The sequence below is a fragment of the Micromonospora sp. DSM 43699 genome (genome assembly GCF_055517075.1).
The window spans coordinates 114864-230206 of sequence record NZ_JBTMMT010000002.1 but is presented as its reverse complement, the minus strand read 5'-3'; the positions used below and the strand labels follow the sequence as shown (position 1 = coordinate 230206).

The 115343-nt window shown below is 72.4% G+C and carries 90 protein-coding genes and 1 pseudogene (2 of these 91 cut by a window edge); 64 read left to right on the top strand and 27 right to left on the bottom strand.

Annotated elements, in window-relative coordinates; genetic code table 11:
- From AC0AIB_RS02350 to AC0AIB_RS02290, 13 genes are all read left to right on the top strand, one after another.
- Positions 1 to 73, top strand: partial view of a glycosyl hydrolase family 95 catalytic domain-containing protein gene (locus AC0AIB_RS02350; RefSeq protein WP_465095896.1) — the 3' portion only. 2837 nt of this gene lie to the left of the window's left edge; only the last 73 of its 2910 coding nucleotides appear in the window; its start codon lies beyond the left edge, outside the window; its stop codon occupies positions 71 to 73.
- Between the two features lie 378 nt (positions 74 to 451).
- Positions 452 to 1948 carry an endo-1,4-beta-xylanase gene (locus AC0AIB_RS02345; RefSeq protein WP_465095895.1) on the top strand — a complete coding sequence of 499 codons (1497 nt, stop codon included), beginning with the start codon at positions 452 to 454 and terminating at the stop codon, positions 1946 to 1948.
- Between the two features lie 431 nt (positions 1949 to 2379).
- Positions 2380 to 3321, top strand: coding sequence for an ABC transporter ATP-binding protein (locus tag AC0AIB_RS02340; protein WP_465095894.1), 942 nt, complete (start codon positions 2380 to 2382; stop codon positions 3319 to 3321).
- Positions 3322 to 3323: 2 nt separating this feature from the next.
- The gene (locus AC0AIB_RS02335) at positions 3324 to 4148 is read left to right on the top strand and encodes an ABC transporter permease (protein WP_328341935.1); all 825 of its coding nucleotides are present in this window, start codon (positions 3324 to 3326) and stop codon (positions 4146 to 4148) included.
- On the top strand, positions 4145 to 4984 hold the full coding sequence (locus AC0AIB_RS02330) for an ABC transporter permease (RefSeq protein WP_465095893.1): 840 nt from the start codon (positions 4145 to 4147) through the stop codon (positions 4982 to 4984). The genes AC0AIB_RS02335 and AC0AIB_RS02330 overlap by 4 nt, the downstream gene beginning before the upstream one ends.
- Before the next feature lie 61 nt (positions 4985 to 5045).
- Positions 5046 to 6221 (top strand): hypothetical protein, encoded by a 1176-nt coding sequence (locus AC0AIB_RS02325; protein ID WP_465095892.1) that lies wholly within the window; start codon positions 5046 to 5048, stop codon positions 6219 to 6221.
- A gap of 37 nt (positions 6222 to 6258) precedes the next feature.
- Positions 6259 to 13479: an amino acid adenylation domain-containing protein gene (locus AC0AIB_RS02320; RefSeq protein WP_465095891.1), complete on the top strand. Its 7221-nt coding sequence runs from the start codon at positions 6259 to 6261 to the stop codon at positions 13477 to 13479.
- A complete protein-coding gene (locus tag AC0AIB_RS02315; RefSeq protein WP_465095890.1) occupies positions 13476 to 17990 on the top strand; it encodes a type I polyketide synthase in 4515 nt (1504 codons plus the stop codon). The genes AC0AIB_RS02320 and AC0AIB_RS02315 overlap by 4 nt, the downstream gene beginning before the upstream one ends.
- A gap of 54 nt (positions 17991 to 18044) precedes the next feature.
- Positions 18045 to 24224, top strand: coding sequence for a type I polyketide synthase (locus AC0AIB_RS02310; protein WP_465095889.1), 6180 nt, complete (start codon positions 18045 to 18047; stop codon positions 24222 to 24224).
- A 1-nt stretch (position 24225) separates the two neighbouring features.
- On the top strand, positions 24226 to 30165 hold the full coding sequence (locus tag AC0AIB_RS02305; RefSeq protein ID WP_465095888.1) for an aminotransferase class III-fold pyridoxal phosphate-dependent enzyme: 5940 nt from the start codon (positions 24226 to 24228) through the stop codon (positions 30163 to 30165).
- Positions 30162 to 31196, top strand: coding sequence for an isopenicillin N synthase family dioxygenase (locus AC0AIB_RS02300; protein WP_328341922.1), 1035 nt, complete (start codon positions 30162 to 30164; stop codon positions 31194 to 31196). Before AC0AIB_RS02305 ends, AC0AIB_RS02300 begins: the two co-directional genes overlap by 4 nt.
- Positions 31193 to 32200 carry an isopenicillin N synthase family dioxygenase gene (locus tag AC0AIB_RS02295; protein ID WP_328341921.1) on the top strand — a complete coding sequence of 336 codons (1008 nt, stop codon included), beginning with the start codon at positions 31193 to 31195 and terminating at the stop codon, positions 32198 to 32200. Before AC0AIB_RS02300 ends, AC0AIB_RS02295 begins: the two co-directional genes overlap by 4 nt.
- Positions 32200 to 33066 (top strand): 3-hydroxyacyl-CoA dehydrogenase family protein, encoded by an 867-nt coding sequence (locus AC0AIB_RS02290; protein ID WP_465095887.1) that lies wholly within the window; start codon positions 32200 to 32202, stop codon positions 33064 to 33066. The genes AC0AIB_RS02295 and AC0AIB_RS02290 overlap by 1 nt, the downstream gene beginning before the upstream one ends.
- A 27-nt stretch (positions 33067 to 33093) precedes the next feature.
- Here AC0AIB_RS02290 and AC0AIB_RS02285 read toward each other — a convergent pair whose 3' ends face one another.
- From AC0AIB_RS02285 to AC0AIB_RS02245, 9 genes are all read right to left on the bottom strand, one after another.
- Positions 33094 to 34002: a class I SAM-dependent methyltransferase gene (locus AC0AIB_RS02285; protein ID WP_328341918.1), complete on the bottom strand. Its 909-nt coding sequence runs from the start codon at positions 34000 to 34002 to the stop codon at positions 33094 to 33096.
- Positions 33995 to 35020: a tRNA-guanine transglycosylase gene (locus AC0AIB_RS02280; protein WP_328341916.1), complete on the bottom strand. Its 1026-nt coding sequence runs from the start codon at positions 35018 to 35020 to the stop codon at positions 33995 to 33997. Before AC0AIB_RS02280 ends, AC0AIB_RS02285 begins: the two co-directional genes overlap by 8 nt.
- 19 nt (positions 35021 to 35039) lie before the next feature.
- Entirely contained in the window at positions 35040 to 36746 is a 1707-nt protein-coding gene (locus tag AC0AIB_RS02275; protein WP_328341914.1) for a carbamoyltransferase family protein, read from the bottom strand.
- Between the two features lie 4 nt (positions 36747 to 36750).
- Entirely contained in the window at positions 36751 to 37881 is a 1131-nt protein-coding gene (locus AC0AIB_RS02270) for an arginine deiminase family protein (protein ID WP_328341912.1), read from the bottom strand.
- Positions 37882 to 37886: 5 nt separating this feature from the next.
- Entirely contained in the window at positions 37887 to 39065 is a 1179-nt protein-coding gene (locus tag AC0AIB_RS02265; protein ID WP_328341910.1) for an acyl-CoA dehydrogenase family protein, read from the bottom strand.
- Positions 39062 to 40207 (bottom strand): class-II aminoacyl-tRNA synthetase family protein, encoded by a 1146-nt coding sequence (locus AC0AIB_RS02260; RefSeq protein ID WP_465095886.1) that lies wholly within the window; start codon positions 40205 to 40207, stop codon positions 39062 to 39064. Before AC0AIB_RS02260 ends, AC0AIB_RS02265 begins: the two co-directional genes overlap by 4 nt.
- Positions 40208 to 40269: 62 nt before the next feature.
- Positions 40270 to 40503: a phosphopantetheine-binding protein gene (locus AC0AIB_RS02255; protein WP_328341906.1), complete on the bottom strand. Its 234-nt coding sequence runs from the start codon at positions 40501 to 40503 to the stop codon at positions 40270 to 40272.
- A 122-nt stretch (positions 40504 to 40625) separates the two neighbouring features.
- Positions 40626 to 42428, bottom strand: a complete 1803-nt coding sequence (locus AC0AIB_RS02250; RefSeq protein ID WP_465095885.1) for a 2-isopropylmalate synthase — start codon at positions 42426 to 42428, stop codon at positions 40626 to 40628.
- Entirely contained in the window at positions 42415 to 45492 is a 3078-nt protein-coding gene (locus tag AC0AIB_RS02245) for an AMP-binding protein (RefSeq protein WP_465095918.1), read from the bottom strand. The genes AC0AIB_RS02250 and AC0AIB_RS02245 overlap by 14 nt, the downstream gene beginning before the upstream one ends.
- 503 nt (positions 45493 to 45995) lie before the next feature.
- Between AC0AIB_RS02245 and AC0AIB_RS02240 the strand changes: the two genes are divergently transcribed.
- Positions 45996 to 46778 (top strand): thioesterase II family protein, encoded by a 783-nt coding sequence (locus AC0AIB_RS02240; RefSeq protein ID WP_465095884.1) that lies wholly within the window; start codon positions 45996 to 45998, stop codon positions 46776 to 46778.
- 48 nt (positions 46779 to 46826) lie between these two features.
- On the opposite strand, the gene AC0AIB_RS02235 is transcribed toward AC0AIB_RS02240, so the two are convergent.
- The 4 genes from AC0AIB_RS02235 to queC all read right to left on the bottom strand — a co-directional run bounded on the left by AC0AIB_RS02235 (position 46827) and on the right by queC (position 50098).
- The gene (locus AC0AIB_RS02235) at positions 46827 to 48149 is read right to left on the bottom strand and encodes an ATP-grasp domain-containing protein (protein WP_328341901.1); all 1323 of its coding nucleotides are present in this window, start codon (positions 48147 to 48149) and stop codon (positions 46827 to 46829) included.
- Positions 48150 to 48393: 244 nt separating this feature from the next.
- Positions 48394 to 48750, bottom strand: a complete 357-nt coding sequence (gene queD / locus AC0AIB_RS02230; protein WP_328341899.1) for a 6-carboxytetrahydropterin synthase QueD — start codon at positions 48748 to 48750, stop codon at positions 48394 to 48396.
- Positions 48750 to 49388, bottom strand: a complete 639-nt coding sequence (gene queE, locus AC0AIB_RS02225) for a 7-carboxy-7-deazaguanine synthase (protein ID WP_465095883.1) — start codon at positions 49386 to 49388, stop codon at positions 48750 to 48752. The genes queD and queE overlap by 1 nt, the downstream gene beginning before the upstream one ends.
- A 5-nt stretch (positions 49389 to 49393) precedes the next feature.
- Positions 49394 to 50098 (bottom strand): 7-cyano-7-deazaguanine synthase QueC, encoded by a 705-nt coding sequence (queC, locus tag AC0AIB_RS02220; protein ID WP_328341895.1) that lies wholly within the window; start codon positions 50096 to 50098, stop codon positions 49394 to 49396.
- Positions 50099 to 50292: 194 nt separating this feature from the next.
- Here queC and AC0AIB_RS02215 point away from each other — a divergent pair, with 194 nt between their 5' ends.
- The 12 genes from AC0AIB_RS02215 to AC0AIB_RS02160 all read left to right on the top strand — a co-directional run bounded on the left by AC0AIB_RS02215 (position 50293) and on the right by AC0AIB_RS02160 (position 62520).
- Positions 50293 to 50880 (top strand): flavin reductase family protein, encoded by a 588-nt coding sequence (locus tag AC0AIB_RS02215; protein ID WP_328341893.1) that lies wholly within the window; start codon positions 50293 to 50295, stop codon positions 50878 to 50880.
- A 181-nt stretch (positions 50881 to 51061) separates the two neighbouring features.
- Positions 51062 to 51433: a DUF485 domain-containing protein gene (locus AC0AIB_RS02210; protein WP_328341891.1), complete on the top strand. Its 372-nt coding sequence runs from the start codon at positions 51062 to 51064 to the stop codon at positions 51431 to 51433.
- Positions 51411 to 53084 carry a solute symporter family protein gene (locus AC0AIB_RS02205; RefSeq protein WP_328341889.1) on the top strand — a complete coding sequence of 558 codons (1674 nt, stop codon included), beginning with the start codon at positions 51411 to 51413 and terminating at the stop codon, positions 53082 to 53084. Before AC0AIB_RS02210 ends, AC0AIB_RS02205 begins: the two co-directional genes overlap by 23 nt.
- 171 nt (positions 53085 to 53255) lie before the next feature.
- On the top strand, positions 53256 to 54233 hold the full coding sequence (locus tag AC0AIB_RS02200) for an NAD-dependent epimerase/dehydratase family protein (RefSeq protein WP_328341887.1): 978 nt from the start codon (positions 53256 to 53258) through the stop codon (positions 54231 to 54233).
- A gap of 77 nt (positions 54234 to 54310) precedes the next feature.
- The gene (locus AC0AIB_RS02195; RefSeq protein WP_328341885.1) at positions 54311 to 55534 is read left to right on the top strand and encodes an LCP family protein; all 1224 of its coding nucleotides are present in this window, start codon (positions 54311 to 54313) and stop codon (positions 55532 to 55534) included.
- 260 nt (positions 55535 to 55794) lie between these two features.
- The gene (locus tag AC0AIB_RS02190) at positions 55795 to 57003 is read left to right on the top strand and encodes an LCP family protein (RefSeq protein ID WP_328341883.1); all 1209 of its coding nucleotides are present in this window, start codon (positions 55795 to 55797) and stop codon (positions 57001 to 57003) included.
- A 197-nt stretch (positions 57004 to 57200) separates the two neighbouring features.
- Positions 57201 to 58142, top strand: a complete 942-nt coding sequence (locus tag AC0AIB_RS02185) for an LCP family protein (protein WP_328341881.1) — start codon at positions 57201 to 57203, stop codon at positions 58140 to 58142.
- A 101-nt stretch (positions 58143 to 58243) separates the two neighbouring features.
- Positions 58244 to 58579: a rhodanese-like domain-containing protein gene (locus AC0AIB_RS02180; protein ID WP_328341880.1), complete on the top strand. Its 336-nt coding sequence runs from the start codon at positions 58244 to 58246 to the stop codon at positions 58577 to 58579.
- Positions 58580 to 58589: 10 nt separating this feature from the next.
- Positions 58590 to 59381 carry a glycerophosphodiester phosphodiesterase gene (locus AC0AIB_RS02175; protein ID WP_328341879.1) on the top strand — a complete coding sequence of 264 codons (792 nt, stop codon included), beginning with the start codon at positions 58590 to 58592 and terminating at the stop codon, positions 59379 to 59381.
- 116 nt (positions 59382 to 59497) lie between these two features.
- Complete coding sequence (locus AC0AIB_RS02170; protein WP_328341877.1) at positions 59498 to 60955, top strand: sensor histidine kinase; 1458 nt, start codon at positions 59498 to 59500, stop codon at positions 60953 to 60955.
- Positions 60956 to 61071: 116 nt separating this feature from the next.
- Positions 61072 to 61485 carry an ATP-binding protein gene (locus AC0AIB_RS02165; RefSeq protein ID WP_328348994.1) on the top strand — a complete coding sequence of 138 codons (414 nt, stop codon included), beginning with the start codon at positions 61072 to 61074 and terminating at the stop codon, positions 61483 to 61485.
- A 153-nt stretch (positions 61486 to 61638) separates the two neighbouring features.
- Complete coding sequence (locus tag AC0AIB_RS02160; protein ID WP_465095882.1) at positions 61639 to 62520, top strand: DUF5926 family protein; 882 nt, start codon at positions 61639 to 61641, stop codon at positions 62518 to 62520.
- A gap of 20 nt (positions 62521 to 62540) precedes the next feature.
- Here AC0AIB_RS02160 and AC0AIB_RS02155 read toward each other — a convergent pair whose 3' ends face one another.
- Entirely contained in the window at positions 62541 to 63758 is a 1218-nt protein-coding gene (locus AC0AIB_RS02155; RefSeq protein WP_328341874.1) for an arginine deiminase, read from the bottom strand.
- A 164-nt stretch (positions 63759 to 63922) separates the two neighbouring features.
- On the opposite strand from AC0AIB_RS02155, the gene AC0AIB_RS02150 reads away from it, so the two are divergent.
- From AC0AIB_RS02150 to pheA, 4 genes are all read left to right on the top strand, one after another.
- Positions 63923 to 64660: a hypothetical protein gene (locus AC0AIB_RS02150; protein WP_328341872.1), complete on the top strand. Its 738-nt coding sequence runs from the start codon at positions 63923 to 63925 to the stop codon at positions 64658 to 64660.
- A 176-nt stretch (positions 64661 to 64836) separates the two neighbouring features.
- Complete coding sequence (locus tag AC0AIB_RS02145; RefSeq protein ID WP_328341871.1) at positions 64837 to 65295, top strand: hypothetical protein; 459 nt, start codon at positions 64837 to 64839, stop codon at positions 65293 to 65295.
- A gap of 277 nt (positions 65296 to 65572) precedes the next feature.
- Entirely contained in the window at positions 65573 to 66124 is a 552-nt protein-coding gene (locus tag AC0AIB_RS02140) for a hypothetical protein (protein WP_328341869.1), read from the top strand.
- A 10-nt stretch (positions 66125 to 66134) separates the two neighbouring features.
- Positions 66135 to 67091: a prephenate dehydratase gene (gene pheA / locus AC0AIB_RS02135; protein ID WP_328341867.1), complete on the top strand. Its 957-nt coding sequence runs from the start codon at positions 66135 to 66137 to the stop codon at positions 67089 to 67091.
- Between the two features lie 362 nt (positions 67092 to 67453).
- Here pheA and AC0AIB_RS02130 read toward each other — a convergent pair whose 3' ends face one another.
- From AC0AIB_RS02130 to AC0AIB_RS02120, 3 genes are all read right to left on the bottom strand, one after another.
- Positions 67454 to 68176, bottom strand: a complete 723-nt coding sequence (locus tag AC0AIB_RS02130) for an AIM24 family protein (protein ID WP_328341865.1) — start codon at positions 68174 to 68176, stop codon at positions 67454 to 67456.
- A gap of 82 nt (positions 68177 to 68258) precedes the next feature.
- Positions 68259 to 68603, bottom strand: a complete 345-nt coding sequence (locus AC0AIB_RS02125; RefSeq protein WP_208565790.1) for a metallopeptidase family protein — start codon at positions 68601 to 68603, stop codon at positions 68259 to 68261.
- A gap of 522 nt (positions 68604 to 69125) precedes the next feature.
- On the bottom strand, positions 69126 to 69557 hold the full coding sequence (locus AC0AIB_RS02120; protein ID WP_465095881.1) for an OsmC family protein: 432 nt from the start codon (positions 69555 to 69557) through the stop codon (positions 69126 to 69128).
- 216 nt (positions 69558 to 69773) lie between these two features.
- Between AC0AIB_RS02120 and AC0AIB_RS02115 the strand changes: the two genes are divergently transcribed.
- The 3 genes from AC0AIB_RS02115 to AC0AIB_RS02105 all read left to right on the top strand — a co-directional run bounded on the left by AC0AIB_RS02115 (position 69774) and on the right by AC0AIB_RS02105 (position 72292).
- Positions 69774 to 70433 (top strand): hypothetical protein, encoded by a 660-nt coding sequence (locus AC0AIB_RS02115; RefSeq protein WP_442930598.1) that lies wholly within the window; start codon positions 69774 to 69776, stop codon positions 70431 to 70433.
- Positions 70434 to 70658: 225 nt separating this feature from the next.
- Complete coding sequence (locus tag AC0AIB_RS02110) at positions 70659 to 71480, top strand: HAD family hydrolase (RefSeq protein ID WP_328341862.1); 822 nt, start codon at positions 70659 to 70661, stop codon at positions 71478 to 71480.
- Complete coding sequence (locus AC0AIB_RS02105; protein WP_328341860.1) at positions 71480 to 72292, top strand: HAD family hydrolase; 813 nt, start codon at positions 71480 to 71482, stop codon at positions 72290 to 72292. Before AC0AIB_RS02110 ends, AC0AIB_RS02105 begins: the two co-directional genes overlap by 1 nt.
- Positions 72293 to 72402: 110 nt before the next feature.
- On the opposite strand, the gene AC0AIB_RS02100 is transcribed toward AC0AIB_RS02105, so the two are convergent.
- The gene (locus tag AC0AIB_RS02100; RefSeq protein ID WP_328341858.1) at positions 72403 to 73002 is read right to left on the bottom strand and encodes a bacterial proteasome activator family protein; all 600 of its coding nucleotides are present in this window, start codon (positions 73000 to 73002) and stop codon (positions 72403 to 72405) included.
- Positions 73003 to 73152: 150 nt separating this feature from the next.
- Here AC0AIB_RS02100 and AC0AIB_RS02095 point away from each other — a divergent pair, with 150 nt between their 5' ends.
- Both AC0AIB_RS02095 and AC0AIB_RS02090 read left to right on the top strand, forming a co-directional pair.
- A complete protein-coding gene (locus tag AC0AIB_RS02095) occupies positions 73153 to 73998 on the top strand; it encodes an alpha/beta hydrolase family protein (RefSeq protein WP_328341857.1) in 846 nt (281 codons plus the stop codon).
- 29 nt (positions 73999 to 74027) lie between these two features.
- Positions 74028 to 75242 (top strand): ABC transporter substrate-binding protein, encoded by a 1215-nt coding sequence (locus tag AC0AIB_RS02090; RefSeq protein ID WP_328341855.1) that lies wholly within the window; start codon positions 74028 to 74030, stop codon positions 75240 to 75242.
- Positions 75243 to 75311: 69 nt separating this feature from the next.
- Here AC0AIB_RS02090 and ddaH read toward each other — a convergent pair whose 3' ends face one another.
- The gene (gene ddaH, locus AC0AIB_RS02085) at positions 75312 to 76145 is read right to left on the bottom strand and encodes a dimethylargininase (protein WP_465095880.1); all 834 of its coding nucleotides are present in this window, start codon (positions 76143 to 76145) and stop codon (positions 75312 to 75314) included.
- A gap of 59 nt (positions 76146 to 76204) precedes the next feature.
- Between ddaH and AC0AIB_RS02080 the strand changes: the two genes are divergently transcribed.
- Positions 76205 to 76663, top strand: a complete 459-nt coding sequence (locus tag AC0AIB_RS02080) for an Lrp/AsnC family transcriptional regulator (protein WP_465095879.1) — start codon at positions 76205 to 76207, stop codon at positions 76661 to 76663.
- Between the two features lie 109 nt (positions 76664 to 76772).
- On the opposite strand, the gene AC0AIB_RS02075 is transcribed toward AC0AIB_RS02080, so the two are convergent.
- The 3 genes from AC0AIB_RS02075 to mobA all read right to left on the bottom strand — a co-directional run bounded on the left by AC0AIB_RS02075 (position 76773) and on the right by mobA (position 79039).
- The gene (locus tag AC0AIB_RS02075) at positions 76773 to 77885 is read right to left on the bottom strand and encodes a T3SS (YopN, CesT) and YbjN peptide-binding chaperone 1 (RefSeq protein ID WP_328341851.1); all 1113 of its coding nucleotides are present in this window, start codon (positions 77883 to 77885) and stop codon (positions 76773 to 76775) included.
- Between the two features lie 168 nt (positions 77886 to 78053).
- Positions 78054 to 78359 (bottom strand): DUF6457 domain-containing protein, encoded by a 306-nt coding sequence (locus AC0AIB_RS02070; protein ID WP_328341849.1) that lies wholly within the window; start codon positions 78357 to 78359, stop codon positions 78054 to 78056.
- Positions 78356 to 79039 (bottom strand): molybdenum cofactor guanylyltransferase, encoded by a 684-nt coding sequence (gene mobA, locus AC0AIB_RS02065; RefSeq protein WP_328341847.1) that lies wholly within the window; start codon positions 79037 to 79039, stop codon positions 78356 to 78358. The genes AC0AIB_RS02070 and mobA overlap by 4 nt, the downstream gene beginning before the upstream one ends.
- A gap of 79 nt (positions 79040 to 79118) precedes the next feature.
- Between mobA and fdhD the strand changes: the two genes are divergently transcribed.
- Complete coding sequence (gene fdhD, locus AC0AIB_RS02060; RefSeq protein WP_328341845.1) at positions 79119 to 79973, top strand: formate dehydrogenase accessory sulfurtransferase FdhD; 855 nt, start codon at positions 79119 to 79121, stop codon at positions 79971 to 79973.
- 105 nt (positions 79974 to 80078) lie between these two features.
- Here the strand turns inward: fdhD and AC0AIB_RS02055 are convergent, their stop codons facing one another.
- Positions 80079 to 80333 (bottom strand): flavin reductase, encoded by a 255-nt coding sequence (locus tag AC0AIB_RS02055; protein ID WP_328341843.1) that lies wholly within the window; start codon positions 80331 to 80333, stop codon positions 80079 to 80081.
- 265 nt (positions 80334 to 80598) lie between these two features.
- Positions 80599 to 80788: pseudogene (locus tag AC0AIB_RS02050) on the bottom strand (hypothetical protein); the annotation flags it as partial.
- A 473-nt stretch (positions 80789 to 81261) separates the two neighbouring features.
- Here AC0AIB_RS02050 and AC0AIB_RS02045 point away from each other — a divergent pair.
- From AC0AIB_RS02045 to AC0AIB_RS01940, 22 genes are all read left to right on the top strand, one after another.
- The gene (locus tag AC0AIB_RS02045) at positions 81262 to 82068 is read left to right on the top strand and encodes a helix-turn-helix domain-containing protein (RefSeq protein WP_465095917.1); all 807 of its coding nucleotides are present in this window, start codon (positions 81262 to 81264) and stop codon (positions 82066 to 82068) included.
- Positions 82055 to 82246 carry a DUF397 domain-containing protein gene (locus AC0AIB_RS02040; RefSeq protein WP_465095878.1) on the top strand — a complete coding sequence of 64 codons (192 nt, stop codon included), beginning with the start codon at positions 82055 to 82057 and terminating at the stop codon, positions 82244 to 82246. Before AC0AIB_RS02045 ends, AC0AIB_RS02040 begins: the two co-directional genes overlap by 14 nt.
- A 516-nt stretch (positions 82247 to 82762) precedes the next feature.
- Entirely contained in the window at positions 82763 to 82924 is a 162-nt protein-coding gene (locus AC0AIB_RS02035; protein ID WP_465095877.1) for a hypothetical protein, read from the top strand.
- 208 nt (positions 82925 to 83132) lie between these two features.
- Positions 83133 to 84086 carry an ABC transporter ATP-binding protein gene (locus AC0AIB_RS02030; RefSeq protein WP_328341835.1) on the top strand — a complete coding sequence of 318 codons (954 nt, stop codon included), beginning with the start codon at positions 83133 to 83135 and terminating at the stop codon, positions 84084 to 84086.
- Positions 84083 to 84877 carry an ABC transporter permease gene (locus AC0AIB_RS02025; RefSeq protein WP_328341833.1) on the top strand — a complete coding sequence of 265 codons (795 nt, stop codon included), beginning with the start codon at positions 84083 to 84085 and terminating at the stop codon, positions 84875 to 84877. Before AC0AIB_RS02030 ends, AC0AIB_RS02025 begins: the two co-directional genes overlap by 4 nt.
- Before the next feature lie 159 nt (positions 84878 to 85036).
- Entirely contained in the window at positions 85037 to 85972 is a 936-nt protein-coding gene (locus tag AC0AIB_RS02020) for an ACP S-malonyltransferase (protein ID WP_328341831.1), read from the top strand.
- Positions 85959 to 87431, top strand: coding sequence for a class I adenylate-forming enzyme family protein (locus tag AC0AIB_RS02015; protein ID WP_465095876.1), 1473 nt, complete (start codon positions 85959 to 85961; stop codon positions 87429 to 87431). The genes AC0AIB_RS02020 and AC0AIB_RS02015 overlap by 14 nt, the downstream gene beginning before the upstream one ends.
- Positions 87412 to 87648 carry an acyl carrier protein gene (locus AC0AIB_RS02010; RefSeq protein ID WP_328341827.1) on the top strand — a complete coding sequence of 79 codons (237 nt, stop codon included), beginning with the start codon at positions 87412 to 87414 and terminating at the stop codon, positions 87646 to 87648. Before AC0AIB_RS02015 ends, AC0AIB_RS02010 begins: the two co-directional genes overlap by 20 nt.
- Before the next feature lie 25 nt (positions 87649 to 87673).
- Positions 87674 to 88867, top strand: a complete 1194-nt coding sequence (locus AC0AIB_RS02005) for an aminotransferase-like domain-containing protein (protein WP_465095875.1) — start codon at positions 87674 to 87676, stop codon at positions 88865 to 88867.
- A complete protein-coding gene (locus tag AC0AIB_RS02000) occupies positions 88864 to 91185 on the top strand; it encodes a lantibiotic dehydratase (RefSeq protein ID WP_465095874.1) in 2322 nt (773 codons plus the stop codon). The genes AC0AIB_RS02005 and AC0AIB_RS02000 overlap by 4 nt, the downstream gene beginning before the upstream one ends.
- The gene (gene sbnA, locus AC0AIB_RS01995) at positions 91182 to 92228 is read left to right on the top strand and encodes a 2,3-diaminopropionate biosynthesis protein SbnA (RefSeq protein ID WP_328341822.1); all 1047 of its coding nucleotides are present in this window, start codon (positions 91182 to 91184) and stop codon (positions 92226 to 92228) included. Before AC0AIB_RS02000 ends, sbnA begins: the two co-directional genes overlap by 4 nt.
- A complete protein-coding gene (gene sbnB / locus AC0AIB_RS01990; protein WP_465095873.1) occupies positions 92225 to 93256 on the top strand; it encodes a 2,3-diaminopropionate biosynthesis protein SbnB in 1032 nt (343 codons plus the stop codon). Before sbnA ends, sbnB begins: the two co-directional genes overlap by 4 nt.
- A complete protein-coding gene (fabG, locus tag AC0AIB_RS01985) occupies positions 93253 to 94005 on the top strand; it encodes a 3-oxoacyl-ACP reductase FabG (RefSeq protein WP_328341820.1) in 753 nt (250 codons plus the stop codon). Before sbnB ends, fabG begins: the two co-directional genes overlap by 4 nt.
- A 38-nt stretch (positions 94006 to 94043) precedes the next feature.
- Entirely contained in the window at positions 94044 to 94334 is a 291-nt protein-coding gene (locus AC0AIB_RS01980; RefSeq protein WP_328341818.1) for an acyl carrier protein, read from the top strand.
- A gap of 1 nt (position 94335) precedes the next feature.
- Entirely contained in the window at positions 94336 to 94878 is a 543-nt protein-coding gene (gene fabZ / locus AC0AIB_RS01975; protein ID WP_328341817.1) for a 3-hydroxyacyl-ACP dehydratase FabZ, read from the top strand.
- A gap of 10 nt (positions 94879 to 94888) precedes the next feature.
- Positions 94889 to 96919, top strand: a complete 2031-nt coding sequence (locus tag AC0AIB_RS01970; RefSeq protein ID WP_465095872.1) for an N-acetyltransferase family protein — start codon at positions 94889 to 94891, stop codon at positions 96917 to 96919.
- A 117-nt stretch (positions 96920 to 97036) separates the two neighbouring features.
- Positions 97037 to 98077, top strand: coding sequence for a hypothetical protein (locus AC0AIB_RS01965; protein ID WP_465095871.1), 1041 nt, complete (start codon positions 97037 to 97039; stop codon positions 98075 to 98077).
- Positions 98077 to 100407 carry a beta-ketoacyl-[acyl-carrier-protein] synthase family protein gene (locus AC0AIB_RS01960; protein ID WP_328341811.1) on the top strand — a complete coding sequence of 777 codons (2331 nt, stop codon included), beginning with the start codon at positions 98077 to 98079 and terminating at the stop codon, positions 100405 to 100407. Before AC0AIB_RS01965 ends, AC0AIB_RS01960 begins: the two co-directional genes overlap by 1 nt.
- The gene (locus tag AC0AIB_RS01955) at positions 100404 to 101060 is read left to right on the top strand and encodes a 4'-phosphopantetheinyl transferase family protein (protein WP_328341809.1); all 657 of its coding nucleotides are present in this window, start codon (positions 100404 to 100406) and stop codon (positions 101058 to 101060) included. Before AC0AIB_RS01960 ends, AC0AIB_RS01955 begins: the two co-directional genes overlap by 4 nt.
- The gene (locus tag AC0AIB_RS01950) at positions 101057 to 102208 is read left to right on the top strand and encodes a hypothetical protein (RefSeq protein ID WP_465095870.1); all 1152 of its coding nucleotides are present in this window, start codon (positions 101057 to 101059) and stop codon (positions 102206 to 102208) included. Before AC0AIB_RS01955 ends, AC0AIB_RS01950 begins: the two co-directional genes overlap by 4 nt.
- 155 nt (positions 102209 to 102363) lie before the next feature.
- Complete coding sequence (locus AC0AIB_RS01945) at positions 102364 to 103791, top strand: DHA2 family efflux MFS transporter permease subunit (RefSeq protein ID WP_465095869.1); 1428 nt, start codon at positions 102364 to 102366, stop codon at positions 103789 to 103791.
- A gap of 50 nt (positions 103792 to 103841) precedes the next feature.
- Positions 103842 to 106340, top strand: a complete 2499-nt coding sequence (locus tag AC0AIB_RS01940; RefSeq protein ID WP_328341803.1) for a class III lanthionine synthetase LanKC N-terminal domain-containing protein — start codon at positions 103842 to 103844, stop codon at positions 106338 to 106340.
- A gap of 385 nt (positions 106341 to 106725) precedes the next feature.
- On the opposite strand, the gene AC0AIB_RS01935 is transcribed toward AC0AIB_RS01940, so the two are convergent.
- The 3 genes from AC0AIB_RS01935 to AC0AIB_RS01925 form a co-directional block, all read right to left on the bottom strand.
- A complete protein-coding gene (locus AC0AIB_RS01935) occupies positions 106726 to 107334 on the bottom strand; it encodes a response regulator transcription factor (RefSeq protein ID WP_328341801.1) in 609 nt (202 codons plus the stop codon).
- Positions 107309 to 108514: a sensor histidine kinase gene (locus tag AC0AIB_RS01930; protein WP_328341799.1), complete on the bottom strand. Its 1206-nt coding sequence runs from the start codon at positions 108512 to 108514 to the stop codon at positions 107309 to 107311. The genes AC0AIB_RS01935 and AC0AIB_RS01930 overlap by 26 nt, the downstream gene beginning before the upstream one ends.
- A gap of 323 nt (positions 108515 to 108837) precedes the next feature.
- A complete protein-coding gene (locus AC0AIB_RS01925) occupies positions 108838 to 109884 on the bottom strand; it encodes a DUF4192 domain-containing protein (protein WP_465095868.1) in 1047 nt (348 codons plus the stop codon).
- Between the two features lie 154 nt (positions 109885 to 110038).
- Between AC0AIB_RS01925 and AC0AIB_RS01920 the strand changes: the two genes are divergently transcribed.
- From AC0AIB_RS01920 to AC0AIB_RS01900, 5 genes are all read left to right on the top strand, one after another.
- A complete protein-coding gene (locus AC0AIB_RS01920; RefSeq protein WP_465095867.1) occupies positions 110039 to 110953 on the top strand; it encodes a fructosamine kinase family protein in 915 nt (304 codons plus the stop codon).
- Positions 110950 to 111963, top strand: coding sequence for a GTP 3',8-cyclase MoaA (moaA, locus tag AC0AIB_RS01915; protein ID WP_328341794.1), 1014 nt, complete (start codon positions 110950 to 110952; stop codon positions 111961 to 111963). The genes AC0AIB_RS01920 and moaA overlap by 4 nt, the downstream gene beginning before the upstream one ends.
- A gap of 1 nt (position 111964) precedes the next feature.
- Positions 111965 to 112213, top strand: coding sequence for a MoaD/ThiS family protein (locus tag AC0AIB_RS01910; RefSeq protein ID WP_328341792.1), 249 nt, complete (start codon positions 111965 to 111967; stop codon positions 112211 to 112213).
- A gap of 12 nt (positions 112214 to 112225) precedes the next feature.
- On the top strand, positions 112226 to 113473 hold the full coding sequence (locus AC0AIB_RS01905; RefSeq protein ID WP_328341790.1) for a metallophosphoesterase: 1248 nt from the start codon (positions 112226 to 112228) through the stop codon (positions 113471 to 113473).
- A 127-nt stretch (positions 113474 to 113600) separates the two neighbouring features.
- Positions 113601 to 115343, top strand: partial view of a UvrD-helicase domain-containing protein gene (locus tag AC0AIB_RS01900; RefSeq protein ID WP_465095866.1) — the 5' portion only. Its footprint extends 1452 nt past the window's final position; the window shows 1743 of its 3195 coding nt (coding positions 1–1743); its start codon is at positions 113601 to 113603; its stop codon lies beyond the right edge, outside the window.

The following is a 115343-nucleotide window of genomic DNA, read 5'->3' as shown; positions in this document are numbered from 1 at the left end:
CGACGGGGCGAACGTCATCCAGTGGCCGACCGGCACCGGGGCCAACCAGGAGTGGCAACTCGTCGCCCTGTAGACCGGTGCGGGGCGGACCCGGTCCTCTGCGCAGGGTCCCGCTCGCGGCGACCTGAGCGGCCGGGCAGTCGGTCGGCTCCCCTACCGCTCCGACCACCCTCCGGGTGACACCGGTCGCGCCCTGTTGATCGAGGACCGGGCGGCGCGCGGGTAGACCCGAAGTCGCGTTGCTGATCGACGTAACTCGATATATTGTGCGAGGGAACGCTGCACCCTGCCCGCTTCCGAAGGGCTAGGCGCCAGGCAGCACAGGACTCGACCTCGGCGGCGCGCAGGTGGCAAGCAATGCATGGGACCCCGGGTTCCGGGGCGGCCCGTCCCACCGGGGCGGCCCTCCACGGCACCGCTTCCCGCCAGAGATCGAGGAGGAAACGCATACATGAACGACGTACCCACACCACCGAAACGCCGTACCCGCCGCCGCGCCCGGCTGCTCGTCGGCGGCATCTGCGCCCTGCTGGTCACCGCGTCCTCGGTGACCATGACGACATTCGCCCACGCCGATCTCAACGGCCCGCCGGGGACCACCCTGAAGGCTGCCGCCGAGCGGAGCGGCAGGTACTTCGGCGCCGCCATGGGGGCGGACCGGCTCAACGACTCGGGCTTCCTGAACATCGCGAGCCGCGAGTTCGACATGATGACGGCCGTCAACGAGATGAAGCCCGACGCGACCGAGCCCAACCCCGGCCAGTTCGAATTCCGTAACGGCGACGCCATCTACAACTGGGCCACCCAGCGCGGCATGCGGTTCCGGGGCCACACCCTGGCCTGGCACGCCCAGCAGCCGAGGTTCTGGGGAAGCCTCAGCGGCAGCGCCCTGCGGTCCGCGATGATCAGCCACATCAACGGCGTGATGGCCCACTACAAGGGCAAGTTCGCCTACTGGGACGTGGTGAACGAAGCCTTCGCCGAGAACGGCAGCCGACGCTCGTCGAACCTCCAGTCCACCGGCAACGACTGGATCGAGGTGGCGTTCCGGACCGCGCGGGCCGCCGACCCGAGCGTGAAGCTCTGCTACAACGACTACAACATCGAGAACTGGACGTACGGCAAGACGCAGGGCGTCTACAACATGATCAAGGACTTCAAGGCCCGTGGTGTCCCGGTCGACTGCGTCGGTCTCCAGACCCACTTCACCGGTGGCAGCTCGCTGCCCGGCAACTTCCAGCAGACGCTGTCGAGTTTCGCCGCCCTCGGGGTGGACGTGGCGTTGACCGAGGCCGACGTCACCAACGCCTCGACCAGCCAGTACCAGGGCCTGACCCAGGCCTGCATGAACGTCCCCCGCTGCGTCGGCATCACCACCTGGGGCATCCGGGACAGCGACTCCTGGCGGGGCAACGAGAACCCGTTGCTGTTCGACCGCAACAGCAACCCCAAGCCGGCGTACACCTCCGTGCTCAACGCCCTCAACGCCGCCTCCACCTCGGTGCCGGGGACGACCACGCCGCCGACCACCGCGCCACCCACCACCGCACCGCCGACCACCGCGCCACCCACCACCGCACCGCCGACCACCGCACCGCCCACCACGGCACCGCCGACCACCGCGCCACCGACCACCGCGCCGTCGGGTGCCTGCACCGCGACGTACCGTCTGGTCAACAGCTGGGCCGGTGGATTCCAGGGTGAGGTCACCGTGGCCAACAACGGCTCCGCCACCCTCAGCGGTTGGACGGTGCGGCTGACGCTCGCCGGCGGGCAGACCGTCGCCAACGTCTGGAACGGCGTCAACACCGGCACCACCGGCACGATCAGCGTCCGCAACGCCGACTACAACGGCACCCTGGGCGCGAACGCCTCGACCACCTTCGGCTTCCTGGCCAACGGGAGCAGCAGCGCGGCGCCCGGCAACATCTCGTGCACCAGTCCCTGACCGACGAGACGGTCACGCCCCTGACGCCGGCCGCCCCACGGGACAGCGGCCGGAGACCGCTCGGCTGAGCGCCGGGACGTCGAGGAACAGCCACGGTGGCCATCGCCGGCACCGTGGCTGTTCCCGTCCGCCACCCCCGCGCCGACGCCATCGACGGAGCTCAGCACCCCCTCGGGAGCTGCTCACCGAGCCCTCCGTCCATTTATGATCTTGCTTGCGAGCAGGGAGAACGCTGTAGTAGCGTGGCGACGCCGACCACTGGGGGGTGACGAACATCGGTAGGCAGAGCCATGGGGCGTGGGCGTGCCCTCGACATTCGCAATTCCGACACGTCGACACCTGGACAGGACGCCGACCGGAAGCCGATCTGCCCTGCTGAACAGGTCCACTGTTGGTCACGGAGCGATGGATCCGAGGATGTTCCCCACACCATGATTGATGCTGCTCTTCCGACGTCACCGGTCGTGTCGGCGAAGGCTCTCCAGAAACGCTTCGGGGACTTCGAGGCCGTCCGCGGCATCGATTTCGAGGTCCAGCGCGGCGAGGTGTTCGGATTTCTCGGACCCAACGGCGCGGGGAAGTCCTCGACGATGCGCATGATCTCCTGCATCTCCCCCCGATCCAGCGGTGAGCTGCGGATCCTCGACATGGACCCGCACGCCCAGGGGCCGCACATCCGCGCCCGGATCGGCGTCGTGCCCCAGCAGGACAATCTCGACAACGAGCTCACCGTCCGGGAGAACCTCCTCGTCTACGGGCGCTACTTCGGGCTGTCCCGGGCGCACGTGGCGGAGAAGGCCGCCGAGTTGATGGAGTTCGCCCGGCTCTCCGACCGGGCCAACGACCATGTGGAGCCGTTGTCCGGCGGCATGAAGCGCCGGCTCACCATCGCCCGGGCGCTTGTCAACGACCCCGAACTGGTCCTGTTGGACGAACCCACCACGGGCCTCGACCCGCAGGCCCGCCACCTGCTCTGGGAGCGGCTCTACCAGCTCAAGCAGGCCGGCGTCACCCTCATCATCACCACCCACTACATGGACGAGGCGGAGCAGCTCTGCGACCGCCTGGTGGTCATGGACGGTGGTCGTATCGTCGCGGAGGGCTCCCCGGCGGACCTCATCGCCCGGTACTCGAGCCGCGAGGTGCTCGAACTCCGTTTCCCCGTCGACCGACCGATGGAACGGACTGTCCTCGAAGGTCTCGCCGAGCGGGTGGAGGCGCTGCCCGACCGTTTCCTGTTGTATTCCGACAGCGGCGAGCACCTCCTCGATCGGGTCTCCGCCGCCGGCATGCATCCCGTCTCCAGCCTCGTCCGGCGCAGTTCCCTGGAGGACGTCTTCCTCAGGTTGACCGGCCGAAAGCTGGTGGACTGACGATGACGGGGACCACGGTGGCCACCGCACCGAAGGCCACCGGCCGGGTGGTCGGTGTCTGGCGGGCGGCCACGCTCCGGGTCGAGGCCTGCTGGCGGTGGTACCGGCGCAGCTGGCGTACCACGTTGCAGGCCTCCGCGCTGCAACCGTTGCTGTTCCTCGGCGCGATGGGGCTCTGCTTCGGCTCGCAGGTGCAGCCCGGCCCGGCGACCGGCGGTTACCTCTACGTGCAGTACATCGCGCCGGCACTCATGGTGAGCACCGTCCTCACCACGGCAGTCGCCGAGGCAGGCAAGCCGGTCCTGTCGAGTTTCCAGTGGCAGCGGGACTTCATCGCGGTGACCGCCACCCCGGTGACCCCGGGCCAGCTCCTCGCCGGGCAACTGCTGTGGATCACGCTCCGGCTGCTCATCGGGGCCGTCGTCTTCCTGCTGATCGGGATCCTCCTCGGCGGCTGGGTCGACGGGTGGGCCGTACTCGCGGTGCCGGTCGCCGTCCTCACCGGTGCGGCCTGCGCGGCGCCGGTCGCCGCCTACGCCGCGACGGTGCGCGGGGACGGGCACGGCCTGGTCGCCATCAACCGGTTCGTCGTGCTGCCGATGACCCTGTTCGCCGGCACGTTCTTCCCGATCTCGGCGCTGCCCCTCGCGGTACGGCCGATCGCCTGGATCTCCCCGCTGTGGCACGGCAACGAACTGGCGCGCGGCCTGACGCTGGGCGGCCTGTCGGCACCGGCTGCCGTCCTGCACGTCGCGTACCTCGTCGTGCTGCTCACGGTGGGTGCCGTCGCGGCGCGACGCCAGTTCTACCGGCGGCTGGTCGTATGACGACCACCCAGACCCGCCCGGGAATCCCGCACCAGCGGCGCGGCGTACTGCGGCGGATACTGCCGGTCGACGAGTACGCCGGTCTCGCCCGGGTCATCGTCGAGCGCTCGGCCCGGCTCTATCTGCGGGCCTGGGCGGTGCTGATCTCCGGTGTCGTCGAGCCGCTGTTCTACCTGCTCGCGGTCGCTGTGGGTTTCCGCTCGCTGGTGCCGGACGTGACGCTGGCCGACGGCAGCACGGTGCCCTACGTGGACTTCGTCGCTCCCGCGCTGCTGGCGGCCTCCGCCATGAACGGGGCGATCTCGGAGACGATGAGCATCTACTTCAAGCTGCGCTACGACAAGCTGTACGAGGCGATGCTCACCACCCCGGTCGGCCCGCTCGACATCGTCCTCGGTGAGGTCGGCTGGGCGGTCCTGCGCGGCGGGTTCTACGGCACCGTCTTCCTCGGTGTGCTCACCGCCATGGGTCTGGTCTCGACACCCTGGGCCGTCGTGTTGGTCCCGGTGGGGTTGCTGGTCTCCTTCGCCTTCGCCGCCGTCGGCATGGCCTGGGCCACCACGCTGCGTTCCCAGGCCCAACTGGACTACGTGACCCTGGCCTCGACCGCGATGTTCCTCTTCTCGACCACCTTCTTCCCGCTGTCCAGCTATCCGGCGCCGTTGCAGTGGCTGGTGCAGTTGTCGCCGCTCTACCATGGCGTCGAGCTGGCCCGGATGTTCTTCCTCGGTGCACCCGTGCCGAGCGCGCTGCTGCACGTGGCGTATCTCGTCGTCCTGGCCGTGGGCGGACTGTCCGTGGCCCGTGCGCGCCTCAGGAGCATGTTCCTGGGCTGACGCCGACCCGGCACCGCATCGGTGTGCTCCCCGCCGCGACCCTCAAGCGAAGGGATGATCGATGAAGTTGCACGTCCAACGCCTCCAGGACGCTTTCCGCCGCATGGTCGTCGACACCGGCGAGTGCTGGGCACCCGGCCTGCCCGGTGACCACCTGACCGCGCAGGTGCGGGCGTTCACCACCGCCACCGACGAGCACGCCCGGCGGGACTCCCTCGTCGAGATCGTCGCCATCGCCCTCTGCCTGGCGAACCAGTACGGTTGCGTGCTCCAACACGCGCTCACCAGCACGTCGGGAAGCGCCGACCTGGCGGACGCGATCGCCCCGACGGCCGGACCGCACCCGCCCGCCGACCTTCCCGACCGGCTCCGGCAACCGGCGCAGACTGTCGTGCGGGCGCTGGCCTACTACCGCTCCGACGTGTCGCCCGGCACCCGGCCGGACGTCACCGGGCTGCACCCTGTCCTGCCGGAACTGATCCTCGCGGCCTGCGCCGGTTTCGACTCCGCCGACGACCTGGCCGACCGGCTCACGGCCCGGCTGCGGGCGGCGCGGCGCCCGACCGGGGACGTCGACGTGGAGTTCGACCCGTCCTGCGCCGAGTCGGTTCGGCTCATCCGTCCCGTGCAGGAGCAGACGTACTGTCCGTTCGCCCAGAAGTCGTTCCTGTGGGGTCCGCCGGCGTACGACCGGACGCTGTCGTTCGCGCAGAACATGGACGCCGCCGTGCCCTGGGTACGCCGCTTCGTCCGGGTCCTGGACGGGGACGTCCTCGACGGCTTCGTCTTCGCCTTCCCGACCGACGTCTTCGGCGAGTCCCTCGACGACCTCGGCCGGCTGTTCCGCGCGTTCGTCGACCACCTCATCCGTACGCTGACCAGCGCGGCACCGGCGGGCCTGGACGTGGCCACGGTCACCGATCCGAAGTGGTACCTCGTGCTGGAGGGTGAGGAGTGCTTCGTCAGCGTCTTCGCGCCCTGCTACCCGCACGACCACTCCCGCTACCTGCACGGCGCGCAGGGATGGCTGCTGTTCATGTTGCAACCGGAGAAGGCCATCCTGCGGCAGCTCACGGTGGCCGACTACGGCGCCCGCTCCGCCGCGATCCGTGAGCGCTTCCGGGACGCGTTCCAGCCGTACCAGCTGGCCGACCGGGAGATCGACCGCTTCCTCCTCCCGTTGCGTGCCGGCGACCCGCCGGTGCGGTGGTACGAAGCGCCCATCGACATCCCATGAGCGATCACCGAGCGCTGGTACGAACGGGGGGAGAATCGTGAGCGGTGCCAGGAACCGGACGTCCGCCACCGGCAGCCTCGCGGGGCCGGACCAGGTCCTGAGCGGACCGGAGGTCACCCGTACCGGGGAGACCGTGCACGGGATGTTCGCCGCTGCCGCCGAGCGTCACCCCGGGGACGTCGCGGTCGTCGACGCCACCGGCGAGACCAGCTATGCGGCGCTGCGTCGGCTCGCCGCCGCGGTCACCGACCGGCTGCGCCGGCTCGGTGTGGGTCCGGGCGACGTCGTCGCCGTCCGGATACCACGCGGAGCCGCCCTCTTCGCCGCCGAGTTGGGCATCATGGCGACCGGCGCCGCCTATCTGCCGCTCGACCCGGCCGACCCGGCGCAACGCCATCGTCACCTGCTCACCGACGCCGACCCGGCGGCCCTGCTCGTCCCCGACGACGCCGGGACGGGCCCCGAGGGCCTGGCGTCCACCATGGGTGACGGGCGGCTGCACCGCCTCGACGCCTCGTGGTGGACCCCGGACGACACCTTGCGGGCACCCGACCACGACGACCCCGACGCGGCCGCCTACCTGCTCCACACCTCGGGATCGACGGGACGTCCCAAGGGCGTGGCGATGCCGCACCGGGCACTTGTCAACCTGCTCCGCTGGCACGAGAGCGCCCGACCGGGGGTGCACGGGTCGCGGACCCTCCAGGTGTGCGCCGTCAGCTTCGACTTCTCCTTCCACGAGATCTACTCCGCGCTCTGCCTCGGTGGCACGCTCGTCGTCGCCGACGACGGCCACCGCCGGGATCCGTACGCCCTGGCCACCTTCGTCGCGGCGCAGCGGGTGGAGCGGGTGTTCCTCCCCGTACCGGCGCTGACGCAGTTCGCCGAGGCCGCCGTGCAGCTGCCCGAGCCGCCGGCGCTGCGGCACATCGTCACCACGGGCGAGCAGTTGCGGCTCACCGAACCGATGCGCGTCCTCGCCGGACGCACCGGGGTGCGGCTGCACAACCACTACGGCGCCACCGAGTTCCAGGACGCGACGGTGGCCACGCTGCCCGACGACGTGACGCGGTGGCCGCTGATCGCCCCGATCGGCTGGCCCATCGACAACGTCGAGGTCGCGCTCCTCGACGGGCAGCACCGGCCGGTCCCCGCCGGCGAGCCCGGTGAGCTGTACGTCGGCGGGGCCGGCGTCGCCCCCGGGTACCGCGACCAGCCCGCGCTCACCGCCGAGCGGTTCACCACTCCCCCCGGGCTCTCCGGACGGTGGTACCGCACCGGTGACCTGGCCCGCCGCACCGACGCGGGGTTGGTGCACCAGGGCCGGGTCGACGCCCAGCTCAAGGTCAACGGGGTCCGGATCGAGCCGGCCGAGATCGAGGCCGCCGCCTGCGCCCACCCCGCTGTCCACCAGGCCGCCGCAGCGCTGCACGAGATCGACGGGCGGTCGCGGCTGGTCGTACACGTCGTGCTCCGCGAGGACGCGGTCGCCGGGGACGTCCTGCGCGAGGTGCCCGGGATCGTCGCCGGACGACTGCCGGTGGCGGTGCAGCCGTACGGCTTCGCGGTGGTCGACGAGCTGCCGCTCACCGCGAGCGGCAAGACGGCCCGGGACCGCCTGCGACCGCCGGACCGGCTGGTCCGCGCGGCACCGACGGCCACCGCCCTGCCGCGCAGCGAGCTGGAACGCCGGATCGCCGCGATCTGGCGGGAGGAGTTGGGGCTGGACGACGTCGGGGTCCGGGACAGCTTCTTCGACCTCGGCGGGGTGTCCGCCCAGCTGATCACCGTACGGCGGCGGCTCACCACCGAGTTGGGGCTCCGCGTCGGCGCGACCGACCTGGTCGAGTACCCGACCATCCGGGCGCTGGCCCGGCGGCTCGGCGGGGACGACCCGACAGTCACCGACGCCGGACCGGTCGCCGTGCGGCGGGCCGGCGGCGCCGACGACGACCGGGTGGCCGTCGTCGGCATGGCCGGCCGCTTCCCGGCCGCTCCCGACCTGGCGACGTTCTGGCGCAACCTGTGCGACGGCGTCGACGCGATCGTGGAGTGCTCCGACGAGGACGTCCGGTCCCAGGATCCGGCGCTGTCGACCGATCCGGACTTCGTCCGGATGGCGGGCCCGATCGCCGACCCCGAGTGTTTCGACGCGGCGTACTTCGGCATCAACGCCAAGGAAGCCGCGCTGATGGACCCGCAGCACCGGATCTTCCTGGAGTGCGCGGTCGACGCGTTCGAGGACGCCGGTGAGGTGCCGGCCGGCTCGCGTACCGGGGTGTACGCCTCCAGCAGCATCAGCACCTACCTGGTGAACAACCTGGTGCCGCACTTCGGCTACGCCGCCGACCGGCCGCTCACCGAGGCCGACACCCAGCAGTTCATGGTGAAGCTGGGCAACGACCGGAACTACCTGCCGACCCGGGTCTCCTACCGGCTCGACCTCGGCGGGCCGAGCATCAACGTGCAGTCGGCCTGTTCCAGCTCGCTGGTCGCGGTGCACCTGGCCCGACGTGCCCTGCTGGCCGGCGAGTGCGACCTCGCCCTGGCCGGTGGCGTGTCGGTGGTGGTGCCGCAGGCCGCCGGCTACCTCTACGAGGACGGTCTGATCCGCTCGCGGGACGGCCGGAGCCGGGTCTTCGACGCCGACGCGTCCGGCACGATCTTCAGCAACGGCTGCGGCGTCGTGCTGCTCAAACGGCTCTCGGCGGCGATCGCCGACGGCAACCGCATCTACGCCGTGGTGGCCGGTTCCGCGGTCAACAACGACGGCGTGGACAAGCTCGGTTTCACCGCGCCGAGCGCCGCCCGGCAGGCCGAGGTGGTGGCCGCCGCCCTGACCGACGCCGGGGTCCGCGCGTCCGAGCTCGGTTACCTCGAAGCGCACGGCACCGGCACGCCGCTCGGCGATCCGATCGAGGTGGCCGGGCTCGACCAGGCCCTGCGGGCGGTGGGCGGGGCGGCGCCGGGCAGCGTCGCGGTCGGCTCGGTCAAGAGCAACATCGGGCACCTCGACGAGGCCGCCGGCATCGCCGGGCTGATCAAGGCCGCGCTCGCCGTGCACCACGGGGTGATCCCGGCGAGCCTGCACTTCCGTACGCCCAACCCGGAGATCGACTTCGGGGCCAGCGCGCTGCGGGTGCCGACCGGCACCGAACGGTGGCCGGCGGGGCGGCACCGGGTGGCGGCGGTCAGCTCGCACGGCATGGGTGGCACCAACAGCCACCTCGTCCTCACCCAGGCGCCGGAGCGCGCCCCGGAGTCCGACCCGACAGTCACGCCGAACGGTTCGGTGCTGCTGCCGATCAGCGCCCGTGCCCCGGAGGCGGCGCACGAGTTGGTCGCCCGGTACCAGGCGCTACTCACCCAGGACGGGGCCGACCTCGCCGGCATCGCCCGGTCGGCGGCGCTCGGGCGGACCCATCACCCCTACCGGGTCGCCGTGCTCGCCACCGACGCCCGGGAGGCGGCGGAGCTGCTGGGGCGGGCGACCGTGCACGCGCCGCGCGCCGAGGGGGCGCTCGCCTTCGTCTTCGCCGGCCAGGGTTCCCAGTGGGTCGGCATGGGCGCGGACCTCCACGCCGGCTACCCGGTGTTCCGGTCGGCCTTCGACGAGTGCGCCGAGGAGGTCCGCCGGGCCACCGGCACCGACCTGCGCGAACTCGTCTTCGACGGGGTCGGCGGCGAGCTGGACCGGACGGCCTGGGCCCAGCCCGCCCTGTTCGCGGTGCAGTACGCCCTCGCCCGGCTCTGGCAGTCCTGGGGCGTACAGCCGGACGTCGTGACCGGGCACAGCGTGGGTGAGTTCGTGGCGGCCTGCCTCGCCGACGTGCTGTCCCTGCCGGACGCGCTGCGCCTGGTGCTGGCCCGGGGTCGCCTGATGGACGCGTTGCCCGACGGTGGGGCGATGTTGTCGCTGCTCGCTCCACCCGACGCCGCCGCCGGCCTGCTCGCCGAGCTGGGCGTCGAGGTGAGCGTGGCGGCGGTCAACGACCATGACTCGGTGGTGCTCTCCGGTGCCGCCGAGCTGATCGAACGGGTCGGCGTCGAGGCGGACCGTCGCGGCTGGCGGTCGCACCGGCTGCGCGTCTCGCACGCCTTCCACTCCGCGCTGATGGACCCGATGCTCGACGAGTTCCGCGCGGTCGCCGCGCAGGTGGACCACCGGCCGCCCCGCATTCCGGTGCTCGCCGGCCGCACCGGGGCGGCCGTGTCGGCCTTCGACGCCGAGCACTGGGTGCGGCACGCCCGGGACACCGTCCACTTCGCCCGCTGCGTGGACAGCGCCGTCGCCGACCACGCGGTCACCACGATCGTCGAGGTGTCACCGAAGCCGACCCTGGTCCGGTTCGCCGCCCGCGAGGGTGTGCTGGTGGTGCCGACCCTGCGCGAGGACGCCGGACGCGCACAGCTGCTGGACTCGCTGCGCCGGCTCTACCTGGACGGTCGGCAGGTGACGTGGTCCGGCGTGCACAGGCGGCGCGGCGAACCGGTCGCGTTGCCCGGCTACCCGTGGCAGCGCACCCGGCACTGGATCGAGCCCGCCCGTCGGACGACGCGGACCGGGCCGGGCCGCTCCGGCGGGGTCTTCCTCGGTGAGCGGGTGGACCAGCCGGGCAGCAGCGAGATCCGGTTCGTCTCCCAGGTCGACCCGGGCCACCCCCGGTGGTTGACGCAGCACCGCATCTTCCGGCGCGTGGTGATGCCCGGGGTCGCGTACCAGGACCTCGCCTTCGCCGCCGCCGGGGAGATCGGGCTGCTCCGGCCCGCCCTCGACGACTTCCTCATCCACCAGGCGATGCGCTTCGCCGACGACACCGAGACCCGCGACCTGCACGTGGTGCTGAAGCCGGTGGCGGACGGCCACGCGGTCGAGATCCACTCCCGGTCGGAGGTCGAGACGGGCCCGTGGACCCTGCACGCCACCGGCACCCTCACGGCCGGCTCGACATCGCCGGTCGCCGACCTGGAGGCGCTGCGCCGGCGGTTCGTCACACCGGTCTCCCCCGAGGAGATCTACCGTGGCGAACGCGGTCGGCTCATCGACCTCGGCGAGTGGTTCCAGGTCACCACGGAGCTGTGGCGGGACGGTCCGGGCTGCCTGTCCCGCATCGCACTGCCGGCCCGGGTGACCTCGGCGGCCCACCTGCACGCGGTGCATCCCATCCTGCTGGAGGCGTGCCTGCTCGCGCTCACGGTGACCTATCCGCGACCGTTCGCCGAGCGCACGTACATCCCGGTCGGCGCCCAGCGGGTCACCCTGCACCGGGCCGGGACGTCGGGGAGCGCCTGGTGTCACGCCGAGCTGCGGCCTACCGACGACCCGGATCCGCGCTCGCTGGTCGGGGACATCACCCTCTACGACGACGACGGACGGGTCCTTGTCGTCATGGCGGGTGTGCTGCTGCGCCAGGCGACCGCCGAGGCGATGGCGGGGGACGCGGACGCCGCCCGCTGGCGACGTCGGCTGTACCGGCCGGTGTGGGTGGAGCAGGCCCTGCCGCCTGGCACCACCCGGACGGCCCTGCCGGCGGGTGCACGGGTCGGCTCGTGGATCGCCGTCGGCACCGAGCTGGCGCACTCCGTCGCGGAGGCGGCCGAGCGTCAGGGGGTGCGCTGCCGGGTCGTCGCCGACGCCACCGACCTGGCCGGGGCCGTGTCCCGGGAGCAGCCGGACGCCGTACTGCTCGCCTGGCCTGCGGAGCGTCCCGACCCGGGCCCCGACGCCGGCCCGGCCCGGGACCTGACGCTGTCGCTGCTGGACTGCTTCCGGAGCCTGCTGGAGCTGCCGTCCCCGCCGTCGGTGACGGTCCTCACCCGGCAGGCCTGGGGCGGTGCACCGCGCCCCGCCCAGACCGCGCTCTGGGGGCTCACCCGGGTCCTCGGTCAGGAGCGTCCCGACAGCCTGCCGACCCTGGTCGACCTGCCCGCGCACGGCGAGGATCCGGACGCGATCGTCGCGGAGACGGCGGCCCGGGTCGCCGACGAGGTGACGCTGCACGACGGGCGACGCCGGGTGCTGCGGCTGCGGCCGGACACCGACCGGCCGGACGACCTGACGATCGACCCCGGCGGCACCCACCTCGTCACCGGCGGCCTGGGTGGTCTGGGAATCGAGGTCGCCACGACGCTGGTCGCCGCAGGCGTACGCCACCTCGCCCTCGTCGGTCGGAGCGAGCCGGGCGAGCAGGCGCGGGAGCGGATCGCCACGCTCACCGCCGCAGGCGTCGAGGTGCGTACCTTCACCGCCGACGTCAGCGACGACGGGCAGGTCGCCGCGCTGGTGGCCGGGGTCGGGCAGGAGATGCCCCCGCTGACCGGGGTGCACCACCTCGCCGGCGTGCTCGCCGACGGGCTGCTGGAGACGCAGACCCCCGAACGCTTCGACCAGGCATGGGCCGCCAAGGCGGGTGGCGCGTTCGCCCTCCACCGGGCCACCACCCACCTACCCCTGACCCACTTCGTCCTGTTCTCGTCGTCGTCCGGGCTGCTCGGCACCGCCGGGCAGGGCAACTACGCGGCGGCCAACACGTACCTCGACGGTCTCGCCGCGGCCCGGCGTGCCGCCGGGCTCCCCGGGGTGTCGATCCAGTGGGGGTCGTGGGCGCAGACTGGCATGACCGCCCGGGCCGGGATCGAGGAACGCCTCGACCGGCTCGGTGAGGGCGTGCTGCCGCTGGGCGAGGCCACCGGGGCGCTGCGGGCCATCCTGGCCACGCCGCCGGACGACGGCGTGGTGGCCGTCCTGGCGCACACCTGGCCGCGCTACGCCGCGCACCACGCCACACCGCCGGGCCCGGTGCGTGACCTGCTGCCCGCCGACCCGGTGGCACGGCCCGACGCCGCCGGCCTGGCCGACCGGCTGCGCGAGGCGCCGCCCGACCAGCGGCGCAAACTCGCCGACGGGTACGTCCACGACATCGTCGCGGAGGTGCTCGGCGTGGCCCAGGTGGAAACCGACGCCGGGCTCTTCTCCCTCGGCCTGGACTCGCTGGCCTCGTTGGAGCTGCGTAACCGGCTGCAGAGCGCGTTCGCCGTCCGGCTCGGCCAGACGGCGGTGTTCGACCATCCGACGGTGGCCGGGCTCGCCGAGCACCTGCTCACCGTCCTCGACCTGCCGACCGGCGGCCCGTCCGACGGGCCGGTCAGCGGGCCGACCGACGGGGCGTCCAGCGGGCCGGCCGACGGGGTGCCGGTGGAAGAACAGTCGATCGACGAGGTGGCCGCGTTGCTGGCGAAGAGGCTCGAGAACCGATGAGTACCGACTACGGTCCACTGCTGCGCAAGGCACTGGCCCGCATCGACGAACTGGAGACGGCGGCGGCCCGCCGGCACGAGCCGATCGCCGTGGTGGGCATGGCCTGCCGGCTGCCGGGCGCACCGGACCCGACGGCGTACTGGGACCTGCTGGCCGGCGGGGGGTGCGCCCTGGGGCCGGTGCCGGACGGCCGCTGGCCGGTGGACGGGAGCTTCGTCGACGCGGGCGGCTTCGTCGGTGCCCTGCGGGACTTCGACGCCCGGTTCTTCGGGATCTCCGGGCGGGAGGCCGCCACCCTCGACCCGCAGCAACGGCTGCTGCTGGAGCTGGCCTGGGAGGCGTTCGAGGACGCCGGCGTCCCCGGCCGGTCGGTCCCGGAGTCGACAGGCGTCTTCGTCGGCATCAGCAACATCGACTACCGCGAGGGCATGACCCACGAGGACGACGTCGACGGGTACTTCTCCTCCGGTGCCACGCCGAGCACGGCGAGCGGGCGGCTCGCGTACGTCTTCGGCACCCGTGGGCCGGCGATGTCGGTCGACACGGCGTGTTCGTCCTCGCTGGTCTCGGTGGACCTCGCGGTCCGGCACCTGCGGGACGGCACCTGCGAGCTGGCCCTGGCCGGCGGGGTCAACCGGATGGTCACGCCGCACGAGAGCCGCAGCCTCACCACCGCAGGCATGCTGTCGCCCACCGGGCGCTGCCTGCCGTTCGACGCCGCCGCCGACGGCTACGTACGCGCCGAGGGCGGCGGTCTGGTGGTGCTCAAGCGGGCGTCGGACGTCGGCCCGCACGACCGGGTCCTCGGCCTGATCCTCGGTAGTGCCGTGAACCAGGACGGTCGGAGCAGCGGCCTCACCGTGCCGCACGGCCCCTCCCAGCAGGAGGTGATCCGCGCGGCGCTGCGCGACGCCGGGGTGGAACCCGACGCGGTGGGATACCTGGAGGCGCACGGCACCGGCACCGCCCTCGGCGACCCGATCGAGGTCAACGCGCTCGGTGTGGTCTTCGCCGGTCGCCGTGACCCGCTGCGGATCGGCTCGGTCAAGGCCGCCATCGGCCACGCCGAGTCCGCCGCCGGCATCGCGGGCCTGCTCAAGGTGCTGCTCGTGCTGCGACACGGGGTGGTGCCGCCGACCCCCCTGGTGACCGGGCCCAATCCCCGCATCGACTGGGACGACATCCCGGTCCGGGTGCCGTCCAGCAGCGAACCCTGGCCGGCCGGCGCCCGCCGGATCGCCGGCGTGAGCTCCTTCGGCTTCAGCGGCACGAACGCCCACCTGGTCGTCGCCGAACCGCCACCCCCGGCCGGACCGCCCACGCCTGCCGGCCCTCCCGCCCAGGCTGGTCCCGACCATGCGGACCAGGCCGGTCCCGACCATGCGGACCAGGCCGAATCGGACCGTGCGGACCGGGTCGCCGGTCCGGTCCCCGCCGACGGGCCGCTGCTGCTGCCGCTGTCGGCGCGGCACCCGCAGGCCCTCGCCGACCTGGCCGACGCCTACGCCCGGCAGCTCCGGGCGGGGGCGGACCCGGCGGCGCTCGCCCTGGTCGCCGCCGTCGGCCGCAGCCATCTGCCCTGGCGTCGGTGCGCCGTCGGGGCGACCGCCGAGGAGCTCGACGCCGCCCTGCGGCGGCCGGGACCGGCCGGCCCCGTCGGACAGCGCCCCCGGGTGGCGTTCCTGTTCACCGGCCAGGGTGCCCAGCGGCCGGGGATGGCCGCCGAGCTGTTCCGGACCGAGCCGGTGTTCCGGGCCGCCGTCGGGGAGTGCGCCGAGGTCCTGGATCCGCTGCTCCCGGTGCCCCTGACGGAGCTGCTGTCCGACTCCGGCGAGCTGATCGGCGAGACCCGCTTCACCCAGCCCGCGCTGGTCGCCGTCGGTTACGCGCTGTCCCGGCTCTGGCAGGACTGGGGCGTACGCCCGGAGTACGTCCTGGGGCACAGCGTCGGGGAGTACACGGCGGCCTGCGTGGCCGGGATCCTGACGCTGCCCGACGCCCTGCGCCTGGTGGCCGAGCGGGCCCGCCTCATGCAGCAGTGCCCGCCCGGGGTGATGGTCGCCGTCCGGTGCGGCGTCGAACAGGTCGAACCGCTCCTGGCCGGGGCGTCCCGGTCGGCCGTCGCCGCGGTCAACGGTGCCGGGAGCACGGTGCTGTCGGGCGAGGAGAGCGAACTACGGCCGGTCCTCGACGCGCTGGCCGCCCAGGGTGTGACGCACCGCTGGCTCACCGTGTCGCACGCGTTCCACTCGCCGCTGCTCGCCGACTTCGCCGAGCCGTTCACCGCGTTCGCCCGGGGCATCACGTACCACCCGGCCCGGATCCCCCTGGTGTCCAACCTGACCGGCACGGTCGGCACGACGATCGACGCCGACTACTGGCGCGAGCACGCCATGCGGCCCGTGCTGTTCCAGCGGGGGGTGCGGACGCTGCGCGAGGCGGGCGTGGACACGCTTGTCGAGCTGGGGCCGGAGCCGGTGCTGCTGGGCGTCGCCGGTCAGGACTGGCCGGAGGCCCGGCGACTGCCCAGCCTGCGCGGCGGCCGGGAACGGCAGACCCTGCTGGACAGCCTGGCCCGGCTCCACGACAGCGGCGCCGACCTCGACTGGACCGCGGTCACCCGGCAGCACGCCACCGGCCGGCGGTTCGTGGCCGCACCGACGTACCCGTTCCAGCGGGAACGCCACTGGGCGCTTACCGACACCACCGCCCCGGGCCGCCCGACGCGCCCGCTCGACGTGGTCCAGGTCGGCTGGGAGGAGCAGACGCTGCCGGTCGGCCCGTCGCGCGCGTTCGACGCGCTGGTCGTCGGGCCGGACGCCGAGCGGCTGGCCCGGGCGGTGCCCCTGCCGTGCCGTACCGGCCGGCTGACGCCTGACACCCGGGTCAGCGACGTCGTCTACGCCGCCCCGGCCACCGGCGGGGATCCGGAGCGGACGACAGCCGCCTGCGCCGAGCTGCTGTCGGTCGCCCGGGACCTCGCCGCGCGGGCCACCCCGCCCCGACTGGTGCTGGTGACGCGTGGTGCGGCCGTCGACGCGCCCGACCCCGGTCACAGTGCCCTCCGGGGCCTGGTCCGCACCGTGCAGGCCGAACACCCGGCCCTCGACTGCCTCGCCGTCGACGTCGTCGCGCCCGCCAGGGACGACCCGGCACCCCCCGCAGACGACCCGGCACCCCCCGGAGACGACGCGACGCCGCCCGGAGACGATGCGATGTCCACCGGGGACGACTGGGCCGGCCTGCTCGCGGCCGAGCTCACCGCCCCGGCGGGACACCGGTTCGTCCGGCTGGCCGGCGGGCGTCGGCTGACGCCCGCGCTCGCGCCGCTGCCGGTCCCCGCCGGCGAGCCCTGGCAGCCGCCACCCGGGGCCGTGCTCGTCACCGGCGGTCTCGGTGCGCTCGGCCTGCGCCTCGCGCAGGACCTGGCCGCCGCCGGCGTACGACAGCTGGTGCTGTTCGGCCGCAGCGCGCCGTCGGAGGCCGCACGGGTGGTCGTCGACCGGCTCCGGGAGGACGGGGTGGACGTCCGGCTCGTCCGGGGCGACGTCACGGTGGAGCAGGACGTCCGGCGGGCCCTCGACGAGGCCACCCCGCTCGCCGGGATCGTGCACGCCGCCGGGGTGCTGGACGACGGGCCGCTGGAGGAGCAGACCCCGGAGCGGTTCGCCGCGGTGCTGCGGGTCAAGGTGCACGGTGGACACCTGCTGGACCGGCTGAGCCGGCCGTTGGAACCCCGGTTCTTCGTCGCCTACTCGTCGCTCGCCGCAGTGGTGCCGACGCGCGGGTCGGGCGGGTACGGGGCCGCGAACGCGTACCTCGACGGGCTGTCGGCCGGTCGGCGCGCGGCGGGCCTGCCCGCGCTGTCGGTGGCGTGGGGCCCCTGGGCCGGGTCGGGGATGGCGGCCGGCGAGGCCGCGCTGCACGAGGCGACGGGCCTGCGGATGATCGACCCGGCCGCCGGGACCGGCACGCTGCTCGCGCTGCTGGCCGCTCCCGACGTGCCGGCCCGGGTGGTGGTGGCCCCGGCCGACTGGTCGCGGTTGCGGGACACGCTCGCCGAGACCGCCCCGCCCGGGATGTTCGACGCACTGGCCACCCCGCCGGGCGACGCCGGGGAGCCCGCCACGCGGACGGTACGGATCGAGGACACCGCGGCCCTGCGGGACCACGTGGTGGCGGTGGTACGCGACGTGCTGCGCATCGGTGGGCCGGTCGACGACCACGAGGGCTTCTTCGACCTGGGCTTCGACTCGCTCACCGTGCTGGAGCTGCGCACCCGGTTGCAGGCGGAGCTGGGTGTCCGGCTGCCCTCCACGGTGGCCTTCACCTTCCCGACGGTGGACCGGCTCGTCCAACGGCTGCGCACCGAACTCGGCCTGCCGGATGCGCCGCCACCGCACCCCGTGCCGTCCGTCCCGCCGGCGGTCACCGCGCCGGACGCGGACGACGAACTGGCCGCGCTGCTCGCCCGCGTGGATCGTGGTTACCGAGAGATCCAGGGCATGTGATGACCCGGTTCCGGGCACAGCAGGCACTGCGGACCGACGCCGGAGGGGGAGTACGTGAACGAGGCTGAGCTGCGTGAGGCGCTGCGACGGTCGGTCGCGGTCATCGACTCGCTCGAACGCCGCCTCGAACGGGCCGACCAGCCGATCGCCGTGGTGGGGATGGCGTGTCGTTTCCCCGGGGCACCGGACCTCGACGCGTACTGGCGGCTGCTCGTCGACGGGGTGGACGCCATCACCGACATCCCCGCCGACCGGTGGGACGTCGACCGCTACTACGACCCGGACCGGGCCGCGCCCGGCAAGATGTACAGCCGGCGGGGCGGATTCGTTGCCGAGGTCGACAGGTTCGACGCCGCCTTCTTCGGCATGTCGCCCCGGGAGGCCGGCCGCACCGACCCGCAGGCCAGGATGCTGCTCGAAGTCAGCTGGGAGGCGCTGGAGCACGCCGGGCAGTCACCGCAGCTGCTGCGGGGTTCCCGGACGGGGGTCTACGTCGGGTACGCCGAGAACGACTACGCGAAGCTGGTCGACCGGTTGACCGGGCGCAGCGGTGTGGTCGACCCGTACGACGCCACCGGCACGGGAGCGTGCTTCGCCTCCGGCCGGATCTCGCACGTGCTGGGCCTGCACGGCCCGAACCTGGCGGTCGACACCGGATGCTCCAGCGCGCTTGTCGCCATGCACCAGGCGATCGGGGCGCTGCGGGCCGGCGACTGTGACGTGGCGCTCGCCGGCGGGGTGCACCTGCGGCTCGCACCCGAGACCACGCTGGCCCTGGCCCGGACCGGCGCGCTGTCGCCGGACGGGCGGTGCAAGACCTTCTCCGCCGCGGCCGACGGGTTCGGGCGCAGCGAGGGCTGCGGGATGATCGTGCTCAAGCGACTGTCCGACGCCCTGGCCGACCGGGATCCGGTGCTCGCCGTCGTGCGGGGCAGCGCGGTCAACCACGACGGTCCCGCCAGCGGCCTGACCGCGCCGAACGGGGCCGCCCAGGCGGCGCTGATCGACGCGGCGCTGCGCCGGGCGGGTGTCGGCCCGCACGAGATCGGTTACGTCGAGGCCCACGGCACCGGCACGCTGCTCGGCGACCCGATCGAGGTCGACGCGCTCGGCTCGGTCTTCGGTGCCGTCGAGGGGCCGGTCTGGCTCGGCTCGGTGAAGTCGAACATCGGGCACACCGAGGGCGCGGCAGGCGCCGCCTCGGTGATCAAGACGGTGCTGGCCATCGCGCACGGGCTCGTCCCGCGAAGCCTGCACGCCGAACCGCCGAACCCGCACGTCGACTGGGCGGCGTCGCCGTTCGCCGTCCCGTCGGGCAACCAGCCCTGGCCGGCGGACCGCCGCTACGCGGGGGTCAGCTCGTTCGGGATGAGCGGCACCAACGCGCACCTCGTGCTCGGTCCACCCCCGCCCCGGGAGGCCACCACCGCACCCCGCCGTCCGGTCCGGGTGCTGCCCGTGTCGGCGCGTACGCCGGCCGCCCTCGCTGTCCTGCTCGACCGGTACGCCGACGCCCTGCGTGCCGACGTCGACGTCACGGCGCTGTGCCTCACCGCCGCCACCGGCCGGTCCCACCTGCCGGTACGGGCGGCGGTGACCGGCGAGACGGGCACCGAGCTCGTCGAGCGGTTGGTCGAGCGTCGGACCACGGCATCGGCCGCCCCGGCGCGGAAACCGACGGTCGCCTTCCTGTTCACCGGCCAGGGTGCCCAGTGGGTGGGCATGGGTGCGCAGCTCTACGCCACCTCGGCGGTGTTCCGGGCGGCGGTGGACGAGTGCGTGCCGGTGATCCGGGAGCTGACCGGCACCGACATCCGTACCGTCATGTTCGACGGTGCCAACGCGGACCTGGCCGACACCACCTGGACCCAGCCGGCCCTCTTCGTGCTCGGTCTCGGCCTGGCCCGGCTGTGGCAGTCGTGGGGGGTCGCCCCGGCGATCCTCGTCGGGCACAGCGTCGGCGAGCTCACCGCCGCCTGTGTGGCCGGCACGGTCTCCGTGCCCGACGCGCTGCGCCTGGTGGTCGCCCGGGGCCGGCTGATGGCGGGCGGGGCGGGCGCCGGGGTCATGACGGCGGTCGCCGCGGACGAGAAGACCGCCGCCGCCGCCATCGGTGATCTCGACCGGACGGCCGTGGCCGCGCTGAACAGCCCGCACGAGACGGTGCTCTCGGGGCCGGCGGACCAGGTCGAGCAGGCGGAGGCGCGGCTGCGGGCCGACGGGGTACGGGTGCGTCGGCTGGCGGTGTCGAACGCCTTCCACTCGCCACTGATGGCGTCGGCCGCCACCGCGTTCGCCGAGGTCGTCGCGGAGGTGCCGCTGCGCCGGCCACGGCTGCCGATCGTCGCCAACGTGCACGGCGTCGCCGACCCGGAGCTGCTGACCCGGCCGGCGTACTGGGCCGACCACCTGGTGAGCCCGGTGCGGTTCGCCGACGGGATCCGGCACGCCGCCGACGCGGGGGCCGACCTGCTGGTCGAGATCGGCCCGAAGCCGGTCCTGCTGGGCTTCGCCCGCGACTGCCTGGCCGATCGGGAGGGCGTGCGGTTCGTGCCGAGCATCCGCCCCGGGCAGGAGTGGTCGACCCTGGCCGCCGGCCTGGCCGAGTGCTACGAGCACGGGGTCGACGTCGACTGGCGGGCGTTCGAGGGCGACCACGACACCGTACGCGTCGCCGCGCCGACCTACCCGTTCGAGCGGGAACGGTACTGGCTGCCCGAGCCGCCGCCGGCCACCCGCGCGCAGCACGGTGTGTTCACCGATCTCGTCGAGGACACCGGGGACGGCATGCTGGTGGCCCAGGCCCGGCTCACCCCGGCGACCTCGGCCCTGGCGGAGCACCGGATCCACGGTGACGTGGTGGCACCGGCCGCCTTCCATCTGGCGGTGCTCCTCGACGCGGCCCGCGCCGAGGCCGGGGACCGGCACGTCGACCTCGTCGACCTGGTCTTCCCCGCCCCGCTCGCCGTGCCGGCGGAGGGCACCGTACGGGTCCGGGCCCGGCTGCACGGCCCGGCGGCCCGGCGGGAGTGCACGCTGGAGACGGTCACCGACGGCGGACCGGTCATCCACGCCGTCGGGCAGGTACGGCTGGGCGTCCCGCCCGACCTGGGCGAACGGCGCGATCCGGCGGTGCTCCGGTCCCGGCTCGACCGGGTCGTCGACCCGGTCGAGCTGTACGGGCGACTCGCGGCGGGCGGCGTCGACCTCGGGCCGACGTTCCGGTGGCTGTCGGCGGTACGGGTCGGTGCCGACGAGGCGTTCGCCGAGCTGTCGCCGCAACCGCACCCGCCGGCACCGCGCCCGGACAGCGTGCATCCCGGCCTCCTGGACGCCTGTTTCCAGCTCACCGAGGCGATGCGGGCCGCGACGGACACCGTGGCCCGGCTGCCCTTCGCGCTGGGCCGGCTCACCCTCGACGGCCCGGCCCTGCACCGGGCCCGGTACGTGCACGCCCGGCGGGCCGCCGACGACGCCTGGCACCTGACGATCCTCGCCCCGGACGGGGAGCCGGTCGGTCTCCTCGAAGCCTTCCAGGACCGGGTCGTCGACCGGGACGCCCTGGCCGCCCCCCGGTGGGAAAGCGGCTGGTTCGCCCGGCAGGAGTGGCAGCCGGCCGGGGCGGTCGACCCGGCCCGGCCGGAGCGACCGCTGCTGCTCGCCGAGGACACCCCGTGGGCGGCGGCGGTGGCCGGTGCACTCGGCTGCCCCCGACGTGACCTCGACGGCGATCTCGGCGAGGAGGGCGACCGCGCCGCCCACGTCGTGGTCGCGTTCGCGCCGACGGGTGACGACGCCAGGGCGACCACCCGGTTCCTGGACACCCTGCTCCGGCAGGTGCGCCGGCTGGGCGACCGGGACACCCCGCCCCGGTTGACCCTGCTGACCCGGGGCGGGCAGCCCGTCGACGCCACTGTGGTGGCACCGTCGCAGACCGCGGTCTGGGCCTTCGCGCGTACCGTCGCCGCCGAGTATCCCGACCTGGGCTGCCGGGCGGTCGACGTGGCGGACGAGGCGGACCTGGCCGAGGCCGCGGCCCGGATCGCCGCTGCGGACTCCGGTGACCGGCTGGTGATCCGCGCCGGCCAGGCCCACCGGGAGGTGTTCGCCGAGGTGGATCCGCCCGGCCCGGCCGGGCCGGCGCGGCTCGTCCTCACCTCCTACGGCAGCCCGGACGCTTTGACGACGGTCCCGCTCGACCGCCGGCCGCCCGGACCGGGCGAGGTCGAGATCGAGGTGCGCGCGGCGGGGCTGAACTTCCGCGACGTGCTCGTCTCCCTCGGCATGCTCGCCGAGCACTACGCCGACGACCGGGGCATCACCCGGGCCGCCGACGTCCCGCTCGGTTTCGAGTGCGCGGGGGTCGTGGTGGCGGTGGGGGCCGGGGTCACCGACCGGGCGGTCGGTGACGACGTGGTCGTGTACACCGAGCATGCCTTCGCCACCCACGTCACCGTCCGGGCGGAGCACACGGCGGCGCTGCCCGCCGGCATGAGTCACGCGCAGGGGGCGACGCTGCCGCTGGCGTTCCTCACCGCGCAGTACGCCCTGCACCACCTGGCGCAGCTGCGCGCCGGGGAGCGGGTGCTGATCCACGCCGCGGCCGGCGGTGTCGGGCAGGCAGCCGTCGCGCTGGCCAGGGCCGCCGGCGCGGAGGTGTTCGGTACGGCGAGCGCGCCGAAGCACGACGTCCTGCGGCGGATCGGGGTCGACCACGTGCTGGATTCCCGCAGCACCGACTTCGCCGACCGCGTCCGGGAACTCACCGACGGGCGGGGCGTGGACGTGGTGCTCAACAGCCTCAACGGGGAGAGCATCGCCGCCGGCCTGCGGTCCCTGGCCGACGGCGGCCGGTTCGTCGAACTCGGCCGGGTGGGCGTCTGGACCGCCGAGCAGGCCCGGCGGGTCCGCCCCGACGTGCGGTACCACCGGTTCGACTTCGGGGACGTCGCCGAGCAGGATCCGACAGTGGTCGCCCGCCTGTTCGCCGCTCTGCTGCCCCGGTTCGACACGGGCGAGCTGTCCCCGCTGCCGCTGCGTGCCTTCCCGATGACCGGGGCCGCCGAGGCGTACCGGTACATGCAGCGCGCCCGGCACACCGGCAAGCTGGTGCTCGTGCCGCCGACGCCTGTGGAACTCGCGGGGTCGGGGGTGCTGGTGACCGGTGGCACCGGCGCGCTGGGCCGGCGGGCGGCCCGGATGCTTGCCGACGCGGGCGCACGACGGATCGTCCTGATGGGGCGCGGCACCCCGCCCGACCAGGTGCTCGACGACCTGCGCGGGCGTGGCGTCGAGGTGGAGTTCGTCCGGGGCGACGTCGCCGTGGAGGCCGACGTGCGGCGGGCCGTCGCGCGTACCGGCACGCTGGGCGGGATCGTGCACGCCGCCGGTGCCCTCGACGACGGTGTCCTGCGCGGTCAGACCGCCGAGCGGTTCGCCACCGTCCTGCACCCCAAGGTGTACGGCGGGGCCGTGCTCGACCGGGTCGCCCGGGAACACCGCCCGGCGTTCTTCGTGGTCTTCTCCTCGGTCACCGCCGTCGAGGAACGCGGCGGTCAGGGGGCGTACGGCGCGGCGAACGCGTACCTCGACGGCCTGGTCGCCCGCCGCCGGGCCGACGGCCTGCCGGGGCTCTCGATCGCCTGGGGGCCGTGGGCGGGGGACGGCATGGCCGCGAGCCTGACCGGGCTCCGCAAGATCGACCCGGACACCGGTGCCGCCGTCCTGCGCCGGCTCCTCACCGCCGGCACCGCCACGCCCGCCACGGTCGTGGTGGACCCGAACCGGAGCCCGGCCGCGCCCCGGACCGCCGAGACCCGGACCGCCGCGTCGCCGGCCGCGCCCGTCACTGTGGACCGGCCCCGCACCCCGGCGGCGATGACCGACTACCTGGCGGGCGTGGTCCGCCGGCTCACCGGGCTGCCGGCCCGGGTGCCGCTCGACGACCGGACGCTCTTCGCCGAGGTCGGGGTGGACTCGCTGGTCCTCATCGAGTTCCGTCAGCGGATCCAACGGGACCTGTCGGTGTCGGTGCCGGCGTCGACGGTCTTCGACCACCCGTCGCTGGGGGAGATGGCCGGCCACCTGCTGGCCCTGCTGGCACCCCCGCCGTCCGCAGCCCCGGCACCGGGTGCCCGCCGGCCACCCGCCCGGGACCTCGACGAGGCGGACGCGGAGGACCTGCGCCGCATCCTCGACGAGGAGCTCGGGGAACTCGACGAAGGGATGGTGTGAGTTGTCGACGGAGAGTTCCGACGATCTCGACCGGCTGCGCAAGGCGGCCCGGACGATCCGCACCCTGCGCGCGTCCGTCGCCGAACTGCAGGGCGCCGCGACCAGGCCCGTCGCCGTCGTCGGCATGGCCTGCCGCTTCCCGGGCGCCGCCGATGTCGCGCAGTTCTGGGAGCTGGTACGGCAGGGTCGCAGTGCGATCGGGGACGTGCCCGCCGGGCGGTGGGACACCCCGCCGGTGGACGCGCAGGGGCGTCCGTGGCGGGCCCGGGGCGGTTTCCTGCCCGACCTGGACGGCTTCGACCACGGGTTCTTCAACGTCTCACCCCGTGAGGCCCGGCAGATGGATCCCCAGCAGCGCCTGCTGTTGGAGGTGAGCTGGCACGCGCTGGAGTCGTCCGGCCGGAACCCGAGGACACTGGCCGGGACCCGCACCGGGGTGTTCGTCGGCATCGCCGAGTCGGAGTACGCCCGGCTGGCCGAACGGCAGGGTGCCGGCAGCACGGCGATGTACGGCGTCACCGGCAACGCGTGCAGCGTCGCGGGTGGTCGGATCTCGTACCACCTGGGGTTGCGTGGTCCGAACATCTCCCTCGACACGGCGTGCTCGTCGTCGCTGAGCGCGGTGCACCTGGCGGTGTCGAGCCTGCGCTCCGGCGAATCCGAGCTCGCGGTGGTCGGTGGCGTCAACGCGCTGCTGCTGCCGGAGACGTTCACCGCCTTCATGGACGGTGGCGCGCTGGCCCCGGACGGGGTGTGCAAGGCGTTCGACGCCGCCGCCGACGGCTACGGCCGGGGTGAGGGCTGCGGCGTGCTTGTCCTCCGCCGGCTGGACGAGGCGCTCGCCGACGGCGAGGAGATCCTGGCGGTCATCCGGGGCAGCGCGGTGGAGCAGGACGGCCGGACCAACGGCCTGACCGCGCCCAGCGGGCTCGCCCAGCAGTCGGTGATCCGCTCGGCCCTGGCGAACGCGGGCGCGACCCCGGACGAGATCGGCTACGTCGAGACGCACGGCACCGGCACCGCCCTGGGCGACCCGGTCGAGGCGGACGCGCTCACCGCCGTCTTCGGCGACCGCTCGCGGCCGTTGCCGGTCGGCGCGCTCAAGGCCACCATCGGGCACCTGGAGGCCGCGGCGGGCATCGCCGGGCTGATCAAGACGATCCTGGTGCTGCGGCACGGGGAGATCCCGCCCGCCACCCACCTCCGCCGGCTCAACCCGCACGTCGACTGGGAGTCCACGCCGGTCACCGTGCCCACCGAGAGCACCGACCTGGCGGGCGAGCTGGCCGGGGTGAGTTCCTTCGGGTTCAGCGGCACCAACGCCCACGTCGTGGTGGGCCGGGCACCGCAGCGTGCCGTGCCGGTGGCCCCGGCCGGCGGGCACCGGGTGCTGACCCTGTCCGCCCGTACCCCGGAGGCGCTGCGGACGCTCGCGGGCGGGGTGGTGCCGGTGCTGGCCGCCGCGCAGACCCCGGAGGCCTTCGCCGACGTCTGCGCCGCCTCCGCCGCGTACGCCGGCGACCAGCACCGACTGGCGCTCTCGGCGACCAGCGGTGCCGCCGCCGCAGAACAGCTCGGCGGGCACCTCGACGGTCGGAAGGCCCGGGTCCGGCAGCGGGAAGCCAAGCGCCGCCCGGTGGTCGCGTTCCTGTTCGGCGGCCAGGGATCGCAGTACCCGGGCATGGGTCGCGGGCTCTACGCCGCCGACCCCGTCTTCCGGGACACCGTCGAAGCCTGCGACAGCTGGTTGAGCGAGCACGCCGGCTGGGAGGTCCGGCTGGTCGACCTGCTCTATGCCGACGAGCCGGACGCCCGGCTGGACGAGACCCGCTACGCGCAACCCGCCGTGTACGCCGTGGAGTGTGCGCTGGCCCGGGTCTGGCAGGCCCGGGGTGTCGAGCCGTCGGTCGTGCTCGGCCACTCCACTGGTGAGTTCGCCGCTGCGCAGGTGGCCGGGGTGTTCGGGCTCACCGAGGGCCTGTCCCTGGTGGCACACCGGGCCCAGCTCATCGACACCGCCACGGGTGGCCGGGGACGCACCGCTGCCGTCTTCGCCCCCGCCGCCGAGGTGGAGGCGGCACTGGCCGGGATCGACGAGGTCACCGTGGCCGCCTGGAACGGCCCACGGGAGACGCTCGTCGCCGGCCCCCGCGACGGTGTCGCCGCCGCCCTGGTCGCCTGCGGTGAGCGGGGCCTGCAACACCGTACGGTGACGGTGCCGCACGCACCCCACTCCCCGATGGTCGACGCGGTCACCGACGAGTTCCGGGCCTTCGCCGCCCGGCTGACGTACGCGCCCCCCACCGTGCCGCTCATCTCGAACGTGACGGGTGCCGTGGTGGACGGGATCGACGCCGACTACTGGTGCCGGCAGCTCCGCGAGCCGGTGAGGTTCACCGACAGCGTGCGGTCGCTCGTCGGACACGGCTGCGACGTGGCCCTCGACGTGAGCGCGGCACCGGTGCTGACGTTGCTCGGGCGGCAGAACTGGACCGGCACGCCCATCGTCTGGGCCTCGTCGCTGGTGCAGAACGTCGACGACGGCAAGCAGTTGGCCGCCGCCGCCGTGGAGTTGTACACGATCGGCGTCGACCTCGACCGGCACGGCCTGCACGGGCCAGGGAGGACCCCGGTGAGCATGCCCGGATATCCGTTCCAGCACAGCCGGCACTGGGTGGAGCCGGCACCGGCCCGCCCACCGGCGGACGCCGCACCCGTACCGCACCGGGTGTCGGCAGCAGCGGCGCTGCCGACACCGGCGGTGGTGCCCGGGTCGGCGGAATCCGGGCCGGCGGTGGTGTCCGGGCCGGTGGACGATCCGGGCCGGTTCGTCGTCGAGCAGCTCGCCGACTACCTCGAGACCGAGGCGGACCTGTTGTCGCCGACCGCCTCGTTCCTGGAGCTGGGAGCCGACTCGCTGGTGATGGCCCGGCTCGTTCAGGACGTCAACGACCGCTACGGCGTGCGGCTCAACGTGGGCCAGCTCTTCGAGGGGCTGGACAGCGTCACCGCCCTCGCCGACGACCTCCGGGCGCACGGTCGTCCGCCCGCACCGCAGCGGCCCACGGAGCCGGCCGTGCCGGTCGGGCAGGTGGAACCGGCCGGGCCGGTGGGAGAGCTGGAACCGGTGCGGCCGACGGCGCAGCCGGGTGCCGACGGCGGGCTGCGGGAGCTGGTCCAGGCGCAGATCGCGCTGATGAACCGGCAGCTCGACCTGCTCGGCGGCGCCCCGGTGCCCGCCGCGCCCGCCCCCCGGACGCCGGGGACGGTCGACCGGACGGCGGCACGCTCCGGGCCGCCCCCGTCGCCGGTCGCCGCCGGGGTGCCGACAGTGGCGAAGGCCGCCCGGTCCGAGCTGACCGACGAGCAACGCCACCACCTCGACGAACTGCTCGACGCGTTCACCGCCCGGACCGCCGGGTCGCTCGAACGGGCGCGCACGCACCGGGCGTACCGGGTGGACACCCGGATGCGGACGGTACGCCCGGAGACCCGGCGGGCCTGTTATCCGATCGTCGCGGACAGCGCCGCCGGATCGCACCTCACCGACATCGACGGCAACGACTACGTCGACCTCGCGATGGGCTTCGGGGTGCTGCTCTGCGGGCACGATCCCGAGTTCGTCGCCGAGGCCGTCGCCGAGCAGGCCGCCCGGGGGATCTCGGTCGGTCCGGTGGTCGACGGCACCGACCAGGTGGCCCGGCTGTTCTGCGAGCTCACCGGCAAGGAACGGGCCTTCTTCACGGTCAGCGGCACCGACGCGGTCCGGGGCGCGTTGCGGGTGGCCGCCGCGGCGACCGGCCGGTCCCGGTTCGTGATGTTCGCCGGCTCGTACCACGGTCAGGACGACCGGGTGCTGGCCCTGCCCGACGTGCACGGCGACCCGCTCGTCTCGGTGCCGATGGCGCCCGGCATCTCGCCGTCGGCCGCCGCCGACGCGCTGATCCTGCCCTACGACAGCGAACGGTCGCTGAGCATCATCGAGGAGCACGCCCACGAGCTGGGCGGCGTGCTCGTCGAGGCCGTGCAGAGCCGGAACCCGGGCGTACGGCCCGAGGCGTTCCTGCGCCGGCTGCGTGAGATCACCGCACGGACCGGCGTTCCACTGATCTTCGACGAGGTGATCACCGGGTTCCGGGTCAGGCTCGGCGGCGCGCAGGAGTGGTTCGGCGTCGAGGCCGACCTCGCCGCGTACGGCAAGTGCATCGGCGGTGGTCACCCGGTGGGGGTGGTCGCCGGTGCGGCCCGCTACCTGGACGCCGTGGACGGCGGTGCCTGGCAGGACGGCCCCGGCCAGGCGGTGCCGGAGACCACCTACATCGGCAGCACCTTCGAGAACCACCCGGCCACGGTGGCGGGGACGCTGGCGATGCTCAGGCACCTCCGCGAGCAGGGTGGCGCCCTCCAGGACCGGTTGAACGCCGAGACCGAATACCTGGCCACCACGTTGAACACGATGTTCCGCCGGGAGGGTGCGCCGATCCGGGTGCTGCACTACGGGTCACTGTTCCGGTTCACCTGGAAGGGCAACGCCAGCTACGCCTACCAGCCGCTGGCGATGGAGGTGTTCCACTTCCACCTGCTGCTGCGGGGGATCTACCTCTGGGAGGGCCGGACCTGCTTCCTGTCGACCGCGCACACCCGGGCGGACGTGGAGCGGGTCGTCACCGCCGCCACCGAGGCCGTGCTGGCCATGCGGGGCGGTGGGTTCGTCACCGACGAGGTTCCACCGAGGGTCGCCCCGGCGCAGGCGGCGCTGCTGGCCCGGTCCGCCGCCATGCCCCAGGCCCCCGACTGGACGGTGGCCGAGGACGTGGAGCTGTCCGGTCCGGTCGACGTCGGGGCGCTGCGGCGGGCGGTCGACTCCGTCGTGGACCGGCACGAGGCACTGCGCGTGGTGTTCCGCGACGGTCGGCCGCTGCGCGGTACGCCGCCGCAGCTGGAGGTCGTCGACCTCGACGGGACGGCGCAGTCCTACGCCCACTGGTGGCAGGACCTGCTCACCGCGCCGTTCGACCTCGCCACCGGGCCGCTGACCCGGTTCCTCCTGGTCGAGGGCGGCGGGGAGCGGCACCTGGTGTTGCACGCCCACCACCTGGTCTCCGACGGCATCTCGATGACCGTGCTGCTCGACGAGTTGGCGGCGGCGTACGGCGGCACCGGCCCGACCGGGCCGACCGTGCAGTACACCGACCACCTCGCCCAGCTCGCGCTGCGGGACGTGGCGGGTGGGCGGGCGTACTGGCAGGCGGCCCTCGCCGGGGTCTCCCCGTACTCCGCGCCGGTCGGGCAGGACGACGCGGGCGGCCGGCACTTCGCGATCGTCGACGCCGAGCTGACCGCAGCGGTGCACAAGGCCGCGCGGGAGTTCGGCAGCACGCCGTTCCAGGTCCTGCTCACCGCGTACGCCCTCGTGGTGCACCACCAGTTCGGTACCGACGACGTCGTGATCGGGGTGCCGGTGGCGGGGCGCGACTATCCGCGTGGTGTCTCCGTCGTCGGCTACTGCGCCGAGATGTTGCCGATCCGCAGCCGGCTCGACCGCGACGGCACGCTCCAGGACCACCACCGTGCCCTGCGGCAGTCGGTGCTCGACGGCCTCGCGCACCAGCTGCCGCTCGCCGACCTCGCCGACCTGCTGGGCGGCGACGGGGTCTTCCCGCTGCGTACCGTCTTCAACCTCGACCACGCGGTGGCGGAACCGCAGTTCCAGGGCCTGTCCGCGCGGTTCCGCCCGGTACCGGCCCGCGCGGCCCTGGTCGACCTCCGGTTCGACCTCATCGAGTCGGGTGACCACATGCAGTTGACTGTCGACTACCGCACGGACGTGTACGACGCCGCGCAGGTGGCCGACTGGACGGATCGTCTCGTCGCGACGGTGCGGGCCGTCGTCGCCGGTCCGCACACTTCGCTACGACAGATCGAGGAGGTGACATCATGAGGATTCCGACCGTGCACATCGGTGCGCTGGCCGCCCACGACCCTGATGCCGTCACGGCGGTACGGCAGGCGACGAGGCAGATCGGCCTCTTCTACCTCGACCTGCGACCCGGGATCGGCGCGGAGACCTTCGAGGACCTGTTCGGCGAGACGCGCCGGTTCTTCCACGCCCCGGACGAGGTCAAGTCGGCGATCAGCGTCCGGCACTCGCCGCACTACCGGGGCTTCGTCGCGCCGCGTGAGGAGTCGACCAACGGCATCGCGGACCTGAAGGAGTCCTGGGAGTTCGGACGGGAGGCGACCCCGCCGGCCGACGTCGAGCCGCAGGACTGGTTCGTCATGTACGGCGGGAACCAGTGGCCCGACCCGGCCCGGCTGCCCGGGTTCCGGCCTGCCGTGGACCGCTACACGGAGTGGGTGTCGCAGGTCGGCCGGACCGTCGTCGAGGCGCTCGCCCGGTCGATGGGGCAGCACGACGTCCTCGGCAGGCCCGACTCGGCCTTCGGCGAGGACCTGCACTGGTTCTCCCGGCTGATCTACTACCGGGACACCGACGAGTACCGGGGGGAGGACGTCCGGCTCGGTGAGCACACCGACAGCGGCATGCTCACGGTGAGCATCCAGGACTCCGACGGCCTCGAGGTGCGTACCCAGGACGGCGAGTGGCTGCTGGTGTCGCCGCCGCCGGGCGCGTGTGTCGTCTTCACCGGCGAGCTGATGGGGTTGTGGAGCGGCGGTTACTACCCGGCCTGCCGGCACCGGGTGCACACCGACAACCTGCGCGGCGACCGGGTGTCGGTGATCTCCTTCTTCATCCCGGAGCTCGGCAGCGTGTTGCGTCCCATCGACCCGGCGGAGGCGGTCGCGGCGGAGGGCACCGACGTGGCGGTCGCGGTCGCGGCGGACAACCCGTGGCTGCGTCCCGGTGAGAAGGGCGACGCCGTCGAGCCGTTCGTGGTCGGCGAGCGCGAGTGGGCCCGGGTGCACGAGATCTTCCCCCGCAGCGCCGACCAGCAGGAGGTGGCGAAGTGAGCAGGCAGCAGACGTTCCACGAGGTCCCGGTCATCGACGTGGGTGCCCTGGTCGTCCCGGATCCGGACCCGCAGGCCCTCGACGAGACGGTACGCCGCATCGGCGACGCCTGCCGTGACGTCGGGTTCCTGTACGTGCGCAACCATGGTCTCCCCGATGGTCTCTCCGAGCGGATGATGGCGCAGACGCGGGCCTTCTTCGACCTGCCGATCGAGGAGAAGATGAAGCTCCGGCTCGGTCAGACGAGCCAGTTCCGCGGTTACATCCCGATGCTCGCCGAGGTGACCGCCACCAAGCGGGACTACCACGAGTGCCTCGACCTCCAGCCGCTGTCCGGCCGGGACGCCGAGACCATCGCGGCAACGAAGAGCGCCCGCGCCGGCCGGCATCCGCTGGACGACCCGGACCAGTGGCCGACGGCCCTGCCCGAGTTCCGGCCGGTGATGATGGAGGCGTGGACGTCGCTCACCCGGCTCGGCGAGCAGCTCGCCACCGGGATGGCGCTCAGCCTGGGCCTCGATGCCGGGTTCTTCCAGAAGTACGCCGGCGACGAGCTGTGCGACCTGCGCCTGTCGCACTACCCGCCGTTCCAGCCGGACCGCAGCCTCGACGACGTCGAGTTCGGTATGGGCGCCCACGTCGACTACGGGTTCCTCGCGATCGTCCAGCAGGACGGCGTAGACGGACTGGAGGTCCGCAACCCGGACGGCGAGTGGGTCAACGCGCCGCACATCCCCGGCACGCTCCTGGTCAACATCGGCCTGATGATGCAGCGCTGGACGAACGACCGCTACACCGCCACCTGGCACCGGGTACGGTTCCCGGGCGGGCGGCACCGCTACTCGATGCCGTTCTTCTTCGAGCCCGCCTTCGACGCGGTGATCGCCCCGGTGCCGGAGTGCTGCGGCGAGGACGACCCGCCGCACTACGAGCCGGTGCAGTTCGGCACCTGGGTCGTGGAGCAGTTCTCCACCGCGTACGACAACAAGGAAGACCAGGCGTGATGGGCGAGTCAGCAGCGGTGCGGCGGCGCATCGGCGTGGTGGGGGCGGGCGCGATCGGCACCAGTGTCGGGGTCGACTTCCTGCTGCACGGCTTCGAGGTCGTCTTCGTGGACCGCGACGAGCAGACCCTGGCCGCGGCGGCGACGAAGGTGGCCGAGGGGGTCCGTTTCGCGCCGGTGCTGCGGCCGGGCCTCGGCCGGTTGTCCCGTGCCGAACTGGCCGAGCGGGTCCGGTACACGGTCGACCTCGGCGAGCTCGCCGGCTGTGAGTTCGTGGTGGAGAACGTCACCGAGGACTGGGCGGTCAAGCGGGACCTGTACGCCCGGCTCGACGCGGTCCTGCCACCGCAGGTCGGCATCGGGGTGAACACGTCGAGCATCTCGATCCAGCGGCTGGCGGCCGAGACGACCCGGCCGGAGTGGATCATCGGCATCCACTTCATGAACCCCGCCTACGCCACCGAGGCGGTCGAGGTGATGCGGGGCGGGAACACCTCGGACGCCTGCCTGGCGTACGTCGGGGAGCTGGTGCGGTCCCTCGGCAAGCAGGCGATCGTGGTGGGCGACTTCCCGGGCTTCGTCAGCAACCGCGTCTCGCACGTCTTCTTCAACGAGGCGGCCCGTCTCGTGCAGGAGGAGGGGGTCGAGCCGACAGTCGTGGACCAGGTGTTCAAGCGCTGCTTCGGGCACACCATGGGCCCGCTGGAGACGGCGGACCTGATCGGCCTGGACACCGTCGTACTCACCCTGCGGCACCTGCGGGAGAGCACCCGGCAGGACCGGTACGAGCCCTGCCTGCTGCTGGAGCAGAAGGTCGCCGACGGCGAGCTGGGCCGCAAGGCGGGCCAGGGGTTCTACCGCTACTGAGCGTCGCTGCCGGCCGGGCGCGGTGGGTCAACCGCGCTCGGCCAGCAGGAAGAACTCGTCCTCGGTGACCTGGTCGTCGACGATGCGCAGCCCGTGGTCGGCGCAAAACCGCTGGACCACCCGCCGTTCCCGCGCCTCGATGTTCTGCCGTTTGGCCATCGCCACCCGGGAGCCACTGATCAGGAGCCGGTCCGCAGGTGCCGCGGCGAGCACCGGGGCGAGCTGCGGCTCCTGCCGGAGGACGACCGGGACCACCTTGAGCAGCCACGCCACGTCACACGTCGCGGGCAGCCCCAACTGGTGCAGGGCCGCCCAGCCGTCGGCCACGTTCCACTGCGCCGGCCGGACGAGCCCCGCCGGCAGCCTCGCCGCGTACGCCTCGACGGCGGCCACCGCCCTGGCGTCCTTGTCGGGGGCCCAGTACTGGGTGATGCCCTGCCGGTGGAGCCAGTCGGCACCGAGCAGGGTGGGCAGCACACCGGCGCCGACGTCGACGACGACCCGGCTGCCGGGCGGGTTGGCCGCCTCGATCACCCGGAGGAACTCGGCGCGGTGGCCCATCCGCTCGGCCGTGCTGACGTGGGCGGCGGCGATCGCCGTCGCGGCCTGGTCGACCTGCTCGGCCGACGCGTCCCCGGGCAGGTCCACCAGGGTCCGTAGCGCGGTCTCGAAGGTGGCCGGCTCGGACCGGTAGGCCCGCAACCGGTTGTAGATCGTCTTCTTGGTGAGCGTGGCCGCGTCCTTGTATACCCGGGTGCGCTGCGCCTCCTTGGCCGAGCCGGCGGCGTCCGCCACGGCGAGGAGCTTCGGGTTGCGGCTCCACTCGTCGAGGATGACCTCGACCGCCCGCTTCTCGTCGATCCGGTAGCGCCGGACCACGTCCCCGGCGAGGTCCGTCGCGAGTTCCGCCAGGATCCGGGTGCCCTGCTCAGACAAGGTCGATCTCCCGCCACGAGCGGTGCAGGGCGCTGGTGGGGAACCACTCGTCGTGCAGCTTGAGCACGTCGTCGAGGTGTCCGGGCAGGGTGCCGGCGGCGAGGTGGGCCCGGATCGTCTGGATCGTGACCAGGATGGTCCACAGGTTGTGCACGATGAGCTGCTCGGTGTCGGGCATCGTCCGGGGCGGCTCACCCTGGCAGACCGGGCAGGCGCAGACGAACTCGCCGGCCGCGAGCTTGTCCAGGTCCTGGAGTGCGCCGTACGGGGTCATGTACCACCCGGCCTGGGCGTAGTGCCCGTACGAGGCGGAGTCGAAGACGTTCACCCCGCAGGCGACCAGGAAGGGCAGCTCCACCGGGTCACCGGCGCCGTAGACGTGCATCGGGACGTCGGGCCCGATGATCTCGCGCGCCTCCGCCGACGTCCTGCCGACGAACCGCAGGTCGTGGTTGCGGTTGAAGAAGGGCACGAGCGAGCCCAGGGCGAGATACCGCACGCCGAGGTCCCGCAGGAACTCGACACTGCGTTTGCGCAGGTCGGCGTAGCGTCCCCCCTGCTGGACCCCGACCAGGATGCCCCGCTCGACGAGGCCCAACGCCTTGACGATGCGCTTCTCGGTCGAGACGAGCTTGGCCTCGGCGACGGCCTTCTTGTCGCCGGGCGGGGTGATGAGGTCCAGCGGGGAGACGATGTCGCTGCCGATCCGGTCCTGGAACCGGACGATGTCCGCGTTGTTGAGATAGAGCTGCCTGGTCAGGCCCTGGAACGCACCGGAGTCGGTGGTGACCAGCCCGTCGAAGCCCAGGTAGTCGTGCAGCCCGGGGCCCTCGACGAGCTGTTGCCGGAGCTCGCGCTGCTTGTAGAGGAAGTACGAGTTGACGATGCAACCCTCGATCTCCGGGCCCTCCGTCCACGCCGACCGCAGGGCCTGCATCCGGTGTGGCTGATAGACCGGGAGAAAGATCGGCAACTCGAACTTCCGCCCGTTGTTGATCACAAGCTCACGCGAGAACATCAAGTCACCTTCGTCGGCCTCACACCTTGGCGACCAGAAAGCTACCAGCAGCCAGATAGTCGATCTGGGTCTTCTCGAACGTGGCAATGGCGTCCGCGGGCGTGCAGATGATGGGCTCCTGGTCGTTGAACGACGTGTTGAGCACCATCGGCACCCCGGTGATCTTCTTGAATTCGGAGATCATCCGGTGGAAGCGGGGGTTGGTGGCAGCGCTCACCGCCTGGAGCCGACAGGTGTCGTCGACGTGGAGAACCGCCCCCATCTGTGGCTTCTTGTCGTCCTTTGCCCGGTAGGTCACCAGCATCATGTCGGCAGCCAGGGTGTCACCGGGAACCTCCATCCAGTCGGCGACGTCCTCCGCGAGCACGCTCGGCGCCAGCGGCCGGAAGTACTCGCGGTGCTTCACCTTCTGGTTGAGGATCTCGCGCATCGCGCGGTCCCGTGGGTCGGCCACGATGCTGCGACAGCCCAGCGCGCGCGGTCCCAGCTCCATCCGACCCTGGAAGTAACCGACCACCCTGCCCTCGGCGACGAGCCGCGCCACCGTCGCGTCGATGTCGTCCGGGACCGTGTAGGACAGCTCACGCCGGTCCAGCTCCGCCCGGATCTCGTCGTCCGAGAACTCCGGCCCCCAGTACGCGTGCGTCATCGGCTCGGTCCGGGGCCTGTCGAGTTCGCCGTTCCACACGTACAGCGCCGAACCCACCGCCAGCCCGGCGTCGTTCGCCGCCGGCTGCACGTAGACGCTCTCGAAACCGGACTCGGCGAGCAGCAGCGTGTTGGTCACGCAGTTGAGCGCCACCCCGCCGGCCAGGCAGAGGTTCGCCGAGCCGGTACGCCGCCGCAGGTGGGCGGCCAGGTGCAGCATGATCTCGTTGGTCTTGGCCTGGAGCGCCGCCGCGATGTGCTCGTGCACCGGCGCGATGTCGTCGCCCGGCCGGCGCGCCGGGATCCCGAACAGCTCGACGAGCCGGTCGTGGTAGGCGCTCGGCGGGTAGTACATGATCTCGGCGAAGCGCAGGGCGTCGGCGTCCATCTCGAACCCGCCGTCCGGCGTCGGCCAGGCCAGCCGGTCGAAGGCGTCCCTGAACACGGCGGGGTCACCGTACGCGGCCAGCCCCATCACCTTCGCGGCGTCGTACACCCCGAAGCCGAGCAGGACCGAGATGGTCTCCCACAGGTAGCCGAGCGACGCCGGGTACCGCACGTCGAGCAGCGACTCCAGGGACCGGTCCCGCCCGTGGTAGAGCCGGGTCGACCAGGCGTCGTCGCCCAACGCGTCCACCACCAGGACGGCCGCCTCCTGGTACGGCGAGGCGAGGAACGTCGACGCGGCGTGCGCGGTGTGGTGCGGCACCCAGCGGAAGTCACCACGGAATCCGTGCTCGGCGAGCACCTGCGGGATCTTCGGGACGTTCGCCAGGAACCGTTCCCGGTCCCCGGCGTCGTTCCAGGCGGAGGGCAGCCCCTCCTCGTGGACGCGCCGCATCTCGTCGAGGTCGGCCGCGCAGGTCGCCATCTCGACGTCGGCGAGGGTGATGCCGGCGTGGCCGAGGACGTAGCCGATCGCCTGCATCGGCAACTCGTGCGGGTTGTCCGACCGGGCCTGCTTGCCGTGCTTGACCCGGTTGAAACGTTCCTCCTCGGCGGTGGCCAGCAGCACGCCGTCCTTCAGCAGGGCCGCGGACGACTCGTGGTAGACGCTGTTGACACCGAGTATGTACACGGTCTCACCCCTTCAGGTTCGGGAAGTAGTCCTCGGCTGCCCCGCTGCGCCGCACGTCCCAGGTCGCGCAGTGCAGCGAGCCGCCGTACTCGTAGACCTTGCGGAACGGCACCTTGACCACCTCGAAGCCGCGCTCCTCGAGCAGGTCGTGCATGGGCTTCTCCTGCTCCTCGCACACCACCACGTCCGGCGCGATGCTCAGCACGTTCATCGACAACCACTTCGACGACTGGCAGTACAGCGGCATCTCGTGGTTGTCGGTGCTCGGCGTGGGCGCGTCCAACAGCTCCCAACCGTTGTCCAGGAACAGTCGCTCCTCGCCGTCGCGCAGCGGGCGGTCCGGGTTGGTCAGGATCAGTCCGGGCCGCAGCGGCACGAACGTACAGTCGATGTGGGACGGGAAGAAGTCCAACGGGAAGTGCACGGTGTGCACCCGCAGACCCTTGGGCTCCAGGTGCCGGCGGAGCCAGTTGATGCCCTGCCGGTTCGTCGTCATCGACTCCTGGACGACCACGTCCCGGCCGAACCGGCTCATGTCCGCGGCGTCGAAGATGACCTCGTCCTGGGTCACGCAGAACTCGAAGTTGTGCATCTCGGCGTGCCGCTTCTCCAGCGGCCAGTCCCAGAACTCCTGCCGGTACATGTCGTCGGCCATCGACGGCTTCGGCGCCGCCGTCCACACCATGTTCGGGTCGTTGTTCCAGTAGTGGTAGATCAGCGGCCGGTACGGCAGGTACTCGAAGAACCGCGCCCGGCGGGACATGGTGGCCTCGATGATCTCGTTGCCGATGGTGATCAGCACGTCCCGGGGGCAGACCCCGCAGTACTGGTTGGACACCTCGAAGGTCGGTGCCTTCACCGAGGTCGTGTAGTCGTACGCCTCGGGGCGGCGGACCGTCACGCCGTACCCCTTGAGCACCTGGGCCAGGTTGTCGAGCTCCTCGTTCGCGCCCTCGACCATGCCGTCGGGCTTCGGCCCGGTGGGGAAGGGACCACCCGAACCGTCGCGCAGCTGGGGGCGGGAACCGGGCTCCACGGGCTCGAAGGCGGCCCCGTCGGCGCGACCGACGATGATCTCCTCCAGCGGATCCCACTCGTTCCAGGCGTTCACCAGCGAGGGAACTGCTGCGGTCATGACTGTCACCTTCCGTTGTCCGAGGGCCCCAGGGCTTCCGATCGGCGCTGGGCGGCCCGCCAGGACGTCAGTGTCAGCTGGCTGATCTGTGTCTCCTGAATCTGCGAGGTGCCCTCGATGACGCACTGGATCTTGGCGTCCCGGAGGTGCCGCTCGACGCTGCTCTGCGCCGAGCACCCGTAGGCACCGTGCACCTGCACCGCGTCGGAGGCCACCGCGAAGGCGTTCTCCGACGCGACGTACTTGGCGATAAGCGTCCGGCGTACGGCGTCCCGGTCGCCCGAGCCCCGCGCCCGGGTCGCCGCCTCGCACTGCATGCGCGCGGCGTCGACAGCGCACACCATCCGGGTGACCATGCGGGCGACGAGCTGGTGGTCGCCGATGGGCGCCCCGAACTGCTGCCGGGTGACCGCCCGGTCGAGGGAGGCGTCCAGGCAGGCCGCCGCCAGTCCGACGCTGCCCCAGGCCGTACTGAACCGACCGTGGTCCAACGCCGCGGTCGCCACCGCGTCGAAGGCCAGCGCCCCCTGCGCGACGACGTGCTCGGCCGGGACCTCGCAGTCGTCGAAGCGGACGGCCGCGAGGTGCGAGGCGCGCAGGCCGAGCAGGTCGACCTGCGGCGTGACGTGCACCCCGGGGGTGTCGCGTTCCACCAGGATCGCCGCCACGTGCCCGTCCAACCGGGCGAAGACCAGGAAGACGCCCGCGCGGGCGGCGAAGCTGATCCACGACTTCTCACCGTTGAGCACGACCGATCCGCCCCGCCGTTCGGCGACCGTCGCCGCCGCGCGGGCGTCGCTGCCGGAGAGCGGCTCGGTGAGGGCGAACGACCCGTAGACGTCACCGGCGGCCAGGCGCGGCACCCAGCGGTCCCGCAGCGGCGGTTTCGCCCACCGGTGCAGGGCGTGCGCCACCATGCCCTGCACCCCGACCAGGTTGCGCACGGAGCCGCAGGCGCGACCCGCCTGCTCGTTGAAGCGGCCGAGAAGCTCCATGTCGAAGCCCCGGCCGCCGGCCTGCTCCGGCAGCGACGGCACGAGCAGGCCCTGGGCGCCGAGCAGCCCGGCGACCTTCTCGTCCATCTCCTGCGCCCGGTCCCACGCGCCGGCGTTCGGCGTCACCGCCCGTTCCAGCAGCTCCCGGCTCTGCCGCAGGACGTCGGCTTCCGGCCCGTCGACACTCACCGCGCCACCCCCACCCGGACCGCCTCCGGCCAGTTCCGCTCATCGGTCCCGTGCTGCGTGACGAACGCGTACGCCAGGCGCTCGAGACCGAAGCCGACGCACCCGGTGTGACTGGGCCCGGTGTCGCGCGAGATGTCGAACACCTCGCCGAAGTGGCTGCCGTGCAGGTTGAACGAGCCCACCGCGATGCTGCGCCCCTCGGCGACGTCGACGACCAACTCGTACTTGAGTTCCATCAGCCGCTGCGAGAGCACGCTGTCCTTCGAGGCGTCACCGAAGAAGTGGTCGTTGGCGACCTCGCAGCGGGCGGCGAGCCCCCACTGGTCGACAAGCGCGAACGCCGCTTCGAGGAACCGCCGGCGGGCGTCGACGACGTACTCCTCGGGGCCGAGGAAGACGGTCTCGCGGATGGTGAAGTCCCAGAGCCGGTCCAGACCCGACTCGTAGCGGGACTCGAACCGGAAGCTCTTGCCGCGCGAGGTCACCACCCGCCGGTCCACCGAGGTGCCGGCCAGTTGGTTGAAGGTGTGGTAACACATCGTCGGCGGCAGGCAGTACCTGTCGTCCCGGCAGAGGCTGAAGATCTCCGGCGTGATCCGCCGCCCGGCCTCGCGGTAGCGACGCAGGAACGTCTCGTAGTTGTCCGCGTCGTTGTGCAGGCGGGATACGAACATGACGAAGTGCGGGAACGACTCGAAGTAGTGCTGCCGTTCGAGCACGTCCATCGGCAGCAGCGTCGGGTACCGGTACTCGGTGCTGTCCGGCATGCCCAGCGCGATGGCCCGTACCTGCCGGTCCAGGTGGTCGACCAGCCTGATCATCAGGTCGCCGAAGGTCATCGTGCCGGGACCCGGCGCGTGGACCAGACCGGCCCGCTCCATCTCGGGCAACGGGTCCGACCACTGCTCGCTGCGGCGCGCGGAGGTCCACAGCACCTTGGGCCGCCAACTGCGCTGGACCCGTACCTCCCGCTCCACCACCCGGTTGATCTTGTCGGTGAGGTGCGCGACGCTGTCCGTCGGATCCGGCACGAGCGTCAGCTCCAGCGCTTCGATGCCCTCGTCGCCGCGTACGAACTCGAAGTCCCGGACGTCCGGACTGATGAAGTGGATCCGTTTGCCCAGCTCGGCCTCGAGCCGCACCGGAAGCGGTCGGGACAGCGGAACGCGAACCCTCGGGTCCGCCACGGCCGGCTGCGTCACGGTCACGAGCCGGACAGGCGGAGCACGAGTGCGTCGATGTCCTTCACCGACCGGAAGTTCTCGAACACGAGATCATCGCCGTCGATCTGGAGGTCGAAGGTCTCCTCGATGAACGCCACGAGCTGCACGACGAACATCGAGTTCACCAACCCCCGGGCGAAGATGTCGTCCTCGTCGGCCACCGGCTCGGCGATGTGCTCGGCCAGGAACTGGCGAATCTGGGCTGTGCGATCCACGCATCTCTCCCGATGTGGAATCCGGCGGCCGCCCGCAGGCACGCCTGCGGGTTCGCCTCTGACAGTTCGTACCCGCTGCGGTACGCGGAGGGCGGCTGCACCGTCGACGGTCCCGGCGAGGCTCAGCCCCGGCCAGGGTGCCGGCGCAACGCTGCGGCGACCACGTCGACGTCGCTGACGACTGCGTCGTCGGCCCGTTGCAGCGTCCGGTGTGCGGCGAGGACGGCCAGGAAGGTCGACTGTACGGAGTCCTCCCCGGTGGCGCTGCCCCACCCGGTCCGGTCACCGACCGCGACCTCGGCGAAGCACGCCTGCGCCGTACGGCCACCCGCCTCGGCGACCTGGTGCACGGTCCGCCGGACCTGGCACACCGACCCGGTGGCCTGCGTGATCAGCGCGACGGCGGCGGCTGCCGGGTCGGTGGGGGGCACCCGGGTGGTGACCGGGGTGCCGCCGAGCCGCAGCCGGACCTCGTAGGCCCCGTCGCCGCCAACCACCCATTCCTCGACGCGGTTGTCCGGCTCGTCGAAGAAGTACAACTCCCGGAAGGCCGTCCACAGCACCGGCGGCGGGATCTCACCGTACGCCTCGGCGACCCCCTGCACCGCCGCGGAGAACTCGCGTTGCAGCTCGACCGGGGGAAACAGCCCGCTGACCGACCGGAGCACGTGCGCGATGCCGGACTTGCCCGACTGGCTGTTCACCCGGATCAGGCGGTCGTACGGTCGGCCGAGGTCAGCCGGGTCGACCGGGACGTACGGCACCTGCCACCGCTTGACCTGCCCCGGCTCGGCCGGCGCCGACTGCGCGTCGAGACCCTTGCGGATCGCGTCCTGGTGGGTGCCGGAGAACGCGGTGAAGACGAGGTCGCCGCCGTACGGGTGGCGCGGGTGCACCGGAATGCCCGTGCACTCCTCGACGACGCGCCGCGCACGGTCCAGATCGGAGAAGTCGATCATCGGATCGATGCCCCGGGCGAAGAGGTTGAGCGCCAGGGTGACCAGACAGACGTTGCCTGTCCGCTCCCCGTTGCCGAAGAGGCAGCCCTCCACCCGCTGGGCGCCAGCGAGGATGCCCAGCTCCGCGGCGGCGACGCCGGTGCCACGGTCGTTGTGCGGGTGGACCGAGAGGATCACCCCGTCCCGCCGCTCGATCGCCCGGTGCACGTACTCGATCTGGTCGGCGAAGCGGTTCGGCCCGGTCGTCTCGATCGTCGCGGGCAGGTTCAGCACGACCGGCCGGTCCGGCGACGCCTCCCAGATGTCGGTCACCAGGTTGCACACCTCGACCGAGAAGTCGACCTCGGTGGAGGTGAACGCCTCGGGCGAGAACTGGAAACGGTGCCGACCCCCGGAACGCTTCTGCACCTGGTGGGCCGAGGTCGCGATCAGTTCGAGCAGTTCCGCGCGGTCGCGGCGCAGCACGATCTCGCGCCACAGCGGCGCGGTCGCCACACAGAGGTGCACGACGGCCGACCCGATGCCTTCCAGCGAGTCGATCGTCCGGTCGATCGCGTCCTCCCGCGCCGGCGTGAACACCACGATCGTGACGTCGTCCGGGATCAGGTCGCGCTCCGCCAGCAACCGGACGAACCGGAAGTCCAGCTCGCTCGCCGCCGGGTAGCCGACCTCGATCTCCTTGTAGCCCATCTGCACCATGAGCTGGAACATCCGGAGCTTGCGTTCCGGCGTCATGGGCTCGACGAGAGCCTGGTTGCCGTCGCGCAGATCGACAGGCACCCACAGCGGCGCCTCGTCGATCTCGCGGTCCGGCCAGGAACGCCCCACCCCCAGCCGCACCCCGGGGTCGCCACCGGCCCGGTACTTCTGATGGGGCATGCCGCTGGGCTGCTGTCGCTGCCAGAACGGCCTTCCGGTGGCCGTCGCGCCGTGGTCCCCGGCGGCCACCATGTCACCGGTCCCCATCGCTTGCTCCCATCGTCGCGGCCTGCTCGGCGATGCTCGGACAACGGAAGAAGTCGGCGAGCGACAGCGGATAGCCTGCGGCGGAGAGCTGACCGACGATCTTCAACGCGGCCAGCGAGTCGCCGCCCAACTCGAAGAAGTCCGCATCCGGCGGCAGGTTGGCCAACCCGAGCACGTTCTCCCAGGTCTGGGTTACCGCGGCGAGGGCCGCGCTCGCCGGTCGCGCCGGTGCCGCCGCCACGGCGTCGTCGGCGCGCCGCCGTTCGCGCGCCGGCACGCCGAGGCGGTCGGGCGTCACGTCGGCCTGGTGGGCGAGCTGCGCCAGGAATGCCGAGACCATTCCCCGCACGTCCGCCGCGTCGATGCAGCCCCGGCCGAACTGCGCGAACACGTTCACCTCGTCGCCGCTGAGGGGATCGGCGAAGACGCTCAACGGGTACGGGCACGAGTCGAGGCGCGGCTGCATCCGGGTGGCCCGGTCGCCGATACCCAGCCGCAGCGGAAGCTCCAGACTGAACGTGCTGTTCACGATGTCCAACGCGAGCGCCGACGAACTGCGTCCCGCGCGGGCGATCACGCTGAACGGCGCGCTGTGTTCGTCGGTCACCGCCAACTCGGTCTCGACCGCCGCCAGGACGTCGGCGAAGTCCAGGTCCCGCAGCGGCACGGTCACCGGCAGCGTGTTGACGTACATGCCGACCGACGAGGCGTCGTCGCTGGATCGTCCGTGCGCCGGCACGCCGACGGTCAGCGCGTCCTGACCGGTCCACCGGCCGGCCGCGATCATCCAGGCCGTCAGCATGAGACGGAACGGAGTGGTGTGCGCGCGGGCCGCCGCGTCCCGGAGCCGCGCGCCCAGCCGGTCGGTGCTCCGGATCTCGACGGCGCTGCCGTCTGCCAGCTCGGGGTCGAACTCGCGACGCAGTTCGAGCGGCTGGTAGGTGTCGCGCCGGCTCTCCCAGAACGCGACGACGGCGGGCGGGGTGTCGACACCTGCCGGGTGCCCACCGGCCCGCGCCGGCCGAGGGGCCAGGGCCCGACCGTGGTAGCTCTCGGTGATCTTCTCCAGCAGGCCCTGGATCGACACCCCGTCGGCGACCGTGTGGTGCAGCACGAGCTGCATGACCGCGGTGTCGGCCTCCGCCACCGGGATCCACGCCACCCGCATCAACGGCCCGGTGAGCAGGTCGAACGGCTCGTTGTACTGCTCGTCCGCGGTGCGCATCGCCGCCGCCAGGTTGGCCACCGGGTCGAATACCTGCACCAGGTCACCGCCGGCGTGCCGGGCCTTCGCCTCGGCGACCAGCTCGAGCACCCCGTCCCGGCCCTCCCGGAACGACGCGACGACCGAGGGGTGCGCCCGCACCACGGACCCGACGGCCGTCCGCAGCCGCGACTCGTCGATGCCGCCCTCGACCACGAACGCGGCCGTGACGTTGTACCGGGGCGACCTCGGCGCGACGTGCCAGAGGAACCACAGGCTGCGCTGCTCCTGATTGACGGTGAAGACGTAGGCGTGGTCGTCGGTGTCGGTCTCACCGTCGACCGCCTCGTCGAACGTCGCCACCGTCTCCCGCAGGGCGGCCTCGTGCTCGGCGCGCAACGCGCGCATGTCGGTCTTGCCGTTGTGCGTCAGCGGCATCCGCTCGCGGAACAGCACCGAGGCGGGCACCGCGGCCCGCGGCAACCGGGCCGCGACCCAGTCCTTGATCTCCCGCGCCGTGATACCGGTACCGGTGACGATGGTGGACGCGACCCGCAGGTTGCCCGACTTGGGGTGGGTGACCGTCAGCGCCACGGCGCGGTCCACGGCGGGGTGTGCCGTGAGCGCGGCCTCGATCTCGCCGATCTCGAGCCGGACGCCACCGACCTTGATCTGCCCGTCGTTGCGGCCGTGGAACTGGAGTGTGCCGTCCGGATTCTCGGTGACCTGGTCACCGGTGCAGTAGTACCGCCGGGTGACACCGTCCGGCCCGGCGAGCATCCGGAACTTCTCGGCGGTCAGCGCATCGTCGTGGAGATAGCCCCGGGTCACCTGCGGCCCACCGATGCACAACTGGCCACGGGTGCCCACCGGCACCGGCCGTAGCCCGTCGTCGACGACGGCGATGGACAGACCGGGCAGCCCGACACCGATGTCGGGATAGGTGTCGGCGTTCGTGTCGTCGGCGGGCTGCACCACGCCACCTGTCGAGATCACCGTGCACTCGGTCGGCCCGTAGAGGTTCACCAGGGGGAACGGCAGGTCAGGCGGGGGGCGCTTGCGGAGCCGGTCCCCGCCGGCGTAGAGCTCGCGCAGGGCGGTCGGCTGCCCGGTCCAGTCAAGTGCGACGAGCTCCTCGGCCAGCTGCGGCGACACGAACGAGTGCGTCACGTCGTGCCGGGCCCAGGCCGCCCGCAGCGCCGGCGGGTCGAGTCGCAGCTCGTCGTCGACGACGTGCAGCGAGGCGTCCGCGGCGAACGCCACGAAGTGCTCCCAGATGGAGACGTCGAAGCCGGGCGAGACGGTAACCGAGATCCGCGCGCCGTCGCCGAAGTCGTGGTCGTCGAGGCTCCAGCGCAGCAGGTGTTCGAGGTTCGCCGCCGTGCAGACGACACCTTTCGGCACGCCCGTCGTGCCGGACGTGAAGATCATGTAGAGGGCGCGGTCGTCGGGAGCGGGGAGCTCCAGCGCGGGCTGCGCGGCCTCGACGTCCGTCGCGGTCACCCCGGACCAGGCATCAGGCGCGAGGACCGTGCAGTCGACGGCGAAGGCGTCCGCCACGGTCGGCGCGGCGATCGCGAAGGCCGGTCGCAACTGGCGCAGGATGTCACGCCGACGGAGTTCGGGAAGCGTCGGGTCGATCGGCGCGATGACACCGCCGGCCATCGCGACCGCCAGATAGGCGACGGCCAGGTCGGCCGACCGGGGCAGGCAGACGGCCACCGGAGACTCGGCGGCCGGATCCAGGCCCCGGGCCAGCAACGTGCCGGCCAGTGCACGGGCCCGCCGACGGGCCTCGGTCATATCGAGATGGACCGACCCGCTAACAATGTCGGCATTTGTCTCCGGACGGCCCCACACGGCACCGTCCACGAGAGGCGTTCCCCCATACCTCACAGTGGAGACTCCCCCAATCCACCCCCTGCGGGGGTCGAGAGGCACTCACAGCAGCGGCTGCGGAACCACGACGGCGGCATGATGACCAGCTATGCGTGGACGAAGATCTTTCATCTGCGAACCAACTGGACGATGCCACAGCCCGCAGAGGAGTGTCAATCGGTGCTGCGGGGTCGGCGGACGGCCGGTGCCGGGAGGCCGGCCGGCTCCCGGCCGGTCGGTGCCGACCGCATACTGCGCAGGTCAGCGGTACGACGCAGGCTGCGGAACATGATCCGACCGGTTGCAGCGCCAGTCGTCGCGCTGTACGTTCGAGCGGCGTCGGCCACGGCGGCGGACCGGCACGGCGGATCTGGTATCGCCACCGTGGAAAGTGACGACATCTGCGCTGTCGGCAGACATCACATGGGGGAAGCGATGTTCTTGTCCATGCCGTTGTCCGCCCCTGGAATTGGTCGGGAATCGGCGTGAGCGCATTCGTCAGGACGCCCGCCGGCCGATGGCTGCGGCGCTACCACAGTGGATCAGACCGTCCGGCCTGCCGACTGCTGCTGCTGCCCCACGCGGGCGGTTCGGCAAGTTACTTCCACGGCTTCTCGCAGCTCCTCGCGGGCGACATCGACGTGCTCACCGTGCAATACCCCGGCCGGATGGAACGGCATGCCGAGCCGCTCGTCGGTGACATCGAGGAGTTGGCCAGGCAGCTCACCGCGGCGCTGGTCGAGCACGAGCTCACCGACCTGCCACTCGCGTTCTTCGGCCACAGCATGGGGTCCCTCGTCGGCTACGAGACGGCGAGCCTCCTGGCGGGCAAGGGCCATCCGGCGCGGCAGTTCTTCGCCTCGTCCTGCCGGGCACCCAGCACCCTGCACGGCACGGCCGCGGTGCGGACGACCGACGACACCATCATCGCCGACCTGAAGATGCTGGGCGGCACCGACACCGCACTGCTCGACGACCCGGGGATGCGGGAGCTCCTCCTGCCGATCCTCCGGTCGGACAGCCGGGCCGTGGAGCTCTACCGGCAGCGCCCCCGCACGCCGCTGAGCGTTCCGGTGACCGCCATCCACGGGGCCGACGACCACTGGGTCGACCGGTCGGCCGCACAGGCGTGGGCGGAGGTGACCTCCGGCCCGTTCGAGTTGCGGGAGATGCCCGGCGGGCACTTCTACTTCTCGGATCCGGGCCACCAGGCGACGATCGCCGACCTCGTGCGGGGCCGCCTGCTCGACCTGCCCTCGCCGAGCTGACGATCGCCGCCTGGTGCGCCCGCACCGACCAGCGTCCCGCTCCCGCGGTCAGCCGGCTTCGGCGAACCGCAACCGGACCCGGCGCAGCGTCTCCTCGTAGAGGTAGGGGATCTCGGCCTGGTCGCCGCAGTGGTAGAAGACGTCGTAGCAGAACAGCCAGCGCTCCCGACCGCTCTTGACGTCACGCGGCGGCACGACCGTCCCGGGCTGGAGATATTCGAGGTCGAACGAGAACTCGGGCCGCTCACGGCCCCAGTCGAGGCCCTCGAAGCCGACGAACTCCCCCGACTCGTGCGCGTTGACGAACACGCCGAGCAGGAAGCCACCCTTTCGTGGGTACTCCGTCGGCAGGGTCTCGCCCAGCGCGAGCTTGAGCGTCATCTCCCGTGGGTCGATGCCGAGGAACAGGTTGAGCATCTTCGGCACGCTGCCACCGCCGATGCGGGAGTTCACCTCGATGATCCGGATCCGTGCCCCGTCCCACTTGCACTCGACGTGGACGAAGGTGTCGTCCACCTCCAGCTTCGTCATCGCCTCCTGGAGCTGGCGATGGATCTCCGCCTCCTCCTCGGCGGTCACGAACGGCGTGGGGCACAGGTTCGCCGTCTCGAAGTGGAAGTTGCCCTCCCGGTTGAACTTGTACTTCTCCTGGATCAGCAGGGGCACCAGCCGGCCGTGCTGGACGAAGGCCTCGTACGACAGCTCCCGACCCTCGGTGATGAACTCCTCGATCAGGATCTGCCGCTTCGGGTCCCACACCTGGTCGCCGTCGTCGACGGGATTGAGGTCCTGGTCCTCGGCGAGCGCCGCGAAGGTGCTGCCGATGAGCTCGTGCGCGGCCTCCCGGTCGTGGACGAACTCGACGTAGCTGCTTGCCGCACCCCAGATCGGCTTCACCACGAAGGGAAGACCGATCTCCGTCACCAGCGCGTCGATCCGCTCCGGAGTGGCCTCGTCCGCCGAGAACACCCTGGCACGCAGCGGCATGCTGTCGGCCAGCACCCGGCGCAGTCTCGGCTTGATGCGGCAGTTCAGCTGGCCCACCATCCCGGGGAACGGCAGGCCCAGCCGCTTCGCGGCACCGAACTGCGCCGACCACGTCCGGTCCCCGATGATCGAGAAGCGCAGACCGTCCGCCGCGTACGGCGCGAGCGCCTCGGCGAGCGAGTCCGCGGAGAACACGTCGTCGCAGACGACCACCTTGTCCGCCGCGTCGGCGAGCAGGGGCGCGGCTTCGGCGGTCGAGAGCACCAGGATCCGGTGCCCCAGCTTTCGCATCTGCTGCATCCGCAGGTGAAGTTCCGGCCACATCTCCAGGCCGGGAAGAGTGAGTTCGACGTAGTAGCGCGGCGCGCTGGTATCCGCAGGCACTGAGGTCACCTCTCAACGAACAGTCACGAACCCGCCCGCCGGACACTGCGGCGAGGGATCGGCGGCGTGGCGTGAACGAGTCGTCGGCGGCACCGGGCACAGGCGTGGAAGACAGGGCGGGAAGAGATGTGCGTACGACATCGATGCGGCACCGCCGCCGTTCCCCGTTCGCGACGAGCCTACTCCGCCCACCTCGGCCCGTCATCATCGATGATCGACGGGCGGTGCCGGCAGGCCGGAGGCGTCAGCGCTCTCCCCGGTAGACGCAGCCGGAGGTGCACGTCTCACGGACCATGACCGCCGAGAGCGGCAGCTGGTCGACCAGCCGGTCCCAGATCCAGCGGGCCAGCACCTCGCTCGTCGGGTTCTCCAGACCGGGCACCTCGTTGAGGTAGTAGTGGTCGAGCTGGTCGCGCAGCGGCTGGCAGGCCCGCTTCAGGTCGCCGAAGTCCATCACCCAGCCCGCCTCGGGGTCGACGTCACCCTCGACGTGCACCTGCACCCGGTACGAGTGGCCGTGCAGCCTGGCGCACTTGTGCCCGGCGGGCACATTGGGCAGCCGGTGCGCGGCCTCGAAGGTGAACTCCCGGAAGATTTCCATCAGGCGATTCCTAGGTACTTGTGTGTCTGCAGACTCAACTGCCACTGCGGATGGTCGAGGCAGTACCGGACCGTGGCCTCGGTGTTGGCCACCCGGTCCGGACCGTCCATGGGCTGCAACAGAAAGTGCTCGAAGTCGAGCTGCTCGAACCGGGTCGGCTCGGCCCCGGCCTGCGGATAGACCAGCTTGAGGTCGTGCCCACGGGTGAGCACCACCTCGGCGCCCGCCTTGGGGCTCACGCAGATCCAGTCGAGTCCGGCCGGGGCAGGCCGGGTGCCGTTGGTCTCCACCGCCACCTCGAAACCCTCGTCGTGCAGGGCCCGGACAGCCGCGTCGTCCAGCTGCAACAGCGGCTCGCCGCCGGTGCACACCACGTACGGGCGGCTCCGCGGATGCTCCTGCCCCTGCCACGCCGCGGCCACCGCGCCGGCCAGCTCGACCGCCGTACGGAAACGGCCCCCGCCGGGGCCGTCCGTGCCGACGAAGTCCGTGTCGCAGAACTGGCAGATGGCGCGGTGCCTGTCCTGTTCCCGCCCCGTCCAGAGGTTGCAGCTGGTGAACCGGCAGAACACCGCCGGCCGACCTGCGTGGGTGCCCTCGCCCTGCAGGGTGTAGAAGATCTCCTTGACCCGGTACACCGGGCTCACCCGCCCGCCGACGTCAGCGCCGGATCGACGAGACCGAGCTCGGCGAACCCACGGGCCCGCAGCAGGCACGAGTCACACGTCCCGCACGCGCGCCCCTCGACCGGGTCGTAGCAGCTGTGCGTCCAGGCGTAGTCCACGCCCAACTCCAGGCCCCGACGGATCGTGTCGGCCTTGGTCAGCTCGATCAGGGGGGTGTGCACGCGCAGCCGCTGCCGGCCCTCGACACCCGCCTTGGTCGCCAGGTTGGCCATCTGCTCGTACGCGGCGATGTACTCGGGCCGGCAGTCGGGGTAGCCGCTGTAGTCGAGGGCACTGACGCCGATGAACACGTCCGAGGCGTCCAGGGTCTCCGCCCACGCCAGCGCGAAGGACAGAAAGATGGTGTTCCGGGCCGGCACGTAGGTGATCGGGATGTCCGAGCCGAGATCGTCCGCGCTGTCGTGGTGCGGCACCGCGAGCGCGTCGTCGGTCAGCGCCGAGCCACCGAAGACCCGGAGATCGATGTCGGCGACCACGTGCCGGGCGGCGCCGAGCCCCTCCGCCACCCGACGCGCGGCGTCGAGCTCCACCGTGTGTCGCTGACCGTAACGGAAGCTCAACGCGTAGGCCTCGTACCCCTCGTGCACCGCCATCGCGAGCACCGTGGCCGAGTCGAGCCCCCCACTGAGCAGCACCACAGCCTTGCGCCTCACCGCAGACATCTGCCGGCCTCCGCCTTCCCCACTCGCGTCGGCGACACCGTGCCGCCCCACTCCGAAGCCCAGTCGCGGCTCGGCAGCCCCTGAACTCGGCTACTCTACGCAACTGACCACAGGAAAGGGTACTGGGCTCAGGTCAGCGCGACCGCTCCGACCGGCACCGGCCGCCGGCCCGCCGGCACCGGCCCCGACCAGGCATGTCGGGAACGGTCAGGTGGGGACGGTCCCCCGTACCCGGTGGGGCGGGAGTCACAATGTTTCACGTGAACCCAGAACCGGGTGCCGAGATCCACCACACCGACCCGTTCGCGGTGCCGACCGGTCAGCGCTCGCCGGTACGCCGACTGCGGGGCAGGCTGGCCGCACCGGTGACCCTCTGGACGGCTCCCGGCCCGGCCGGGCTGACCGTGTCGTCAACCCTGGTCGTCGAGGGGGAGCCGGACCGCCTGCTCGGGCTGGTCGACCCGGAGTCGGACCTGTGGGCGGCGGTCGAGGAGTCCGGTCGGTTCGCGGTCGCCCCGCTGGGCCCGGCACACCGGCAGCTCGCCGACCGGTTCGCCGGCCTCTTCCCCTCCCCGGGCGGCCTCTTCGCCACGGACTCGTGGACCGACACCCGCTACGGGCCGGTGCCCGCCGACGCCGGGAGCTGGGCCGGCTGCCGCCTGGACACCGCCCGGGAGTGCGGCTGGGCCCTCCTGGTCGAGGCCACCATCGAGACGGTCGAGATCGGCACCGACACCCCTCCGCTCCTGCACTACCGGGGCCGCTACCACCAACTTCCCTGACCCGCCCCACCCCGAGAGCCGGCCCACGGGCCGGTGAGCGGGGTGACGCGGGTCACTGGGCGCAGGTGGGGGACCGTTCGGCGCAGGTGGCTGCCGGGATCGATCCCGGCCTTTCCCGGCAGGCAGCGGGCTCTCTACGGTGCGCGAAACCCCAACGCCTGTGAAGGTGGTGATCCACAGAATGTCCACGGACACACCCACGCCCGCCCCGGCCGAGTCGGCGGCGGAGCGTTATCTGGCCGTACAACGGTCGGACGAGTTCGTCGGGTTGCGCCGCGCGCTGCGCAGCTTCGTCTTCCCGATGACCGTCGCGTTCTTCCTGTGGTACGCGCTCTACGTGATCCTCTCCGCCTACGCGCGGGACTTCATGGGCACGAAGCTCTTCGGCAGCAACATCAACGTGGCGCTGGTCTTCGGTCTGCTCCAGTTCGTCTCGACGTTCCTCATCGCCTGGCTCTACTCCCGGTACGCCGACCGGAAGCTCGACCCGGTCGCCGACCGCATCCGCGCCGAGATCGGGGAGGTGACCCATGAATCCGGTCCTCGCGGTTGAGGCGGGTGGCGGCACCGCCCGCAACCTCACCATCACCCTGTTCCTGGTCTTCGTGGCGGTGACCCTGGCCATCACCATCTGGGCCAGCCGGCAGACCAAGACGGCCACCGACTTCTACGCCGGCGGCCGGTCCTTCTCCGGCTTCCAGAACGGCATGGCGATCGGCGGCGACTACATGTCGGCCGCGTCGTTCCTCGGCATCGCCGGCATCATCGCGCTGTACGGCTACGACGGCTTCCTCTACTCCATCGGCTTCCTGGTCGCCTGGCTGGTGGCACTGCTGCTGGTGGCGGAGCTGCTGCGCAACTCGGGCCGGTACACGATGGCCGACGTGCTGGCCTTCCGGATGCGCCAGCGCCCGGTGCGTACGGCGGCGGCGGTCTCCACCATCACCGTGTCGATCTTCTACCTGCTGGCCCAGATGGTAGGCGCGGGCGCCCTGGTCGCGCTGCTGCTCGGGATCAAGCCGGGCACGACCTTCCTCGGCATGGACGCCGACACCGCCAAGATCGCCACCATCATCATGGTCGGTGCCCTCATGATCATCTACGTGACCGTGGGTGGCATGAAGGGCACCACGTACGTCCAGATCGTCAAGGCGTTCCTGCTGATGACCGGCGCGCTGGTGATGACCGTGCTGGTGCTGGCGAAGTACAACTTCAACCTCTCGGCGCTGCTGGGTGACGCCGCCGCCACGTCGGGCAAGGGCAACGCGTTCCTCGAACCCGGGCTCCGCTACGGCGTCGAGGTGGCCGGCAACTCGACCCAGACCTTCTACAACAAGATGGACCTGCTGTCGCTTGGTATCGCCCTGGTGCTCGGCACGGCCGGCCTGCCGCACATCCTGATCCGCTTCTACACCGTGCCGACCGCCAAGGCGGCCCGCAAGAGCGTGCTCTGGGCGATCGGCATCATCGGCACCTTCTACCTGCTGACCCTCGCCCTCGGCTTCGGTGCGGCGGCGCTGGTCGGCGGCAAGGCGATCGTCGCGCAGGACAAGGCCGGCAACACCGCCGCGCCGCAGCTCGCCGAGGAGTTGGGCAAGACCTTCCTCGGCGGTGACCTGGGCGGGGCGACCCTGTTGGCGATCATCGCGGCGGTGGCCTTCGCGACCATCCTGGCGGTGGTCGCCGGGTTGACCCTGGCGTCGTCGTCCAGCCTGGCGCACGACTTCTATGCCAACGTGGTCAAGAAGGGGCAGACCTCCGAACGGCAGGAGGTCCGGGTGGCCCGGATCTCGGCCCTGGTCATCGGCGCGGTCTCGATCGCCCTGTCGATCTACGCGCAGAGCCTGAACGTGGCCTTCCTGGTGGCGCTGGCGTTCGCGGTGGCCGCCTCGGGCAACCTGCCGGCGATCCTCTACAGCCTGTTCTGGAAGCGGTTCAACACCTCGGGCGCGGTCTGGGCCATCTACGGCGGTCTGCTCTCCGCCGTGTTCCTGGTGTTCTTCTCGCCTGTCGTCTCCGGCGCGCCGACCTCGATGTTCCCGGAGCACGACTGGCAGTGGTTCCCGCTGTCGAACCCGGGCCTGCTGTCCATCCCGTTCGGCTTCCTCTGCGGCTGGATCGGCACGATCATCTCCAAGGAGCACGACGAGGACAAGTACGCCGAGCTGGAGGTGCGTGCCCTCACCGGCGCGGGAGCGCACTGACCGACCGGCACCACGAGGCCCCCGCCGCGACGCCCGCGGCGGGGGCCTCCGCCGTGCACCGGGTCCGTCGGGGTCGACCGGCCACAGCGACAGGGACGGGCAGCGTACGGGACACCGGGATCTTCCAGGTCCAAAGAGTGTGCGGGTGCCGTGCTGGGTAGGCTGACCGCCATGAAGGTTGCCCAGCGGTTCGGAAACGGTCACCGCGTCCTCGTCACCGGCGGCGCCGGGTTCGTGCCGTCGCACCTGGTGGACGCCCTGATCGACCGCGGGTGCACGGTGGTCGCGCTTGACAACTTCGTCACCGGTTCCAAGGACAACGTCGCGCACCTGGCGGACGACCCCCGTTTCACCCTGGTCGAGGCGGACATCTCCGAGGGCCTGCCCACCCACCACCCGGCCCTGACCCAGCGGTTCGACGCGATCCTGCACATGGCGTCCCCGGCCAGCCCGACCGACTTCGAGAAGTTGCCGGTGGAGATCCTGCGGGTCGGTTCGGTGGGCACCCTGCACCTGCTCGACCGCGCGGTCGCCGACGGCGCCCGGTTCCTGATGGCCTCCACCTCCGAGGCGTACGGGGATCCGAAGGAACACCCGCAACGGGAGACGTACTGGGGCAACGTCAACCCGATCGGGGTGCGCAGCGTCTACGACGAGGCGAAGCGCTTCTCCGAGGCGGCCACCATGGCCTACCACCGCAGTCGGGGGCTGGACGCGGCGATCGTCCGGATCTTCAACACGTACGGCCCACGGATGCGCCCGGACGACGGCCGGGCCATCCCGACCTTCATCTCCCAGGCGCTGCGCGGCGAGCCGATCACCGTGCACGGCACGGGTGGACAGACCCGGTCGATCTGTTATGTCGACGACCTGGTGCGGGGAATCCTGCTGCTGCTCGACTCGACGGAGACCGGCCCGATCAACTGCGGCACCGAGCACGAGCTGACCATGCGGCAACTCGCCGAGACCATCGCGTCACTCTCCGGCAGCCAGTCACAGGTGACCTACGTCACTCGCAGCTCGGACGACCCGGAGATGCGCCGCCCCGACCTCACCCTGGCCCGGGACCTGCTGGGATACCAGGCGGCGGTCTCGCCCGAGGAGGGCCTCCGGCGCACCATCGACCATTTCCGCGACCGGTTAGGGTAGCTCCCCCGCGCCACGCGGGACGGCCGGCGGGCTTCGCGTTCCGCCGACGCTCGACCGGCCTACGTACGCTGAAACGCATGTCAGCGACCTCGTCAGCCGGCGCCTCGCTCCCGTACCTGCACCGCGGCGCGGGCCGTGCCCCGGTGCCCGGTGCCGACCGGGGCACCACCGGGCGCTCCCGCCAGTCCGACGCGCAGTGGTACCCGTCGTACCAGGAGGGCCAGCCCCGCTCCGGCGGACCGGGCGGCCCAGGCACCCCCGCCGGGCCAGGCGGGCCGGGGAACTACGGCAGGCGCGGGCCGCGACCGCGCTGGGGGCGGATCGCCCTGGTGGCCGGCGTGACGGTGCTGGTGGTGGCGCTGCTCGGCGGGATCGGGGCCTTCTTCTACACCCGCAGCCTCGACAAGGACCTGGCCCGCACCGACCCGTTCTCCGAGATCACCGGCGGTCGGCCCGCCAAGCCGGTCGACGGGGCGCTCAACATCCTGCTGGTGGGCACGGACTCGCGGGACCCGGACGCAGCGGTCGACAAGCCGGGCGAGTGGCGCGCGGACACGCTGATCGTCATGCACATCCCGGCCGACCACCAGTCGGCCTACCTGGTCTCCGTCCCGCGTGACCTGTACGTGCCGATCCCGGAGAGCGCCGGCGCGGACTGCTCCTCCGGCCGGCGGGCGAAGATCAACGCGGCGTTCGCCTTCGGTGGCCTGCCGCTGGCGGTACGCACCGTGGAGTGCTTCACGGACGTCCGGATCGACAACGTGATGGCGATCGACTTCGGCGGCTTCAAGGAGGTCACCGACGCGGTCGGCGGGGTCGACCTGAAGGTGGAGCAGAGCATCACCTCGATCCACAAGCCGTACCGGAAGTTCACCAAGGGCACCATGCACATGGACGGCGCCACGGCGCTGGACTGGATCCGGCAGCGCAAGCAGTTCCCCCAGGGTGACTTCGCCCGGATGCGTCACCAGCAGGAGTTCCTGCGGGCGCTGATGGACAAGGCGGCCAGCACCGGCACGCTTACCAACCCGAAGAAGCTGAACGCGTTCCTCCAGTCGGTGACCGACGCGGCGACCGTGGACAACGGCTTCTCCCTCGGTGACATGGCCATTCAGTTCCGTAATCTGCGCGGCGAGAACCTGACCTTCCTCACCAGCCCGAACACCGGCAGCGACACCATCGACGGGGAGTCGGTGGTGGTCTCCGACCGGGAGAAGGCGCTGGCGATGTACAAGGCGATGTCCGCCGACACGATGGCGGACTGGGTGGCGGCCGACAAGAAGGCGGGCAACGGCAACTGACGGTCCCGCCGGCGCGGGGCGGGCCGTCGCGGCCTGCCCCGATGTGTCGGGCAGATTTCGACAACCGTCATCAGAGGTCGTTTGCCGACCGCTTGATCATCGAACGCCAACGGCCGTCCGGTCTCATCAATTCGTCCGAACGGATGAATTGCGGGGGCAAAGGTCAGGTTTTCTGGGATTTGTGCGTGTGACGACCTCGCCTTGCCGGGAAGCGGTACGTACAGTGGTCCCGCCCCCCGATCACGCGAGCTGGAGCACGCATGCCGGTTCAGACCAGTCCCCGCCCCTCGTCGCTGAGCGCCGACCCCTACCGGGCATCGGCCGCCGTCCCGTCACCGGGTGGTCGCGGCGGTCGGCGCACCGGCACGGTCCGCAAGCGTGCCAAGCGCAAGGACCCGCTCTGGGCGCGGCTGACAGTGGTCTTCGGCGCCGTGCTGATGCTGACCAGTGGCGTCGCGATCGTCGGCAGCAAGGTGCTGATCAGCCAGGCCACCGGCAACATCGCACAGCGCAACCTGCTCGGCGGGGCGGGCAAGACCGAGGCCGAGGGCGGCGCCAACCTGGACGGCCCGATCGACATGCTGCTGCTCGGGGTGGACGCCCGGGAGCGCTGGGCCGCCGACGACGTCCGGTCGGACAGCATCATCGTGCTGCACATCCCGGCCAGCCACGACCAGGCGTACCTGATCTCGATCCCCCGGGACACCGAGGCGCAGATCCCCGCGTTCAAGAAGAGCGGGTTCAAGGGCGGCACCGACAAGATCAACGCGGCGTTCCAGGCCGGCGCACGCAACGGTGGCGGCTGGGAGGGCGGCGCCCAGCTGATGGCCCAGACCATCAAGAACATGACCGGGGTCAGCTTCGACGGCGCCGCGATCATCAACTTCGGCGGTTTCAAGAACGTCATCGACACCCTCGGCTCGGTGCGCATCTGCGTCAGCCACGAGGTGAAGTCGCACCACATGATGATCGTGGACGGCAAGCAGATGTGGAACGCGGACGCCAAGAAGACCGGCCGGCCGATGACGCCCGTGGTCTACAAGAAGGGCTGCCGGGAGATGAGCGGCCTCCAGGCGCTCGACTACTCGCGGCAGCGCTACGGCCTGCCGAACAGCGACTACGACAGGCAGCAGAACCAGCAGCAGCTGATCAAGGCGATGGCCCGCAAGGCCACCGACAAGGGCATGCTGACCAACCCGGTGAAGGTCAACCAGCTGATCAAGGCGGCCGGTAAGGCGTTCATCCTGGACACCGGCGGCGTGCCGGTCGCGGACCTGGTCTTCACCATGCGCGGGGTCACCGCCAACGAGTTGACCATGCTGCGCACCAACGGCGGCACGTTCAACGGCAACGCCAACAACCGCGAGGCGCTCAGCCCGCAGACCCTGGACATGTTCCAGGCGATCAAGGAAGACAAGCTCGGCGAATTCGTCTACGCCAACCCGAGCGTGCTGTCCACCCGCAAGTGACCCGCCGGAAATAGCGGGGAACCGGCCCGGAGCCCCACCGTCCCGCCCTAGCCTGATGTGAGAGACATTCACGTTACGGCCACGGGGAGGACGTCACGGCCAGGTCAGCGCGATCCGACCGGGGGCGGGGCAGACCGTCCCCCGCCCGGCGTACGGCCCGCGGGTCGCGGGTCCTGCTCGGCGTCGGCCTGACCCTGGTGCTGCTCGCCGGGCTGGCCGTGGTCGGGGTGCGGATGCTCACCCAGCGCTACGACCGGACGGTCAGCCGGGAACAACTGCTCGCCCCGGACGCCCGACAGGCCCGCACCGAGCTGGACGACGGCCTGAACTACCTGATCGTCGGCTCCGACCGACGAGCCGGCGCGCAGGGGCCGGACCAGCGATCGGACACCATCCTGATCGTGCACGTCCCACCCGGCCTGCGACAGGCGTACCTGATTTCCGTTCCCCGCGACCTGCTGGTCGCGATCCCACCCGACGGCATCGGCTACGGCGGGGGGCAAGACAAGATCAACGCTGCGTACGAGCACGGCGGCGGCGGCGAGGGCGGCACCCGACTGCTCTCGGCCACCCTCACCCAGCTCACCGGCATCCGCTTCGACGGCGCGGCACTCGTCGACTTCGCCGGTTTCCGGCAGGTCATCGACCTGTTGGGCGGCATCCGGATGTGCGTCGACACCGAGGTCCGGTCGATCCACACCGGGGCCCTCTTCCCGGTCGGCTGCCAGCAGATGGACGGCGCGAAGGCGCTGGACTACGCCCGGCAGCGCTACGGCCTCCCGGGTGGCGACTACGACAGGCAACGACACCAGCAGCAGATGCTGCGGGCGATGATGGACCGGGCCGCCCAGGCCCACCTGCGCAGCGACCCGGTGCAACTGGACCGGGTGCTGCGGGCGGTAGGCGGTTCGCTCACCGTCGACACCAACGGCGTGCCCCTGGACGACCTGGTGTTCGCGTTGCGCGCGCTGCCCGCCGACGCGTTGCACGGGGTGCAGTTGCCCTCGTACCCGCAGACCATCGACGGCATCTCGTACGTGGTGCTCGACCACGGTGGCGGCGGGCTCTTCGACGCCGTCCGCACCGACCGGCTGCCCGACTGGGCGCAGGCCAACCCACGCTGGGTCAACCGGCTGTGACCCGGCAGCCGGCCGCCGGCACCCGATCACCGGCAGCCCGGGGCCGCCACGCCGACCGTCGAGGTGCCGTTCCCGGCACCGAGGATCTAGGCTTGGTGACCGTGTTCGGATCCCAGGTTCCCAGCGTCCCCGTGACCGCGATCGACGACGACACCTACCTGCTCGACGTCCGTGAGGACGACGAGTGGGCGGCGGGCCACGCGCCCGGCGCCCACCACGTACCGATGATGGAGCTGCCGGCCCGGCTCGCCGAGGTGCCCACCGACCGCGACGTCGCGGTGATCTGCCGCTCCGGCGGGCGCTCCGCGCAGGTGGTCGGTTACCTGCTCGGCAACGGCTGGGAGCAGGTGCGCAACGCCGACGGTGGGATGCGGCAGTGGGTGGCCGTCGGCAAACCGGTGGTCACCGGGGACGGGCAACCCGGCCAGGTCATCTGAGCGTCGGAGGATGGGCGATCCACTTGTCTTCGCGCACCGTGGCGCGTCGGCCGACCTCCCCGAACACACCCTGGCGGCCTACCTGCGGGCCCTCGACGAGGGCGCCGACGGGCTGGAGTGCGACGTCCGGCTGACCCGCGACGGGCACCTGGTCTGCGTACACGATCGGCGGTTGAACCGGACCAGCAACGGCCACGGTCTGGTCAGCGCCCGCACCCTGGCCGAGTTGGAGACGCTGGACTTCGGCTCCTGGCACCCCGGGTGCCCGCCGGCCGACGGCGACGAGGCGCTTGACGACACGCGCACCCGGCTGCTCACCCTGGACCGGCTGCTGGCCGCCGTCCGGGCCGCCGGCCGCCCGGTCCGGCTGCTGGTGGAGACCAAACACCCGTCCCGCTACCGGGGGGACGTCGAGCGCCGGCTGGTCACCCTGCTGCGACGGCACGGGCTGGCCGAGCCGGCCCCCGACGATCCGGTCCAGGTCACCGTGATGTCCTTCTCCCCGCTGGCGGTCCGCCGGGTCCGCGAGCTGGCCCCGGCGCTGCCGACGGTGCTGCTGCTGGAGGTGTTGCCCCGCTGGCTGCGGCTCGACCGGCTGCCGTTCGGGGCCCGGATCGCCGGGCCGGGCATCGGGCTGGTCCGGGCCCGCCCGGAACTGGTGCCCGCACTCCGGGCCGCCGGCCACCAGGTGTACGTCTGGACGGTCAACGAGCCGACCGACCTGGACCTGGTCCTCGACGCCGGGGTGGACGGGGTGATCACCGACCGGCCGGCGCACACCCTGGCCCGGCTCGGTCGATGACGTCCGCCTCCCACCTGCCCCGGGCCGACGCCGACCGTTCGGGCCGGCACCGGGTGCCGGACCGGCCCGACTCCCCGGGGGTGCCCGAAGGCCGTCGCACGGGGCACACTCGGGGCATGCCGGAGCGCACCGATCTCGCCACCCTCATCGCCGACCACGGCGCGGTGATCGAGATGATCAATGCGGGTGAGGCCGGGCTGCCGGTGCTCACCGCGCTGCTGCGGGCGGCCCGGCCCGCGCTCGGCGCGGCCTGCGTGGCCTTCGTCGAGTTCGCCCCGACCGGCGGACGGGTGATCGCCGCCAGCGGCAACGCCGAGTGGACCATCGGCCGTCCGCTGCCCGCCTCCGACCCGGCCACCGTCTGCCTGCTCACCGGCCCCCGGGTCCGGCAGACCCGGCTGGACCGTCTCGACGGCCCGCTCGCTGGGGAACTGGCCGAGCGCGGTCTGCGCCGCATGATCGTCGCCCGCGCCGAACTCAACGGGCTCACCGTCGGCAGCCTGCACGCCCTCTATCCCGACGACGAGGAGTCCGAGGACCGGATCCAGCACGCCACCATCGGTTACTTCGCCTCCTGCATCGCCCACATGTACGGCGACCAGAGCGGCCTGCCGGTGCACGGCGACGGCCCGGTCGTCGCGGCGCTCGCCGACGGCCTGGCCGTGGTGGACCGGGACGGCCGGGTCCGGCTGTGGAACCCGGCGGCCGTCGAGGTCACCGGCCGCACCGCCGCCGAGGCGATGAACCGACCGCTGCCGTTCCCGCTCCCGGCGGCCGGCCAGGTGCTCGACCACCAACTGCCGGGCGGGCAGTGGCTACGGATCACCTCCGGCGAGCTGGTCGGTCCGGGCACGCTCCGGGTGGTCACCTTCCGCGACATCACCGACCAGCAACGCCGCGACTCCGACCGGGACCTGTTCGTCGCGGTCACCAGCCACGAGCTGCGTACCCCGGTCACCGTCATCAAGGGGTACGCGGACACCCTCACCGACCACTGGGAGTCGCTGACCGACCACGATCGACGGCAGGCGGCCCGGGTGATCGGTCAGCGGGCCAACGAACTGGCCCGACTGGTCGACCGGCTGCTCACCTCGGCCACCGACGTACGCCCCAGCGACGAGCCGGCCGTCCCGTTCGACCTCGGTGAGGCGCTCCGCGCCGCGGTGCTTGACCTCCCCGGCGACCTGCGTCGTCGGCTGCTCCTGCACGTCCCGGTCGACCTGCCCAAGACACTCGGGGACCGGCACCGGCTGACCACCGTGCTGACCGAGCTGTGCACCAACGCGGGGAAGTGGTCGCCGACGGACTCCCCCATCGAGGTGATCGCGACGGCCGACGGGCAGACGGTGTCGTTCCGGGTGGCCGACCGGGGGATGGGAATCCGGCCGGAGCACGTGGAACGCGCCTTCGACCGGTTCTGGCAGGGCGAGTCCGGGGACCGTCGGGGTTATCCGGGTGCCGGGCTCGGCCTCTATCTCGTCCGTCGGATCGTTGAACAGCAGAATGGATGGGTATCCCTACGTCCACGGGACGGGGGCGGTACGGTCGCAGAGGTGCGGCTGCCGCGGGGATGATCCCGCACCGGCGGGCCGGAGACGAGCCGGCACCGGTGGGCCGGGGCGCACCGCCGCACCGGCGGGCACGGGAAGGAGCCGGGGTGTCGACGGGACGAGTCGATCGTTCGTGGTGCGTGGTGGTTCCCCACCATGTCACCGGAGCGCGGCTGGCCCGGCACCGGCTCGCCGACGAACTGGCCGACCTGGTGCCCCCGACGCTCCTCGCGGACCTGGTGGCCGTCCTGGCCGAACTGGTCGGCAACGCGGTCCGGCACGCCGACCCGCTGCCCGGCGGGGTGGTCCGGGTCGCCTGGCGGCTACGGCCGACCCGGACCGGGCCGGTGCTGTCGGTCCGGGTGACCGACGGCGGCGCCGAGGCCGGGCCCCTGATGCGGGCCGCCGGAACAGACGCCGTCGACGGCCGGGGCCTGCACATCGTCGCCGGGCTGGCCAGCTGTTGGGGGGTCGACCGCGACGGCCTGGGGCAGAGCGTCTGGGCCGAGTTCCACCCGGCCGACTGCCGGCCTGGCCTGGTTCCCACCGGCTGACGCGGGGTCGGGCCAGATCCGGGTCGGCCGACGCAGCGGGGCGACGCAGCGGGTGACCCGGCGCCTCGGTGCGGCGCAGCGTGGCGGCCGAGCCGGCGCAGCGTGGCGGGTCCTGCCCCCGCCGTCGCCCGGCGGGCTCTAGGCTGTCTCGCCGTGAGCAAGCGTCGAAAGAACCAGCGCGTCGAGGCCGCTCCCCGCCGGGAGAAGATCCGGGACGTCTTCGTCCCCCGTCCGTTCGAAGGGTTGGCCGACGAACCGGAGTGGATCGCCCTGCGCGAACTCGTGCCGGCCGCCTCCGCGCCGCTGCGGCTCACCCCCGGGCTGGTCGAGGAGCACGGTGACCGTCCGGTCACCCTGGCCACCGTGCTGCCGATGGCCGCCCCGGCGATGACCAAGCCGGACGGCCGGGTGTTCATCGGTCTCCAGCGGCACCAGCAGTCCGGCGACGTCTCCCGGGACCTGGCCGAGGCGCTGCTCTGCGCCCTGCGTACCGAGCCGGGCGGGCAGGTGACGGTGCCGCCACTGCCGGGCCCCGGCCCCCGGCTCCAGGACATCCTGGTGGACGGCCCGCTGGACATCACGATGCACGAGGGCTTCGAGTTCTGGCTCGATCCCGGTGCGGCAGACGACCCGACCGTGCAGGCGTCCCTGGAGCGGGCGAACGCGGCGATCTACCCGACCGTGAAGCTGGCCGCCGCCCGGGCCGCCTACTGGTGCCGGGTGCCGGAGAAGGCGCACGTGCGCTGGGTGCTCGGCGACGACGAGGATGCCGCGCTGGACACGCTCTCCCGGCTCTCCGCCGCCGGTGCCCTCACCCTGAGCGAGGGTACGAAGTTCGCCGGCATGTTCCGGGCACACGGCCGGCTGGCGCCGGTCTGGGACCTGCCGGAGGACGTCCCGGCCGCCGAGTGGGAGGAGCCGGTCACCGCGTTCGCCAAGCGGTACGCCGACGCGCTGGCCGAGAAGGAGCCGCTGGACGCCGCCGGCCGCCGGGCCCGCCAGGGTCTGCTCGGCCGCCAGCTCACCCTCCGCTGAGCCCACCCGCCCGGGGCGGCTCAGGCGGCGGTCGGGTGCAGTGGTTCGCGGACCAGTGGACAGGACATGCAGCGGGGGCCGCCCCGGCCGGAGCCCAGCTCCGAACCGGCGATCGGGATGACCTCGATGCCGGCGCGTTCCAGCTGGGCGTTGGTCTCCACGTTGCGTTCGTAGCCGACGCAGAGCCGGGGGGCCAGGGCGAGGGTGTTGTTGCCGTCGTCCCACTGCTCGCGTTCGGCGGTCACCGGGTCCAGGCCGGTGTCGATCACCCGGAGCTGGTCGAGGTCCATCGCGTCGGCAGCCGCGCGCAGGAACGGCGCGGGGCCGTCCACCCGGGGCTCGCCGTCCGGTCCGACGATCACCGTGTACGCCGACAGCGTGCTGGCCACGTTGGGGTACATCAGCACCGCGTCGACGTCGACCATGGTGCAGACGGTGTCGAGGTGCATGGTGGCCCGTTCCTGGGCGATCGGCACCACCAGCATGGTGTGCGCCAGGCCGGCGGCGAAGACCTGCCGGGCCAGCCGTTCGGCGCCGGCCGGGGTGGTCCGCTCGCCCACCCCGACGGCGAGCACCCCGGGGGCGAGCAGCAGCACGTCGCCGCCCTCCAGGTGTTCCAGGCCGGGATGGTAGACGGCCCGGGTGCCGACGAATCTCGGGTGGTAGCGGTAGATCGCGTCGGTGAGTGTGGTCTCCCGGCGGCGGGCCGGCATGGCGAGGCTGGTGACCCCGACCCGGTCGCCGATCCACAGTGACGAGTCCCGGGTGAAGAGCAGGTTGGGCAGCGGGTCGATGACGAAGTCGTGCCGGTCCATCAGCGTCCAGACCAGACCACCGGGGCGCTCGGCGCTGATCCGTACCTCCTCGTGGGCGAGGCCGGCGGTGAGCACGTCGGCGAGGGCGGCAGGGTCGAGGTAGGCGAGGTGGTCGGCGACCCGACGGCGCAGGGTGTCGCCCAGTCGGGGCGAGCTGAGCACCTGCTCGGTGAGCTCGGCGCGGGCCTCTGCGACGGCGAGGGTCTCGGCGAGCAGGGTGGCCAGGTAGAGCACCTCCACGCCCCGGTCGCGCAGCTCGGCGGCGAAGGCATCGTGCTCCTCCTGGGCCCGGCCCACCCATGGGATAGCGTCGAAAAGCAACGAGTCGTTGTTGCGGGGGGTGAGGCGGGCCAGTTCCGGACCCGGCCGGTGCAACAGCACCGTGCCGAGTCGACCGACCTCGCTGTCCACGTAGTGGGTCACCCCCGCAGCGTAGGACAGTGCTGATCGATGTTCAGCGGAAGAACTGCGGATGAATATGGCATTCATCCGCACTCATTCCGGCGCTCCAACTTGCCGTACCCCCACAGTGGCGACGTAGGGTAGTGAGAACATAACTTTCGAGAGACCTTTTGCCGGAGGTCGCGATGACTGTCTTTCCCGCTCGTCGAGCCGTACCCACCCGGGCACTGCCGCCCGTGGCGGTGCCGCAGCCCCGTCCCGACGGGTCCGCGGCACTGGACCCGGCTCGTCCGACCCCGCTGGAGTGGGCGCGTCGACGTCGAGCCGAGCGGGGTGCCCGTCGGCTGGAGGCCGCCGGGGCGCGGGCGCTCGGTCAGCTCGACCACCTGGGCCCCGCCTGGCACGTGATCGAGTGGCCCCGCACCGACGTCTCGGACATGCTGCGCGACCACGGCCAGGACGAACGCGCCGGGTTCCTCGCCATCGGCCCCAGCGGGCTCTTCGCGGTCAGCATCGTCGACCACGGCCGGGCCCGGGTGCTGGTCGCCGGGGACGTGGTGCAGATCAACGGCAAGCGCCCGCCGTACGTGACCGAGGCCCGGCGGGACGCCAAGCGGGCGAGCAAGGCGCTTACCGGGGCGGTCGGGCTGCCGATCCCGGTGACACCGGTGCTGACCTTCGTCGGCTCCGGCGTCATCAGCGTCTACGGCCTGCCCAAGGACTGCATGATGGCGACCCACCGGGAGCTGGACCGGCTCCTCGTCGCCGGTGGCAACCGGATCAGCCCGGCCACCGCCGAGAAGCTGTCCCGGGTCGCCCAGGCACCACAGACCTGGCACAACGGCACCTACCGTCCCGCCGGCGACTACCGGTGGTACGACGAGGGCCGAACGGCCGCTGACAAGCCGGCGGGTCGCCGGTAACGTCACCGACGACGCCCCGCGGCACCGGTTTTCCGCGACATCCCGGTCCGCGCCGTCGCCGGCCGCCCACCAGGGCACCCGATCCATCCACCGGCGGCTGGTGACTCCAGCGCGGTCGGCGACCGTCACGAAGACCGGCTAGCGTGGACAGACCGTCGGTGTACCTAGGAGGCACGGTGGCCCACGTCGAACTCTCGCTCTCGGACGTGTTCGTGCCGGCGGCACGGACGCCGACAGAGCCGGGGTGCGACAACGTCGGGAAGTGGTCGGCCACCGTCTCGCGCGCCGAGGAGCCCTGCCTCCTGATCGACGCCGACACCCAGGTGGTGGCCATCTCCGCCGCCGGTTGCGAACTGCTCTGCCTCGGCGCCCCCGAGGCCGTGGTCGGGCTGCCGCTGCTCGAAGGAGGCCTGCGGCTGCTCGACTTCACCGCAGCCCGGCACGAGTTGCCCGAGCAGGAGACCGACAAGATCCCCCCGCTGCTGGCCCTGCACTCCGGGCGACTCGCCCGGGGTCTGCTGAGGGTGCAGCCCGCCGGTGACGACAGCACCTACGCGACAGTCGACGCCATCTCCACGCCGGTCCTCACCGACGGTTCGGTCGCCGGCTCGCTCACCTTCTTCTCCGCGATCTGACCGTCCTACCCGGCCGTCCGTCCGGCTCCGCCCTTCGACCGCCGGACAGCGCCGCGTCGGCCGTCCGCCCGAGCAAGGCTCCCTCGACCGGCGTTCAGCGCCCTCTCGGCCTGTTCCGACGGCAGCGTCGGTGTCGCGCCGGCCTTCACCGTGCGGGCCGATCCTCCTACGATGGGCTCACCCCCACCGGCCACCGCGACCGGCCCTCTCCAGCCGATCCGTAACGGCCGGTGCCCGTCCCGACGCCCCCGCGCGCGACTCCCCCGAGGACCGGCCCGTGCCGCCTGACCCCGTATCGCGTCCCCCGTACCGACGGCCGGTCACCGCCCTACTCACGGTGGCCCTGCTCGCCGTGCTGCCGTCCACCGGCTGCGCCGCCCCGCCGGAACGCGGTGTGGCGGTCCCCGTCGCCCCGCCGACGCCGACCGTGACCACGCCGCCGACCACGTCGCCCACCATCCTGCCGGTGACACCCACCCTGCCACCGACCTCCGCCCCGCCCACCCCCACCGTCGCGGCGGTCGCCGTGGCCTGCGCCGGCCGCCCCTCCGCCGACCGGGTGATCGGGCTGCTCCGCAGTGACGTGCTGCCCCGGAACGTGTCGGTGCGGGCCGTCGAGGGGCCGCTCTGCGCCGACGGCTGGCAGTACACCGTGTTGGCGGTCAGTGGGCACGAGGAGCTCCAGGCGGTGAGCCGGGGGGAACCGGACGCGCTGCGGCTGGTCACGGCCGGTACGGACGTCTGCTCGATCGAGGTGAAGGCCGTTGCGCCGCCCGCCATCCGGACGTTGGCCTGCGACGCCGGGACCGGGGTGCCACCGGGTGCGTAGGCTGGTCGACATGCCCGGAACACCACCGACCCGATACGTCTTCTTGGGCCCCGAGGGCACCTTCGCCGAACAGGCGTTGCGTACCGTCCCGGCCGCCGAGCACGGCAGTCGTACGCCCGCCCGCAGCGTCGGCGAGGCGCTGGAGAGCGTACGGGCCGGTGAGGCGGACGCGGCGCTGGTGCCGATGGAGAACTCGATCGGCGGCGCGGTCGGGGTGACCCTGGACGAGTTGGCAGAGGGGAACCCGCTGGTGATCACCAGGGAGGTGATCCTGCCGGTGGAGTTCGTGCTCGGCGCGCGGCCCGGCACCGATCTCCACCGGGTAAGCAGTGTGGCCGCCCATCCGCAGGCGTCCACCCAGTGCCGCAACTGGCTGCGCGCCCACCTGCCCGACGCCACGGTGATCGACGTGCTCTCCAACGGTGCAGCGGCGGCCGGCGCGGCGAACGGCGAGTACGACGCGGCGATCTGCGCCCCGATCGGGGCGGCCCGGCACCGGTTGACGCTGCTCGCCGACAAGATCGCCGATCACCCGGACGCGGTGACCCGCTTCGCACTGCTGTCCCGCCCCGGCCCGCCCCCGCCGCCCACCGGTGACGACGTCACCTCGCTGGTCGTCTACATCGCCCACGACCGGGTGGGCGCCCTGCTGTCGGTGCTGATGGAGTTGGCCGTCCGGGGGGTCAACCTGACCCGGATCGAGTCCCGCCCCACCGGTGAGGCGCTCGGCCGGTACGTCTTCTTCCTCGACTGCACCGGTCACGTCGCGGACGCCCGGCTCGGCGAGGCGTTGCAGGGGTTGCGTCGGGTCTGCGCCGAGGTGCGCTTCCTCGGGTCGTACCCCCGGCACCGGTGGACCGACGCGGCGGGTGATCGGCCGGTCCCGGCACCAGCCGGCCTGTCGGACACCGACTACACCGACGCGGCGGCCTGGCTGGCCCGGCTGCGCTCCGGTGAGCTGAACTGACTGCCCTATCCCGGTATCCGCCACGGCAGCGGCAGCGAGCCTGAACCGCACCCACGAATCCCACGGAGTCCGGGCCGACCCGACCCGGTCACGCCGCCAGCGCCGTCCGACGAGGCCCGAACCGCCCCGCCCACCCCCGACCCGAATCGGCCAGACCGAGCCGAATCGGCCAGACAGAGCCGAATCGGCTAAGACCGAGCCGAATCGGCCAAGACCGAGCCGGCACGGCCAAGAACGGTGCCGGCCCCGGCCGAGGCCGAACGGAGCCGAACCGGCCTGGGTCGGCCGACGACTCCACGATCGGCCGGCGACGAGTCGGGGTGCGGGGCGGCCCCAGCCGGGACCGCCCCCCACCGCCGAGGTCAGCTGAGCAGGCCGCCGAGCAGGCCGCCCTGTTGCTGCTGCTGAGTGCCGCTGCCCTGGACCGGCGGCTCCTCCGACGGCTGGACCACGACGAAGCCCTGGCCGGCGAAGCTCATGGTGAACGCCTCACCGGTGCTGCGGCCGAGCAGGGTGCCCAGGCCGAGCTGCTCCGCCCGGTGGTAGCCGGTCTGGAGGTTGGCCGACCAGCAGACGGCGGCCTGCGGGTCGACATAGGTGGGCGCGTCGACGTTGAGCACGACCGGGGTGCCCTTGGTGGTGATGGCGATCCGCCCGTGCCCGCTGAACACGCAGTTGAACAGGCCGGACGAGGCCATCCCCGCGCCGCCGACCATCTTGATGTCGTACGACAGGGACGAGTCGAAGGCCAGCACGCTCGACCCGTTGATCGACAGGGCGTCGCCCGGCTCCAGGTCGATGATGTGCACGTCCTTGGCCAGCTCGGCGAGGAAGACGTCCCCGTGGCCGCTGAGCTTCATCAGCGGCACTCCCTCGCCGGTGAGCCGCTGCTTGATGAACTTGCCGATGCCGCCCGAGCCGAGCGCCTGGAACTGCACCTGCCCCTGGTAGGCGACCATCGACCCGACCCGGGCCATCGCCTCACCGTTGAGTTCGATCTTCAACATCTTGGAGTTCTGCAGCCGCATGCCGGGCTGGGCGGACTCCTTCTCCAGGTTTTCTGCCGAGAACAGCGCGCTGCGCATGGGGGTCTTCCTCCTGATCGGGGATGTGCTCGCCCCACGGTAGGCAGCCCCCGCAACCGGCCGCATCGGCCGAGCGGCGCGCTCAGCCCCAGCCCAACGCGTGCAACCGCTCGTCGTCGATTCCGAAATGATGGGCGATCTCGTGCACCACGGTCACCGCCACCTCGTCGACCACGTCGTCCTCGGTGGCGCAGATGTGCAGGATCGGCCGGCGGTAGATGAAGATCCGATCCGGCAGTACGCCCGAGTAGCTCCAACCGCGTTCGGTAAGCGCATGCCCCTCGTAGAGGCCGAGCAGGTTCTCTCCGGCGGGCGGGTCGTCCTCGACCAGGATGACCACGTTGCTCATCAGCCGGAGCAGTTCCTCGGGCACCTCGTCGAGGGCCTCGCCGACCAGTTCCTCGAAACGTTCACGGCTCATCTCCACAGGCACCTCACCGATTGTGCCCGACTCGCCGCCCCCGCCCACTCCCTACGCCGACCGGCCGCCCCCACCGGCACCAACATCATGCTCGATCCTGGTTGTCAACACCGTTGCGTTAACGCCGTGGGTGGCTGGTCAACCCGGGACAGGAAGTGCCCGATCGGGGAGCGGGGTGGGCCCGCTTGGCGATCATGGAGTGGTGGTGCCGACTTTGGGGGTTTACGGGCGTTCTGTCACCCACCACAACTCCATGATCGGCGAGGCGGCGGTGGTTGACGAGCAGCCGTTCCACCTAACGCAACGGTGTTGTCCTGGTTGTAGTGGCCTCGAATCGCTCGGATGCCACTACAACCAGGATCGAGCACGATCATGCAGGCCGACGCGGACCCGATTCGCCCCGTTGGGACGACCGGGCGGGGGGACGACCGGGCGGTCGCCCGGACACGGGAGCGACCGGGGGGCCGCTGCCCGGGGGAAGCCCGCCCGACCTCTGCGAAGGCCGGGCGGGGATCGGGGCCGAAGGGATCAGGAAGCGAGGCGGGCGGTGAGGCTGATCTGCGCGCCGGGGGAAAGCAGCCGGGAGATCGGGCAGTTCTCCTTGGCGGCCTCGGCCAGCTTGGTGAACTGGGCCTCGTCCAGGCCCGGGGCCTGGCCGACGGTCTCCAGGTCGATCCGGGTGACGGTCATTCCCGCGTCGGTCTTGTCGAAGTGCACCTTGGCGGTGGTCTCCACCGAGGTGCCGGAGACGCCGGCGTCGGCGAGCTGCTTGGAGAGCGCCATCGAGAAGCAGCCCGCGTGGGCGGCACCGATCAGCTCCTCCGGATTGGTGCCCTCACCTTCCTCGAAGCGCGACTTGAAGGAGTAGTTCCCCTCCAGGCCACCCTTGCCGGTGCGAACGGTCCCGGCGCCCTCGGTGAGGTTGCCCTGCCAACGTGCGGATGCGGTACGGATAGGCATACCCGAACGCTAGCCGAACCCCCACGCCGCTGCCGACCTTCCGTGCGTCACCCGCTCCCGGTCGAGAGCACCCACCGCCGACCTTCCGGGCTCCACGCTCCCGGCCGGGGGCGTACCGCCGTGGGATGATGCGGGTCAGGCCCGCGACGCGGAAGGTGGCCGATGTCCCAGGATCTCCCCATCCCGAGACAGGACGATCGCTCGGATGACAGCTCCATGCTGGAGTGGGGTGCCACCGAACGACCGGCCGGCCGACGGTTCGGCCACTGGCCCGCCGCGCTGCGTCGGGACCGACGGCTACCCCCGGTGCTGGTCCTGCTCGGCGCGGTCGCCGCCACGGCGTCGATGGCCGGGGAGTGGCTGGTGATGACCGTGCCGAACGGCGGCCCGGAGGGCAGCGGCACCATCCGGGTGCCCGGTGGGGTGGCCGAGGTGGGTGGCTTCGGGATCGCGTACCTGGTGGGATTGTTGCTGCTCAGTGTGGCGGTGGCGATGGCCCTGCGCGGGCGCCCGGCCACCCGGCACGACGCCCGGGTGGCCGGTCTGGCCATGGCCGGCGTCCTGCTGGTCCTGCTCGTCGTCACCGCCTTCTCGTTGGACGACTCCGGGCAGCGGGCGCTGTTCTACTCCCCGGAGGACGGGTTCCGGGTGGACTACGGCCGGGGGCTGGTGATGGCCTTCGTCGCCGTCGTACTGGTCGGGGCGGCCCTGCTCACCATCGTCCGCCAACCGGACGATCGGCTGGCGGACGGTGCCGGGGCCGAGACCGGGCCGGTCGGGGTCGATCCCGGTGCGGACGACGATCGACCGGCCGCACCCGCCGACCTGACCGTCACTCCGACGGTCCCGTTCGCCCGCCGCGAGCGCGACGCCTGAGAAGGCAGCGGCCCGACCCGCCGGCTACGCCGCCGACCCGCCGGCCCGATGAACCGACGCCGACCTCGGGACGGGGCGATCGGGCGGCGGTGTGTCGGCCATCGGGCGTTGGCGCCCGATTCGCCGGAAAGCCATGGTGACGACCTGTTCGGCGAGGTACGGTTGCTGCCCGCCGTCACACCGGGTCGGACGACCGGTACGGACGGCGGCGGGCAAGGAGGAACGATGACCCGCCCGGGACTGCCCAAACTCATCGCCACCGACCTCGACGGCACGCTGGTGCGCAGCGACGACACCGTCTCGGCGTACACCCACGGGGTGCTCGACCGGGTGCGGGCCGCCGGCATTCCGGTGGTCGGCGCCACCGGTCGTGGCCCCCGGTTGAAGGAGCTCACCCGCAACGACATCCGGGCCGCCGACTACCTGGTGATGGCGGGTGGCGGTTGCGTGGTCGACCAGAGCGACCCGGCCGGCCCGGTGGTGCTGCGCGACGAGCGGCTGTCCGGCGAGGTGCTGGCCCGGCTGCTGGCCGACCTGGAGGCCGCCGTCGGCCCGCTCACCGTCATGGTGGAGGCGTCCGACGAGCACGACGCGCCGCTCTGGGGCGACTACCACCCGGCCTGGCCGTACCCGGACCGGTTCGAGGCGCGCAGCCGGGCCGAATGTCTCTCCCTCGACGTGGTCAAGGCGTTCGTCCGGACCGCCGACCACCACGTGGACGAGTTGCTGGACACCGCCCGCCGAATCGTCGGGCCGGAGGTGGCCAGTCTCACCCAGGCCGGCCTCGGCTTCGTCGAGATCTGCCCGCCGGGGGTGGACAAGGCCAGCGGCCTGACCGTGGTCGCCGAGCGGCTCGGGGTCGACCCGGCGGACGTGCTGGTCTTCGGGGACATGCCCAACGACCTACCGATGTTCGCCTGGGCCGGCTGGTCCCGGGTGGCCGTGTCGAACGCCCACCCGCTGGTGCGGGCCGCTGCCGACGAGGTGACCCTGCGCAACGACGACGACGGGGTGGCGGTCTACCTGGACCGACTACTCTCCCGGTGATGGGAGAGACACCACGGCTGGTCGCCACCGACATCGACGGCACCCTGCTCGGCGACGAGCGGCGGCTCAGCGCCCGCACCGCTGCCGTGCTGAAGCGGATCGCCGCGGCGGGCACGCCCGTCGTGCTGGTCACCGGCCGCCCGATCCGCTGGCTCCAACTGGTGTACGACCAGCTCTCCGCGCCGCTGCCGGCGATCTGCGCCAACGGCGCGGTGGTGTACGACCCGGACAACGACCAGGTGCTGCGGGCCGACCCGCTCGCCCCGGAACTGCTCGCCGAGGTGGCCCGCCGGCTGCGGGCGGCGGTGCCGGAGGTCAGCCTCGCGGTGGAGATCGTGGACAGCCGGGAGATGCGGCACGAGGCGCACTACCCGCTGCGCTGGGACGCCGACCACGAGGCCATCCGGGCGGTCGAGTCGCCTGAGGAACTGGCTTCGATGCCGGCGGTGAAGTTGCTGGCCCGGGCCGGCGCACAGGACCCGGACGCCTTCGTGCAGGTGGTGGCCGGTGCGCTGGAGGGGCTGGCCGAGGCGACCCACTCGTCGTACAGCGGGCTGGTGGAGATCTCCGCCGCCGGGGTGACCAAGGCGGCCGGGCTGGCCTGGTACGCGGACCGGATCGGCGTACGCCAGTCCGACGTGCTCGCCTTCGGTGACATGCCCAACGACGTGCCCATGCTCACCTGGGCGGGGCGGGCGGTGGCGGTGGCCAACGCGCACCCCGCCGTGCTGGCGATCGCCGACGAGGTGACCGGGGCGAACACCGCCGACGGCGTGGCGGCGTACCTGGAGAAGATCTTCGGGGTGGCCTGAGCCGCCGGGGTGCCACCGCGCGGGGGCACCCCGGCGCGCGCTCGGCGCTCCCGGCGGCGACCCGGCGCACGGCTCAGGGCCGCAGCCGGCTCAAGGCCGACGGCCGGGGATCAGAGGTACTGGCCGGTGTTGTGGCCCTCGCCGCCTGGCTGCTGACCCATGCCGGGCATCCCGGGGATCATCCCGGCCGGGCCACTGGGCAGGGCGGGGCGGCCACCGGAGCGCATCTGCTCCAACTGCACCCGGGCGGCCATCTGCTGGGCCACCAGGGTGGCCTGGATGCCGTGGAAGAGCCCCTCCAGCCAGCCGACCAGCTGGGCGTGGGCGATCCGCAGCTCGCCCTCGCTGGGGGCCTGGTCCTCGGAGAACGGCAGCGAGAGCCGTTCCAGCTCCTCGCGCAGCTCGGGAGCGAGACCGTCCTTCAGCTCGACGATCGACCGTTCGTGGATCTCCCTCATCCGGTGCCGGCTGGCGTCGTCGAGCGGGGCGGCCTTGACCTCCTCCAGCAGCTGTTTGATCATGCTGCCGATCCGCATCACCTTGGCCGGCTGCTCGACCAGGCGGGTCGGGTCCTCGCCGGCCTCGTCGGTCTGCACGGTGCCGACCGGGCGGCCGTCCGGGCCGACCACCACCACGGTGCCCGGGTGCCCGTCCGCGCGGCCCGATTCGTCATCTTGTCCAGTGGAGTGCGCTTCGGTCATGACACCCATCCTTACCCACCCGCTCCGGCCGCACGCGCCCGGACCGGGACCAGCCCCGACCACCGTCGCCGGGCAGCGGGGACGCCGCCGTAAGGTCGCGCGCGGGCCGGTGCCGGCGGGGGACGCCGTCGGGCGGGCTGCCGCGCTACCGTCGCCGGCATGACCACCGACCCGCGTGCCGTGCTCACCCGGCCCGCCCCGCCGCCGGATGTGACAGTCCGCTACGGCGACCGGCCGGAGCAGCTCGTCGACCTGCGCCGGCCGGTCGGGGGCGGTCCGGTCCGCCCGCTGGTCGCGGTGCTGCACGGCGGTTTCTGGCGGGCCGGGTACGACCGCACCCACACCGGCCCGCTCGCCGCCGCGCTGGCCGACCTGGGTTGGCCGGTGGCCCAACTGGAGTACCGGCGCACCGGTCAGCCCGACGGCGGCTGGCCGAACACGCTCACCGACGTCCGGGCCGGGGTGGCGGCGCTGCCCGGGTTGGCGGCGCACGCCCTGCCGGGGCGGGTCGCCTCGGGGCCGCCGGTGCTGCTGGGGCACTCGGCCGGTGGGCAGCTCGCCCTGCACGTGGCGGCGCACGCCCCGCAGGACGTGGCCGGGGTGCTGGCGCTGGCACCTGTCGCCGACCTCGCCGAGGCGTACCGGCTGGATCTGGATTCGGGTGCGGTGGCCGCGCTGCTCGGCGGCGGCCCGGTCGACCACCCGGAGCGGTACGCGGCGGCGGACCCTCGGATTTCGGTACCGACGCGGACACGGACGGTGATTTTGCACGGCACCGAGGACCGCCAGGTGCCTGTCGCTCTGAGCAGGTCATATGCTGCCACCGCACGAGCCGCCGGCGCCCCGGTCACCCTCGTTGAGCTGCCGGAATGCGAGCACTTCGGGTTGATCGACCCGCTCTCGGCGGCCTGGCCACAGGTAAGAGCTGCGTTGCAGTCGCTGCTTGAAGATCAAGATCCATTGACGCAGGGTCGCCCACCAGGTAGAACGCCGGAGGGGCGGTGACGCCCGGCAATGCTCCCGGAAGGATTTCGGTGTCGCAGATGAACCGCAGGCGGGCCCTCCAACTGCTGGCCGCGCTCGGTACGACCGGACTGGCCGCCGCCTGCGGCACGGACGACCCCGAGACGCCGGCCCCGGGCAATCCGATCAAGATCGGGCTGATCAGGCCGGAGAGCGGTGACGGCAAGGCGATCGGCGAGGACATCGAGAACGGCTTCCAGCTCTTCCTGGCGACGAACGGCCAACAGCTCGGTGGGCACCCGGCGACCGTGGTGACCGTCGACGAGGGCGACAACGCCAAGAGCGGGCAGGCCGCCGTCGACCAGTTGCTCGCGCAGAACGTGCTCGCCATGACCGGCGTGGTCAACTCGACGGTGATGTCCGGGATCCGGGACGCGGTGGAGAAGGCCCGGGTGCCGCTGATCGGCTCCAACGCCTCCCCGCCCAGCCTGCAGAGCGTCGTCTACATCTGGCGGACGTCGTACGTGCTGGACGAGCCGGGCCGGGCGCTCGGGTCCTACCTGCGGCGGACGCTGCCCACCGACAGCCGGCTCGCCATCGTCGCGCCGGAGGGCACCGCCAGCCTGGACGTGATCAAGGGCTTCCGCGACGGCTTCGGCGCCGACGACCCCCGGATCATCGGCGAGCCGATCCTCACCACCGCCAGCTCCAATCCGGGCGAGGACGAGTTCGGCGCGCAGATCGACGAGGCGCTCGGCCGCCAGCCGGACGGGATCTTCTGCTTCTACTCCGGCACCGCGGGTGAGCAGTTCATCCGGCAACTGCGGCGGAGCCGCTGGTTCGGTGACATCTACGCGCCCGGTTTCCTGACCGAGGGCAACATCCTCACCGACCTGCGCCCGACCCTGGTCAACGCGGACGACAGCCTCAAGGCCGGCACCATCCAGACCTCGCTGAACTACTCCGCCGACCTGAACAACAACGCCAACCGGATCTTCGCCTCGGCGTACCGCAAGACCTTCAACGTCTCCCCCACCACCTACGCGATGGCCTCGTACGACGCCGCCCAGGTGCTCGACAAGGCGATCCGGCTGGCCGGTGCGGAGCCCAACCCGCAGCAGGTCAACCTGGCGCTGGGCAAGATCGGCCAGATCGACAGTCCGCGTGGGCCGTGGCAGTTCAACCAGCCGCGTACCCCGCAGCAGAAGTGGTACCTGCGCAAGGTGCAGTTCGACGGCCGGCTGCTCTCCAACGTCCTGATCAACGAGATCGCCACGCTCGGCTGAGCCGTACGAAGGGTCGGCCCTTCGTACGGGGCCGGCGTGCGGGTCGGTCGAAGGCGGTACGCGGGTCGGTCAGGGGCGCAGCTCGGCGACGCAGCACTTGACGCTGCCGCCGCCCTTCTTCAGCTCAGCCAGGTCCACCGGCACCGGGGTGTACCCGGCCGCCTTGAGCTTCCCGGCCAGTCGGGCCGCGTCGCTGTTGAGCACCACGTTCGCCCCGTCGCTGACCAGGTTCAGGCCGAAGGCCAGCGCGTCGTCGTCGTCGGCGAGCACGGCATCCGGGAAGAGCTGGGTGAGGACCCGCTGGCTGGCCGCCGAGAAGGCCCCCGGGAAGTACGCGACGTTGCGGTCGTCGATCGAGGCGAGCGCCACGTCCAGGTGGTAGAAGCGCGGGTCGACCAGGCGGAGCGACACCACCGGGCGACCCAGCGCCTCCTGTGCCTCGGCGTGCGCCGGCAGCTCGGTGCGGAAGCCGTGCCCGGCGAGGATCAGCCCACCGTGCGCCTCCGGCAGGTAGGCGAAGTCGCCCTCACCCTCGTTGGTCTCGCTCGGTGCGATGAAGTGCCAGCCCTGCTCCTGGTAGAACGCCCGGTGCGCGACGGCCTCGGCGGCCCGCTGCGCGTGCTTGAACTGCGCGCCGTAGACCGTCCCGTCCACCACGAAGGCGCCGTTGGCCGCGAAGACCATGTCCGGCAGCCCCGCCTGCGGGGTGAGCAGGTGCACCTGGTGGCCGAGACCGACGAGCGTGTCCCGCAGCCGGTCCCACTGCGCGACCGCCAACGCCGTGTCGACGTCGGTGGTGACGTCCATCCACGGGTTGATCGCGTACTCCACCGCGAAGTGCTCCGGGGAGCACATGAGATATGTCCGCTTTCGCGGCAAGCGCTGCTGGTCCACGGTGACCAAGGGTAGGTAGCGTAGAACTTTGGTAACAGCCAGAAATATTGCTTCCCAGGGGCGGAACGTTGCAGATAGACGTGGTAGACCAGCGAATCATTGCGTTGCTCGTGGCGGACGCCCGGACCTCGTACGCGGACATCGGCTCCCGGGTGTCACTGTCCGCGCCAGCGGTCAAGCGACGGGTGGACCGGCTCCGGGCCACCGGGGTGATCAGGGGCTTCACCGCCGTGGTGGACCCGGCCGCCGTCGGCTGGACCACCGAGGCGTTCGTCGAGCTGTTCTGTGCCGGCCGGACCACCCCCACCCAACTGGCGCTGGCCGCCCGGCGGCATCCCGAGGTGGTGGGCGCCTACACCGTCTCCGGCGAGGCCGACGCGCTCGTACACCTGCGCGCCGCCGACATCTCCCACCTGGAGGACGCGCTGGAACGGCTCCGGGCGGAACCGTTCGTCACCTCCACCCGGAGCACCATCGTGCTCTCCCGGCTGGTCGAGTCGCCCGGCGTCGGCCCGTCCACCCCTTGACCGCCCCGCCCCTGACGCCCTCCGCCCCTGACGCCCCCGGCCCCGCCCCGCCCTGCCCCGGCGGCACGGATCGCGGCCGGCGGCATCCAGACGGCCTGGGGTGGGGCGATCAGAGGTACATGCCGGTGCGGTGCTCGGTGTCGCCCCGGCTCGGCTTGTCGCCCTCGCCGAAGAACCGCTTCCCGCCGAACTCGCCGTGCAGCCGGTCGTCCAGTTCGTCGGCGAGCCCGGTCATCACCTGCACCGCAAGCATCAGGTGGGTGGCCTGGAAGTTGCGCCCGAAGACCGGGATGGACGCCCAGACGGTGTCGTCGGCGCAGTACAGCCGGCCGATCGGCATCCGGTTGGTCAGCTCGGAGAGCTTCACGTACAGCCGCTCGGTCGGCTCGACCTCGGTCAGCACCGGCGAGAAGACGTCGACCAGCGGCGGATTGTCGCGGACCCGGACGAAGACCATCGCCGAACCGGCCCGGATGTTGATGTCCCCGTCCGAGTCGACCTGGAGGTGATCGGACGTCGACTTCAGCATGGTCGAGACCACCGTCCGGACCTGTTCCGGCAGGTCCAGCACCTCCTGCTCGCCGCTCTGGGCGCTCGCCGCCGCGGCCAGCGCCTCGTCCAGGTCGGCCTCGACGTCCTGGTCGGGGCCGAACTCGCTGCGCGCGGTGCCGAGCGCCTCGATCGGCAACGACTCGCCGTCGGCGTCCTGGCTGAGGTAGACCAGGAAGGCCGGGTGCGGTGCGCCGTACACGTCCCGCAGGGTGCGGGAGAGCAGCCCGGCCAGCTTGCTGGCGTCGTCGGCCGTCCCGTCCAGGCCGAAGTGCTCGCCGGAACCCGCCACCACGCCGGGCGGCGACCAGCCGAGCGCGATCATGTCGGCCACCGCGGCGCGGTCCAGCCGGAAACCCTGCGGCAGGGTGGCGTTGCCGACCGCCCGCGCGGAGAGCCGGCCCTGCTCGCCGACGGCCACGCTGATCGAGTAGACCGCGTCGCCAGTCCCGGAGGCGGTCGGGTCCAGGGTCAGCTCCAGCTGCGCCCCGGCGGGCAGCTCCCGCAGCCGGGCGGCCAGCGCCCGGGCGAACTCCCGCCACGCCTCGGTGACCTTGGCCCGCAGGTCGGCCGTGCTCGGCTCGTCCAGCAGGATCGACTCGTGGTGCTCGCGGTGCTCCGGCGGGGTGCCGGGCTGATCACCTGTCGGCTTCGAGGGGTGGTCTGCCGTCATGATCGCCTCCGTCCGTCAAGGTCACCCTACCCAGGCGGGCCGGAGAACGAATCCACCGCGACCGGCATCGGACACCGCTGCCGCCACCCCCGGTCCCCGCGGAGCGGGCACGGCACGACGGGAGCGCCAGCCGCCCGGCCAGCCGGGCCGGTCACCCTGCCGGGCCGGTCACCCTGCCGGCGGTGCCTCCGGGCCGGAGTCCGACGGCCCGTCCGCCGGCCGGTCGGGGCGCTCGCCGCCCAACTCGACCGGCCACTGCGCAGCCAACCCGCTGAGCCGCGCCGCCGCAGCAGCCGGGTCCGCGCCGCGCCCGACCGCCACCCCGAGCAGGTACGCGGTGACCGGCGCACCCGGCCGCAGCACCTGGTGGGCGACGTCCCGGGCCAGGTCCAGCACGGTCGGCACCGACACCTCGGCCGGGTCGAGCTCCAGCTCGGCGCAGGCCGCCGTCACCCAGTCGTCAAGCACCGTCATCGCGTCCACTCCTCTGCCCGGCGTACGTCGGAGGCAGTGTCGCAGTCGAACCACGGTGGGGGGCCGGCAGCAGACCAGGCCAACTCGCGCACGGTCAGCTCGCCCAGCAGTTCCCGCATCGACGCCCCGGCCAGCGCAGCGCCCCCCTCGACTCTCACGGCCTGCTCAATCCCCTCGGCCCGCTCGATCCCCTCGGCCTGCTCGACCACCTCGGCCCGACGGGCGGCCACGCGGCCGAGTGCGGCGCACAGCGGCGGCACCCGCCACACCCCGCACAGCGACTGCCGCCTCCCCCGGTCGTCGAGGAGGCAGACACCGTCCGCCGCCTCCGGGCCGGACTCGGCGGCCAGTGCGTCGAGCAGCACGCCGACGGCCGGGCGGGTGAGCAGCGGCAGGTCGGCGGCGAGCAGGGCGACCACTGTCGTACCGGAATCGAGCAGGGCCAGCCCCGCCGCCGTGGCGGCCACCGGACCACCGCCGGCCGGCTCCTCCCGGGTCACCAGCACGTCGGCCGGGAGCGACCCGCCCGGCCCGACCAGCACCCGGGGAACGGCATCGGCGACTGCGGCCAGCACCCGGTCCCGCATCGGCCGCCCGTGCACCGGCACCACCGGCTTGTCCCGCCCGCCCATCCGGCGGGCCGCCCCACCGGCCAGCACCACCGCCGCGTACGCCGTCATCCGGCCACGGTAGCCGCCCGGTCTCCCCGGCGGGGCCGTCGCCGTGCGGAGGGTCGGGTGGGCGGGGCAGGATGGCGGGATGGGACGGGCCACTGACCGGCGGAGCGTGCTCCGGATCGACCTCGACGCGGCGGACGACGCCCGGGTGGCGCTGCGCCGGCCGGACACGCTCGCCGTGGAGGAACCGCTGGAGATCCGGGTCGGCCCCGGCGGCCCGGGTCGACGCCGCCCGCTGGCGGTGACCATGCGTACCCCCGGTGACGACCTCGACCTGGCCATCGGCTTCCTGCTGACCGAGGGCCTGATCCGCACGGACGCCGACGTGCACACCGCCCAGCTCTGCTCCGGGGTGGAGACACCCAACACGTACAACGTGGTCGACGTGGTGCTCGCCCCCGGCGTGCCGGAACCGGCTACCGATCCCGCGCGCAACTTCTACACGACCAGTTCCTGCGGGGTGTGCGGCAAGGCCAGCATCGACGCCATCCGCACCCGGTCCCGCTTCACCGTCGCGGACGACCCGCTCACCGTGCCGGCGAAGCTACTTGCCGAACTGCCCGACCGGCTGCGCGCGGCACAACGCGCCTTCGACCGCACCGGCGGCCTGCACGCGGCGGGCCTGTTCACCCCCGACGGCGAGCTGGTGGTGCTGCGCGAGGACGTCGGCCGGCACAACGCCGTCGACAAGGTGGTTGGCTGGGCGGTCCGGCAACGGCGGCTGCCGCTCGCCGGGCACCTGCTGCTGGTGTCCGGACGGGCGAGTTTCGAGCTGACCCAGAAGGCGTGGATGGCCGGGGTGCCGCTGCTGGCGGCGGTCTCCGCGCCGAGCACCCTCGCCGCCGACCTGGCCGACGAGGCGGGCCTGACCCTGGTCGGCTTCCTGCGCGGCCGGACGATGAACGTCTACACCGGAGCGCAGCGCGTCACCCCCTGAACCGGCTCGGCCTGCGTGGATTGTGGAGAGTTCTTGTCGCCAGGGCCGCAGTAACTCTCCACAATCCACCGACCCGCTGCGCCGCCCTGGGGCTGCGGGAAGAGATCAGCGGTCCTGCGGGCGGGCCCAGGTCAGGAAGCGGTCGGTCAGGTCGGTCCGGCGACCGTTGTCGAGCTGCGTCAGGTGCTCGGTCGCCTCCACCGACAACCCGGCCAGCAGGGCGAGCAGACCCGGCCGGTCGCCGTCGTACCTGGCGAGGAGGGCGAGTTTCGCCTCGCCGCACGGCCACGGGTTCGCGTCGACCCGGCACAGCCAGATCGGCCGCACCGGCGTGTGCCGGCCCGGCAGCGGACCGGTCACGGCGTCCCCGCCGACCTGGACCCCCGTCCCCGACCGGGTCGAACGCCCGGTGGGACCGTCGCTCCCCGCCGAGAGACCGTCACCCGGCCCTGCCGGTCCGGCTGCGGGGACGTGACCCCCCGGGTCCGTGGTGTCGTCGTCCTCCGCTGCGGGTCCGCCGTTGCGGGCCGTGGGGTTGCCGCCCGACGCTGCGACGAGGCTGGCGTGGGCTCGGGTTTCGTCGGGTCGGGCTGCGGGGTGAGCCGCCGAGCGCCCGCCGGCATCAGGAACAGGGTCCGCCGCCGGACCGCGTCGCCGACGGCATTCAGCTCGTACGCGTCGATCCACACCCAACCGTCGTACGTGTGCCAGTCGGTCAACACCCGGATGACCCGGACCGTGATCGGCCGGATGAACTGCACACTGGCGGCACGCGACAGGTGCAGTACCTCTCCCGACCTGACCTCCGGCGCGATCACCGGGGCCCCTGGTTCCGGCCGGACGCCCACCGGTGCGCCGGCACGATGCCCGTCATCCGCTCCGCCCCCCGGTACGGCGGAACGACCGTCCCGATCGGTCCGGGCACGATCGGGTGCGCGGACGGCCCAGGGTCGGACGCAGCCTCACTGCTGGGCGCGGCCTCACTGCTGGGCGCGGCCTCACTGCTGGGCGCGGGCTTCTGGTTTTCGGGCTTCGGCTTGTCCTTGGGCACGCGGCCCCTCCTGTCCGTCGGCATGGAAGAGGGGCCGCCCCGCCCTTCCACGGGACGGCCCCTCCGGCAGACACCACCGCCAGCTTTCGACAACTACCGACAGCGCCGCCCTGATGACACTCTGATATGGAGGCCATTAGGCTCGTAAGGTGCGGCGAGCGCCTGGGCTGATCTGGATGAATAGCCGCCGAAGGTGTGGCCGCATGAATGATCGATCTTCAGATTGGGGTGCTGTGCATGGCTGACGTACCAGATCCGCTCGCCGAATTCGTCGTTGCCGAGATTCGTCGCGCTCGGGGTGCCGCCGGCATGACGCAGGAGGCGTTCGGGCGAGGTGCCGGCTTCAGTGCGTCGCACGTGAGTGCAGTCGAGGGTGGCACCCGGGCCCTGACCATCGACTTCATCAAAGGGGCCGACCGGGCGTTGAGCAGCGGCGGACTCTTCGAACGCCTGGTGAGCAAGCTCGGCACACCCTCGTGGTTCCTGCCGTGGCTCGACGCCGAACGCAACGCGACCCAACTCAGGTACTTCGAGCCGAACCTGATCCCGGGCCTACTCCAAACCGAGGCATACGCCCGCGCGGTGCTGCGCACCGTCGACAGTCTCACTGACGACGAGGTGGAACAACGGGTGTCGGCGCGGATCGACCGTCAGAGAATCCTGACCGGCGCGCGTCCTCCACAGCTGGTGGCAGTGCTCGACGAGAGGGCAGTGAATCTCAGCGGGGAGGGCTTCGGCGGCATCATGGGACAGCAAATCACCCAACTCATCGACAGGGCAGAACTGCCGCACGTCCATGTACATGTCATTCCGGCGGCCACCGGCCTACATGTCGGGCTGTCCGGGCCGTTCGCGCTGGCGCGCTCGGGCGGCGGGGTGTGGGTCGGACACCTTGAGAACCAGCTTGGCGGCGTTGTGGTCGACAAGGATGATGAGTTGGCTACGCTCCAGGCGCGGTGGGAGAACGTTCGGAACGAGGCCCTGCCGCGTCGGCAGTCCATCGATCTGTTGAAGGAAGTTGAGAGCCAACATGGACCTCAGTAACGCCACGTGGCGGAAGTCCACCCGCAGCGGTGCTAGCGGCGGCAACTGTGTCGAGGTTGCCGACGACCTTCCTCGCGCGGTCGCGGTGCGTGACTCCAAGGACCCGGACGGGCCGGCCCTGACGTTTGCGCCGACCGCATGGCGCACGTTCGTCGCCGGGTTGGCCGAACGCGCCTGAACGACCTGTCCCGACGAAGCGCCTGCCCTGAGTCTCGGGGGCAGGCGCTTCGCGTTGAGGACGAAATACCGGGCCCACACCGTATCGACCCGGACCGGTGCCGACCGAGGACACAGGGCCGACCGAGGAAACGGGGCCGACCGAGGAAACGGGGCCGGGAGCGTGTCCGACCCTGGCCGGTGAACCAGCGGGCTCCGTCTCCCCGGTGCTGAGTCGTGCCGACCGAGAACCATGTCGCTGACACCCTTATGCCTCTCAGGCATAAATATGACAGCTGGGCATACTCACTCGGGACACAACATTGCCCCGATCACCTCACCGACAGTAACCTTCTACCACCTGTGCCCCACGCCGACCGATCCACCGACCGGCCACGGCACCCCGACCCACCGTGGGCTACGGCCCGGCCACCGACCCCGCCACCGACCCGGCTGCTGGACGGCGTGGCCGGTGCGTCGAGTGTCGGCAGAATTGATCACCCCTATTCAGGGCAGGTGCAGAATTACTGAAAGCTCGATGCGGATATTCGTGCCGGCTACCGAACGGTTCGCCGCCACCATCGAATACCGCTCCGGCCGGCACCGCGATTACCGCCGTCTCCAGAGGGGCGACGAGGTCGGGAAACGGCTGGAGCGCGTCGCGGGCACGGCGCACACAGAAAACCTGCTGAACTGCTGATATGACGCGCGCGGCCGAGCGACGTCACGGGTGTAACCGCAGGAATATGACACCTGTCATCCGGTGCGTGTGACAGTACGCAGCACTTCTCCGGAAATACCCTCGGGGCCTTGCTGGGAAATGCAAATGGCGGGCATTGTGTACTCAGCGGCCGGAACGGAGAGGTCGCCGGAGCAGGCTACGTCCGCCGACGCAAGGAAGGTGACCGATGAACCGAAGATCCGCTCTCGTGCCGCGGGAGGAGGCGAGCACCAGCGAGGTAGACGCCGCCCTCCTGCAAGGGGTGACCAAACGCTTCACCAACACCGACGGCGTCGAATTCACTGCGGTGCACGGGCTCGACCTGCGCATCCGCCGTGGCGAGGTGGTCGCCTTCCTCGGCCCCAACGGGGCTGGCAAGACCACCACTGTCGACATGATCCTCGGCCTGACCCGCCCGGACGCCGGCGAGATCCGGCTCTTCGGCCAGCCGCCCGCGCAGGCGGTGCGGGCCGGCCGGGTGGCCGCGGTGATGCAGTCCGGCGGCCTACTGCCCGAGCTCACCGTCGAGGCCACCGTACGCATGTTGGCGTCGCTGCACCCGGGTGCCGACCCGGAGCGCTGCATGGCCCGCGCCAACCTGCACGAGCTGCGCAACCGCAAGGTCGCCGCCTGCTCCGGCGGCGAGCAGCAGCGGCTGCGCTTCGCCCTGGCACTGCTGTCCGCGCCGGACTTCCTGATCCTCGACGAGCCGACCGCCGGCATGGACGTGGCGGCCCGTCGAGACTTCTGGACGGCCGTCCGGCAGGACGCCGGGCAGGGCATGACCGTCATGTTCGCCACTCACTACCTGGAGGAGGCCGACCAGTTCGCCGACCGGATCGTCCTGCTGAACCGCGGCGAAGTGGTCGCCGACGGCTCGGCGTCGTCGATCCGGGCCGCCGCCAGCGGCCGGGTGGTCTCCGCGGTGCTGCCGCGCCACCAGGCCGACATGCTGGCCGAGGCCACCGGCGCCACCGTGACCGAGGTCCGCGGCGAGCGGATCTACTTCGACAGCACCGACTCCGACCTGCTCTTGCGCCACCTGGTACGGGACACCACGGCCGAGCAGATCGAGGTCACCCCACGCAGCCTGGAGGACGCCTTCCTGACCATCACCCGGCGTACCGGAGGAGACCGATGAGCACCGCGACCCTGCCGCCTCCCCGCCGCACGCGCTCGGCCCTCGGGCCGATCAACCCGATCTTCATTCGCTACGAGCTGAGCCGCCGGCTGAACCGACAGACGCTGATCTTCACGCTGCTTCTGCCGGCGGCCCTCTACCTGGCACTGTTCCGCACCGGCGGCACCGACGCCGAGCTGCCGCACGGCAACTTCGCCGCCTGGATGATGATCGGGATGGCGATCTACGGGGCCGCCACGGCGAGCACCAGTTCGGCCGCCACCGTCTCGATCGAACGATCCGTCGGGTGGTTGCGGACGATCCGGCTGAGCCCACTGTCGTCCACCGCGTACGTCCTGATCAAGGTGCTCTGCTCGGTGATCGTCGCGGCCCTGCCGGTCGGCGTGGTGGGCGTGCTCGGCGCCCTCACCGGCGCCGAGGCGAAGCCGCAGGTCTGGGTGATCAGCCTGGCCGTGGCGTGGCTGGGCTCGGCGGTCTTCGCCGCCCTCGGCATCGCCCTCGGACTGGCCCTGAAGCCGGAGATCGTGATGCACATGCCCGGTCTCACCATGACCGTGCTCGCCTTCCTCGGCAACCTGTTCATCCCGCTCTCCGGCGTGATGCTGACCATCTCGCAGTTCACCCCGATGTACGGCGTGGCCACCCTGGCCCGCTACCCGCTCACCGACGGATACAACTTCCACGGTGAGCACTCCAGCCTGCTCGGCGCGCTGATCAACCTGGCCGCCTGGCTCGCTGTCTTCACCGTCGCCGCCGCCCGCCGCTTCGCCGACAGCACGGGCCGCGTCTGACCCGCCGGCCGGCGTCGGACCCCACGACGCCGGCCGGCCCCCGCAAGAGACTTCCCGCCGTACGGGTGCCGTCCGGCTGACCAACCCTGCCCAGAAGCTGATCCAACCTGCCCAGAAACAGGTCCGGAGCAGCGCGTGACAAGGAGAGGAGGACCTCACATGTTCGTCATCATGGCCCCCGGTCAGGGTGCGCAGACGCCCGGCATGCTCGCCGGTTGGCTGCGTCGTCCGGAGCGGGCCGAGCTGGTGCAGAGCTGGTCGGAAGCCGCCGGATGCGACCTGATCCAGCTGGGCACCCGGGCTCCGGCTGCGGAGATCGCCCGTACCGAGCACACCCAGCCACTGCTTGTGGCGGCCGGCCTGCTGGCCCTGGCAGAGCTGGCCGACCTGCTGGCCGACGACGGGGTGGCAGCGGTGGCCGGGCACTCGGTCGGCGAACTCACCGCCGCGGCGTACGCCGGGGTGCTCACCCCGACCGACGCGATCCGGCTGGCCGGGATCCGTGGCCGGGCCATGGCCGCGGCCTGTGCCGACGCGCCGACCTCGATGTTGGCGGTGGTCGGTGGCGAGGAGCCGGTCGTGCTCGACCGGATCGCGGAGCTGGGTCTGAGCCCGGCCACCTTCAACGGGCCAGGGCAGATCGTGGCCGCCGGGCTGATCGCGGACCTGGACCGGCTGGCGGCCTCCCCTCCGCCGGGTGCCGCGGTGAAGCCGCTCGCGGTGGCCGGGGCGTTCCACACCCGGCACATGGAGCCGGCCCGCGCGACGTTCGCCGCGGCGGTCGCCGAGGTCCCGTTCGCCGATCCGCGTCAGCTCCTGCTGTCCAACGCGGACGGCCTGCCGATCAGGACCGGTGAGCAGGCCCGCGAGCGCCTGGTCGGCCAGCTCGTCCGGCCGGTGCGTTGGGACCGCTGCCTGACCGCCCTGGACGCGCTGGCACCCACGCTGAGCGTGGCGCTCCCACCGGCCAGGACCCTGGCCGGCGTGTTGAAGCGGCAGCTTCCGCACCTGGACGTGCTGCCGGTGCACCACGAACGCGATCTCGACGCGGTGCGCCGCCGGGTACGGGGAGGGCTGATCGGTGCTGGTGCATGAGCTCTTCGCGCAGGCCCGCGCCGAGCGCCCCCACCATCCCGCGGTGATCGACGGCGAGGGTCGCCTGACGTACGCCGAACTGGGCCGGCTGGTCGACAGGTCGGTGGGCTGGCTGCGCGGCCAGGGGGTCACCGCCGGGCAGCGGGTGGTCTACGGCGGCGACGCCGACCACCGCTTCCTCGCCTTCCTCTACGCGACCCTCCGGCTCGGCGCGATCTTCGTGCCGGCCCACCCGGAGCTCACCGGCGCCCAGCTCGGTTACCTCGCCGGGAACTGCGCCGCCACGGTCGTGCTGCACGGCACCGGGCCGCTGGCGCAGGCCTGGCAGGAGGTGCGCGACACCGCCCCGGACCCGTACGTCGCGGACACCGCACCGGACGACGTGGCCCTGCTGATCTACACCTCCGGCTCGACCGGCGACCCGAAGGGCGTGGTCTGTCCGCACCGCCCGATGGTCGCCGCGGTCGGGGCCGTCAACGCCCGGCTCGGCTACCGCGCCGAGGACGTGGTGCTCTGCCGGCTCCCGCTCTCCTTCGACTACGGCCTCTACCAGGCGCTGCTCTGCGCGACGGTCGGCGCCACCCTGGTGCTGACCGCCCGCAACCGGGACGCCGCACTGCTCAGGTTGATCGAGCAGCACGGGATCACCGTGGTGCCGCTGGTGCCGTCCCTGGCCCAGATGCTCACCGTGCTGCAACGACGCCGGAAGGTGCCGACCCGGGTGCGGCTGTTCACCAACACGGGGGCCCGGCTCGGGCGGGACACCGTGGCCGAACTGCTCGACTGCTTCCCCGGGGCGGCGTACGCCTCGATGTACGGGATGACCGAGTGCAAGCGGATCTCCATCCTGGACCCCGCCGAGTACGCGGACCACCCCGACTCGGTCGGCCCGGCGATTCCCGGCGACGTCATCCGGATCGTGGACGCCGACAAGCGTGCGGTCCCGCCCGGCACGGTCGGCGAGATCGTCGTCGGGGGAGCCACCGTGATGGCCGGTTACTGGCAGATCCCGATGGACCAGCAGCAGCGCTACCTGCGCGGGCCGGACGGTGCGCTCGAACTGCACACAGGTGACCAGGGATACCTGGACCAGCAGGGCCGGCTCTACTTCGTCGGCCGCGACGACGACATGATCAAGCGGCGCGGCGTCCGGATGAGCCTCACCGAGGTCGAGAACGCCGCCGAGAGGGTCGCCGGGATCGTCGCCGCGGTGGCCCTGCGACCGGCCGCCGACGACGCCCCACTGGTGCTCGCGGTGCTGAGCGAGCTGACCGAGCCGGAACTGCGCGACCTGCTCGCCGAGCACCTGGACCGGGCGCGGATGCCGGACCGCATCACCCACCTCGACGAGGTGCCCCTGACTCCCAACGGAAAGCCGGACCGCAAGGCGGTGGAGCGGCTTCTCCGACCCGAATCCTCCCCACAGAAATGGCAGACCCATGAACCAGTCGCAGTTTGACCAGCTCGTCGAGTCCGTGTGCGAGGTCGCGGTGAGCGACCCGGAGAAGCCCCTGGTCGACCTGGGCGTCGACTCCCTCGGATATCTCAACCTGGTGCTCGCCGTCGAGCAGCGGTACGGCTTCGAGATCGACCCGGACCTGCTGGCCGACGAGGCCCTGGCCAGCCCCGCCGGGCTCTGGCGGTTCGCCGAGGAACAGACCCGGATGCCCGTCTAGCCCGAGGCAGAGGAAGGAGAAGACCATGTGGACAACCAACGCCCCGGCCGTGGAGATGCCCCAGCTGTTCGAGCGTGGCGGCGATCTGATCTCCTTCGCCGGGGGGCTGCCGGACCTGAGCCGGCTGCCACTCGGTGACCTGGCCGGTCAGCTGTCCCGGCTGACCCGGCTGGGCGGCCGGACGGCCCTGCAGTACAGCACCCCGCACGTGGCCCGCAGCCTGCTGCCGGCGATCAACGACCTGATGGCCCGGGAGGGCACCACCGCCGAGGCCGACGAGCTGGTGCCGACCGGCGGCTCGCAGCTGGGCCTGACCGCCGTGGCGCTGGGTCTGGCCCGGCCCGGCGAGGCAGTGCTCTGCCAGACCCCGGCGTACCCGGGTGCGCTCGCCGCCTTCCGGCTCGCCGGTCTGACCGCGGTCGGCGTGCCGGCCGACGCCGAAGGGCTCGACCCGCAGGCGCTGCGGGACACCGTGCTCAGCCTCCGGGCCGGTGGCACGACGGCACGGCTGCTCTACGTCAACCCGACCTTCTCCAACCCGACAGGTGCGACCCTCGGCCTCGACCGCCGCGCCGGGATCCTGCGGGTCTGCCGGGACCTGGACCTGTTGATGATCGAGGACAACCCGTACGGCCTGCTCTCCTTCACCGGCGAGCACGTCACCGCGTGCCGGGCGCTGGACCCGGACCGGGTGGTCTACCTGGGCACCTTCTCCAAGATCTTCGCCCCCGGACTGCGCTGCGGCTGGATCGCCGCTCCCCGGCACCTGGCCGGCGCGCTGCGCGCCACCACCGAGGTCATGTCGCTGTCCCCGTCGGCGTTCGCCCAGGCCGCCCTGGCCGCGTTCTACACCGGCCAGGGCTGGGACGACCTGCTCGCCGGCTACCGGGAGAGCTACCGGGAGCGGGCCGCGCTGATGACCTCGGCGCTGGAACACGAATTCGGTCTGGACGGCGACTGGAGCTGGGGCACCCCGAGCGGCGGGTTCTACGTCTGGCTGCGGCACCGGGCCGGGGCCGACACCAGCGGGTTCGCGGCAGCTGCCGCGCAGCGCGGGGTGTCGTACGTGCCCGGCCGGCACTTCAGCATCGACGGGGAGCACGCCGACGGGCTGCGGCTCTGCTTCAGCTACCCGGCACCCGCGAAGATCACCGAGGGGGTGGCCCGGTTGGCGCAGGCCCTCTCCGGCCGGCGTGACCTTGCGCAGGTGGCCCGATGACCGGGGCGCTGGAGCGGGTCCGCGAGGTGGACTGGTCCACCTTCGGCCCGCACTGCCCGATGGGTGACACCGACTGGCGGGTCTGGTCGGTCGGGATGCTGCGCAGCGCCGGTTTCCCGGCGTCCGGGCTGCACCTGCTGGGCGGAAAGGAGGCGGCTGCCGCCGTCGACGGCGACGACTTCGTCGTGGCGTACGACCGGGCTGCCGCAGCCGAGTCCGCCGCGCTGGCCGCGCTGGCCACGGACGAGACCCTCAGCCGGGCGGTGGTCTGGCAGAACCCGGCGGCGTTCGCGCTGCTCGCCCGGCTCGCGACCGACGACCCCGGCCGGGGCACCAAGCGCCGCGAGCGCGAGCGGGTGCTGGCGATGTACTGGCTGCGCTACTGCGCCAAGGCCGAGACCATCGGCTTCTTCGGCCCCGCCGGCTGGTTCGGCGTCGGGCGCAGCGACCGGGCGCTCACCGTCGAGACCGGTCCCGGCCTGGTCGGCGACCGTCGGGTGTTCCTCGAACGCTGGATGGTCGCCGAGCTGGCCGACTGGATGGTCGCCCAGCAGGGAGCACGCTGGTGGTTCCCGCCGATGCTGCGCCCGGACGTGCACCTCGACGGCGAGCAGCTGCTGGTGCCCGGTCGTGGCCCGATGCGGCTGCGCCCGGACGAGGCCGCCGTGCTCGCCCTGACCGACGGCGAGCGGCACGCCGAGGATCTCGTCGACCGCCTGGTGGCCGACGCCGGCTGGGCTCCCGCGACCACCCGCGACCGGGTGGAGAAGGTGCTGCTGCGCTGGCAGCGGCAGCGGCTGCTGACCTGGGACGGCAACATCCCGATCGACGAGCGGGCCGAGCGCACGCTGCGCCGACGGGTGGACCGGATCGGCGATCCCGCGCTGTTCGTCCGCTTCGACGAGGTCCTCACCGGCTTCACCGCCGCCCGGCAACGGGTCGCCGAGGCCACCGACACCGCCGGGCTACGCGCCGCGCTGGATGCGCTCGGCGCGCTGTTCGTCGAGGTCACCGGGCAGGCCGCGACGCGGGAGGGCGGGAAGGCGTACGCCGGGCGCAGCCTCTGCTACGAGGACACCCTCCGGGACACCCGGATGGAGCTGGGCCGTGACTTCCTGGACCGGATCGCCCGCCCGCTGGCGCTCGTGGCCGGTGCCGCGGACTGGTTCGGCAACCGGCTCGCCGAACTCGTCGAGGAAGAGGTGTCCGCTCAGGTCCGGGCGGTCGCGGCGAAGTCCCGACGGCCGGTCACCCTGGCCGACGTCTGGGCGCAGGTGCTCGGGCTCTTCTGGGGCGACGACCCGCGCCCGGTGCGGGCCGCGATCGGTGAACTGGCCGCGAAGTGGCGCGAGGTCCTCGACCTCGACCCGGCTTCGGCCGGGCACCGTGTCGACCTCACCTCGGGCGAGCTGGCGCAGCGCGCCCGAGCCGTCTTCGGTACGGCCGGACCGCGCTGGCCGCATCTCGCGGTGCACAGTCCCGACCTGCAGATCGTGGCGGACAGCGTGGACGCCGTGAACGCCGGCGACTACCAGGTGGTCCTCGGTGAGCTGCACGCCTGCCTCTCCTCGCTGGACCTGATCTTCCTGAACTGGACCACCGGCACCGAGGCCTCGCTGCGGGACATGGTCAACGCCGGGATCGGCACCCCCCGCATGGTGCCGCTGTTCCCGCCCGGTTGGCGGCGCAACACCGGTCGCTTCGTTCCCACCACAGTGGGCGCCGGGGAGCGGCTGATCGGCTTCGCCCGTGGGCCGGTCGACGGCCGCGACCGCGTCGATCCGGCGGTGTCGATCACCTTCACCGACGCGGACGGGGTGGTCACCGCCCGGACCCGGGACGGGCGGCGGTGGCGGATTCCGGAGCTGCTCGGCGTACTGATGTCGATGGTCGCCGCGGACGCCTTCAAGATCGGGCTGGAAGGTCCGCACACGCCGCGCCTGGCGGTCGACGGCATGGTGCTGTTCCGGGAGACCTGGCGGCTGCCTGTGGCGTCGCTCGGCCTCTCCGAGCGCGCGACCAACAGGCAACGCGACTACGCGGAGGTGCGCCGCTGGGCCACCGGGCACGGCCTGCCCGACCAGGTCTTCGTCAAGTTCCCGGAGGAGACGAAACCGGCGCTGTTCGACCTGACCAGCCCGACCCTGGTGATCGCGTTCGTGAACCTGGTGCGCGCGGCCCGCCGACGGGACCCGGCAACGGTGCTGAACATCAGCGAGCCGCTGCCCGACCCGCGACGGTCCTGGCTGCCGGACTCGGCGGGCGGGCGCTACGTCAGCGAGCTGCGGATACAGCTCAGCCGGGAGGTACGGGCATGACCTCCGTGGCCTTCCCCAGCTCCCTGCCCGGCGGGCCGACCCGTCGCGGCCGTACCGAGACCGACGTGATCTCGACGATCGGCGGCACCCCGCTTATCGCCCTGGACCGGCTCTTCGACCCGGACCGCTTCCAGGTGTACGGCAAGTGCGAGCGGTTCAACCCGGGCGGCAGCATCAAGGACCGGTCCGCCCGGTCCATGATCGAGCAGGCGCTGAAGACCGGCGCGATCGTGCCCGGCCGCTCCACTGTGGTCGAGTCCACCTCGGGCAACCTCGGGGTCGCCCTGGCCCAGCTCTGCAACTTCTACCGGGTCGGCCTGATCTGCGTGATCGACCCGAAGACGACGGCGCAGAACGCGGCAATCATGCGGGCCTACGGAGCGCGGCTGGAGCTGGTCGACCAGCCTGACCCGCAGACCGGCGAGTACCTGCCCACCCGCCTGCGCCGGGTCCGGGAACTGCTCGCCTCGGTGCCGGACGCGTACTGGCTCAACCAGTACGCGAACGAGCGCAACAGCCAGGCGCACCACACCACCATGCGGGAGATCCACGAGGCACTCCCCGACCGGCTCGACTACCTCTTCTGCACCGCCGGCACCTGCGGCACGTTGCGCGGCTGCGCGGAGTTCGTCCGGGACCACCAGCTCGACGTGACGATCGTCGCGGTGGACGCGGTGAACAGCGCGATCTTCGGGCCGCCGGCACCGTGGGAGCGGTCGCACCGGCGGCTGATCCCGGGGCACGGGGCCGCGATGGTGCCGCCGTTGCTGCGGGCCGGGCTGGCCGACCGGCTGATCAAGGTGACCGACGCCGACTGCGTACGGGCCTGCCGGGAGTTGTTGGCCCAGGAATCGGTGCTGGCCGGCGGCTCCTCGGGGGCGGCGATCGCGGCCCTGCAGAGCGCCGCGGAGTGGATCGAACCGGGCGCGGTCTGCGTCGCGATCCTCCCCGACGGCGGGGACCGCTACCTGAACACCATCTATTCCGACCGATGGGTCCGGGAGCACATCGAGCTGAGCGACAGCGGAAGGGACATGCGATGAGGGTTCTGGGCCGGGACGACGTACGGGCGGCCCTGGACGGCCGGGAGGGGGCCGTGCTGGACGCCGTGCGCAACGCCTACCTGCTGCACCACGCGGGGCAGTCCGAGATCCCCTTCTCCAGTTTCCTGCGGCCGCCGGGCCGACCCGGTTCCCGGATCATCTGCCTCCCCGCCTACCTGGGCGGCACGGACCCGGTGATCGGGGTCAAGTGGATCTCCTCGTTCCCGACGAACCTGGAACGCGGCCTGCAACGGGCCTCGGCGGTCTCCATCCTCAACGACCTGGAGACCGGCTACCCGGTGGCGGTCCTGGAGAGCAGCCAGATCTCGGCGGCCCGGACGGCCGCGGGCGCGGCGGTCGCCAGCGAGGTGCTGCACGGCGGCACCGCGGTGCGGACCGTCGGGCTGATCGGCTGCGGCACCATCAACCACCGCACGCTTGCCTACCTGACCAGGGTGCACCCCGGAATCCGCGAGGTGGCGCTCTTCGACGCGGTCGACGAGCACGCGAAGCTGGCCGCCGAGCGGTGGGCCGAGCAGTTCCCCGGCATCGACCTCACCCCCGGCGACCTGACCTCGGCCCTGCGGGCGCAGACGGTGAGCATCGCCACCACCGACTCGTCGTACTGGTTGAGCCTGGGCGACCACCCGGACCGGCCGCCGGACCAGGTCGTCCTGCACCTGTCGCTGCGCGACCTGGACGTGGCCTCGATTCTGCGCGGTTACAACGTGGTCGACGACGTGGACCACGTCTGCCGGGAGCAGACCTCGCTGCACCGGACCGAGTTGGAGCTCGGCCACCGCGGTTTCATCCACGCCACCATCGGCGGCCTGCTCAGCGGCGATCCGATCGCCAAGCCGACCAGCGCGAACACCATCTTCTCCCCGTTCGGTCTCGGCGTGCTCGACCTCGCGGTCTCCGTCGAGGTGGTCCGGGCCGCCGAAGCCGGCGGAACCGGCATCACCGTCGACGGCTTCGAGCCGGGAAGCCACCAGATCACCAGTCAACTCACCGGAGGAAAGGCATGAGCACCCAGTTCGTCCCCGGCACGATCGCGCTGGTGACCGGGGCGTCCCGTGGCATCGGTGCCGCGATCGCGGTCGCCCTCGCCGAACAGGGCTGCGACGTGGTCGTCAACTACCGGTCACAGGTGGCCCAGGCCGAAGCGGTCGCCGAGAAGATCCGCGAGCTGGGGCGGCGGGCCCTGGTCGTGGGCGCCGACGTCGCCGACGAGCAGCAGGTCATCGCGATGTTCAAGCAGATCCGCGCGGAGTGGGGCGGCGTGCAGGTGGCGGTGCTGAACTCCGGCGTCACCGCGGACGGGCACCTGGCCGCAATGAGCGGGCAGAAGTGGGGCGACGTGATCGCCACCAACCTGACCGGAACGTTCTACACCGCCCGGGAGGCCGTCAAACAGATGTACACCTCCGGCGGCGCCCTGGTCCTGATCTCGTCCACAAGTGGCATCGCCGGCCGCCCGGGGCAGGGCAACTACTCGGCGAGCAAGGGCGGCGTGATCGCGATGGCCCGGTCGTTGGCCTACGAGGTGGCCCCGCGGGGCATCCGGGTCAACCTGGTCGCCCCCGGGTTCATCGACACCGACATGGTCAAGAAGGTGCCCCGGGCGGTGCTCAAGGAGGCCTGCCAGGCGATCCCGCTGGGACGCATGGGCACGGCCGCCGAGGTGGCCCAGGCGGCGACCTTCCTCGCCTCACCGGCGGCCTCGTACATCACCGGAAAGGTGCTCACCGTCGACGGCGGCATGATCACCGGCTGAATTCGCACCAACCCACCAATCCCGAAAGGACCCATGAGATGACTGTCGCCACCTACGACGAGATCCGTACCCAGGGCGAGCGTCGGCTCGCCAAGAACCTGAAGGTCAAGACGATGATCATCGACCGCCTCGGGCTGGAGATCAGCCCCGAGGTCGTCTCCGACAACCAGCCGCTGTTCGGCCGCGGCCTGGAGATGGACTCGCTGGACACCCTCGAGGTCGTCGTCATGGTCAACAACGAGTTCGGCGTGTCGATCAGCGACGACGACGCCCAGGCCTTCGGCTCGGTCAACGCCCTGCTCGACTTCATCGAAGCCAACGAGGCGTGAGATGACCATCGTGCAGGAGGCACCGGCCGCCCGCCGGCCGGTGCCGGCCCCCCGCCGCGGCGCGGAGGCCACCGGGAGGTACGCGTACTCCTCCGACCAGATCAAGCGGATGCTCCCGCACCGCTGGCCGATGTTGCTGATCGACCGGGCGTACGACGTCGTCCCCGGCGTCTCCGGCAAGGGCATCAAGAGCGTCTCGGTGAACGAACCGTTCTTCGCCGGCCACTACCCGGACCACTCGATCATGCCGGGCGTGCTGATCGTCGAGGCGATGGCGCAGCTCGTCGCGGTCGTCTACGTCGCCGAGATCGTCGAGGCCGACGCGTCCGCCGCGACCGCCGACGCCTCGCAGTCGGTCGGTTACCTCGGCTCGATCAGCTCGATGAAGTTCAACCGGCTGGTGGTGCCGGGTGACCAGCTCACCCTGGAGGCCCGGCTGGGTCAGCGGTTGCAGGGCCTGCGGTCGGTGCAGGTCCGGGCCAGCGTCGGCACGGAACTCGCCGCCGCCGGATCGCTCATCGTCACCACCGAACGACGCGGATAGGAGGTGCAAGGTGTCCATCACGGTCCGCCCCTACCAGCCCGGCGACGCGCACGACATCGCGGAGCTCTACAGCCGGTATCCCGACAATCCGAACCCGGTGCCCGGAGGCATCAGCGCCGGCCACGTCGAGCGTGAACTCGCCGGGCGGCACACGGCGGCGTTCTTCGTCGCGGTCGACGACGAGGACGTGGTGGGCACCTTCGGCCTGTTCCGCAGCACCGGTCGCCGCTCGGCCCGGGACGGCGAGCTGATCGCCGACATGTTCTTCGTCGCCCCGGCGTACCGCAACGGCCTGCTCACCGGCCGGTTGTTCACCGAGGCGATCGAGTGGATGATCAGGTCGCGGTGCCTGGTGCTGCGGCTGACCGTCAACCCCGCCAACGCCGTCGCGTTCCGCCTGTACCGCCGGGTCGGCTGCGTCTCGGTGGGGCAGGCGATCCCCGGCGAGGACGGCAACGTCGAGCTCTACAACTACATCCCGCTGATCCTGCGCGGCGTACTGGACGACCTCGACCAGGCAGTGCTGGCCGAGTTGGGCAGCATCACCGCCTTCGGTGGGGTGACCGGCGCCCGCACCGACGACCTGCGCAACGACGTGGAGGTCGTCGGCGGGGTGCGGACGGTCACCTACCGGCTCGTGTTGGGCCCGTTCGAGGTGACCGCGGTGGTAGACGTGGACCGCGGCACCCTGCTCCGGGCCCGGATCGCCCACCCGGACGGTTCCGGGCGGGCGTTGCGGGTCACCCAGCCGCCGTACCACCTGGAGCCGCCGAAGCCGGCCCGTTCCCACCGGTTCGGCACCGGCCGGATCTTCGGGCTGGTCGACGGCTCGGACGGCACGGTACGGGTGTTCTGCGCCGGCCACGTCGGGCCGCTGCTGGTCTCCACCTGGCCGGGAGGCCGCCCCGACCGGGCCGCCGGGTGGCGGGAGAGCCAGCCCTGCGACCTGGAGATCACCCCCATCGACGACGGCGTACGCATCGTCGAGCGGATCGGCACCGGCGCCCTGACCAGCACGGTCACCCTCGTCGACGGCCGCCTCGACCAGCGGTTCCACTCCACCGGCCCGCTCGGCCGGGTGTTCCAGACGGTCGGCCTGCGGCGCGGCACCTTCACCGTCCACGACGCGGGCACCGGGGCCACCCGACGGCACCTGATCGGGCTCGGACTCGGGGTCCGGGACGCCTCGGAGCTGGTCGCCGCCGCCCAGCGACCGGCCGCCGGCAGCGAGCTGACCTGGGATTCGGCCCTCGTCAGGGTGCGCATCCGGGTCGACGAGCACACCGGAGTGGTCCACTCCTGCCTGCTGGAACGCGGCCTCGAACCGGGCCCGGACGGGGTGGCGCGGCTGCACGCCGACTTCGGTGCGCCGCCGTCGCCGCAGCCCGCCGGCACCCCCGCACCGGCGGTCGGGCCGTCCCGGCGGATCAGGGCGGACGCCCGGGCCGGCGGAATCGTCTCCTGGCTGGACGGCAGCACCAAGGTGCTGCGCAGCCCGTACCCCCGCAGGAGGCCCTTCGCCCACAACCCGCGCTGGTCGGCCGGCATGTGGGTGACCACCGAGCGGGACCGGTTCAGCCGGGACAGCGGGGTGGGCTGGGGCGTCGCGTCGGACACCGGCTGGGAGGAGAAGGAGCCGCTACGCCTGGTCGCCGTCGACCAGGGCCTGGACTGGCAGGTGATGGTCCCGGCGGACCCGGCCGGCGCGGTGCTTGTCGACGTCCGTGCCCCCGCCAGCGCCGAGGAGGTGGTGCTCTGGCTGACCCCGAACGTCGTGCCCCGGGGCCGGGTGACGGTGCCGGATCCGACAGGTGGCGTCTGGCAGCTCGACCCGGCCGACGTCTGGCAGATCTGGACCCGGGAGGTCACCGTTCCCCTTCCGGGTGGCCGCCGGCTGCACTGCCGGCCCGGCCCCGGAGCGGCCGACGACGTGGAGATCGTCGTCCGGTCCGCGCCGGGTGGCCTGCTCCTCGGCTGTGTCGCGCAGGCCGGCGGCATCGAGGAGACCCGCAACACCTGGCAGTTGACCGTGCACTCCTGACGATCCTGCCCCCTGACCCTCAGCACACCATCGCTGTCCCTCATCGCACCATCGCTGTCCCTCATCGCACCATCGCTGTCCCTCAGCACACCATCCCTCATCCGAAAGGCACTCGTCATGACCATGCTCGACATCGCCCAGCCGACCACCGCGGCCCGCGACTACCACACCGTTCGCAGCACCGTCGGCGTCTACCAGGTCACCACCCCGTTGGTCCGGATCACCGGCGACGACCGGCTGGCCCTGCTGGACTCGTTCCTCTCCAAGTCGAGCGACTTCGTCGAGCCGGAGACCGTGCGGGAGGTCCTGGCCCTGACCGCCGGAGGCGACCCGTTCGCGATCTTCCTGCACCTGGAGCTCAACGAGGAGAGCTGGCTGCTGGCCCGCAACCCGGTCGAGGTCGGCGCGCTGCGGGACTACCTGGCGGCGCTGGAGGTCCCCGACGAGGTGACCGTCGAGGTCGCGCCGGCGGGCTGGGGGGCCACCGCGTTCGAGGGCCCGCAGGCCTGGTCGGTGGCGGCGCAGTTCGTCGACTACGACATCTCCGGCCTGACCCTGCACGCGGTCACCGAGGTGCAGGTGCCGGATGCCGACGGCGCGGCGTTCCTGGCCCGGGTCGGCACCACCGGCGAGTACGGCTACCTGCTGGTCTCCGAGGCCCCGGAGACGGCCCAGGACGTGGTGCTCTCCTCGGCGTCCGGCATCGGCGGTGGCGCGGTCGGCGACGAGGGCCTGGCCCGGGTGCAGGCCGAGGCAGGGATGGCGGTCTACCACCGCGGTCTCGCCGGCCTGTCGGTCAACGACGCCGACCTGGCCTGGATGATCAGCTGGGACCGGATCGGCGACTTCCTCGGCTCGGCCGACCTGGAGCCGCCGACCGCCGGGTCGGCCAAGCTCACCGCCCTCGCCAGCCCGTCCGGCACGACCTTCGCCACCGGCACCGCGATCCTGGCCGGTGCGGTGCAGGTCGGCACGGTCTCCTGGCAGACCCCCTCGGCGAACCCGGACGAGGAGCTGGTCATGGGCGTGCTCGACGCCCCGTTCTGGGTGCCGGGCCTGCCGCTGCGGGCCGAGGCCACGGACGGCACCGTCGTGCCGCTGACCACTGTCACCCTGCCCCGGGTCTTCGCCGCCTCGTCGCACACCCGGATCGGCTGATGTCGGCCGCAGTGGTCGCCGTCACCGGGATCGGCCTGATCACCGGTGTCGGCGAGGAGGCCGACAAGAACTGGGCGGGGATCGTCGCCGGGGTCACCGGAATCCGGGAGAACACCCTCTTCGACACCAGCGAGCTGCTGACGAGCTGGGCCGGCCTGGTCACCAGCCCGCAGCGGGAGGACCTGGACCGCTGCTACAGCCTGGCGGCCACGGCGGTCCGCGAGGCGCTCCGGCACAGCGGGCTGGACCTGGACACCGTCGACCGGGACCGGATCGCCGTGGTGGTCGGGTCCAGCCTGGGCGCCATGCCCACGCTGGAGGGGGTGCACCGCAGGTTGGTCGAGACCGGCGAGCTGGACGCCGTCGGCGCCGCCGGCTCGCAACTGCCCTGCGTCGGCGACTTCGTCGCCACCGAGTTCGACCTGCGCGGCCCCCGGGTGGTGCTCTCCAACGCCTGCGCGGCCAGCGCGGTCGCCATCGGGTACGCCGCCGAGCTGCTCTGGCGCGGCGACGTCGACTACGTGGTGTGTGGCGGTGTGGACCCGCTCGCGACGCTCTCGGCGTACGGCTTCACCGCCCTGGGCGCGCTGGACCCGGAGCCGTGCTCCCCGCTCTCCGCCTCGACCGGGTTGACCCTCGGCGAGGGGGCCGGCTTCCTGGTGCTGGAGGCGGCGGACGCGGCCCGGGAGCGGGGCGCCCAGGTGCTCGCCGAGGTGGGCGGGTACGGCCTCTCCTGCGACGGGTACCACCAGACCGCCCCGGACCCGGGTGGCAAGGGCGCCGCCGCGTCGATGGCGCAGGCGCTCGGCACGGCCGGCCTGCGTGCCGAGGACGTCGACTACGTCAACCTGCACGGCACCGGCACCCCGGCCAACGACGTGTCCGAACCCAAGGCGCTGAAGCTGCTCTACGGCACCACACCGCTGCCGCCGGCCAGCTCGACCAAGTCGATGGTGGGCCACACCCTCGGTGCCGCCGGCGCGGTCGAGGGCATCGTCAGCACCCTGGCGATCAGCCGGGGCACGATGCCTCCGACGATCAACACCAGGGGTCTGCCGGCCCCGTCCGGCCTGGACATCATCCCGGACACCGGCCGCCCGGCCGCCCCGGCGGTGGTGCTGTCGAACTCGTTCGCGTTCGGCGGCAACAACGCCTCGGTCGTCTACACCCGCCCGGGTCACCCGCCGGTCGGCCCCCGGGGCACCGACCCGGTACACGCGGTCGTGGTGACCGGGGTGGCCGGTCTGGCCGGTTCGGCAGGTGACACGGCCGCCCTGGTCCGGGCGTTCACCGACGGTGAGATCTGCTTCGGGGCCACCGAGGAGGTCCCCGGCCGGGGCCGGGTGCCGGTCGGCCGGGTGGACACCCGCTCGCTGGTGAAGAAGCTGAACCCGGCCAAGGCCCGGCGGATGGACCCGCTGAGCATCCTCTCGGCCTCCGTGGTCGGCGACCTGTACGCCCGGCACGGCAAGCCGTCGCGGGCGGAGGCCGAGTCCACAGGCATCGTGTTCGCCACCGGGTACGGCCCGGTCACCTCGGTCAGCCAGTTCCACCGGGGGGTGCTGGACAGCGGCATCACCGGCGCGAACCCGCTGATCTTCCCGAACACCGTGGTCAACGCCGCAGCCGGGCACGTCGCGATGCAGTACCGCTACCGGGGGTACACCGCCACGATCGCGAACGGCGGCACGAGCGCCGTGCTCGCCCTGCAGCTCGCGTCCCGGGTCATCGCGCGTGGCGCGGCGGAACGGATCGTGGTGGTCATCGCCGACGAGTTCCCCGAGCTCGCCGTCCGTACCCAGGCCAGCCTGCCCGGGTACACGGTGGACGGGCAGGTGCGGCCGGGTGGTCGTACCGGAATGGTGCTGAGCGAGGGCGCCGCCGCGATCGTGCTGGAGAGTGAGGCGGCGGCAGCGGCACGCGGCGCGCGGGCGCTGGCCCGGATCCGTGGGTTCGGCGCCTCCGGAGAGCCGGCCGGGATCGGTCGGATCGGCACCGGCGGCCATGCCTGGGCCCGAGCCATGCGGGTCGCCCTGGACGAGGCGGAGGTCGCGCCGGAGCAGGTGGGGACCGTGGTGTCGGCGGCGTCCGGCTTCGGGCTGGTGGACCGGGCCGAGTCCCGGGCGTTGCGCCTGGCCGGCCTGGCCGGACGGCCGACTGTCACGCCCAAGGCCGTGTTCGGCGAGTCCTACGGGAGCGCCGCCGCGCTCGGTCTGGTGGCCGTGCTCAGCGGTGTGCCGTCGGCGGGGACCGTGCTGCTGTCCAGCTTCGCCTACGGCGGCAGCTACGCCGCCGCGGTGCTGGACGTGCCCGACGGGCGGTCCCGGTGAGCGTCGCGACCCTGCCGGCACCGGTCACCCCGGTGCCCGCAGGGGCGGCGACCGGCACGGCCATCGACTGTCTGATCGTCCACCGCGGCAACACCCCCCGGGACGCGTTGGGCAACCGCATCTCCGACGCCGGCCGCTGGCTGGTCACCACCGCCGCCGCCGACCTGTACGGCACGGACCTCCGCGGCCGGCTGACCCGCGACGAGCACCACCGCTGGCAGGTGCCCGAGCACGGGATGCACCTCTCGGTGGCGCACTGCGGGCAGTACAGCGTGGTGGCCCTGACCACGGCCACCGAGGTCGGGGTGGACGTGCAGGACGAGCGGGACCGTCCGCTCGCCCTGGCCTGGCTGGGTGACCTGCTCGGTCACCCGGCCGGGCGGCCGGCCACGATCCGCGACTTCGTCGAGTGCGAGGCCCTGATCAAGGCCTCGCACCTGACCAAGGAGACCTTCGCCGGGGTCCGGCTGCCCGGGTGGCGGTACGGCTGGCGTCCCGCGCAGGTCGGCTACCAGCTACTCAGCACCGAGCTGGGCGTCGACATGCAGGTCGCGATCGCGGCCCGGGAGGCGGTTCCGGTGCGCTGGTGGTGGCAGCGGCGTGGGCAGGCCGGTCCGCGCCGGATCAACGACCCGGCAGAGGTGAGGGCATGACGACGACGATCGAGAGGACGTACGCCCGCAAGGTCTCCCAGATCGAACGCGGCTATCTGAACGCCGCGTCGCAGGGCACCCACCAACTGATCCAGACCGTGGTCGAGGGCGTCGGCGAGATCGACCCGGTCGCGGTGCGGGAGGCGATCCGGATCGCCACGGCGGCCAGTCCCGGTCTGGCGGTGGTCCGGCGGGGGCCGGTGTGGCGCGCCGGCGGGCCGCTGCCGGCCGTGGTGGTCCATCCGGCCGGCAGCGGGTTGCCGTCGGGCACCCTCGGATCGGACATCGACGTGGTCCGTGGGCCGGTGTGCGAGGTGCACCTGGTGCCCGGGCCGGTGACCCGGCTGGTCGTCCGGGTCAGCCACGTCGTCACCGACGGCCGGGGCCTGCAGCAGTGGCTGGCCGACGTGTTCCGGGTGCTGCGCGGCGAGGAGCCGGTCGGCGCACCGGCGGTCGTCGACGACACGCACTTCCGGGCCGCCGCAGGCACCGTGCCACCGGCGCCCGCGCCGGCCAGGGTCGCCGGTTTCCCCGCGATCCTCGGTGCCGGGCCGTCCGGCCCCACGCCGCTGTGGGTACGCCGTACGGTGCCGGGCAGTCCGTCCGGGGTCACCGCGCGGGTGGCCGCCGCCATCTCCCGCCACCTGCGGGGCGACGCGGGCCGGCTGATCGTGCCGGTGGACCTGAGGCGGCACGACCGGACGGTGCGCTCCACCGCCAACCTCAGCGCCCAACTCCTGCTCGACCTGCGCCGGGGCGACGACTGGCGGCGGGTGCACCGGGAGTTGCTCGGTGCGATGCTGCGCAAGCGGGAGGTGGCCCGCCTCGCCGGCGACTTCCGCCGGAGCAATCCCTTCGCGAACACCCTGGCCGAGGCGCAGGAGCACACCGACGACCGGTTCCCGTGCACGGCGATCGTCTCGGACCACGGGCCGGTGCACCTGGAGCGGTACCACGCGCCAGGGTTCCGGCCGGTGCGGTTCTACACGTTGCCGATGCTCGTGCCGTACGCCGAGATGTTCGTCAGCTCCTGCCAGACCGGGGACGGGACCGAGCTGACCCTGTCCTGCCGGGACCGGATCGGCGCGCGGGAGGCCGCCGAGGCGATCCTCGACGACGCGGCCGGGCTGCTCACCGAGGTCTCCTGACGTACGCGGTTCGTCCTTCGCTCTTCTGCCGACGTTTCCTCCTGCTCGCAGCCGTGGGTTTTATCTTCCTAAATCATGATGCAAGGAATGAAATGACCATTACCGCGCAATCGCCCGCCCTCCGCGAGCCGGAAACCGGGCCGGCCGACACTCCGGTGACGACCGAGCAACCGCCCGAGCCGACGACACCGTCGTCCGGCGCGATAGTCGCCATGGTGGTGTCCATCGCCGGCGCCTTCCTGGCCCTGCTCGACACCACCATCGTCAACGTCTCCCTGCACGACACCCAGGCCAGCTTCGGCGGGCTCGACCGGGTGCAGTGGGTGCTCACCGCGTACCTGCTGGCCCTGGCCGCGACCATGCCGGTGACCGCCTGGCTGGCCGACCGGTTCGGCCCGAAGCGGGTCTTCCTCGCCGCCGTCGGTCTGTTCCTGGTCGGCTCGGCCGCCTGTGCGGCAAGCCCCACGCTTATCTCGCTGATCGCCGCGCGCGGGGTGGCCGGTGCTGCCGCCGGCGTGCTCACCCCGATCTCCACCGTGCTGCTCACCCGCGGGGTGCCGCGCGAGCAACTGGCCAAGGTGCAGATGCTCAACGGCAGCGTGATGCTGATCGGCCCGCTGCTCGGCCCGAGCGTCGGCGGTCTGCTGGTGCAGGCCTGGGGCTGGCCCGCGGTCTACGCGATCAACATCCCGATCTGCCTGGCCATCCTGATCGTCACCGCCCGCCGGGTCGCCCCGGACGACCTCGCCGCAGACCGCCCGCGCCGCAGACTCGACGTGCTCGGCCTGCTGCTCGGGGCCACCGGCACCGTCAGCGCGGTAATGGCGATCCACGGGTTCGCCGACGGCGGCAGCTGGTCGTCGCGGGTGGTGTGGCTGCCCGCCGGAATCGCGGTGGCCGGCCTGGGCCTGTTCGTGCTGCGCCAGCTCCGCACCCCGAGCCCGCTGCTCGACCTGCGCCTGTTCCGCCACGGCGTGTACGCGACGGCCGCCCTGAACATCTTCTTCCTCGGCTTCGTGCTCTACGGCCCGATGGTGATCATTCCGCTGTACTTCCAGGCGGCGCGCGGTGAGACGGCGGTCGTCACCGGCCTGCTGCTGTCCACCTCCGGCATCGGTGTGGTCGTCGCCGGTTTCCTCTGCCGCAAGCTGCTCAGGCGGCTCGGTGGCGGGCGGACCATGCTGATCGGCATCTCGCTGACCCTGTTGGCCACCCTGCCGCTGATCAGGCTCACCGCCGACACGTCCTACCTGCTGCTCTGCGCCAGCCTCGCGGTCCGGGGCGTCGGCACCGGCCTGACCGTCGTCCCGGCGATGACGCGGGCCTACGAGTCGATCCCGGCACGGTCGATCGCGGACGCCTCTCCGCAGCTCAACCTGCTGCAACGGCTCGGCGGTACGGCCGCCGCCGCCCTGGTGACCGTGGTGCTGCAACGGCAGGCGGTCCAGCAACACGGCCTGGTGCCGGCGGCCTTCGCGCACGCCTGCGTCTGGTTGCTGGCCACCTCGGCGGTCACCATGCTGCCGGCGGTGGGCCTGCTGGTCGCCGAACGGCGCGAAACCAGGCGGAACGTGGTCGGGTGACGGCTGTCCGGCCGACCCGGCGGTGATCAGCTCCACATTAGAGTCCGGACATGTTCGATCATCGATACCAGCAGTTGACGTTCCGGCCCGGGCCGTACCTCGACGCGCCCTGGTCACCCGGCTCCCCGCTGCTCGACGAGGAGACCCTGCCGGCGACGCGGACGGCCGGTAGCGGATGGCTGCGGATCGAGCACGGCCCCTGGCTGCACCTCATGCCCGGCCCGGTGGAGGCGGCCGACGGCTGGAAGGTCCACGTCGCCGCCCTCCCCTGGGACGCCGCCGCCGTCGCCGGAGTCTGCTGGGAGATCTGCCGCGAGCTGGGCGTCCCGGTCAAGCTCCTGCGCAGCCGTGGCCTGGTGCTGGCGAGCCAGCAGAAATATGCGGACCCGGCGGCCAGCGGCAAGGTGGTCACCTGTTACCCGAGCCCCCAGCGGCTGCGCAAGCTGTGCGAGGCGCTGGCCGGGGCGTTGCGTGGGCGCGCCGCGCCGCGGATCATCGGCGAGTTGCAGGTGCCGGACTCGCCGGTGTTCCTGCGCCACGGCGCGTTCCACGAGCAGTGGACCACCGGTGCCGACGGACGCCTGGTGCCTGCGGTCGGCGGAGACCGGCCCGACGTGCGAGGGCGGCGGGACAACGGACCGACCCCGGACGAGCCGTCGTACGTGACCGAGCTGCGGGCCGCCTCCGGCACCGCCCCGAGCGCGGCCGTCCTCGACTTCACCGACATCAGAGTGGTGCACCGGTCCAACGCCGGCGGCGTCTACCAGGCGCTCCGCAGGGACGGCCGGACGGTGCTGCTCAAGGAGGCCCGGCACCACGCCGGCCTGGACGCGGGCGGCTCGACGGCGGCGGTCCGGCTGCGGCACGAGTGGGACGCGCTGCGGCGTACCTCCGGCAGTGGGGTGACCCCGGAGCCCGTCGACCACCTGACCGTCGGCGACAGCGACTTCCTGGTGCTGGAGTGGATCGAGGGGGTGTCGCTGGCCGCCGCGGTGTCCCGGCGGCACCCGGTGGTCCACGGTGACCGCACCCCCGGCCGCGTCGACGGATACCTCGCCTGGGTGGACCGGGTGGTCACCCGGTCCCGGGCCGCGCTCACCGCACTTCACAGCCGGGGGGTGGTGCACCGCGACGTGCAGCCGGCCAACCTGATCGACACCGGCGACCGGGTGGTCGTGATCGACCTGGAGTCGTGCGCGATCGACGGCGTGGCGGTCGCCAGGGGAGTGGCCACCCCGGGCTTCAGCACCGGCAGCGAACGCCTGACCCCGGGCGACCCGGCAGCCGACCTGGTCGGCCTGCGCCGCGTGCACAGCATGCTGATCAACCCGATGACCCCGGTGCTGGAGCACCGCCCCGACCTGGAGAGCCACCTCAGCCAGGTGGGGCACGCCGACCTGGGCCGGGGGGAGGCACCCGCGCCGACCGGGGTGCCGGGGGAGGACCAGCTCGTCGCGGGCATCCGGGCGGTGGCCACGCCGGAGCGCGCCGACCGGCTCTTCCCCGGCGACGTCGAGCAGTTCTCCGGGCCCCGGGGTGGCCTGGGTCTGCTGTACGGCGCGGCCGGCGTGCTGCTCGCGCTCTCCCGCCGCGGTCACCGGCCCGACCCGGAGTGGACCGCCTGGTTGGTACGCCGGGCGCTGGCCGACGGGCCGTTCCCGCGCGGGCTGGCGACCGGGGCAGACGGCGTGGCCTGGACACTGGCCCGGCTCGGCGCGACCGGGGCCGCCACAGAACTGGTGGACCGGGTCCTGCTCGGCACCGCCGCCACCGCAGCCGCCCCGGTGCCCTGGTGGCACCACGGCGGCGCGGGCCGGGCGCTGGCCCTCGCCGGCCTGGGGCGACTGTTGAACCGTGACGACCTGATCCGGCAGGCGGCTGCCGAGACCGGGCGGGTGGTCGACGTGGTGCGTGCCGGGGACACCCCGGCCGGATACCGGCCGGGCCTGAGCCACGGCTGGAGCGGGCTGGGTCTGGCCCTGCTCGCGCTGCGGGACGCGGGGGTGCCCGGCGACCCGGGCGGGGCCGCACAGATCGCGCTGGACCGGGAGCTGACCGCGGCCACCCACCGCGGTGGGCAGCTGTTGACCCGGGAAGGATCGACGCTGCTGCCGTACCTGGGTCGGGGAAGTGCCGCTGCGGGCCTGCTGGCCATGCGGTTGCGCGTCGAACCGGGGTCGGACGGGCTCCGGCTGTCCCACCTTGAGCAGGTGGTCGAAGGCGTACGCGCGACCTGCGCGCAGCCGGTGGCGGTCTTCGCCGGCCTGCTGACCGGGCGCGGCGGCCTGCTCGCCGTCCTGGACGCGCTGAGCGCCGGAGACCACCCGATGCTCGCCGAGCACCGAAGCCGGCTGGCCTGGCACACGGTCCCCCGGCGATCCCCGGGAGGGGAGCCCTGGCTCGGTGTGCTCGGCGACCACAACCTGCGTTGCGCAGCCGACCTGGCCACCGGTGCCGCCGGCATGCTGGTCGCGGTGGCTCCCCGCCCCGGCGCGCTGCTGCTGGACCTGCTCGGTCTCGCCCCGGGGTGCCTAGCAGAACGCCGCTGACCGCGCAGCCCCGTTCCGTGGGTCGATGTCATCGATTTCGGGTCCGGGTGTCATCGACCCAGCCGTGGTCTGTCATCGGAAAATCGCAGCGATCTGTCACCCCGAGTTCCTGACAACGCCTACTACGGCAGCGCCCGGTGCTGCGAAATGCTGTTCTCGCCACGCACCACACAATGCGCCACCGAGCGACGGGGGAATCGATATGACGCTGGCCGAACTGCACGAGCTTTCGATCGCCGAGATTGACGGGGACACGCTGGCACTGACAACGAGCTTCGTCTCGGTCTGGTCGGCCTGCCTCTGACCGACAACATCCGGGAAAGGGGCTTTTGGGGGATTCCCGAAGGCCCCTTTCACTGTGGCATCGGCCGCCTTTACCGTGGTGTCAGATCCAACCGCTCTGCCGGGCCGTGTTCACCGCCTCGATGCGGCCACCCGCCTGCAGCTTGTTCATCGCGCTCGACAGGTAGTTGCGGACCGTCCCGGTGGAGAGGAACATCCTGCTGGCGATCTCCCCGGTCCCGTGGCCCGCGTGCACCAGCCGCAGGATGTCCTGCTCCCGAGCGGTGAGCGGGTTCGGCCCGGCCCGGAGCGCATCGGCGGCCAACTCCGGGTCGATCACCGTCCGGCCCTGGTGGATCGTCTCGATCGCCTCGATCAGCCGGGTGCCGGTGGTCGATTTGAGGAGGTAGCCGTTGGCGCCGGCGGCCAGCGCGCTGTGCAGGTGCCCGCTGCCGGGCAGCGCGGTCAACAGCAGCACCTTGCAGTCCTCGCCGTTGGCGCGCAGCTCGGCGGTCGCCTCGATGCCGGTCATCCCGGGCATCTCGACGTCCACCACGGCCACGTCCGGCCGGTAGGTGCGTACCGCGCCGAGCAGGTCCGCCCCGGTACGCACCCGGCCCACCACGTCGAAGGTCGGCTTCGTGCTCAGCAGGGCCTCGAACGCCTCGGCCACCAGCTCGATGTCCTCAGCGATCAGGATGCGCAGGTTCACGGTTTCCTCCCAGTTCCCCGCTGTCGTGCGGCAGTCGCGCGAGGACCCGGAAACGCTCACCCTCGACCGGCCCCGCCTCCAACGACCCGCCCGCCGCCACCGCACGCCTGCACAGATCGGCAAGCCCGGTGCCGGGAGAGGCCGGCTGGCCGGTCGGCAGCGCCGTGGTCCGCGCGGCACCGTCGTTGACCACCTCGACCGTCAGCAGCCCGTCCCGGTCCCGGATGGTGATCTCGCAGACCTGCGGGCTGGCGTGCCGGAGCATGTTGGTGATCGACTCGCGGACCACCTGGGCGGCCAGGAAGGAGAGCGGGCCGGGGGCGACCTCGTCCGCGGTCACCTCGTAGCTGATGCCGAGCCGGGCACAGAGCGCGCCGCCGGTGCTGAGTTCGTCCGGCAGGTCGACGATCACCGCGCCGGAGGTGAGCCGGCGCAGGCTGGCCTGACCACGGGTGATCGTCTCGTGCACCTGCTCCAACTGCTCCCGGGCCTTCGCCGGATTCACGTCGAGCAGGGCCAGGGCGGCCTGGTTGCGCAGGGACGCGGCGACCAGGGTGCGGCCGAGGATGTCGTGCAGATCCCGGGAGATCCGGTGGCGTTCCGTGTCGACGTGCGTGCGGGCCAGGTGTTCCCGGCTGTAGTGCGCCTCGGTCAGGGCCACCGCCAGGCGGGTCAGCGTGAACAGGACCACCGCCGTGAGCAGGGTGGTGAGCGGGATGCCGATCCGGCCGGCCAGGGTGGCGTCGCTCAACTCCACCTCACCGATGCTGGTCAGCCAGACGGCCAGACCGGTGAGCAGCGACCAGCGCACCGGCACGGCCAGCGCGGCTGCGGCCACGGCCACGCCGACCAGCGGCCAGGTGTCGCTGAGCTCCTCGTTGACCAGGCCGAGAACGACGACGACCACGGCGGTGAGCGTGGTGCGACGGCTCCACCCGCGGCGTAGCACGTGACGTTGCACGACGAGGAAGCCGAGGGCGACGACCACGCTCATCAACGTGCCGAGCACCCGTACGGTCGGCGTCAGGGTGGCGTCGACCTGGGTGGTCAGCGACCCGAAGGCGAGCAGGCAGAGGAAGGCGAGCACCAGCCAGGAGGCGACCCGCACCGGTTGCATGAACCGGGGCGGTCCGTCGGTGCTCTCGGGGAGTGCCTCCGTCGCGCTGCCGCGCCGATCCACCGTCACACCCCCTATTCAGCCACCCTCAGCGCGCAGACTATCCCAGCAGTCATCTTGACGGGCCGCACCATACTCCCCGTCGACAATAGGGGCATAGAAGAGAGATGTCTCCTTTGTAGATCGTTGTCGGGTCGGTTCCCCACCCGGCCGTGCCGGCGAATGTGACAGAAGGTGCGCGGGTATGCCGCACATGTCACGTCGTCAATACCGACCGTGTCGGCGCCTATTTGTAAGCGACCGGAGCTGCCATTCCGAAACGGACAGCTGACGGCGGCCGGTCAGCCGATCGACTTCAACCTGCCCCGGCCCGCCCACTCGGCCGGTCAGCGATGGCGGCGGGGTCGGCGACGGCGACGGCGGAGCACTCCCGGTTCGGTCACGGCGGGCCAGCCGTCCAGGTCGGACGGTGGCACACCGCGCCGGAGCAGGTCGTCCAGGAGCAGCGCGAGGGTGTAGTCGGGGCGGAGGGTCAGCGCCCGTTCCAGCGCCACCGCGGCGAGCGCGCCCTGGCCGGCCCGCCAGGCGGCGAAGGCGAGCAGGCAGGCCGGGGCCGGGACCAGCTCCTCCTCGGCACGGCGCAGCACCTCACCCCACAGCGCGATGTCCTCCTCCCGCCCGTCGGTGCGTTCCCACGCGTGGTCGCGTACCGGCAGGTGGGTCAGGAGCAGGGTCAGCCAGGCCACCTCGTCGTCGGTGAGCCGCTCGCCGCGTCGGTGTCGACGCTGGGCCTGGCGTACCGCCGCCACGCCGGCCCGCCGGATCGCCCGCTCGCCGAACTGGTCGGTGGCGGGCGCGGCCTCCAGCAGCTGGAGCAGGCGTCGTTCGGCCCGGTCGCCGGCCCGGCGCAGCGCGACCCGGTCGACGCCCTCGGCGGGGGCGACCTGGGCGGTGAGCGCCGCCCGGTCGGGGAGCGCCACCTGACCGGCGTAGACGGCGGCGGCGGCGACCTGACTGGCATCCGGGTCGTACGGGGTGCCGTCGGGTGGGCAGCAGTCCGGCGCTTCGCACAGGTACGACCAGTATCGGCGGCCGGTGACCCGCAGCGCGTCGAGCACGGGCAGTCCGAGTTCGGCCAGCGCCGACCGGACGGCGTCCAGCGCAGGGGTGACCCGTTCGGGTGGACCGAACCCGATGAGGGTGGCCGAATCGGCGTCCTGCCGGGCGAGGACGTCACCGAGGTGGCGCGCCGGCAGCAGCGGGTCGGTGCCGGGCCCTGGCAGGTCGGCGCGGGCGGCGAAGACGATCCGCCGGCCGTGCATCGCCACCACGACGATGCTGTCGGTGGGATGGAAGCCGAGCAGGTACGGCACGGCGGTGATCAGGTCGGCGGGAGAGCGGACGGTGAGCCGGGGGCGGTCGGTCGCGTTCATGTCCGGCAGCCTGCGGCGAGTGGGAACGCCCCCGACAGGCCCTGTGGACGACACCCGGGTTATCCACAGATACGCAGGGTAGTTCTGCAGGTCACCCGCGTTTCAGCAGGCGACGCGGCCCACCCGCGTCGGTCCGAGCGGCTACCTTGCGCTGATGGACCTGGCGTACCTGCGGGCGCACCCGGAGCACCTGCCCACCTTCCTGACCCACCAACGCATCCGGGAGACCCCGGTGGCCGGCGGGGACAGCTGTGCGGCCTCCCGGTTGACCCTTGACGACGGCCACTCGGTCTTCGCCAAGACCTGGCCGGAACGGGCCGGGCGACTTGTGCCGGAGGGCTTCTTCGCCACCGAGGCCGCCGGGCTGCGCTGGCTGCGGGAGGCCGGCGCGGTGGCCGTACCGGAGGTGGTGGTGGCGTTGCCGGAGCTGTTGGCGCTCGACTGGGTCGAGCCGGGCGAGCCGACGCCTCAGGCGGCCGAGCGGTTCGGTCGGGAGTTGGCCGCCACCCACCGGGCCGGCGCTGCCGGGTTCGGGGCGGCCTGGCCGGGGTTCATCGGCACCCTCACGCAGGACAACACGCCCGACGACGGGCCGTGGCCGGACTGGTTCGCCCGGCGGCGACTCCTGCCGTACCTGCGGATGTCGGTCGACGGCGGTGCGCTCGACGGCCCGGACGCCGCGCTGGTCGAGCAGGTGGTGGCGCGGGTCGGCGAGTTCGGCGGTGACGAGCCGCCGGCCCGGCTGCACGGCGACCTCTGGCCGGGCAACCTGCTCTGGGGCGCGGACGACCGGGTCTGGCTGGTGGACCCGGCGGCACACGGCGGTCACCGGGAGACGGACCTGGCCCAACTGGCGCTCTTCGGTGGCCCACCGCACCACGATCGGATCATGACCGGCTACCGGGAGGTGTGGCCACTGGCCGACGGTTGGCGGGACCGGGTGCCGCTACACCAACTGCATCTGCTGCTCGTGCACACCGCCCTGTTCGGCGGGGCGTACCGCGACGCGGTAGTCGATGCGACCCACGCGGCGCTGCGGGGCGTCGGCCGCGCTACGGTCGACGGGTGACCGCCGCCCCGACGACCGCCGGCGTCCTCGCCGACCGGTACGGCCGGATCGCCCGGGACCTGCGCGTGTCGCTCACCGACAAGTGCAACCTGCGCTGCACCTACTGCATGCCGGCGGAAGGGCTGCCCTGGCTGGCCGGGCCGCAGTTGCTCACCGACCAGGAGATCGTCCGGCTGGTCGGGGTCGCGGTGCAGCGGCTCGGGGTGACCGAGGTGCGGTTCACCGGTGGCGAGCCGCTGATCCGGCCGGGGCTGGTCGGCATCGTCGCCGCCGTGGCCGCGCTCACCCCCCGGCCCCGGATCTCGGTGACCACAAACGGCCTCGGGCTGGACCGGCTCGCCCCGGCGCTGCGCGACGCCGGGCTGGACCGGGTGAACGTGTCGCTGGACACCCTGGACCCGGCCCGGTTCGCCGCGTTGACCCGGCGGGACCGGCTGGCCGACGTGCTCGCCGGCCTGGCCGGGGCCGCCGCCGCCGGGCTCACCCCGGTGAAGATCAACTCGGTGCTGATCCGCGGGGTGAACGACGACGAGGCGCCCGCGCTGCTGCGGTTCGCCCTCGACCACGGCTACGAGCTGCGGTTCATCGAGCAGATGCCGCTGGACGCCCAGCACGGCTGGGACCGGGCCACCATGGTCACCGCCGACGAGATCCTGACCTCGCTGGCCGCCGGGTTCGCCCTCACCGCCGACCCGGCCGAGCGGGGCGCCGCCCCGGCCGAGACCTGGCTGGTCGGCGGCGGGCCGGCCCGGGTCGGGGTGATCGGCTCGGTCACCCGGCCGTTCTGCGGCGACTGCGACCGGACCAGGCTCACCGCCGACGGTCAGCTCCGCAACTGCCTGTTCGCCACCGAGGAGTCCGACCTGCGCGGCGCGCTGCGGGCCGGCGCGGACGACACCGAACTGGCCCGGCGCTGGCAGGCCGCCACGGTGGTCAAGCGGGCCGGGCACGGCATCGACGATCCGACCTTCCTGCAGCCTGTCCGCCCCATGTCGGCGATCGGAGGCTGAGGTGGACGCCCTCACCGTCCGGTACTTCGCCGGGGCGCGGGCCGCCGCCGGCCGCAGCGAGGAGACCGCATCCGCCGGCCGGCCCCTCGACGAACTGCTCGGTGAACTCGCGCACCGGCACGGCCCCCGGCTGGCCGCCGTGCTCCAGGTGGCGAGTTTCCTGGTCGACGGGGTGGCCTGCCATGATCGTCAGACACCGTTGCCGGCCGGGGCCACGATCGACGTGCTGCCTCCCTTCGCGGGCGGCTGAGGAAGGGCTGCCGTGTTGGCGATTCTGGGGTTCGTGGGCACGCTCGCGCTGGTCGTCGGCCTGATCCACTTCTACCTGTGGAAGCGGCTGATCAAGGACACCATCGGGCCGGGCCGGCTGCGGCGGGTCGGCACGGTCGTCGCGGCGGTGCTGGCGCTGCTCGTCCCGGCCACCATGGCCGGCACCCAGATCGCCGGGGCGTTCTGGCTGGCCTGGCCCGGTTACCTCTGGCTCGCGGTGATGTTCTACCTGCTGATCGTGCTGCTGGTGCTGGAGGTGCCGATGGCGGTCGCCCGGCTGGCGCTGCGCCGCCGCAGCGCCGCCGCCGAGGCGACCACCGCCGCCCCGGAACCGGCGCTTGTCGGTGCGGCCGGCAGCGCCGACCCGCCGGCCGCCGAGGCGGTGGACCGCCCCGACCACGACGAATCCCGTCGGTTGCTGCTCGCGAGGGGGGCAGCGATCTTCGCCGGCCTCACCGCCGCCGGCATCACCGGGTACGGCGTCCGCACCGCACTGGGCCCGCCACAGCTCGACCGGGTACGCATTCCGCTGGCCAAGCTCCCCCGCAGCATGGACGGCCTGCGCATCGCCACCGTCTCCGACATCCACCTCGGTCCGCTGCGCGGCCGGGCGCACACCGAGCGGATCGTCGAGATGATCAACCGGTTGGACGCCGACCTGGTCGCGGTCGTCGGTGACCTGGTCGACGGCTCGGTCGCCGAGTTGGGCGAGGCCGCCGAACCGCTGCGTGACCTGCGCTCCCGCTACGGCAGCTTCTTCGTCACCGGCAACCACGAGTACTACTCCGGCGTGGAGGAGTGGGTCCGCGAGGTCGACCGGCTCGGCCTGCGGGTGCTCCAGAACGAACGGCAGGAGATCCGGGCCCGGGGCGGGGTCCTCGACCTGGCCGGGATCAACGACGTCACCGCCGACGGCACCGGCCTGGCGGGCCCTGCCGACTTCACCGCCGCGCTCGGCGGGCGGGACGTCAGCCGCCCGGTGGTGCTGCTCGCCCACCAGCCGGTCGCCGCGCACGAGGCGGCGAAGTTCGGCGTCGACCTGCAACTGTCCGGGCACACCCACGGCGGCCAGTTGGCCCCGTTCAACCTGGCCGTCAAGCTCCAGCAGCCGGTGGTCTCGGGCCTCGGCGAGGTCGACGGCACCAAGGTCTACGTCACCAACGGGGCCGGTTTCTGGGGGCCACCGGTCCGGGTCGGCGCACCGCCACAGGTGACCCTGGTCGAGCTGCGCGCCCCGTGACCTGGCCGGGTGGGCGGAGAGGGCCGCACATAGCGTGCCCGGCCGGCGGAGTCCAGCACCGGATTGCTCTTCTCACGCGTACGCGTGGCGGCGGGCGGGTAGTGGACCGGCCGTGACAGGATGCGGCGTGCCTCCGTTCAACGCCGCTCCCCCTGGTGGCGTCCCGCCGTTCGTCGCGGACCTGCACATCCACTCGAAGTACTCCCGCGCGTGCAGCCGCGATCTCACCCTGCCCAACCTCGGTTGGTGGGCCCGACGCAAGGGCATCGGCGTGCTCGGCACCGGGGACTTCACCCATCCCGCCTGGTACGACCACCTGCGCGAGACGTTGCAACCGGCCGAGCCCGGCCTGTACCGGCTCGGCCCGGAGGCCGAGGCGGACATCGCCCGGCGACTGCCGCCCCGGCTGGCCGACGCGGCGGAGGCGGACCCGGTCCGGTTCATGCTCAGCGTGGAGATCTCCACCATCTACAAGCGGGACGACCGGACCCGCAAGGTGCACCACCTGATCTACCTGCCCGACCTGGACGCGGTGGCCCGGTTCAACACCGCGCTGGGCCGGATCGGCAACCTCGGCTCGGACGGTCGGCCGATCCTCGGCCTGGACTCCCGGGACCTGCTGGAGATCACCCTCGACGCCAGCCCGGACGGCTACCTGGTGCCGGCCCACATCTGGACACCGTGGTTCTCCGCGCTCGGCTCGAAGTCCGGCTTCGACGCGATCGCCGACTGCTACGCCGACCTGGCCGAACACGTCTTCGCGGTGGAGACCGGGCTCTCCTCCGACCCGGCGATGAACTGGCGGGTCGGCAGCCTGGACCGTTACCGGCTGGTCTCCAACTCCGACGCGCACTCCCCGCCGGCGCTGGCCCGGGAGGCAACCGTCTTCTCGTCGGCCCGGGACTACTTCGCCATCCGGGACGCGCTGCGCACCGGCGACGGGCTGGCCGGGACCATCGAGTTCTTCCCCGAGGAGGGCAAGTACCACGCCGACGGGCACCGGCTCTGCGGCGTCAACTGGTCGCCGGAGCAGACCCGGGCGGCCGGCGGGCGCTGCCCGGAGTGCGGCAAGCCGCTGACCGTGGGGGTGCTCAGCCGGGTCGAGGAGCTGGCCGACCGGCCCGAGGGGCACCGCCCGGAACACGCCCGCGAGGTGACCCACCTGGTGCCGCTGGCCGAGATCCTCGGTGAGATCAACAAGGTCGGTGCCCGGTCCAAGCGGGTCGAGGGGAAGCTCAACGAGCTGGTCGCGGCGCTCGGCCCGGAGCTGGAGATCCTCACCCGCACCCCGGTCGACGAGATCGGCCGGGTCGGCGGGGAGTTGCTCGCCGAGGGCATCGGCCGGTTGCGCCGGGGCGACGTGCGCCGGGTCCCCGGCTACGACGGCGAGTACGGCGTGATCACCCTCTTCGACCCCGCCGAGCTGGGCGGGTCGGGTGGCTCGGGGCAGGAGACGCTCTTCGACGTACCGGTGCCGGCGCAGCGCAGGCCGACGGAGCCGGCGGCGAAACCGAAGGCCAGACGACCGGCGGCGGCCAAGGCCGAACCGAAGCCGAAGCCCGTGCCGGCCCCGCCGCCGCCACCGATCGCCTCGACTCCCTCGCCGCACGAGCCGTTCGAGCCGATGCTCGCCGGGATGGAGGAGGTCGGCACCGGCCTGCTGGACCGGTTGGACGCGATGCAGCGGGTGGCCGCCTCAGCTCCGGGCGGCCCACTGCTTATCGTGGCCGGTCCGGGCACCGGCAAGACCCGGACGCTGACCCACCGGATCGCCTACCTCTGCGCGGAGCTGAACGTCTTCCCCGAGCAGTGCCTGGCGATCACCTTCACCCGACGGGCCGCCGAGGAGCTGCGACACCGGCTCGACGCG

Excerpts from the sequence above, each read along its gene's own strand:
- AC0AIB_RS02345 (WP_465095895.1), top strand. The coding sequence starts at position 452 with ATGAACGACGTACCCACACCACCGAAACGCCGTACCCGCCGCCGCGCC.
- AC0AIB_RS02340 (WP_465095894.1), top strand. The coding sequence starts at position 2,380 with ATGATTGATGCTGCTCTTCCGACGTCACCGGTCGTGTCGGCGAAGGCT.
- AC0AIB_RS02335 (WP_328341935.1), top strand. The coding sequence starts at position 3,324 with ATGACGGGGACCACGGTGGCCACCGCACCGAAGGCCACCGGCCGGGTG.
- AC0AIB_RS02330 (WP_465095893.1), top strand. The coding sequence starts at position 4,145 with ATGACGACCACCCAGACCCGCCCGGGAATCCCGCACCAGCGGCGCGGC.
- AC0AIB_RS02325 (WP_465095892.1), top strand. The coding sequence starts at position 5,046 with ATGAAGTTGCACGTCCAACGCCTCCAGGACGCTTTCCGCCGCATGGTC.
- AC0AIB_RS02315 (WP_465095890.1), top strand. The coding sequence starts at position 13,476 with ATGAGTACCGACTACGGTCCACTGCTGCGCAAGGCACTGGCCCGCATC.
- AC0AIB_RS02300 (WP_328341922.1), top strand. The coding sequence starts at position 30,162 with ATGAGGATTCCGACCGTGCACATCGGTGCGCTGGCCGCCCACGACCCT.
- AC0AIB_RS02290 (WP_465095887.1), top strand. The coding sequence starts at position 32,200 with ATGGGCGAGTCAGCAGCGGTGCGGCGGCGCATCGGCGTGGTGGGGGCG.
- AC0AIB_RS02280 (WP_328341916.1), bottom strand. The coding sequence starts at position 35,020 with ATGTTCTCGCGTGAGCTTGTGATCAACAACGGGCGGAAGTTCGAGTTG.
- AC0AIB_RS02270 (WP_328341912.1), bottom strand. The coding sequence starts at position 37,881 with ATGACCGCAGCAGTTCCCTCGCTGGTGAACGCCTGGAACGAGTGGGAT.
- AC0AIB_RS02250 (WP_465095885.1), bottom strand. The coding sequence starts at position 42,428 with ATGGGGACCGGTGACATGGTGGCCGCCGGGGACCACGGCGCGACGGCC.
- queD (WP_328341899.1), bottom strand. The coding sequence starts at position 48,750 with ATGGAAATCTTCCGGGAGTTCACCTTCGAGGCCGCGCACCGGCTGCCC.
- queC (WP_328341895.1), bottom strand. The coding sequence starts at position 50,098 with ATGTCTGCGGTGAGGCGCAAGGCTGTGGTGCTGCTCAGTGGGGGGCTC.
- AC0AIB_RS02215 (WP_328341893.1), top strand. The coding sequence starts at position 50,293 with ATGTCGGGAACGGTCAGGTGGGGACGGTCCCCCGTACCCGGTGGGGCG.
- AC0AIB_RS02210 (WP_328341891.1), top strand. The coding sequence starts at position 51,062 with ATGTCCACGGACACACCCACGCCCGCCCCGGCCGAGTCGGCGGCGGAG.
- AC0AIB_RS02205 (WP_328341889.1), top strand. The coding sequence starts at position 51,411 with ATGAATCCGGTCCTCGCGGTTGAGGCGGGTGGCGGCACCGCCCGCAAC.
- AC0AIB_RS02200 (WP_328341887.1), top strand. The coding sequence starts at position 53,256 with ATGAAGGTTGCCCAGCGGTTCGGAAACGGTCACCGCGTCCTCGTCACC.
- AC0AIB_RS02195 (WP_328341885.1), top strand. The coding sequence starts at position 54,311 with ATGTCAGCGACCTCGTCAGCCGGCGCCTCGCTCCCGTACCTGCACCGC.
- AC0AIB_RS02190 (WP_328341883.1), top strand. The coding sequence starts at position 55,795 with ATGCCGGTTCAGACCAGTCCCCGCCCCTCGTCGCTGAGCGCCGACCCC.
- AC0AIB_RS02175 (WP_328341879.1), top strand. The coding sequence starts at position 58,590 with ATGGGCGATCCACTTGTCTTCGCGCACCGTGGCGCGTCGGCCGACCTC.
- AC0AIB_RS02170 (WP_328341877.1), top strand. The coding sequence starts at position 59,498 with ATGCCGGAGCGCACCGATCTCGCCACCCTCATCGCCGACCACGGCGCG.
- AC0AIB_RS02150 (WP_328341872.1), top strand. The coding sequence starts at position 63,923 with ATGACTGTCTTTCCCGCTCGTCGAGCCGTACCCACCCGGGCACTGCCG.
- pheA (WP_328341867.1), top strand. The coding sequence starts at position 66,135 with ATGCCCGGAACACCACCGACCCGATACGTCTTCTTGGGCCCCGAGGGC.
- AC0AIB_RS02130 (WP_328341865.1), bottom strand. The coding sequence starts at position 68,176 with ATGCGCAGCGCGCTGTTCTCGGCAGAAAACCTGGAGAAGGAGTCCGCC.
- AC0AIB_RS02120 (WP_465095881.1), bottom strand. The coding sequence starts at position 69,557 with ATGCCTATCCGTACCGCATCCGCACGTTGGCAGGGCAACCTCACCGAG.
- AC0AIB_RS02115 (WP_442930598.1), top strand. The coding sequence starts at position 69,774 with ATGCTGGAGTGGGGTGCCACCGAACGACCGGCCGGCCGACGGTTCGGC.
- AC0AIB_RS02110 (WP_328341862.1), top strand. The coding sequence starts at position 70,659 with ATGACCCGCCCGGGACTGCCCAAACTCATCGCCACCGACCTCGACGGC.
- AC0AIB_RS02105 (WP_328341860.1), top strand. The coding sequence starts at position 71,480 with ATGGGAGAGACACCACGGCTGGTCGCCACCGACATCGACGGCACCCTG.
- AC0AIB_RS02100 (WP_328341858.1), bottom strand. The coding sequence starts at position 73,002 with ATGGGTGTCATGACCGAAGCGCACTCCACTGGACAAGATGACGAATCG.
- AC0AIB_RS02095 (WP_328341857.1), top strand. The coding sequence starts at position 73,153 with ATGACCACCGACCCGCGTGCCGTGCTCACCCGGCCCGCCCCGCCGCCG.
- AC0AIB_RS02075 (WP_328341851.1), bottom strand. The coding sequence starts at position 77,885 with ATGACGGCAGACCACCCCTCGAAGCCGACAGGTGATCAGCCCGGCACC.
- AC0AIB_RS02070 (WP_328341849.1), bottom strand. The coding sequence starts at position 78,359 with ATGACGGTGCTTGACGACTGGGTGACGGCGGCCTGCGCCGAGCTGGAG.
- mobA (WP_328341847.1), bottom strand. The coding sequence starts at position 79,039 with ATGACGGCGTACGCGGCGGTGGTGCTGGCCGGTGGGGCGGCCCGCCGG.
- fdhD (WP_328341845.1), top strand. The coding sequence starts at position 79,119 with ATGGGACGGGCCACTGACCGGCGGAGCGTGCTCCGGATCGACCTCGAC.
- AC0AIB_RS02045 (WP_465095917.1), top strand. The coding sequence starts at position 81,262 with ATGGCTGACGTACCAGATCCGCTCGCCGAATTCGTCGTTGCCGAGATT.
- AC0AIB_RS02040 (WP_465095878.1), top strand. The coding sequence starts at position 82,055 with ATGGACCTCAGTAACGCCACGTGGCGGAAGTCCACCCGCAGCGGTGCT.
- AC0AIB_RS02035 (WP_465095877.1), top strand. The coding sequence starts at position 82,763 with ATGCGGATATTCGTGCCGGCTACCGAACGGTTCGCCGCCACCATCGAA.
- AC0AIB_RS02030 (WP_328341835.1), top strand. The coding sequence starts at position 83,133 with ATGAACCGAAGATCCGCTCTCGTGCCGCGGGAGGAGGCGAGCACCAGC.
- AC0AIB_RS02025 (WP_328341833.1), top strand. The coding sequence starts at position 84,083 with ATGAGCACCGCGACCCTGCCGCCTCCCCGCCGCACGCGCTCGGCCCTC.
- AC0AIB_RS02020 (WP_328341831.1), top strand. The coding sequence starts at position 85,037 with ATGTTCGTCATCATGGCCCCCGGTCAGGGTGCGCAGACGCCCGGCATG.
- AC0AIB_RS02010 (WP_328341827.1), top strand. The coding sequence starts at position 87,412 with ATGAACCAGTCGCAGTTTGACCAGCTCGTCGAGTCCGTGTGCGAGGTC.
- AC0AIB_RS02005 (WP_465095875.1), top strand. The coding sequence starts at position 87,674 with ATGTGGACAACCAACGCCCCGGCCGTGGAGATGCCCCAGCTGTTCGAG.
- AC0AIB_RS02000 (WP_465095874.1), top strand. The coding sequence starts at position 88,864 with ATGACCGGGGCGCTGGAGCGGGTCCGCGAGGTGGACTGGTCCACCTTC.
- sbnA (WP_328341822.1), top strand. The coding sequence starts at position 91,182 with ATGACCTCCGTGGCCTTCCCCAGCTCCCTGCCCGGCGGGCCGACCCGT.
- sbnB (WP_465095873.1), top strand. The coding sequence starts at position 92,225 with ATGAGGGTTCTGGGCCGGGACGACGTACGGGCGGCCCTGGACGGCCGG.
- fabG (WP_328341820.1), top strand. The coding sequence starts at position 93,253 with ATGAGCACCCAGTTCGTCCCCGGCACGATCGCGCTGGTGACCGGGGCG.
- AC0AIB_RS01980 (WP_328341818.1), top strand. The coding sequence starts at position 94,044 with ATGACTGTCGCCACCTACGACGAGATCCGTACCCAGGGCGAGCGTCGG.
- fabZ (WP_328341817.1), top strand. The coding sequence starts at position 94,336 with ATGACCATCGTGCAGGAGGCACCGGCCGCCCGCCGGCCGGTGCCGGCC.
- AC0AIB_RS01965 (WP_465095871.1), top strand. The coding sequence starts at position 97,037 with ATGACCATGCTCGACATCGCCCAGCCGACCACCGCGGCCCGCGACTAC.
- AC0AIB_RS01960 (WP_328341811.1), top strand. The coding sequence starts at position 98,077 with ATGTCGGCCGCAGTGGTCGCCGTCACCGGGATCGGCCTGATCACCGGT.
- AC0AIB_RS01950 (WP_465095870.1), top strand. The coding sequence starts at position 101,057 with ATGACGACGACGATCGAGAGGACGTACGCCCGCAAGGTCTCCCAGATC.
- AC0AIB_RS01940 (WP_328341803.1), top strand. The coding sequence starts at position 103,842 with ATGTTCGATCATCGATACCAGCAGTTGACGTTCCGGCCCGGGCCGTAC.
- AC0AIB_RS01925 (WP_465095868.1), bottom strand. The coding sequence starts at position 109,884 with ATGAACGCGACCGACCGCCCCCGGCTCACCGTCCGCTCTCCCGCCGAC.
- AC0AIB_RS01920 (WP_465095867.1), top strand. The coding sequence starts at position 110,039 with ATGGACCTGGCGTACCTGCGGGCGCACCCGGAGCACCTGCCCACCTTC.